Raw genomic sequence first — 112,069 nt, forward strand, 5'->3', positions numbered from 1 at the left:
CCCGGCGTTCCCCGGAGATCGGCAATGGTCAAAAAAAACCCGCCGCGCAATGCGGCGGGCGGCACAAATCATGGGCCGTGGCTCGCACGGCGCGTACCCGCGCAGCGGATCAACCCCGCGCCGGAATATTGAGCCCGCGCTCGACAGCCGGCCGCGCAACGAACGCGTCGAGCACCCGCTTCACGTTGCGGAATTCGCTGAAGCCGACCAGATCGCCCGCTTCATAGAAGCCAACCAGATTGCGCACCCACGGGAAGATCGCGATGTCGGCGATCGTGTAGGTATCGCCCATCACCCACTGGCGGTTCGCGAGATGCGCGTCGAGCACGCCGAGCAGGCGCTTCGATTCGGCGACGTAGCGATCGCGCGGACGCTTGTCCTCATAATCGCGGCCGGCGAACTTGTGGAAGAAGCCGACCTGGCCGAATATCGGCCCGATGCCGCCCATCTGGAACATCACCCACTGGATCGTCTCGTAGCGGCCCGCGAGATCCTTCGGGATCAACTGGCCCGTCTTGTCCGCCAGATAGATCAGGATCGCGCCCGATTCGAACAGCGGCAGCGGCCGGCCGTCGGGGCCGTTCGGATCGATGATCGCGGGGATCTTGTTGTTCGGGTTCAGCGACAGGAATTCGGGCGAGAACTGGTCGTTCGTGTCGAAGCGCACGAGGTGCGGCTCGTACGGCAGGCCGGTTTCCTCGAGCATGATCGACACCTTGACGCCATTCGGCGTCGGCAGCGAGTAGAGCTGGAGACGGTCGGGATGCTGGGCCGGCCATTTTTGCGTGATCGGGAAGGCGGACAGATCGGGCATGAAGGTTCGCTCGTCGAAGTGAATGATCCGCGCTCGGCCCGTGCCGCCGCGCTCGCGCACGGTTCGCGGCGGCAGGGCGGCGCGCGCCGAAAGCGCCCACTGTAGCCGATCACCGGAATCGATGCAGGCGCCGGCTGCGCACGTGCCTGCGCCGCGTGGCCCGAAGCCGTCAGAAGTTGTGCCGGGGCCCGACCATCGCGGCCGTCGTACCGACGCCCGGCGCGACCGGCTGCCCATACATGAGCATCTGGTCCATCATGCGGCGATTGTTCACGTTGCCGAGCTGCGCGTAGACCTTCGTCCGCTTCGACGTGCTGTAGTCGGCCGCGAGGACGACCGCCGTCGACCGGTTTTCAGCATCGACCGCCTCGTCTGGTGCTATGATTTCGAGCGGTGCGGTGCCGCGTGAAAATGCGGACTAAGCCACTGATTTGTTATCGTTTTTAATGGAATGCCATCATGGCCCCAAAAAGAAAGGTGCTGTATGGGGTTGAACTGAAACCCCGCACGATTATTCGCCCCACGACCGAGGTCAAGGCTTCGACCGAAACCGAGAAAAGCGATGTCCTTCGAGCAGCCCGGAAAGTCATTTCCGAACACCGGGACGTGCTGATCGCATTGAAGGACCGCTGATTTGCTGGATCTCGATTACGTCATCACGATCCACGACGAAATCATTCGAGACCTCGGCGGTCTGAGCGGGTTTGCGCATGCCGGGCGTGGCGGTGTCGAAGCCGCCTTGCACCGGGTTGAAAATCACGTCCATTACGCCGGTCTCGACGACGTGTTCGGCATTGCGGCGACCTATGCCGTCGCGATCGCGCGCGGCCATGTATTCAATGATGCAAACAAGCGCACCGGGCTGACGTGTGCATTGACGTACATGGAGCGACAAGGCATCTCGATGCCCCGTTTGGCTGATCTCGAAGATCTCATGGTTGACGTTGCGGACGGCAGCGTCACAAGCGAAGAGCTGGCCGAGTATTTCAGTGCGGTCTGGGAAAGTTCGCTTTCTCGCTGAAGCGCCCCACTGATTCATTCTTCTGCGGTGCTGCCGCAGTAACTGCCCATCGGTCATTCCGCAGACTGTCGCTCGAAAGCATCACGCTCTCGCTGCTCATACGTTGACATATGACGTCTTAACAGCACTGACTGACATACCGGGGCTTCCTAGGCATGCTGTTACGGAAGCTTTTTGTCAGGGAAAGTCCCGCCCCGCATCCCGTGGTTTTTTGTTGACCGACATCGTATAACGCCGTCATGATTTCCTGACAAGAAAGGTCCCATCCACCGACCGAAGTGAGGAGACATGAACACCACCCCGATCGCTCGCCGTGTCCGCCGGATCGCACTCGCACTGGGCTTCGCGCTGTCGGCCGCCGCGGCCGTTGCCGCCCCCGTATCGCTGAACATCGTCGACGTCGCAGGCAACCTGCAGCTCACGCAGAAGGCCATCGAGGCGTTCAAGGAGAAGAACCCGAATCTCGTCGCGAACGTCACGTTCACGAACGCGCCCGCGCCGCAGTTGCCGGGCAAGATCAAGGCGATGCAGGCGGCGGGGCGCGCCGACATCGACCTCGTGCTGACGGGCACCGACGCGCTCGCCGCCGGCATCGAGCAGAACCTGTGGCAAAAGCTGCTGCCCGACAACGCGGCCGCGCTCCCCGGCGTGCTCGACAAATACGCGCCCGGCCCGCGCAAGATGCAGGATCTCGCGCAAGGCTACGGCCTCGAGGTCACCTACATGCCGGCCGGCCCGCTGCTCGAATACAACCCGGCGAAGGTCAGCGACCCGCCGAAGACGCCCGACCAGCTGCTCGCGTGGTGCAAGGCGCACCCGAACAAGCTGATCTATGCGCGCCCGGCGAACTCCGGCCCCGGCCGCACGTTCCTGATGGGGCTGCCGTACGTGCTCGGCGACAAGAATCCGCAGGACCCGATCAACGGCTGGGACAAGACCTGGGCGTTCCTGAAACAGTTGAACGAATGCGTGCCGTACTACCCGGGCGGCACGTCGGCGGTGATGAAGGAGCTCGGCGAAGGCACGCGCGACATGACCGTGACCGTCACCGGCTGGGATCTCAACCCGCGCGCGCTCGGCATCGTGCCGGCCGAATTCAAGATCCAGGCGTTCGACAACATGACGTGGGTCAACGACGCGCACTACATGGTGATCCCGAAGGGCGTGCCGAAGGAAAAGCTCGACGTGCTGTTCAAGCTGATGAACTTCCTGCTGGAACCGGCGCAGCAGGCGATGACCTACGACGACGGCTATTTCTATCCGGGCCCGGCGGTGAAGGGCGTGACGCTCGAGATGGCGCCCGCGCACAGCCAGGAAGTCGTGCGCAAGTTCGGCCGCCCCGAATACGCGAAGCTGCTCGCCGATCGTCCGCACGTGCAGCCGCTCAATGCGCAGGCGATGGTCGCCGCGTTCCAGAAATGGGATCGCGAGATCGGTTCGCAGAAATCGAAGTGACGCCTGAACCGGCGGGCGCCGCGGCGCCCGCGTCGATGGAGTTCGTGGAATGAAGCACAGTTTCGAACGGTTGCGGCTCGACGGCGTGTGCCGCAGTTTCACCAATGCGCAAGGCGCGCAGGTCGCCGCGCTGGACGGGCTCAACCTCGAGATCCGGCGCGGCGAATTCATCGCGCTGCTCGGCCCGTCGGGCTGCGGCAAATCGACCGCGCTGAACTGCATCGCGGGGCTGCAGCCGCTCACGCGCGGCGGCATCTGGCTCGACGACACGCGCATCGACGTGCTGCCGCCCGAGCGTCGCGGCTTCGGCATGGTGTTCCAGAACTACGCGCTGTTCCCGCACATGTCGGTGCTCGACAACGTCGGCTTCGGCCTCAAGATGCGCGGCGTGCCGAAGCAGGAAACGCGGCGGCGCGCGCAGCAGGCGCTCGAGCTCGTGCAGCTCGTCGGTCACGAAGGCAAGCTGCCCGGGCAGTTGTCGGGCGGGCAGCAGCAGCGCGTCGCGATCGCGCGTGCGATCGTGATCGAGCCGCCGCTCGTGCTGATGGACGAGCCGCTGTCGAACCTGGACACGAAGCTGCGCATCGAGATGCGCGCGGAGATCCGCCGCATCCACACGCAGCTCGAACGCGCGACGATCTACGTGACGCACGACCAGGACGAGGCGCTGTCGATGGCCGACCGTATCGTCGTGATGAAGGAGGGCGTCGTGCAGCAGGTCGCGTCGCCGAAGGACGTCTACACGCGCCCGCACAATCTGCATGTCGCGCGCTTCATGGGCTATCGCAACGTGCTGCCGTTCACGCTCGAAGGCATGGCCGGCGATTACGTGAACGTCGCGTCGGGCGGCGTGCGCCTCGCGGGCGTGCCGATGGCCGGCTTCGACGCGAAGGAGGTCGTCGTCGCGCTGCGCCCCGACGACATCGAGCGCGCGGAACAAGGCGCCGACAATGCATTCGACGCGACCGTCGAGACGGTCGAGTACGGCGGGCGCGACTCGCTGATCCGCGCGATCACGCCGTTCGGCGCGATCTGGGCGCGCGTGGCCGGCGAGTTCACGGAAGGCGAGCGCTTGAGGCTGCGCGTGGCGCCGGCGCGCACGCTCGTCTATGCGGGAGACGGGCAATGAACGGGCTGCGCCACGCGGCGCGCGCGGCGGCGTCCCGCCCGGAGGCCGCATGAGCACGCTCGCGACCGGCGGCGCGGCGCGCGACGCGAAAGCCTGGCTCGTCACGCCGGCGCTCGCGTTCATCGCCGCGCTGTTCATCTATCCGTTCGCGTACGGCCTCGTGCTGTCGTTCCAGCCGATGAACGGCGGCGCGCTCGCGAACTACGTACAGTTCTTCACCGACACGGCGATGTGGCCGACCGTGCTCGTCACGCTCAAGCTCGCGGTGCCGGCCACACTGCTCAACGTCGGCATCGCGGTGCCGGTCGCGTTCGCGCTGCGCCGCCATTCGCCGTACCAGAAGTTCGTCACGACGCTGCTCGTGATTCCCGTCACGCTCGGCACGGTGCTCGTCGCCGACGGGATGCTCACTTACTTCGGGCCGAACGGCTGGTTTCCGCAGGCGCTGCAGGGGCTGCACCTGTACACCGACGAAGTGCGCCTCACGCACAACTACTGGGGCGTGCTGCTGTCGCTGATCGTGTCGGGCTTTCCGTTCGCGTTCCTGCTGATGCTGTCGTACATCAGCGGCATCGACCCGACGCTCGCGCGCGCGGCCGCGACGCTCGGCGCGAACCCGTGGCAGCAGTTCCGGCAGATCTACCTGCCGCTGCTCGTGCCGGGGCTCACGATGGCCGCGTGCCTGTCGTTCGTGCAGGCGTTCTCGGTGTTCCCGTCGGCCGTGTTGCTCGGCGCGCCGGCCGGGCCGACGCGCGTGATCTCGATCGCGGCGGCCGAAGCCGCGTTCGAAAGCTACGACTATTCGCTCGCATCGGCGATCGCGATCGTGATGGGCTTCGCGCAGTTGCTGGTGGTCGCGTCGATGCTCGGCGCGCGCCGCTTCTTCTACACGGGTGCGGTAACGGGAGGCAAGGGCTGATGGCGACCGACAATCATGCCGCTCGCACGTGGCCGCCGAAGCACGACGCCCCCGATGCGCGGCCCGTCGATGCAAGGAAACCGCATCGGATGAAAAGCAATCTCGCCGGCCGCGCATGGAAGGCGCTCGTCTGGGGGCTGATGGCGTTCTTCCTGCTGAACGTGATGCTGCTGATCGCGACCGTCGCGGTGAACTCGGTCGCGACGCGCTGGTTCGGCACGCCGCTGCCGCAGGGCTTCACGCTGCATTGGTATGCGAAGGCATGGGAGGATTTCCAGCTCGCGAGCGTGCTGTGGGTGACCGTCGAGGTCGTCGGCGCGGTCGTGCTGCTGTCGATCGCGCTCGGCGTGCCGGCCGCGTATGCGCTCGCGCGCGTGCAGTTTCGCGGCAAGCGCTTCGCGCTGCTGGTGTTCCTGCTGCCGCTGATGGTGCCGCCCGTCACCTACGGGATCCCGATGGCGACCGTGATGTACAAGATCGGGCTCGCCGGCACGCTGCCGGGCGTGATCCTCGCGAATCTCGTGCCGGCGCTGCCGTTCGTGATCCTCGTGATGACACCGTTCATCGAGCAGATCGATCCGAACCTCGAAGCCGCCGCGCGCATCTTCGGCGCGAACACGTGGCGCTATTTCCGCTACGTGCTGCTGCCGCTGCTGGTGCCCGGCATGCTCGCGGCCGGGTTGCTCGTGCTCGTGCGCACGATCGGGATGTTCGAGCTGACGTTCTTCACCGCGGGCCCGAGCACGCAGACGCTTGTCGTCGCGCTGTATTACGCGGTGTTCTCGACCGGCGTGCGCGCGCCGCAGTCGATCGACGCGATGGCGATGATCTACATGGCGATCACGCTCGTGTGGGTCGTGATCGCGCTGCAGTTCGTCAGCCCGACGCAACTCGTGAGCCGCGTGAAGCAGCAACGGCAGTAGGCGGGGGCGTCGCACGATCGCGCGCGGCCGCCGTGCCGCCCAGCCGTCGTGCAATTGGTTACAAATGGATACCGCGCACGACACGCGGACGTTGCAGACTACGCGGCGTTCCCCCGATCGACGGATATCCATGAAGTTTCAACTGCTGCTGACCCTCGCCGGCGCGTCGACGCTGCTGGCCGCCTGCAACCTGCTTCACGACGGTCCCGGATCGAGCGACGTCGACGCCGCCGTGCGCCGCGCGCTCGAAGCGGAAAACCACGGCGGGCTGAACGCGCTGTTCGGCCAGCCGCTGCCCGTATCGGCCGACGTCGTATCGGCGAAACCCGACGGCGACTGCAAGAAGCTCGGCGATCGCACGTACTCGTGCGACGTCGTGGTCACGTGGCGCAACGCCGATTACTCGCCGTCGCGCGCGAACCTGACCTTCGTGAAGGCGGCCGACGGCTCATGGCAGACGTCGGGCGTCGACGCGGCGCTCGTGACGGGCACCGCGAAGTCGCTGATCGACCATATCGGCAAGGCCTGGCCGGGCAATGCGGCGAGCGGCGCTTCGGCGCCGCAGTGACGCGCCGGCGGCGAGCCTTCTTCTCCTTCCTCGTTTATGCGGCCCCATCCGCGCGGGCCGCGGTGGCATGTTCTGCATGAAGGGGCGCGACCATCGCGCCTATCTCGATTTGAACGCATCCTCGGTATGCGGGCAGGGTTATAGGGAAAACCCTTATCTCAAGGTATAATTCCGGGCTGAGAGAAAGGTCAAGATCATGCCTGAACGTTTCCAAGCCCTTGAAAAATTTGTGTTTTCCCTCGTCGTGATGTCCGCGGTCGTGTGCTCGGCCTTCCTCGCGTACGAGCGTCATCCCGAGATCAAGATCGCGCTGCACGAAGGCGAGGCGCTGATGCGCGAGAGCGCCAAATACTCGGTCATCTGTTCGCCGTCGAAGGTCGACCCTTGCGTCGAGATGTCCGCCTACTGAGCCGGCTTTCCGCTTTTCGGACTGGCCTGATATCGACATCCTTGCCGGTCTGAACGCGTTGAAGTAGCACCCATCAGATAGTCGGAAACCCGCCGCCAGACAGGGCCGAGGCACGAACCCTTCATGTGCCCCGGGTCGCTGGCGCAAGCAGCCCCGCATTCAGTCGGCCCCGCTTCGAGCAATCGAGCGGGGCCGTTCCGTTCGTGCGTGTCACACGACATGCCGCGGCTCGCCGCCGACGAACGCGGCGACGTTGTCCACGAGCTGATCGGCCAGCGTCTGCATCGCCTCGTCGCTCGCCCACGCGACATGCGGCGTCAGGATGAACGCCGGATGCGACAGGATCGCGTGAAACGGATGCGCGGCCGGCAGCGGCTCCTGCGTGACGACGTCGAACCCCGCGCCCGAGATCTGCCCTGACTGCAACGCCTCGACGAGCGCGCTTTCGTCCACGAGCCCGCCACGCGCGGTATTGATCAGCAGCGGCCGGCGCGCCATCCGCGCGAATGCGCGGGCGTCGATCAGGTGCCGCGTCGCGGGCGTGAGCGGGCAGTGCAGCGTGATCACGTCGCTGTCGCGCAGCAGCGTGTCGAGCGGTGCATGGCCGTCGCGCGCGGTGTCGCCGTGTGCGGCGAACAGCACGCGCATGTCGAGCGCCCGCGCGATGGCGGCCACCGCGCGCCCGAGCACGCCGTCGCCCACGATCCCGAGCGTCGCACCGGCCAGGTCGCGAATCGGGTGATCGAAAAAGCAGAACTGTCCGCTGTCGAGCCAACGCCCCGCGCGCACCGCGTCGCGATAAGCGACGAGGCTGCGGCGCAGCGCGAAGATCAGCGCGAACGTGTGCTCGGGCACCGTGCGCACCGCATAGCCGCGAATATTGCTCACGATGATCCCGCGTGCCGCGCACGCATCGAGATCGACGATGTCGGTGCCGGTCGCGGCGATCGCGATCATCCGTATCTGCCGCGCATCGGCGAGGGCCGTCGCGTCGAGCCGCACCTTGTTCGTCACGACGATGTGCGCGTCGCGGATGCGCGCCGCGACCTCGTGCGCGGCCGTCCGGTCGAATGTCTGCAAGGCGTGCGGAAACGGAAATCGTTTCAGCACGGTCTGCGGCGACAGCGTCGCGCGGTCGAGGAACACGATCTTCGCGGGAGCGGAAACGGAAAACATGGCGGTCTCGCTGGCAGGCGCCCGATGGCGCGGAACGGCCCCGATTCTGCCGGCGGCGCGCGCGCCGTCGTTTGACCGTTGCGCGAGCGCGCTTTCCCGGGTGGAAAGGCTGGCGCGTCCCGCTTGGCCGATACCGCGCTCGCGCCGTCGCCCGCCTTTCCGTTTCGGAAAGGCAGGTTGACCATCGAGCGATTTTCGCCGGGCGCGAACGCCGTCATGATCGCCGTCATCGACAACGAGATTTCATCGGAGACAGTCATGACACGCCCCCTGGACGGCATCCGCGTGCTGGAACTCGGCCAACTGATCGCCGGGCCGTTCGCGGGCCGGATGCTCGCCGAATTCGGCGCGGACGTCATCAAGGTCGAGCCGCCCGGCGTCGGCGACCCGCTGCGCAAGTGGCGGCTGCTGCACGACGGCACGTCGGTCTGGTGGGCCGTGCAGTCGCGCAACAAGACCTCGCTCACGCTCGATCTGCGCACGCCCGAAGGGCAGGACGTCGTGCGCCGCCTCGTCGCGGAGACCGACGTGCTGATCGAAAACTTCCGGCCCGGCACGCTCGAAGGCTGGGGGCTCGGCTGGGACGCGCTGTCCGCGCTCAACCCGGGGCTCGTGATGCTGCGCGTGTCGGGCTTCGGTCAGACCGGCCCGTATCGCGACCGCCCCGGCTTCGGCGTGATCGCCGAGGCGATGGGCGGCCTGCGCCACCTCACGGGCGAACCGGGCCGCACGCCGGTGCGCGTGGGCATCTCGCTCGGCGATTCGCTGTCGGCGCTGCACGGCGTGATCGGCGTGCTGCTCGCATTACGGCATCGCGAGCAGCAGGGCGGCAAGGGGCAGGTCGTCGACGTCGCGCTGTACGAATCGGTATTCAACATGATGGAAAGCCTGCTGCCCGAATATGCGGCGTTCGGCGCGGTGCGCGGGCCGGCCGGCAGCAGCCTGCCGGGGATCGCGCCGACCAACGCGTACCGCTGCCGCGACGGCCGGTACGCGCTGATCGCCGGCAACGGCGACAGCATCTTCCGGCGCCTGATGGAACTGATCGGCCGGCCCGATCTCGGCAACGATCCGGCGCTCGCGCACAACGACGGGCGCGTCGCGCAGGTCGCGCGCATCGATGCGGCGATCGGCGAATGGAGCGCGCACCACGACCTCGACGACGTGCTCGCCGCGCTGAACGACGCGCGCATTCCGTCGGGACGCATCTACGACGTGGCCGACATCGCGGCCGATCCGCACTACCGTGCGCGCGACATGATCGTCGACGCCGCGCTGCCCGACGGCACGCCCGTGCTCGTGCCGGGCATCGTGCCGAAACTCGATGCCACGCCCGGGCGCATCGAGCGGCCGGCCCCCGGGCTCGGCGCGGATACCGACGCGGTGCTCGAATCGCTCGGCATCGATGCGGTGACGCGCGACGACTGGCGCACGCGCGGCGTGATCTGAAACAGCCACCGGGACGAAGACATGAACGCGCATCCGCAACGCCTCCACATCCACGAAGTCGCGACCCGCGACGGTTTCCAGAATGAAGCGGCGTTCGTCGACACCGACGACAAGATCGCGCTCGTCGACGCGCTGAGCGCCTGCGGCTACGCGAAGATCGAGGTCACGTCGTTCACGTCGCCGAAGGCGATTCCCGCGCTGCGCGACGCGGAAGCCGTGATGCACGGCATCGCACGCGCGCCGGGCGTCGTCTATACGGCGCTCGTGCCGAACGTGCGCGGCGCCGAGCGCGCGCTGTCGTGCGGCGTCGACGAGGTGAACCTCGTTATGTCGATGAGCGAGAGTCACAACCGCGCGAACCTGCGGATGACGCGCGAGCAATCGTTCGCGCAGTTGCGCGACGTGATCGACGCGGTGCGCGGCACGGGTGTCGCGATCAACGTGTCGCTGTCGACCGCGATGGGCTGCCCGATGGAAGGCGACGTACCGGCCGAAACGGTGCTCGCGTGGATGCAGCGCTTCGCGGATCTCGGCGTGCACGGCTTCACGCTGTGCGATACGACCGGCATGGCGTTTCCGTCGCAGGTGCGCGACTTGTCCGGACGTGCGCGCGAGCGCTTCCCCGCGTTGCAGCTCACGCTGCACTTCCACAACACGCGCGGGATGGCGCTCGCGAATACGCTCGCCGCGCTCGACGCCGGCATCGACCGTTTCGACGCGTCGCTCGGCGGGCTCGGCGGCTGCCCGTATGCGCCGGGCGCGACCGGCAACGTCTGCACCGAGGAACTCGTGCACATGCTCGAACTCGACGGCTACGATACGGGCATCGACCTCGCGGCCGTGCTCGCCGCAGCCGCACGGCTGCCCGCGCTCATCGGGCACGACGTGCCGAGCCAGATCCTGAAGGCCGGGCGCCGCTCGGACCTTCATCCGCCGCCGCGCGCCGATGCCGACGGCAAGCCCGCGCAACGCGCGTTCTCGTGAACAGCAACAGAAACATAAACAGGAGCGAATGCCATGGCGCTGATCGACCACCTCGATCATCTCGTGCTGACCTGCGTCGATCCGGAACGGACGAAGCATTTCTACACCGAGGTGCTGCAGATGCAGCTCGAAACCTTCGGCGCGGGCCGACTCGCGTTCCGTTTCGGCAACCAGAAGATCAACCTGCACGTGCGCGGCGCGGAATTCGAGCCGAAAGCGCACGTGCCGGTGCCGGGCGCGCTCGACCTGTGCTTCATCGCGTCGGTCCCGCTCGACGACGTGATCGCGCACCTGCGGCGCGTCGACTGGCCGATCGTCGAAGGGCCCGTCGAACGCACCGGCGCGACGCAGAAAATCCGCTCGATCTACGTGCGCGATCCCGACCTGAACCTGATCGAGATTTCCGAGCCGATCTGACTTGCCGGGCTCGGTCGCCCGCGCGAGTGCCGGCCCGCCGCGCGCACAGCGTCACAGTCCTTCGCCGAAAGCGGACAGGCACGCGCCGCGCCCGCCGATTCCGGATAGCCGTGCGCGGCCGCGCTGCGGATAATGGCGCAACGGCGTCGGCCCGACCGCCGCCTTCGCCGCGCGCACGGACAAACGTGCCGCGCGCATCCGCAACCCGATCCAGGCGCTTCCCGAATGACGATCCTCTATCGCGGCATGGACCGTGCGGCGCTCGACGCCGCGTACCTGAACACGAGGGCTGTTCCCGATTTCCCCGCGCTGCTCGCGTCATGCCAGGCGCGCAGCGCGGCGCTATACGCGGCGACGCCCGGCCGCCGCGACCTGCGTTACGGCGCGCAACCCGCGCAGCGCTTCGACTGGCTGCCGTGCGGGCAGCCCGACGCACCGCTGTTCGTGTTCATCCACGGCGGCTACTGGCAACACTGCACGAAAGAGGATTTCGCGTATGCGGCGAGCGGGCCGCTCGCGTGCGGCTACGACGTCGTGCTCGCCGAATACACGCTCGCGCCGGTCGCGACGATGACCGATATCGTCGGCGAGATCGGCGCGCTGCTCGACCATCTCGCGGCCGACCGCGACGGCCTCGGCATCGCGGGGCGGCCGATCCATCTGAGCGGCCATTCGGCGGGCGGCCATCTGACGGCCATGCATCGCGCGCATCCGGCCGTCGTGTCGGCACTCGCGATCAGTCCGCTCGTCGATCTCGAACCGATCGCGCTGTGCTGCCTGAACGACAAGCTGCAGCTCACCGCGCGGGAGGTCGACGCGTACAGCCCGTTGCGCCATGTCGGACCGGGCGCGGCGACCGTCGTGGCGGTCGGCGACGCCGAACTGCCCGAACTCGTTCGGCAGGCGGACGAATACGCGACGGCGTGCGAAGCCGCCGGCGAGCGGATCGCCCGCGCGTGGCTGCCCGGCATGCAGCACTTCGCGGTGCTCGACGATCTCGCGACGCCGGACGGCGCGATGCTCGCCGCATTGCACGCCATCGCGCCGCGCTAGCCTCGCCGTATCGTGCGTATCGCATGCGCACGGCCCGGCGTATGATCGGCGTCAGGCCGGCGCGATGACGACGTCCCCCGCACGGCCTTCCCAGGACCCCCGACATGGTGAACCCGCTTCATTTCGATCTGCAGTCGCTGCGCGTGTTCGCGCTCGTCGCCGAGCACGGCAGCCTGACGAAGGCAGCCGAACACGGCCAGCTCACGCTGTCCGCGGTCAGCAAGCGCATCGCCGAACTCGAAAGCGTGACCGGCAGCGCGTTGTTCGTCCGGCACGCGCGCGGCGTCGAGCTGACGCCCGCGGGCCGCGCGCTGCTCGATCATGCGGCGAAGGTGATCGAGCAGGTGAACCGGATGGCGCACGAGATGAGCGACTACGTCGCAGGCGTGCGCGGCCATATCCACGTATGGACCAACACGTCGGCGATCGTCCAGTTCCTGCCCGCCGATCTCGCCGCGTTCCTCACCGGCAACCCCGGCATCAAGGTGAGTCTCGAGGAGCGGCTGAGCCACGAGATCGTCGACGCGATCGGGTCGGGCAAGGCCGATCTCGGTGTATTCGCCGACAACGTGCCGGCGCCCGGCATCGACCGGCGGCTGTACCGGCGCGACGAGCTCGTGCTGCTCGTGCCGCGCGCGCACCGGTTCGCCGTGCGCGACAGCATCCGCTTCGCGGATACGCTCGACGAGGACTACGTGGGCCTGAGCGACGGCAGCTCGCTGCTCGCGCGCATGACCGACGCCGCGTTCGCGGCCGAGCGCTCGCTGAAGCTGCGGATCCAGGTATCGAATTTCGACGGCGTGAGCCGGATGATCGAGGCCGGGCTCGGCATCGGCGTGCTGCCGCGCGATGCGGTGACCGGCGAGCGCGCGGCGCGGCTCGGTGTCGTGAAGCTCGACGACGCGTGGGCGACGCGCACGCTATGGGTCGGCGTGAAGGCCGGCGCGGTGCTGACGACCGACGTCGCGAAGCTGTTCGATTTCATGTCGGCGCGCTGAATGCGATGAGGCGATGAAACGGCGACGCACGGGGCACGCGTGCGTGCGCCCCGTGCCGCTCGCCGCGTCAAACCGGATTGATCTCGTCCTGGCTGCGCCGCGTGGTGAGCGGGCCGAGCACGCGCAGCGTGACGGCGACGATGCCGAGCGCGACCGAAATCACGCCGAACATCGCGCCCGCGCCGTAGTCGACGAGCACCGGCAGCAACACGAACGGCAGCGCGCCGCTGACGATGCGCGACAGCGCATAGGTGCTGCCGATCGCCGTCGAACGCACGCCGGCCGGAAAAATCTCGGCCTGGTACACGTGATACGCGTTGCTGAACACGTTGGACGCACACGTCGTCAGGAACCCGAAGCCGACGATCACCACGGTATTGCCGGAATACGCGAAGCACAGCCCGAACACCGCGATCGACAAGATCGACACGATCACGAGCGTGCGGCGCTCGATCCAGTTGAGCAGCGGAATCGACAGCAGCGAGCCGATCGGATAGCCGATGAACGACAGCGCGATGAACAACGTGCTGTCCGTCACGTCGAAGCCGCGGCTTTTCACGACGGTGCCGGCCAGCGTGCCGAACCCGTAATAGCCGAAGCCCTGGAACAGGTGAAAGATCGCCAGCATCACGTAGCGCGCGCCGTACGGACGGCGACGCAGCAGCGCGATGCGCTCGCCGAGCCCGAGCGGCCGCTGCGGCTGGACCGGTTCCGCGAAATGCTCGGGCACGGGCACGCCGGCGCTTTGCGCGAAACGCCGCAGCGCCGCGTGCGCATCGGCCGTGCGGCCTTGCGCGAGCAGCCAGCGCGGGCTTTCCGGCAGCCGGTGCTGGACGAGCAGCACGTACACGGCGCCGAGGCTGCCGACCGCGAGGATGATGCGCCAGCCCGCGACGCCCGCCACATGCAGCGGGTTCAGCCACAGCGCGAGAAAGCCGACGAGCGGCACCGCGACATACGAAGTCGTGTAGGCCCACGCGGCGAGCCGCCCGCGCTTGTCCTTCGGCAGGATTTCGGACAGGAAGGTGTCGGCGACCGGATAGATCGCGCCGACGCCGATGCCGGTCAGGAACCGGCAGGCCACGAGCATGTCGGCACTCACCGAAAACGCACCGACCAGCGAGAACGCGCTGTACCACCCGAGTGTGAGCAGGAACGCCTTGCGCCGGCCGATGCGGTCGGCCAGGCTGCCGAGGCACATCGCGCCGACGAACATGCCGATGAACGCGGACGCCAGCAGCAGCTTGAAATCGGCGCTTTGCCGGCTCAGCCCGTATTCGTGCTGCAACGCGGAGCCGATCGTACTGACGAGAAAGATCTCGTACATGTCGAAGAACAGCCCGATGCCGATCACCCAGACGACGAATCGATGCAACGCACCGACCGGCAGATCGTCCATGAAATCGCCGAGCGTGACGCGGCGGGCGGGAAGGGTCGTTGCGTCGACGCCGGCGCCTGCGGAGGCGGCCGACGTGCGGGCGGACGCGCGTGCGCCCGCGTGGCCGTCGAGGTCGAGGGATTGGCTGTTCATCGTGTCTCCTGATTATCGATATGCGGTGGCGCGGGGCTGGCCGTTCTTAGCCGGCGTCACGCGTCGGCCGCACGATGCGACGCCAGGCATCGCCGGGCAGGTGCAAGAGGCGGCCATGCGGGCTGCGCCGATCGTCCGACACATGGTGGGCAAATCGGCGGCACGTGATAATTGAGGATGTTTCAAGCATCCTTTCCCGAGCAGAAAGGGTAGGGAGCGCGCGGTGGACACGATTCGCGCGGCAGGCCGTTGCAGCCTGCGTGGCGGGCGGGTGCGTATCGAAAACGATGCGCACCCGCGCCATCCGGCGAGGCCGGGAAAACCATGACGCCGGTGGCGTGGCCGCCGGCGCAACCGCCGCCGACGCCACACGGTCGTGCTCAATCGGCCGGCACGAACGCCGTCCCATGAAACACGCGCACGGGGTTCCCGCGCGCCAGCGCAAAGTGTTGCATCCGCCGCTGCCGGCGCGTGGCGGTCGGCCTCCCGCCGCACGCGCACCCGCAGCAATTCGTCGCGCGGGCCGCGGATTTGCAATGTCCTGTATCCGCCCCGACGGCCGATACAGTGCGATACACCGCCCGCGCGCGGCTTCGCTATAAAGCAGGCGTGACCTCTTTCGGAGCCCGTCATGTCTACTACCCGGTTCAAAGGATCCTGCCATTGCGGGGCCGTCAAATTCGAAGTCAGCACGGCCATTGCGCCGGCCGTTCGCTGCAACTGCAGCCTGTGCCGACGGCGCGGCGCGCTGATGAGCCCGATGTTCGCCGCCGCCAACCTGACGATCGTCGAAGGCGAGGGCGCACTGACGTGCTATCGCTTCAACACGCACACCGCACGTCACTATTTCTGCAGCCGGTGCGGCGTCTATCCGTTCCACCAGACCCGCAAAGACCCGGCATGCTGGCGCGTCAACCTCGGTTGCCTCGACGGCGTCGATCCGTACACGCTCGACGCGACGGTTGCCGATGGTGCGAGCCTCTCGGTCGTGGAGGACGCATGAAACGCTGGCTGATGATCCTCCTGTTTGCCGCGGGCGGGCTCGCGACCGAAATCGCGCATCCGGTACAGTGCACGTTGTTGTCGGTCAGCCGTCAGCAAACCGGCAAGCGCCGCAAGCCGGGCTGAGCGCGGCGCGCGCCAGCCGATCGACCCCGATTATCATGCTTCCGATAAGATCGCATGCGATATATAATGCGATTGTCTGCGACCGTTCGCGTCGCTGGAGGAAGTCCATGAAACCGACCGAAACCCCGTCGCCCGCCGCGCCGAAGCTGTCCGAGTTCCTGTGCTTTGCGATCTACTCGGCGAACCTCGCGTTCGGCAAGGCGTACAAGCCGATCCTCGACGAGCTCGGCCTCACGTACACGCAATACATCACGATCATCGCGCTGTGGGAGCAGGACAACCAGACCGTCGGCCAGCTCGGCGAGAAGCTGTTCCTCGAATCCAATACGCTGACGCCGATCCTGAAGAAGCTCGAGGCAATGGGTTACCTGGAGCGGCATCGCGATCCGTCCGACGAACGCCAGGTGCTCGTCAGCCTGACGAAAAGCGGCCGCCGCGTGCGCGAGAAGGGGCTCGACATGAACCTGGTCGAAGCCACCGGGCTGAAGCCGGACGAGTTCGCGAAGGTGCAGAAGGCGATCGTCACGCTGCGCGGCAACCTGATCCGGTCGACCGAAGCATAAAGGCACTCAGGCACTCAGGCATGACGAGCGGCCGGCGCGTGAATCGCGCCGGCCGCATTGTCACGCGTGCGCATCGCCCAGCACCAGCAGGTGCATGTCGCGCCGTACGACGAAACCGAGCGCGAGATAGCGCTCGATCGCCACCTGGTTCGTCGTGAGCACGTGCAGGAACGGCGTGTCCGATCGTGCGTCGATCGACGCAATCAGCGACCGGATCAACCTCGCCGCCAACCCTTGCCGCCGAAACGCGGCGTCCACGCACACGGCGCTGATCTCCGTATAGCCGTCCAACTGCATCCGCTCGCCGGCCATCGCGGCCAGCCGCCCTTCGTTGCGCACGCCGATGTAGCGGCCGAGTTCGAACGTACGCGGGCCGAACGGGCCCGGCTGCGCGGCGGCGGTCAGCGCAAGCATGTCCGGCACGTCGGCTTCGCCGAGCGGGACATGTTCCGATTCATGTGCCGGGTCGAACGTCCGTTGCCAGATCATTTGGAGCAGCGTCGCGCGCCGGATCACCGACCATCCCGCCGGTGGCGCGATCTCGTCCGGCGTGACGAGCGCGGCCGGCCCGTGTGCGGCGACCAGCGCGCGCAGCGCGTCGAACGACGCCGGGCTCGTGTCGGCGAGCGCGGCAAACGGCGCCACGGGCACCGGAAACCGCCATGCGCGGTCATTGCCGAGCGCAAAGCGGTGCTGCTTGCCCGTCAGCGCGTTCCAGACAACGCGATCGAGCACGTGCGCATCGCTTGTCGCGTTTCCGGTCATGGCATCCGGCATCGGCGGCTCCTTCGTGAAAGATGGGGGTGCCGCACAGAATAATCCGGGATGGCCGGGAATGCAGGCTGCGGCAATGCAAATAAAAGCGCATGCGATTACATCGCATGCGCTTTATATGATGGACTTCAGCGACAGAATTCGCCGTACCACGCTCAATGCCCGAAATAGATCGAGCGCTCGGCCATGCGGATCGCGCCGCGGCTGCCGGACTGCGTGGCGCCGCCGGCATCACCGCCGTAACCGGCTGTCTGCGTATCGGCCGCGACGGCGCCATCGTCGCGAATCCTTTTCAGCGCCGCCTGGATATTGTCCGGATAGTGCGGATCGTTGGGGCGATTCGGCTGGTAGCCGGCTTGCTGCAACGCGGCCAGTTCGGCACGCACTTGCGCACGCGTGACGGTGCTTTCTCCGGCAAAAGCCGGCGCGGCGACGGCGGCCGACACGGCAACGAGCAGGGCGGCAATCAGTTGGGGCTTCATCATTCACCTCGACAGGGATTCAGGAATTCAGGGGGGCGCACCGCACGCCGGCCATCGGCGCCGTTCGCGCGTTCGTTCAATGACCGAAGTAGATCGAGCGTTCGGCAATACGCGTCGCCGGCCGGCTGCCCGACTGCGTCGCGGCGGCGGCATCGTTGCCGTAACTGGATGCCGATGCGTCGGCCGCCACCGCGTCGTTCGCATGAATGCGCGTCAACGCGGCCTGCAGGTCGTCCGGGTAATGCGGATCGTTCGCGCGTCCCGGCCGATAACCGGCTTGTTCCAGCTGGACGAGCTCGGCGCGTACTTGCGCGCGAGACACGACGGCTGCGTCGGCAAACGCCGGCGCGGCGGCAGAAGCGGAAACAGCGACGAGAAGGGCAGCGATCAGGCGGGTTTTCATCATTCACCTCGACAAAATGGAATCAGGAATAAAGGGACTCAGGGTTCACGTACCGGCGCGGTGCTCAGTGACCGAAGTACACCGAACGCTCGGCCACGCTTGCGACATCGCGGCGGCCGGATTGCGTCGCGGCGCCGCCGTCGCTGCCGTAGCCGGCACCCGCTGCGTTGGCCGCGACGGCGTCGCCCGCGTGGATCCGCGTCAGCGCGGCCTGCAGATCGTTCGGATAGGTGGCGTCGGTCGCGCGGTTCAGCGGATAGCCGGCGTGTTGAAGCTGCGCGAGCTCGGCGCGCACCTGCGCACGCGTCACGGTGGTTTCGTTGGCGAACGCCGGTGCGGCAACAGCGGCCGAAACAGCGACGAGCAGGGTAGCGATCAGTTGGGTTTTCATCATTCACCTCGATGGAAAAGGAATCGGGAATTCGGGAGGGCGGCGCTCGGCCGCCCGATGCAACGTTCAGACGATCCGGATGTCGACGTCGATGTTGCCGCGCGTCGCCTTCGAATACGGGCAGGTCTGGTGAGCGGCGTCGACGATGCGTTGCGCGACGTCGCGCTCGAGCCCCGGCACGCTCACGTTCAGCCGGGCCTGCAGGAAGTACGCGTTGCCCGCGGTGCCGAGATCCACTTCGGCATCGACCGCGAGGTCGGCCGGCAGCGTCACCTTCGCGGCACGCGCCGCAAGCTGCATCGCGCCGATGAAGCAGGCCGACCAGCCGGCTGCGAACAGTTGTTCCGGGTTGGTGCCGGTGCCGGCGCTGCCCGGCGACGACAACTGGATGTCGAGGCGGCCGTCGGAACTGCGCGCCGCGCCGTCGCGGCCGCCGGAAGTCGTATGCGTCTTGCCCGTGTACAGCACCTTGTCGATCTTGCTCATCATTTGCTCCGTCGGTTGGTTTGTCTCAGATGCGATTCGATCGCATGCGACGCAGTTTCCGCCTGACGACCTCTCTCGTCAAGCGGATTCGATTAAATCGTATGCGATATTTTGTATTTCAATGTATCCGGATCGTGTAGCGCCTTTCCTGACAAGCTTTTCAGACGATCCAGCCCCCGATTGCACGGTGCGCCGACGTGCGTGCCGGATGCCGGGTAGGGCGCGCGAGAACACTTGCGGGACCGGATGCCGCCCCACACGTCCGGCCTGTCATCACGCCACCTCGATCTCGGCGATCACGACCAGGATCACGGCGGCGTTGGCCGGCAACTGGTGCTGGGAGAACGCCGAACGCGCATGTCCGGCCTTGGCGCCGAGCACGGCGGCGAACAGGTCGGACGCACCATCGATCACGGCCGGCTGTCCGAAAAAGCCGTCGGCAGAGCTCACGTGCCCCTCGACGCGCACGATCTTGCGCAGGCGATCGAACCCGCCCAGATGCTTGCGGATTTGCGCAAGCACGTTCAGTGCCGCCAGCCGCGCGGCATGCTTGCCGTCGTCGACGCTCAACTGCTCGCCGACACGGCCGGTATAAGCAAGCTTGCCGTCGGCGAGCGGCAACTGTCCCGACACGAACAGCAGGTTGCCGGCTTCGCCGACGGCCGTATAGCTGCCGAGCGGACTCGGCGGTTCCGGTAATGCGAGGCCGAGTTCGGCCAGATTCTGTTCGACGCTCATGTCGTGCTCCTTGCGGTAAAAGGGATCGGGCGGCCGGCGTGGCCCGTGAATCACTGTAGTCATGCGGCCGAAGCCGGTAAATGCCGGCCGCGCAATTGAGTCGGGACGTCATGTAACGAATCGCGCCCGCCGCACCGGCTGGTTTCCCGCACGAGATTCATGCACACTCGTTGCTTCACCGCGTCCCCCATGGCCGAGACGGCAGGAATCGCCCCATGCAACGACAATTCGACGATCTGCTGCTGGGCAGCATCGAGCTGTTCTGTCTGGCTGCCGAGCTCGGCAGCTTCACGCTTGCGGCAAATGCGGCCGGCGTCACGCCGGCCGCGGTCAGCCGGTCGGTCGCACGGCTCGAGGAGCGTCTCGGCGTGCGCCTGTTCGTACGCACGACGCGACAGATCCGGCTGACCGATTCCGGCCGGCGCTATTTCGAGCAATGTCGCGATGCGTTGTCGCAGCTCGTCGACGCGGAGCGCGAAGCCACGGGCCAGCAGGCCACGCCCGCCGGCCTGCTACGGATCAGTATGCCGACGCCGTACGGGCACTATCGCGTGCTGCCGCTGCTGCCGGCGTTTCGCGAGCGCTACCCGGCGGTACGCATCGAAACTCACCTGAGCAACCGCAACGTCGACTTCGCCGAGGAAGGCTACGATCTCGCGATCCGCGGCCGCGCGCCGGCCGATTCGAGCCTGGTCGCGCGCAAGCTGGAGGACGCCGAACTCGTCGTCGTCGCGACGCCCGACTATCTGAAGCGCGCGGGTACGCCGACCGCGATCGCCGACTTGCACGCGCACGAATGCATCCAGTTCGAACTGCCGAGCAGCGGACGGACGATTGCCTGGCTGTTCGACGACGGCGCGGATGAAATCGACGTCACGACGGCCGGCAGCTACGGCACGTCGGGCGACGTCCTGGCCGGCGTGACGCTCGCGCGCAGCGGCGCAGGGCTGTTCCAGACCTACCGCTTCATCGTCGAGCACGATCTGCGCGCCGGCACGCTCGTGGAAGTGCTGTCCGGCCTCGGCGGCCGCTCGCGGCCCTTCGTGCTGCTGTACCCGCATGCACGCTTTCTGTCGTCGCGCGTGCGGGTGTTCGTCGACTTTCTCGTCGAACAGTTGGCGCAGGCGCCTGCCAACCGGACAGCCGGCACACGCGGCAAACGCGCCGGCGCATCGCGATAGACGCACCGGCTCGCGGCTTCGACGCCGGCGCTCAATGCCCGGCGCTCTGACCGCCGTCCACGTGCAGGATTTCGCCGGTGACGAACGGCGCCGAATCGAGATACAGGATCGCACCGACGATATCGCTCATCTCGCCCATCCGGCCGACCGGATGCAGCGACGCGAGCGTCGCGTGCGTGTCGGCCGCATGCATCGGCGATTTGATGATGCCGGGCGACACCGCATTGACGCGAATGCCGGCCTTCGCATACTCGATCGCGAGCGACTTCGTCGCGGCATTCAATCCGCCTTTCGTCAGCGACGCCAGCACCGACGGTACGTTGCTGTTCGCGTGATCGACCAGGCTCGTCGTGATGCTGACCACATGGCCGTTGCCGTGCTTCTGCATCGCGGCGATCGCACGCTGCGTGACGTGGAAGAAGCCGTTCAGGTTGACGCTCGTGATCCGCGCATAGTCGTCCGCGGTGTATTGCGTGAACGGCTTCGCGACGAAGATGCCCGCGTTGTTGACGAGCGTGTCGACACGGCCGAAATGTTCGATTGCCGCATCGACCACACGGTGCGCGACGGCCGGATCTCCGATGTCGCCCGCGACGGTGACGAGATCGGGACCGTGCGACGGGCCGATCGAACGGGACGTCGCGACGACACGATGGCCGCGTGCCCGGAATGCGTTGACCGTTTCCGCCCCGATGCCTTGCGATGCGCCAGTGACGATGATGACTTTGGATGCGCTCATGATGTACCTCGACAGGTGAATGGTGTTCGGCCTCGATGCCGACCGGATCGATGAATCCGATGGGCAGACTGTAGGCGTGCCGGTCACGATTTCGAACACCCGCCATGGAGCAACAGTCTTGCGTCGCGGGAACAAATGACGGGAAAGGCGAGGGTCTGCGGCGATCGCCGCGCTGGAGTCGGGTACACCGCCGCGCCGGGTGCTCGCCAAGTCGGGGCGCTACGGGAGAATGTCGGCGCGGGGCGGGATCGTGCCTGATGGACCGATTTTCCGGGAGCTTGAAGCGTCGATTCGTTTGCCACGAAAACACGAGGTTGGATAAGAAAATACCTCCATCCGGATAACTTTTCTTATCACGATAGCACTATCGCAAATCCAAACTCGCCACTTCAAAAACGCGTATGACGTCGAGCGCGTCGTCGAATCGAAGGGCAGGGAAGCGACCGCGCCGTCACGCCGGCGCGTTCCTCCGCGCAAACAGCAGCGTCAACACCTCCGCCGTCGCGTGCGCGACATCGTGTGCGGTCGTATCGACCAGCGCATGCGCGCATTCGCGATACAGCGGGTCGCGCGTCCGGTACAGCGCGGCGAGCGTCTGCCGCGGTTCGCCCGCCTGCAGCAGCGGCCGCCGCCGCGTGTCGTCGCACGTACGCCGCCACAGCACATCGGGATCCGCATGCAGATAGATCACGCTGCCGCGCTCGCTCAGGCGTGCGCGGGTGTGCGGATTCAGGACCGAGCCGCCGCCGGTCGCCACGACCACGTTCGCGCGCTGCGTCAGCTCGTCGACGATATGCGCTTCGAGCAGCCGAAAGCCGCCTTCGCCGACCACGTCGAACAGCGCGGCGACCGAGCGGCCGGTGCGCCGCTCGATCTCGTCGTCGCTGTCGGCGAACGCCCAGCCGAGCGAAGCCGCGAGCGCGCGGCCAAGCGTCGATTTGCCCGCGCCCATCATGCCGACCAGAAACGCGCGCCCGCCGGCCGTCGCGACGGCGGGGCTCATAACCGTCGCGCGAGCGGCCAGCCGGCCCGCGTCGCCAGGCAGATCCGTCGCGCGCGCACCGCGTCCGACAGCGTGTCGAGCGCCGCGCCGGTCGACGCGTCATCGGCGTCGAGCAGCGCGCCGAGCACCTGCTCGTCCGGATCGCAGGCCGCGATGTGCTCGGCCGCATCCGCCGCGATGGTCCGCGGCGCGCGTTCAGGCGCCGCGTCGCGCTCGGGCCGCCGCCACCTGCCGTGCAGATCGCGCCATCGCACGACCAGCCCGTAGAGCAGCGCACCACCCGGCACGGCCGTGTCGTCGGGTGCCGCGGCCAGACCGTCGGCCGTCGTACACCGTGTGACCCAGCTCGCGAATTCGAGCAGCGATGCATCGTGGGCAACCGTCGCCGCGTCGAGCGCCACGGCCACGCCGGCATCCCGCAGCCGGCCGAGCAGCGTCCGCACGCCGTCGTGCGCACCGCCGCACGGCTGCAGCAGCACTTCCAGCTCGTCCTCGTGGCGGCACGCGAGCGCACGGTGCCGCTCGAGCGCCGCCGGCTCGAGCAGCGCCTGCGCCGCATGCCGGACGATCACGATCGCGCGATCGTCCCGCCGCTCGACGATCGCACCGATCCGGCGCCGGGCGCGCGCCACCGCGCAGCTCACGTGTCGCTCCCGAGCGCGCGCGCACGCATCACAGCGACCCCTGGAATTCGAGCACGCGCGTCTTGAATTCGTCGGGCACGGCCAGCGTCGTGTTGTTCGCGTAATCGAACATCACGTGCGTCGACACGCCGCGCGCGACGATGGTCTGGTCGTCGCGCTCCATCAGGTGTTCGAGATCGAAGCTCTTGCTGCCGAAGCGCACGATGCTCGAGCGGACGGTCAGGTTGTCGCCGAACTGGGCCGGTGCGAGGTACTCGCACTGCGTCTTCACCATGATGTGCGGCAGTTTCTCAGTGCGCGGCAGGCCGAGCAGATCGAACATGTAGCAGAGGTACGAGTGCTGCAGATAGTCGTAATAGACGGGGCTGCTCACATGCCCCATCGAATCCGTATCGCGATACTTGACGTGAATGGGGGTTTCGTAATGCCGTTTCGACATGGTGACTCTCCGCAATGACTGGGTTGATTTATATTTTCGAGCCCGAATGGCCTGTCGGGCATCCGAAAATTAATCGAACGACTATCGGGCCGCCACTATCAGAACGAATAGCGAAGCGTGGCGGAAAGCCGCATGCGGACGCATTCGCCGCTGCAAGATCACGGCCTGATTTCCGAACGAAAACCCAATGAACGTTCCATTCGACTCCCGCGAACAGGCATGACGACAGGATCCTCAATTATCGAATCCGACGCTTATTTACCTCATTCATAAGGTTATGAATTAGAAACTGATAACTATGTTAGTTGCGCGCCGAAAGCACCATTCAATACAGTCGCGCTGTAGTAAAAAGTCACGTTCATTATCGACAGGAGGGCAGTCCCCATGCATGCAAACGCCTGGACGACAAACCGCGACGCCGTGCTGCGCTTGCCGTCCCCTGCGGATCTGGCCGGCGCGCTGCCGCCGGCGTGGCGCGCGTCGCGCACCGTTCATACGACCCGCCGCGCGATCGTCGACGTGCTCGACGGCGCGGACGACCGGCTCGTGGTCATCGCCGGCCCGTGTTCGATACACGATCCCGACGCCGCGCGCGACTACGCGGCACGGCTCGCGCTGCAACGCGCGCGCTTTGCGGACGAGCTGGAAATCGTGATGCGCGTGTATTTCGAGAAGCCGCGTACGACGGTCGGCTGGAAGGGGCTGATCAACGATCCGCTGCTGGACGGCAGCGACCGGATCGACGTCGGACTGCATACGGCCCGCGCGCTGCTGTGCGACATCAACGGCGCGGAGATGCCGGCCGCGACCGAGTTGCTCGATCCGCTGTCGCCGCGCTACCTGGCCGATCTGATCGCCTGGGGCGCGATCGGCGCGCGCACCGTCGAGTCGCAGGTGCATCGCGAGCTCGCGTCGTCGCTGCCGATTCCGATCGGCTTCAAGAACGGCACCGACGGCAATGTCCAGGTCGCCGTCGACGCGATGCGCGCGGCGGCGCACGCGCACCGGTTCCTGTCGATCGATGCAGGCGGCCGGCTATGCGCAAGCGCGTCGCCCGGCAATCCGCATACGCACGTCGTGCTGCGCGGCGGACGCGAACCGAATTTCGACGCGGCCGCGGTGAACGCCGCCTGCGAACGCATGATGGCCGCGCACTTCGCACCGCGCGTGATGATCGACGTCAGCCACGGCAACAGTCGCCGCCAGTACCGGAACCAGCTCGCCGTCGGCGCGGAAGTCGCCGCGCAGGTGGCGGCCGGCGATACGCGCATCGTCGGCGTGCTGATCGAATCGAACCTGATCGAAGGGCGGCAGGATCTCGTGCCCGGCGTGCCGCCGCGCTACGGGCAGAGCATCACGGACGCGTGCCTGTCGTTCGCCGACACCGCGCAGTTGTTCGAGACGCTCGCGCACGCGGTGCGTACGCGGCGACGCGGCCACCCGCTGCCGCTCGGCGCCGAGTTCGCGCACGAGCCGCTGCTCGCCTGTTGCGCGTGAGCGGCCCGGCGCGACACGCTCAGATGGCGGCTTCGTCATGGATGCGCGTCGCGTCGCCGGCCCACGCGTCGCGATAGCGGCCCAGCCAGTGCTCGGCCTGCGTGGGCGCACCGGCGACGATCTCGTCGAGCGGCGCGAGATACATCGATTCATCGCGGCCGGCCGCATCCGTGCGCGCCCGCGCGCGCAGGCCGCGATGCGCGATCGCGAGCGCATCGGCCGCGATCGCGCGTAACGACCGGCCGCCGGCCGGCGTATCGAGCCCGGTACGCGGCACGTCGCGACGCAGCGCGAGCAGCGTACCGCGGTCGATCTCGGCAGCGAGCGTCCCGGCATCCGACAGCGCCGCCGGATCGTACAGCAGGCCGGTCCAGAACGCGGACAGCGCGACCATCATGTCGGGCGAGCCGGCATCGGCGCCGCGCATCTCGAGATAGCGCTTGAGCCGGACCTCGGTGAACACCGTCGTCAGATGGTCCGCGAAATCGCCCAGCGTCGGCGTCTCGCCTTCGAGGTGCGGAATGCGCCGCCGCAGAAAATCGCGGAACGTGTGCCCGGTCGCGTCCGCATAACGATCGCCGCGCCGCACGAAATACATCGGCACGTTGTCGAGCAGCCAGCTCACGTAGCGCTCGAAGCCGAAGCTGCGCGACAGGAACAGCGCCGGCGCGCCGCAGCGATCCTCGTCGGTATCGAGCCACGTGTGCGCGCGCGTCGACAGCAGGCCCGACGGGCGGCCGTCGCGGAACGGCGAATTCGCGAACAGCGCGGTGGCGACCGGCTGCAACGCGAGCGACACGCGCATCTTGCGCGCCATGTCGCTTTCCGATGCGAAATCGAGGTTGACCTGCACGGTGCAGGTGCGCTGCATCATGTCGAGCCCGCGCGTGCCGACCCGCGGCATGTAGCGCCGCATGATCGCGTAGCGCTGCTTCGGCATCCACGGCAGCGCGTCGCGCGACAGGTGAGGGTGAAAACCGAGCGGCACGCAGCGCAGGCCGAGCGGATCGCATGCCGCGCGGGCCGCGGCGAGGTGCGCGTGCAGCTCGGCGTGCGTGTCGTGCAGCGTATCGAGCGGGGCGCCCGACAGTTCAAGCTGGCCGGCCGGCTCGAGCGAGATCGCGGCGCCGTCGCGCTGGATCACGCCGACGGTCTGCCCGGCATCGACGATCGGCGTCCCGTCGCCGCGCAGCCGCGCCAGCACCTCGGCGATGCCGGACGGCCCTTCATAACGCGCAGCCGCATGCGTCGCGCGGGAAACGACGAACTTCTCGTGCTCGGTACCGATCCGGAACTGCGCGGCCGGCTTGCAGCCGGCGGCCAGATGATCGGCGAGCTGCTGCTCGGAGACGATCGGCGTGTTGTCCGATCCGACGGCGTTCGACATCGACATCCTCCACAGGTCACATTGGGCGACCGACCGGCCGGTCGCACGGCGACTATAGCGACGTCGATGCGCGCGCAGTACTGGCAGGGGTGATAGGGGCGGTGCGAGGCCGCGCGACATTACGGCTGCTTGCGCTTCGCGAAGTAATGCGCGGGCGAATCGCCGAACGCGCGGCGGAACATCGCGATGAAATTGCTCGGCGTCGCATAGCCGAGCGCGTCGGCGATGTTGGCGACGCTGTCGCCGTTCGCCAGACGTTCGAGCGCATGCGTGAGCCGCGCCTGTTGCCGCCACTGCGCGAAGCTCGTGCCGGTTTCCGCGACGAACAGCCGGCTCAGCGTGCGGGCGGACAGCCCGGCCCACTCGGCCCACGCGTCGAGCGTGCGGCTGTCGTGCGGCTGCCCGAGGATCGCATTGGCGATCCGCAGCAACCGCCGGTCGTGCGGCATCGGCAAGTGCAGCGGTTCGTGCGGCGCGCGGCGCATCTCGTCGAGCAGCACGACGCTCATGCGCGCCTGTTCGATGTCGAGCCGGTCCTGGTCGGCCCACGACACCGCGCGCCGCACGAGCGCGCGCATCAGATCGGTGATCGCGATCACGCACGGCTGGTCGGGCATGCGGCGGCTCGCGGCCGGCGCGATCACGACGCTCCAGCCGCTCAACGCGCCGCTGATGCTGACCTTGTGCTGCTCGCCCGGCGGAATCCAGCCCGCGCGATGCGGCGGCAGCAGCCACGAACCGTGCGGCGTGCGCACGTGCGCGAACCCGCTTTCGACGCAGAACACCTGGCCGCGCAGATGGCTGTGCCAGTCGACCTCGCGCGTGCCGAGCTGGTAGGTATTGCTGCCGTCGTCCTCGCCCCAGACGGCGATCAGCGACGGGCCGTCCGCGCGTTCGCTCGGATCGGCGTCGGCGCGTTGCGCCGCGCGGGCGGGAGAGGCTTCTCGGATGGGCATGGCCAGAATTCATTATTTTTTGTCTAAACAACATTATCAGCTTTACTCGGGAGCGTCCAACAATGCGTGTCGTGTTCAAACCCAAACGAAGCAGAGGAACGCGATGCACGCAGCACTTGCTCCCTCGCCACGCGATGCCGTCGCGCGGCGCGTCCTGTCGCACATGGCCGCAATCGTGGCGCTCGCCATGCTCGGTGCATGTGCGAGCCGCGACGGGCTCGCGCCGGCCGGCACGCTGCGCGGCGCCGATACGCTCGCCGCAGCGCGCAGCCTCGCGCATGCGCCGGCCGCCGACTGGCCGGCCGCCGACTGGTGGGTTGCGCTGAACGATGCGCAGCTGAATGCGCTGATCGACGAAGCGCTTGCCGGCAATCCCGATCTCGCGACCGCCGATGCGCGCGCGCGCGAGGCGCAGGCGCTCGTGATCGAAGCACAGGCTGCCCGCTTGCCGCATCTGGTCGGCCGCGCGGGCGCAAAAGGGGAACGCACGTCCGGCACGCAGTTCTCGACGGCCGAGGGCGGCGGGTTCTTCAGCCACACGCGCGAAATCAATCTCGGCCTGAGCTGGGATCTCGATTTGTGGGGCGGCCGCCGCGCGGCGTGGGAAGCCGCGCTCGGCGAAGCGCGGGCCGCGCAGATCGATGCACGGGCCGCGCGCGTGCTGCTGTCCGTCAACGTCGCGCGCGCCTACGTAAATCTCGCCTATGCGTTCGATCAGCAGGACGTCGCGCGGGCCGAATACGAACGGGCCGACGAAGCACTGTCGCTGACGCGTCAGCGTGTCACGAAAGGCATCGACAACGTGGCGCAGCAGCGCCAGGCGGAAAGCGAAGTCGCGGCCGCGATGCGCGAGCAGGCACGCGCGGCGCAGGCGATCGACAGCGCGCGCATCGCGCTCGCGATCCTGCTCGGCGCGGGCCCCGATCGCGGCCTCGCGCTCGCGCGGCCCGCGCCGCTGCCCACCGCCGCGCTCGCGGTGCCGGCCGACCTGCCGGCCGCGCTGCTCGGCCGGCGCGCCGATCTCGTCGCCGCACGCTGGCGGGTGGAAGCCGCGAGTCGCAACGTCGCGGCCGCCCGCGCGGACTTCCTGCCCGACGTGAGCCTCACCGCGCTGATCGGTCTCGCGACGCGCGGCGGCGCATCGCTGTTCCAGGCAGCGTCGCGCACCTACAACGTCAGCCCGGCCGTGAGCCTGCCGATCTTCGACGGCGGAGAACGGCGCGGCGTGCTGCGCAAGCGCGACGCGCAATACGACGTCGCGGTCGCCAGCTACAACAAGACGCTGATCGGCGCGATCGGCGAGGTGGCCGACGATCTCCACCGGCTGCATTCGCTCGCCGTGCAGGCCGATGCGCAGCAGCGCGCATTCGATTCCGCCACCGATGCATGGCGGCTCGCGGACGCGCGCTACCGCGCGGGCGTCGGCAGCTACCTCGACGCGCTCGTCGTGCGCCAGCAGCTCCTGATCGCGAGCCGCGAAGTCGCCGCGTTGCGCGCCCAGCGCGCGGACCAGTCGCTGCAGCTCGTCGCCGCGCTCGGCGGCGGCTTCCGTGCCGAGCCTGACGACGTCGCGCTCGCCGCCACTCCTTCCCACCGTCCTTGACATCGAACCATGAGCAGCGACAACACCCTGCAGACTCCCGCGCGGCCCGCAGCCGCCGATCCGGCCAGCGCCCGCCAGCAACCGTCGGCCGACCACACCGGCGCGCCGCGCGCGCCAGGCGGGTCGGACGCCCGCACGCAACCGGCACCGGGCGGCGCCGCACCGGCCACGCCGCCGCCCGCAAGACGCAAGCACCTCGTGCGTGCGCTCGTCGCCGCGTTCGCGCTCGGCATCGTCGGCTGGGGCATCTGGTACGGGCTCGTCGGCCGCTGGTACGAGTCCACCGACAACGCATACGCACAAGGCAACGTCGTCGAGCTGACGCCGCAGGTGACGGGCACCGTCGTGTCGATCGACGCGGACGACGGCGACCTCGTCCGCGCCGGCACGCCGCTCGTCCGTCTCGACGCGAGCGACGCGCAGATCGCGCTCGCGGCCGCACAGGCCGACCTCGCGGCCACGGTGCGCAAGGTGCGCGGCCTGTACAGCAACGAGCGCGGGCTCGCGAACAGCATCGACGGCGCGCGCGCCGATCTCGACGCGCGGCGCACCGCGCTCGACAAGGCGAAGGCCGACTACCGGCGCCGCGAGGATCTCGGCCGCTCCGGCGCGATCTCGCGCGAGGAGCTCGCGCATGCGCTCGATACGCTGACGTCCGCGCAAAGCGCGTACGCCGCCGCGCAAAGCGCGCTCGCGACGTTGAGCGAACAGCACCAGACGAGCAAGGCGCTCGTCGACGACACCGCGGTCGCGTCGCATCCCGACGTCGAGGCCGCGGCGTCGCGGCTGCGCGCGGCCTATCTTGCCCGTGCGCGCACCGACATCGTCGCGCCCGTCACCGGCTATGTCGCCAAGCGCACGGTGCAGGTCGGCCAACGCGTGTCGCCCGGCGTGCCGCTGCTCGCGGTCGTGCCGCTGCGCGAGCTGTGGGTCGACGCGAACTTCACCGAAAAGCAGCTCGAGCACATGCGGATCGGGCAACCGGTCGAGCTGACGGCCGACCTGTACGGCGACGCCGTGCGTTATAAGGGCCGCGTGCAGAGCCTCGGTGTCGGCACCGGCAGCGCGTTCTCGCTGCTGCCCGCGCAGAACGCGACCGGCAACTGGATCAAGATCGTGCAGCGCCTGCCAGTGCGCATCGAGCTGACGGATCCATCGCAACTCGACGCGCATCCGCTGCGCATCGGCCTGTCGATGCACGCGCGCGTCGACCAGCACGACCGCAGCGGTGCGATGCTGTCGCGCCGCGCGCAGGACGCGCCGGTGTTCAGGACCGACGTGTACCGCGACGAGCTCGCGCGCGCCGACAGCCTGATCGCCGACGTCGTGCATGCGAACCTGCCGGCGGCGGTGCGCGCGGAGCGTGTGCGATGAGCGGCCCGATGCCGGCCGCGGACGCCGGCTTTCGCCCGTCGAGCGTCGCGCTGACGACGTTCGGCCTCGCGCTCGCGGTGTTCATGCAGGTGCTCGACGGCACCGTCGCGAACGTCTCGCTGCCGACGATCGCCGGCAACTTCGGCGTCAGCACGACGCAGAGCGCATGGGTCGTCACGACGTTCTCGGTCAGCAATGCGATCGCGTTGCCGCTGACCGGGTTTCTCGTCAAGCGTGTCGGGCAGGTCCGGCTGTTCGTGTGGGCGACGCTGGCGTTCACGTTCGCGTCGCTCCTGTGCGGCCTCGCGCAGAACCTACCGCAGCTCGTCGCGTTCCGCGCGCTGCAGGGCCTCGTGGCCGGGCCGATGATCCCGACCACCCAGGCGCTGATGCTGTCGATCTACCCGCCGCAGCGGCGCGGCTTCGCGCTGTCGATGATCGCGATGGTGACCGTCGTCGCGCCGATCGCGGGCCCCGTGTTCGGCGGCTGGGTGACGGAACATTACTCGTGGCGCTGGGCGTTCCTGATCAATCTGCCGATCGGCGTGTTCGCCGCGATGTGCGTGTTCGCGCAGATGCGCGCGCGCGTCGAGACGACGGTCGCCGCGCGCGTCGACTATGTCGGGCTCGCCGCGCTCGTCGTCGGCGTCGGCGCGCTGCAGATCGTGCTCGACAAGGGCAACGAAGCCGACTGGTTCAATTCGACGTTCATCGTCGTGATGTCGGTGGTCGCCGCGTTCGGGATCGCGCTGTTCCTGATCTGGGAACTCAACGAGCCGAACCCGATCGTGAACCTGCGGCTGTTCGCACATCGCAACTTCGCGGCCGGCACGCTGACGCTCGTGCTCGCGTACTCGGCGTTCTTCGCGGTCAACGTGATCGTGCCGCAGTGGCTGCAGCGCACGCTCGGCTATACGGCGTTCTGGGCCGGGCTGGCCGTCGCGCCGATGGGCGTGATCCCCGTGCTGATGACGCCGTTCATGGGCAAGTACGCGCCGCGCTTCAACATGCGCGTGCTCGTGTGCTGCGCGTTCGCGATCCTCGGCACGTCGTCGTTCCTGCGCGCGGGCTTCGTACCCGACGTCGACTTCACGCACATCGCGCTGATCCAGCTGCTGCAAGGCCTCGGCCTCGCGCTGTTCATCATGCCGATCAACAGCATCCTGCTGTCCGACCTGAAGCCGGACGAGATCGCCGCGGGCTCCGGCCTGTCGACGTTCCTGCGCACGCTCGGCGCGAGCTTCGCCGTGTCGATCACGTCGTTCCTGTGGGACCGGCGCGCGATCCTGCATCACGCGCAGCTCAGCGAACACCTGAGCAGGTTCGATCCGGCCGTTCGCGCCGAACTCACGCAGTTGGGCGGCGGCGATCCGCAACGCGCGGCAGCGCTGCTCGGCAATCTGGTCGACGCGCAGGCGTACCAGATCTCGTTCAACGACGTGTCGTTCGCGCTCGGCTGCGTGTATCTCGCCGTGATCGCGGTGGTGTGGCTCGCCCGCCCGCCGTTCGGCCCCGGCGCTGCCGCGAAACGATGAAGCGGGTGCCGCGCGGCCCGTTCCGACCCATGCTGTTCAACTCGATGGAGACTGACCCGATGCCTACCCACCACGCTGGAAACACGCCGTCCGCACTGGCGACGCTCGCCGTGTTCGACGTCACGGAATTCCCGCTCGTCGTCGTGCGCAACGACGCCATTGCCGCCCGCGGCTACGCGCAGCGCTGGCTCGACGACATGCACGCGCTGATGCGGCACGGCGAGCCGTTTGTCATGATCTTTCCGCCGGCCCGCCCCGACGAGCCGCACGACGACCGCAAGGAGCGCGGCATGTGGCTCAAGCAGAACCGCGCCGCGCTCGCCGCGGTCTGCCGCGCGCTCGTGTCGGTCGAACCGGACCCGAACGAGCGTGAAGCGGCCATCGCGAACGCATCCGGCATCGAAAAGGCGTTCGGGATCCCGTTCGACGTGACGGCTTCGCTCGACGACGCGAAGCAGGCGGGTCGGCGACGTCTGACCGAGGCGGTCTAGCGCGGCCCGTTCGCGCGCAACGCCTCGAACCGGTTGCGCAAGTCCGCCTGATTGCAGATTCCAACTAATAAACGGGGTGGCTTGTATGAAAGGACTGGATTGTCTGAAATGGTTGGTACCCGGCGACACGGACGCGTCATGGCAGCGGATGACCGACGCGGCCGCCGGCATGGGGTTCGACAAGGTCGTGCTGATCGTGCTGCCGTTTGCCGGCGCATCGTTCGATCTCGCGCGCAAGTGGAGCAGCGGCGTGCCGGGCTGGACGGCGCTGTACCGGCAGCGGCAGTTCGACCGCATCGACCCGATGCTGCAGCATTGCTTCCGTTCGGCGCTGCCGCTCGTCTGGGACGGCGCGCTGTTCGGGCTGCCCGGGCAACGGCCATGCTACGAGGCGGCGGCCGCGTACGGCATGCGCAGCGGCGTCGTGTTGCCCGTGCGCGGCCCGAAGGGGGAGGTCGGCATGCTGTCGTGCGCGAGCGCGGACGATCTCGCCACCACGTGCGAGCGCTGCGACCGGCATCTGGCGGCGCTCACGCTGCTGCGCGACATCGCCTGCGAAGCGATCGCCGGCACGCGCTGCCACGCACCGCCCGACAGCGTGCCGCGTCTGAGCCGGCGGGAGGTCGAGTGCCTGCGCTGGCATGCGGCCGGCAAGACCTCATGGGAAATCGGCCACATCCTGAACGTGACCGAGTCGTGCATCAACTTCCACTTCATGAACATCCGCCGCAAGTTCAACGTGTCACGTCGGCACGAAGCCGTGCTGCGCGCGGTCGAGTGGGGGCTGATCAGCATCTCCGACGTGACCGTGCAGACCTGATGCCGGCGTCCCGTCGAGCCAGCGGTCGAGAAACGCGCTGAGCCACGCGGCCGTCGCGCGGTCGTGCCGGCAGCCTTCGTTCGCCTGCGTCGCGAGATCCTGCGCGCCGGGCACCCCCAGCTTGTGCGCGGCCGCCGTGCTCCAGCGCCGCATCATCGGATAGCTCACTTCCGGATGGAACTGGACACCGTACGCGCGCGGCCCGTAACGGACGGCCTGGTTCTCGAAATGCTCGCCGGTCGCGAGGATCTCGAGCCCCGCGACGCGCTCGAAGCCCTCGCGATGCCACTGATACACATGCGACGGCCATGAACCGAGCCGCCGGCCGGCCGGCGTCGCGGCGATCGGCCAGTAGCCGATTTCCGCGCGCCCGTCGCGATGCGCGTTCACGCGACCGCCCAGGTGGCGGATCATCATCTGCGCGCCGAGGCAGACGCCGAGAAATGGCGCCGCCTCGCGCAGCGGCACGCCGATCCAGTCGATCTCGTCGCGGATCCAGCGATCGCCGTCGTTGGCGCTCATCGGGCCGCCGAACACCACGGCGCCCGCATGGTCGGCGAGCGTCGCCGGCAACGGATCGCCGAGCGGCGGGCGCCGGATGTCGAGCGGATGGCCGCGGGCGGCGAGCAGCCGGCCGATCCGGCCGGGGCTCGACTGTTCGCGATGCAGCACGATCAGGATCGGACGAAGGGCGGAATGCGTCATGTCGTGAGGTCGGTAGAAGGTCAGCCCGGCTGGCCGCGCAACGCGTCGAACGACACCATCACCTGTTCGCGGTAGGCGGGCCGTCGGCACAGGCGGGCGTACCAGGCCTCGACGTGCGGCAACGGCGGCCGCTCGACGTCGAGCGAGAAATAGCGGAACAGCGTCGCGCCGGCCGGGATGTCGGCCAGGCCCGGCGTCGCGCCGCCGAGAAACGGCTGGGTCGACAGCAGCCGGTCGAGCAGCCGGTAATGCGTCGCACTGCGCGCGGCCTTGTCGCGCACGATCGCATCGTCGCGCCGCTCCGGCGGCGTTCGCACGAGTGCCCAGAACAACCCGGTCATCACGTCGGGTTCGAGCGCGGTCTGCGACCAGTCCATCCAGCGCTCCGCGCGCGAACGGGCGAACGTGTCGCGGCACCAGAACGGATTGTTCGGCACGCGCGCGGCCAGATAGCGCAGGATCGTGTGCGACTCCCACACGACGTCGCCGTCCCAGTCGATCACCGGGATCCGGCAGGTCGGATTCAGCGCCGCGAACGCGGGCGTCTGCAGCGAGCCGTGCTCGCCGCCGGCCGGAATATGCCGGTAAGGCAGGCCGAGCTCGCCGATGAGCCACAGCACCTTCTGCACGTTGAACGACGTGCGGCGGCCCCAGACGGTCAGCATCGCGCCGCATCCTCGCAGGCGGCGGTCGACGCGCATGCCGCGTAGCGGTCGAGGCCCGCCGCCAGATCGGCGATCAGGTCGTCCGCATCCTCGAGCCCGATGTGCAGGCGCACGCCGCGGCTGCCGGCCGGCCAGCGCGCCGCGAGGCCGTGCGCGTCCAGTTCGAACGGCAGCGCGAGGCTCTCGTAGCCGCCCCACGAATAGCCGAGCCCGAACAGCGTCAGATGATCGAGAAACGCGTCGATCGCATGTGCGGGAGCCGGTTGCAGCACGATCGAGAACAGCCCCGACGCGCCACGGAAATCGCGGCGCCACAGTGCGTGGCCCGCGTCGCCCGGCAACGCCGGATACAGCACGCGCTGCACTTCGGCGCGCGTCGCGAGCCAGCTCGCGACCGCAAGCGCATTGCGCTGATGCTGCCGCAGCCGCACGCCGAGCGTGCGCAGCCCGCGCAGCGCGAGATACACGTCGTCGGGGCCGGCGCACAGTCCGAGATCGCCATGCAGTTGCTTCAGCGCGGGCCATGCGCGCGCGTTGGCCGACACGGTGCCGAGCATCGCATCCGAGTGCCCGACCAGATACTTGGTGCCGGCCTGGATCGACAGGTCGATCCCGAAAGCATGCGGCTGAAAGAACAGCGGCGTGGCCCAGCTGTTGTCCGCGAGGACCAGCGCACCGTGCGTATGCGCGAGCCGCACGAGGGCAGGGATGTCGTGCATGTCGAACGTGTAGGAGCCGGGCACCTCGACGTACAGTGCACGCGTGTTCGGACGAAACGCGGCTGCGACGGGCGTGCTGCCGTCGTACCACGTCGTCTCGACGCCGAGCCGCGCAAGCACGCCTTCGCATGCGTGACGCACCGGGCCGTAGACCGATGCGGTCATCAGCAGATGGTCGCCGGGCTTCAGGCACGACAGCAGCGCGAGCGTGCACGCGGACAGGCCCGACGGGCACAGCACCGCGCCGGCGCCGCCTTCGAGGCTCGTCACCGCGCGCTCGAGCGCGTCCGTCGTCGGCGTGCCGCGACGGCCGTAGATATACGGCTGCGTGCGGTTCAGCAGATCCGACACCGTCGGGCTGAGCACGGTCGATGCATGGTAGACGGGCGGATTGACGAAGCCGTGCCACGCGGCGCTGTCGCGGCCCGCGTGCGCGAGCCGCGTGTCGTCGTGCAGGCCGTCATGCGCGCCGTCGCGCGGCGGCGGCGGTTCGTCACGCTTCACGGCCATAGCGCACACCGTTCCCAGCGCGCGCCGGCGCGACGATAGGCCTGCCGCGCGAAACGACGCGAACTGTCGGCCCGCCAGAACTCGACTTCGTCGGGGGCCAGCGCATACAGGTGCCAGTCGGGCGACACGAGCGCCGGATCGGCGGCCAGCCGTTCGAGCTGCGCGTCGATCGCACGCGTCAGGTCGGCCGGATCGTCGAGCCGTTCGCTTTGCCGTCCGGCCAGGATGCTCGCGCGCGACCGCTCGGGGCGGCTCGCGAAATCGGCATGGCCTTCGGCGTCCGGCAACCGCTCGACCGGACCGCTCAGCCGGATCTGGCTCGCGATCGCGGGCCAGTAGAACGTCAGCGCCGCGAACGGCCGGTTCGCGAGCTGGCGGCCCTTCGGACTGCGTGCGTTCGCCGCGAAATGCCAGCCGCGCGCGTCGACATTCAGCAGCACGACGGAACGGGCATCGGGCCGTCCGTCCGGGCGGACCGTCGACAGCGTCGTCACCTGCGGTTCGAGCGCGCCGGCGGTCACGGCCTCGTCGAGCCAGCGTTCGAACTGCGCATGCGGCGTGTCGGCCCAGTGGTCGGCCGGCACGTGCGGCGCGGCATGCGCGAGGGTTTTCAGCGCCTTCAGGCGCGTGGCGATCGTGTCCATGGCGGTACTCATGCGATGCCGAATTGCGTCGCACGGGCGATCAGCCGATGCGCGGCGAGATAGTCGGGGACTTCCGCGAGGAAGCCGTCGACGACGGCCGCGGCCACGCGGCGGCCGCCGGAGGTACGCCGCGCGTGATCGAACGCGTCGATCACGCGGCGGGCGAGGGCGACCTCGTCGGCCGTCGGCGTCAGCACGCGATTGACGACCGGCACGAATTGCGCGTTGACGATCGCTTTCGCCTGGTAGCCAAGGCCACGCGACACGCGCATGTCGAGTTCCGCGCCTTCGTTGTCGGCATAGCTGTACGGGCAGTCGATCGCGGTCACGCCGACCGCCGCGCATTCGACGCGAAAGCGCGAGCGCACGTAGTCGAGCTCGCGGCCCGCACGGGTGCGCTCGGCGCCCATGTCGGCCACCATGTCCTCGGTCGCGACGAGCACGGCCGACACGCGCGGGCTCGAGCGCGCGATCGCCATCGTGTTCACGAGGCCGAGCGTCGTCTCGACGTTCGGCACCAGTTCGGTCGAGCCCGGCGCGATGTCGTATTCGCGCTCGAAGCGCGTGACGGCTTCGTCGAGCGCGACGACCTGCTCGGGCGTCGCGACGTACGACATCATCACGATGTCCGGGCGGCCGCGCATCGCGGCGCGCAGGTCGTCGATGCCGCCCGCGTCGAGCGGATTCACGCGTACGGACGCCAGCACGCCGGCATCGCGCCAGCCCGCGAGCACCCGCTCGCTCAGTTCGCGCGCGGCCGGGCGCCGGTCGGGCGGCGTAAAGGTTTCGAGTTCCTGGATCAGCACATCGGCACCGCTCGCGGTGCCGGCAACGAGCGCATCGTGATCGGCGCCGGCGAGAAACAGCCAGGAGCGGCGCAGGCGGGAAGGGCGTCGGTTCGTCGGTGTCATGCGTGGTTTCCTGTAAGGCGCGCGGTGCGCGTGGCGATGGCGCGGGCGATCAGCCGGCGCGCATCATCTGGTTGAAGATGTTCTTGCGGTGCATTTCCTCGGTGCCGCCGACGCTCATGAAGCCCAGTGCGTCCGCCGCGAACGCGGCCACCGGCCCGGCCTGGTAGCCGAGGCTGCCGTACAGCCGCACGAGGCCGAGCGCGCTGTCGACGAGATCCTGAGCGCCGACGAGCTTCGCGATCGAGCATGTCATCAGCGCGTGCGGGTGATCCGTCAGCAACTGCGCGAGCGCGCCGCGCGCGAGCCACGTGCCGCGCTCGATGCCGATCTGCAAATCGACGAGGCGGCGCTGCACGTACTGGTGGACATCGATCGTGCTGTCGAAACTGCGTCGCTCGCGGCAATAGCCGATCGCGTCGCGCAGATAGGGCGCCGTCACCTGGGCGGCGACGAGGCCGTAATAGAGCCGGCCGAGCGAGATGATGTCGATCAGGTTGCCGAGCCCGGCGCCCGGTTCGCCGAGGAGTTGCCCGCGCGTGATCGGACAGTCGTCGAAATGCAGCGCGCCGGTGGGCAGGTCGTCGAGGCCGAGCTTGCGGTCGGGCGGGCTCACCGTGATGCCCGGCTGGTCGCGATCGACGATCACGAGCGCGGTGTTGCGCCGGCCCGGCGTTTCGATGCGCGTGACGACGAGGATGAAGCGCGCGAGCGGCGCATGCGCGATATTGAATTTGCTGCCGGTCAGCCTGTAGCCGTCGCCGTGCTCGGCGAGCGTCGTCGCGATGCTGCGCACGTCGGTGCCGGTGCCCGGCTCGGCAATCGCGGTCGCGCTCAGTTCGCCACGCAGGATCGCGCCGAAATAGCGGTCCTGCTGCGCGGCCGTGCCATACCGTTCGAGTGCGCGCACCATGCCGGCCTGCGCGATCACCGACAGCAGCAGCGCCGGGCGGCGGATCGATGACGCAAGCCCTTCGAGCGCCGCGGAAAAGTGCCACCAGCCGTGACCGTCGCCGCCATACGTCTGCGGCACGATCATGTCCCACAGTCCTTCCTGCCCGAGCTTCATCCAGCCGGCTTCGTCGAATCCGGCGGGCGCGCGGCCGTCGCGTTCCACGGCGGCGGCGATTCCGGCGCCGATATCGCGAAACCGCGCCCGCGTCGCGTGCTGCTCCTGCGTCCAGTCAAATGGCATCTGTCGTGTCTCCGGTCGAAGCGGCGCGGCCTTCGACGGCGCGCCAGCGATGACGACAAGGTTAAGGGGGCACGGACAGCGCAGGTACTGGCAGTAGTGGTAGTTGCCGCGCCAATGACGGCGATGACACCGGCACATGGCGTGCCGGCTTCGCGTTGGCGGTCCATTGTTTCCGCACGACCAACTGTGAAGTCTTCCGCCAGGCATTTATCGGGTGGGCGGCCGTCCCGATAATCGATGCATAAGGTCAGGGCAGGGTACGCGGCGATCCGGTGGCGACGCGCCGACCGGCAGGAAAAGGCGGAGGGCACGATGGATACGATGGCGCCCGAATGGGCGGCCTGCGTCACGGCCGGGCAGGATGCGCCGGCGCTCGGCGTCCGGCGCGTCCGGGACGCGCGGGACGGAACGCCGATCTTCCTGCGTGCGATCGAGCCCGGCGATCTCGACATCGAACGCGAACTGGTCGACCGGCTGTCGAGCCGCAGCCGCTACATGAGGTTGATGTCCGCACGTAAGCCGACGGAAGACGAATTGATCCGATGGACCCGCATCGATCGCCGGCGGGAAGGCGCGGTGATCGCGACGATCCGCGCCGGCGGTCGCGAGCGTTTGATCGGCGTTGCGCGTTATGCGATTGACGATGGAGCAACCGAGATCGTCGAATGCGCGATCGTGATCGACGACGCATGGCAGCGGCAAGGGCTCGGCCGTATGCTGCTGTCGAGCCTGATCGATCTCGCGCGGCGCTCGGGCATGCGGCAGATGGTCGGCACGATGCTGACCGAGAACGATGCGATGAAAGGCCTTGCGCGTTCCGTCGGATTCACGCTGTCGCGCCAGCCGGGGAGTGCATTCGTGACGGATCTGCGGCTCGACCTGGATACCGTTGGGGAGCCTGACGAAGGCCGCTTGCAGGCATCCGGGCCGTCAGGACACGCGGCAAATCACGGGGATTCACCCGCTCTTGCCGGATCGTAGAACAACGCAAAGAGCTCGGATTGCGACCCGACACCGAGCTTTGCGTAGATATGCTTTTTATGCGCACGCACGGTCTCGAACGAGATCGACAGCTTCTCGCCGATCGCGCGCGACGAGAAACCGCTCAACGACAACATCGCCACTTCGATTTCGCGCGTCGTCAACGCACCGCGTCCGCTCTTGCCGGTCAGCGTGCCGAAGCGCGCGTGCGGATCGGGCAGCTCGCTTTCCGTTGCACGCGGCGCCTCCTTCACGGCGAACGTCTCGAAGCGCAGGCGCTGCTGCATCAACGACAGCACCCACGGCGTGTACAGCGTGAGCAAGGCTATCTCGCGCTCGTCGTACTTGCTCGTCTTGCCGAGCGAAAAACCCAGCGTGTGATCGCGATCGATCACGACGTTGAAATGCACTTCGTCGCCGACGATGTTCTTCTTGAAATAGCGCTGGTAGTACTCGGTCATCCGGAAGTTGTCCGGCGCGACGTCGGCCAGCGTGTAGAAGCCCGACGCCTGCGTTTCGAATGCGGCGAGATAGAACGGATCGAGCTGGTAGAGCGCGGCAAGGTAGTCCTGGAACATCAGGTCGATCTTGCCGTCCGGCATCGCCTGTTCGGCAAGCACGAGCGGCGCGCCATCGCGTGCGAAACGCAGCGCGACCCAGTTGTCGAAATCCAGGTGCCGTTCGAGCACGCGCGTGAGGCGCGCCCAGAAATGCGGGCCATCGAGCGCGTCGATGGCCGAACCAATCTCTCGATGAAAAGCGAGATCTCGCCATTCGAGGTCCATCGTGTGCTCCGGTGAGGGTAACCCTGGTGGGGAATTTCTGGTCAAAAATAATAACCCGATAATCGACCTCACTTCGGCAGGCGGCGGTGGAGGCTGCTTTGCTCGACGAAGCGTCCTATGCGCGATGCAATGGATACGACACGCGAATGAAAGGGTATTGGAAGGAGTGGGCTTCATGCAGGTAGAACTCGCACAACTCGCGCTGGTCGACGGCGACGTCGCACACAACACGCGCAAGGTGATCGACACGATCGGGCGCGTCGATGTGGCAGGTGGCACGAAGCTGGTCGTGTTCCCCGAAACGACACTGTCGGGCTTCCCGACGCGGGACAACGTCGCCGATGTCGCGCAGACGCTCGACGGTCCCGCGTTGTCCGCGGTACGCGATGCGGCACGACAGAAGGGCGTCGCCGTCGCGGTCGGCCTCGCGGAACGCGACGGCGGACGGTTCTACAACAGCACGGTGCTCGTCGACGATCAGGGCGAGCTCGTGCTGCGCTATCGCAAGACCCATCTGTGGGCGTCGGATGTCGGCGTATTCACGCCGGGCGACCGTTTCGTAACCTGTCCGTGGAATGGCCTGACGGTGGGCCTGCTGATCTGCTACGACATCGAATTCCCCGAGACGGCGCGCGCGATCGGTGCGCTCGATGCCGATCTGTTGATCGTCACCAACGGCAACATGGATCCGTTCGGCCCCGTGCATCGCCGTGCCATCGCGGCGCGTGCGATGGAGAACCAGATGTTCGCGCTGATGGTGAATCGCTGCGGCTCCGGTGATGACGACCTGACATTCGCCGGCCAGTCCGCACTGGTCGATCCGTTCGGCGAGAGCAGGCTCGAGCTCGGCCGGGACGAAGCCGTCGCGCAGACGAGCCTCGATCTGACGCGTCTCGAAGCAAGCCGCGAACACTACAGCTATCTGCACGACGCACGCGTGACACTCGGTCTCGCGCCCATCGAGCAGCCGAACGGACGCCGCGCGCTGATGATCGACGCGCGCCGTCACCGCACCGGGTAATCCGGCTCACTCGCTGTTCCTCTGCGACATCGCGCGGGCGTCACGCCCGGCGGTGCCGGCTCATTCCATTGAAAGGCCTGCCACAGGCACTCGATCGGCCTCGAAGGCCCAGGAGATAACATGCAAGCGTCGTCATCCCACGAACCCGCGCGCCTGAAGCGCACGCTCGGCTTGCCCTCCGTGCTGCTGTTCGGCCTCGCCTATATGGCGCCGCTGATTGTCTACGGTACGTACGGCGTGCTCGCCAAGGCCAGCGACGACACGGCCGCGCTCGCGTACCTGCTCGCTCTGGTGGCCATTGCGTTCACCGCGCTCAGCTACGGCAAGCTTGCGCGGCTCTTTCCGGCGGCAGGTTCCGCTTACACATACACGCGCAAGACGTTCAACCCGCATCTGGGCTTCATGATCGGCTGGGCGACGCTGCTCGACTATTTTTTCCTGCCGATGGTGATCTGGCTGATCGGCGCGGCCTATCTGAACGCGGCATTTCCGCATGTGCCGACGTGGATCTGGATCGTCGCGTTCATCGTGCTGACGAGCGGCCTGAACATCGTCGGCATCGAACTGGCGGCACGCTTCAACATCGTGCTGATGATCGTGCAACTGGCGATCGTCGCGATGTTCGTCGTGCTGTGCTGGCACTACGCGTCGGCGGCGGCAGGCGCGGGCGGTATCGCGATGGCGGAGCCGTTCTTCAAGCCGCATGTGCCGTTCGGCGCGACGATGGCCGGTGCCGCGATCGCCGCGTACTCGTACCTCGGCTTCGACGCCGTATCGACGCTGACCGAGGAAACGATCGATCCGAAAAAGAACATGCCGCGCGCGATCCTGCTGATTGCGCTGATCGGTGGCGCGATCTTCGTGATCGCTGCGTACACGATGCAGCTCGCACACCCCGGCGTCGAGTTCAAGGACACGGATTCGGCTGCATTCGAAGTCGCGAGGATGATCGGCGGCGACCTGTTCGTGACGGTGTTCCTGGCAGGCCTGATCCTCGCGCAGTTTGCATCGGGCATCTCCGCGCAGGCGAGCGTCGGCCGGCTGCTGTATGCGATGGGCCGCGATGAAATCCTGCCGAAGCGGATCTTCGGGTTCATTCACCCGCGCTTCAAGACGCCCGCGATCAACATCACGCTGGCCGGCGTCGTCGGATTGATCGCGTTGAAGCTGGATGTCGCCACGTCGACGTCGTTCATCAACTTCGGTGCGTTCCTTGCCTTTACGGCCGTCAATCTGTGCGTGATTCGGCTGTACCTGTCGGGCAATCACGGCGGCGAGCGCAGGATCGGCGTGCTCGGCGGCATCGTCTTTCCGGTGATCGGCGCGGTGGCCGATATATGGCTGCTCGTCAGCCTCGAGAAGACGGCGCTCGTGCTCGGCGTCGTGTGGTTCGCGCTCGGGCTCGTGTATCTGTGCTGGATTACGCGGCTGTTTCGGCAGGCACCGCCGGAAGTGGCGATTTGACGGGACGCGACGAAACCGATGACCAGCCGGCCGCCGGTCAGCTTACGCGGCCCGAAAGCGGACATCTCTATGCAGCCAAAAGCGGACATTTCTATCTAGCCGCTACAACTTGTGTCATAGCCATTTCAAGATGTCGGGGCGCCAGCCAGATAGAAATGTCGTGTTTTCAGGGATTCAGGATTTGTCTCTCATGGGCTTCTAGATCACGCAGTGTCGAAGAACTGGTCCTGAACGGGCAGGGTGCTTACGCTTGCGTCGCTGTTCCTTGCAGACCGACGGCCAAGTTTGCGCGCGGGCTGTTGCGCCTGTCTGCGTTCAGCGAGTTCCACGATCACCTGCTCGACGTCGGTCTGCGTGAATTCACGCTGCTTCTTTTTGTCTGGCTGCGGTGTGTTGCGATTCGTCTTGGTCGAGTCGCCCCGATGCGTTCGGGATGGAGCTTTACCGATCCGGCTGTTATCGCGTTGCGCCTGAAGCGCCTGCGCAACCTGGAGCACGTGACTCAGGCGCTTGTGTTCGATAACGGCGGCTTGATCGATCTCGGCCAGCCGGTCGTATTGCCTGCAGGGCAACACGTGACCCTCTGTTCGGAGTTCGATGCGCCCGTCCGGGTACTCCCAAACCTCGATCGTTCGATCGATCAGCTTCCGATTCTCCGGCGTATCGTCCAGCAAATACATCACTCGGTCGTACTGCACCGTGAGCGATTTCGTGACTTTCCGCGGCTCGCGCCACGTCATCACCAAGTCGAGATTCTCGTCGGCGCGCAGCGGTCGGTGTGCATTGAAGTCGCTCTTCGGCGGCTTCGCAAAACGTGCGTTGTAAGCAGCCATGAAGGAGGGCGCGTAAGCGTTGGCGTCGGCCACCGTGTTGATCCCGCGCAGCCGCATCTCCTTGACCAAGCGATCCTGCAACGTCAGATGTGCTCGCTCGACTCGCCCCTTGGCCGGACTACTGTTTGCGCAAAATGTGTCGATGTTTAGCTCGTACATCGCGCGGCCGAAGTGCGTCACCCGATTGCCAGTCTTGCCCGGCGTTGTATTGCGGAACACGCTGTACTTGTCGCTATAGAACGCCCCCGGTTTGCCATGACACTCGATATACGCCCGCGTCGCCTCGAAGTAGCTGAAGGTCGATTCGGTCTGCGCGAAGTGCAGCATCATCAACCGGCTCGTCGCATCGTCGACGTACACGAGCAGCGTGCAGGCCGGCGCCCGTTCCTCGAACCACCGATGGTCGCTGCCGTCGATCTGGATTAGTTCACCCAAGCACGCCCGCCGTGCTCGTGGCTGATAGACCTTCGGCGGTCGTTGCCGGCGTGGCACCCACAAACCAGCTTCCGTCATCAGCCGCCGTACCGTTTCCTTGGCGAGCTGGATGCCGTGGCATTCCCGGAGCTTCTCGCACGCCAGTGTCGGCCCGAAATCGGCGTAGCGATCCCGGATGATCGTCAGGACCCGCTGGGCCAACTCCGCATCCAGCCGCCGGTTGCCAGGACCGCCACGCTTGCGCGAGGTCAGGCCCACCGCGCCAGACTCCCGGTATCGAATCACCAGCCGCTCGATCTGCCGGACCGTCAGGCCCAGCCGTTCGGCCGCGCGGCCAGGCTTCAGGCCCAAATCCACTACGGCCTGGATTACCTTCAGACGGTCGAGTTCTCGCATGTTCAATGTCACCAATGCGGTTCGGTGCATCGCCGGCTCCATGATCTGACGGGGAGCCGGCAAGCTTACCGAGGTCCAAACGCGACATTTCTAAATGGCTAGAACACGACATCTCTAAAAAGCTACTACAACTTGCTTGGGTGATAATTATGATTATGTTAAATACGATAAAGTCGACTGCACGGCGTGCTGCTAGCCAAGCATCCTCGCGTTCGAACCTTGCACCTCCGCCCTTGCCTTGAGTAAAGCCGCCTGCCAGTCCAGCTCATTCCTCGTCGTCCCGGCGCGGGCCGCGCGCCGGGACCGGTTGCCACCTGGCGGTTTCCTCCCTGTCAGAACCGGTACGTCGCCCCGATCTGGAAGAAGCGGCCAAGGTCCGTGTAGAGCGACTGGTCATAGCCAGTGATGTCGGGCACGGCTTGCCACTCAACGTCGAACGGCGGCTTCTTGTCGAAGAGGTTCGTGATGCCGCCGTAAATCGTCCAATGCTTGAAGCCGCGATAGTTGAACATGAGGTTGAACTGGCTGTACGACGCTACCGATCCCGTACCGCCGTCGCCGAATTCCGCGGCCACGGCGTTCGTATAGGGTCCCGTGTATTGCCAGGTCAGCGTGGTCGTCAGCTGCCGGTAGTCCCAGCTCAGGCTCGTGTTGCCCTTCCAGCGCGGGTTGCTCGCGCCGAACGGCTGCAGCAGCGCAAGGTTGTTGCCGGCGAAGTCCTGCGGTGCAGTTCCGGGACTGTGCAGCTTGAAGTGCCACACATAAGCCCAGTCGCCTGCGAGCGTGAACGTGCCGTACTTGGTGCGCACCGCCTTGCGGAAGTTGAGATCGAAACCATCGGTGTCGAGCGCACCGAGGTTCACGAAATGCTGAACGAGGTAACGCACCGATCCGTCGGCGTTGCGCACGACGCGGGAGGGATCGTTGGCGACGAGCACCGCGTTCGGATCGTCGGTGCCGATGACGCCGTCGATGCGGACCTTGTAGAACGCCGCGCCGATATCGGTCATCGCATCGGGCGAAAGCTGGAAGCCGATGTTGTAGTTCTTCGTGTGCTCGGGCTGAAGATTCGGATTGCCCGCGACTTGCTCCGTCGTGAAGTGCTTCGTCGGCACACCGCTCGGATCGTTCGGATCGACGAGGTTCTGGTGAGAGAGATAGACGGCCTGCGAGTTTTCGACGAGGGTCGGCGCGCGGAAGCCGCGACTGTACGATGCATACGTCGTCAGCATCTGCACCGGCTGGAAACGCAGCGCAAAGCTCGGCGAAAACGCCCCGCCGAAGTCGCTGTAGTGATCGTAGCGGCCCGCCTGCGTGAACGTCAGGTTGCGCAGGATCGGAATGTCGACCTGGTAGAACGCGGCGGCGACGTTGCGCGACCCCTCCACCGTCTGCACGTTCGCGGGCGCGGATACGCCCTGCGACGCGAGCGTCTGCGGGTTGATCGTCGACGATTCGTGGCGGAACTCCGTGCCCAGGCCCAGGCCGACCGGGCCGCCGGGCAGCGTGAAGAGATTCGACGTCGAGGCCTTGGCTGTCACGCTGTCGACCTTCGAGATGGCCTGCTGATCGTCATCCGTGAAAACGCCGTTCAGGCCGTTTGGCGTGGCGGCCGGGTTCGAGAAGTTGTAGGTGCCGTTCGCGAGCATGTTCTCGAGGCCCGCGACGTTGATCCGGTTGCGATACGTCGTATCGACCGTGCTCTGCGAATGGCCGTAATCGGCCGACCAGTCCCATGCGCCGAATCTGCCCGCATCGAACGAACCTTTGACGCCCGTGTTCGCCATCCAGAACGTCGATACCGTGTCCGCCCCCACGACGTTGCCCGGGAAGGTCAGGTTGATCGCCGTCGGCACACCGAACGGGTTATAGGGGTTGCTCACCGGTACGGTGCGCGGCAGCGGCGAAACGGACCCGGTCGCCGGGTTGTAGACGTTCGTCGTGCTCGAGATCGAGGCCGGTCCCTGCAGCTGGACGGTTTCATCGCGGCTCACCCAGAAGCCCGCATAGGCCTGCGTGTTGTCGTCGATCTTGAAGGTGGCGCGCACCTTCGCGTTCAGGCGCGTCGTGGACGGAACGAGCGATGTCGACGCGGCCGGGTTGTACGTGCAATTGGTCGCGCTCGTCTTGCTGCCCGGCGGGCACGGCGAAAGCGGCACCTTGGAGCCGTCCGCCAGCGACCAGTAAGATTGCTGGTTCGGCCCGAGCGGCGCTGCCAGCCCGCCGGGATATTGCGTGAAGTCTTGCGCCGACGTCATGTCGCGATCGCCGAGCGTCGAGCCCGAATCGCGGTAATAGCTGGCGGCCGCGGTGACGTTGAAGCGATCCGAATTCAGATCGCCGAAGCCGGCCAGTACGCTGAAGTTACCCTGCCCGTCGCCCGGATGCTGCGCCTTGCCGAGTTGACCGTCGATCTGCAGGCCCTGAAAGTTCTTCTTCGTAATGATGTTGACGACGCCCGCGATCGCATCCGAGCCGTAGACGGATACCGCACCGGTCTTGACGATCTCGACGCGCTCCACCATGTTCAGCGGGATCGCGTTGACATCGAAGAACGTGTCGGTGAAGTTCACCGACTGCGCATAGTTCGCGACGCGCTGGCCGTCGACGAGCACGAGCGTGTATTTCTCGCTGAGCCCGCGCAACGCCATGCCGGCGCCGCCGGGGGCCGAGCTGTTCATCGTCGTCTGGCCCCAGCTGCTTGCGGAGTTGGCCGAGGTCGAACGCAGGAAATCGGCGACCGTCGTGTATCCGCTTTGCTGGATTTCCTTCGCGGTGATGACCTGCACTTCGGTGTGACCGACCTTGTCGGATGTGCGGATCAGCGAGCCCGTCACCTCGAACTTGTCGAGCTTCTTCACGCTCTGCCCGCCGGCGATGGCGCCAGATGCCGGCGCGGGCGCGGCGGCGGCAGCGCTGCCGGTTTGCTCGGCGGCGACGCTCCCGTCGACAGGCGTTGTCTGCGCGTAAGCGGAGGTACCCAAAGCCGCCGTCAACGCGACTTCAGCCCATACGATGCTGCGTATTGCCGATCCCAAAGCCGTTGGTTTCATAACACCCCTCTGTCGTCGCAAGGCCTGACCTTTTTGTATGCACGGAGATTCGCCGGCCTTTAAATAGCGCTGCCCCGCTTTCCTGATTCATCATCTGGCGATCGCAACCATTCCGTTCGCCCGCTCATTTCTTTCAACGTTATTTCTTCTACCGACAAGCGGAATTAATTTGAAATACAAGAAACGGCATTCCCATAGAGTTAGGAGGCCTAATTACATGAATCGATCTTTCCGCGCACCGAACGGCTGCAAACAAGCTGCACCCTGGAACATTCGCACCATGGCGCCTCGTCAATTAGCGCGTACGCGTTGCCAGGAAAGGCAACCGCTCGTTGAATGACTGCTTTACGCCTTCACTTTGAAAGCCTTAATGCACGGAATCTTCATTACCGTTCACTACCAAAGTTTTACGTTGGACGCGAACATAGCAGGACAGAAACTATGCGTCAAAAAATATTTGATGCCGCATAACTTTGTTTAGGTGCATTAAGCGCACTCGGTTGGTGCCGAATGAAAGCGATATGGTTCACCAGCCAATACCGTTGTCTTGTCTTCCTTGTTCGGCTGTTTTTCACCCCCTCGCGAATGCGCCGCAATGGAGCACACGGCCGGTACTCGTCAGCCAAAACTTTTTTGTTTAGCAAAGAGTGGGCACTCATCCTGAGAACAGATCGGACTCTTGATGGAGCAGCCCTTCGCGCACGTGCGCGGCGTCGCGCACCGGCGAGTTGACAGCCTTCGTGCGGAACACCCGTCGCGACCATCAATCGGTCTCCAGATTCCCGGGCGTTTCCACGCGCTGCGCGTCGCGCTTCGTCACCGCCGCATGCCGCCCGCGCCGGCCTATGGACACGACTACCCGAAACGCCACCGGCGCGAACACCAGCCCGAACACTGTCGCCGCCAGCACGCCCCCGAACGCGCCGGTTCCGATCGAACGCCGGCTTTCCGCACCCGCGCCGGTCGCCAGCACCAACGGCACGACGCCGAGCAGAAACGCCATCGACGTCATCACGATCGGCCGAAACCGCGCAGCCGCCGCCTCGACCACCGCCTGCCGCGGCGGCACGCCGCGCCCGACGAGCTCGCGCGCGAACTGCACGATCAGAATCGCATTCTTCGCCGACAACCCGATCACGGTAATCATCCCGACCTTGAAGTACACGTCGTTCGGCATCCCGCGCGCGAGCGCCGCCGCCAATGCACCCACGATGCCGAGCGGCACGATCGTCAGCACCGACAACGGAATCGTCCAGCTTTCGTACAGCGCGGCAAGCGCCATGAACACCGCGAGCACCGACAACCCGACCAGCAGCGGCGTCTGCCGCGCGGCGATCCGCTCCTCGCGCGCCGCGTCCACCCAGTCGTAGCCGATCCCGGCCGGCAGCATCGCGGCAAGCCGCTCCATCTCCGCCATCGCCGCGCCCGAACTGGTGTGGGTCGCCGCCCGGCCGCTGACGTCGAGCGACGGATAGCCGTCGTAGCGATTCAGCATCACGGGCCCGACCGTCCAGTGCGGCGCGGCGATGGCCGACAGCGGCACCATGTCCCCCGTGCGGTTGGGCACCGTCAGCGCCATCAGTTGCGTGTCGGTCGCGCGTGCGGCCGGGTCTGCCTCGATGATCACGCGGCGCATCCGGCCCGACGCCGGAAAATCGTTGATGTAGTTCGAGCCGAACGTACCGCCGAGCAGCCCCGCGATGCGCTCGAACGGCACGCCAAGCGCATACGCCTTCGCGCGATCGACGTCGAGCTCGATGCGCGGCGCATCGGGCAAGTCCTCGAAATGCACGGACGCGAGCGCCGGGTCCGCCTTCGCGCGCGCGGCCATCTGCTCGCGAGCGGCCTTCAGCGTGTCGAGCCCGACCCCGCCACGATCCTCGAGACGGAACGTGAAGCCGTCCGCGTGACCGAGGCCGGGCACCGATGGCGGCAGCGTCGCTTGTACGTCGCCGTCGAGAATCCCGTCGAAGCGCCGGTTGAGGCGATCACGCAACGTCGTCGCATCGACGTCGCGCTGCGTCCAGTCCTTCAACTCGACGAATGCCATCGCGACGTTCTGTCCGCTGCCCGCGAAACTCCAGCCGATCACGCTCGTCACGTTCGCGACGGCCCGCTCCGCGCGCAGAATCGCCTCGACGCGCTGGACGACCGCCACCGTGCGCGCTTGCGTCGCGCCAGCCGGCAACTGGATCATCACCTGCAGTTGCCCCTGGTCTTCGGTCGGCAGGAAGCCGCCCGGCATCATCCAGGACAGCAGCCCGCACACGGCCACGAGCGCGGCATAGAGGCCCGCGACCGTGCCCGTGCGGCGTACCGCCGACACGGTCACGCGCCGATAGCCGGCCTCGGCCCGCGCGAACGCGACGCCGAAACGGTCGGCCAGGCGCGCGCCGAGGCCGCGTCGCGGCACGTGGGCGCCTTCGCGACGGCCGACCGGTTTCAGCAGATTCGCGCACAGCGCCGGCGTGAGCGACAGCGCCATGAACGACGACACGAGCATCGACGCGATCATCGACACCGCGAACTGCCGGTAAATGCCGCCGACGCTGCCCGGGAAGAACGCCATCGGCACGAACACGGCCGTCAGCACCGCGGTCACGCCGACGATCGCCCCGCCGATCCGCTTCATCGCGAGGCGCGTCGCCTCGCGCGGCGACACGCCCTCCTCCATCACGCGGTGCACGCTCTCGACCACGACGATCGCATCGTCGACGAGAATGCCGATCGCCAGCACGAGGCCGAACATCGTGAACACGTTGATCGACAGCCCGAACGCCCACATCGCGACGAACCCGCCCATCAGCGTGACCGGAATCACGACGGTCGGCACGAGCGTGTAGCGCAGCTCGCGCAGGAACAGCCACATCACGCAGAACACCAGCACGACGGCCTCGACGAGCGTCAGCACGACTTCCCGAAGGGCGATCGTCACGAAATGCGCGCCGTCGAATGGAATCTCGACCGCGACGCCCGGCGGCAGCGTCTTCGACAGCTCGGCAAGCCGCGCCCGAATCGCGTTCGACGTCTGGAGCGCGTTGCCGCGCGGGCCGAGCTGGATCCCGACGGTAGCCGCCGGGCGGCCGTTCAGCCGGGAATAGAACGAATAGTCGTCGCGGCCGATTTCGACGCGGGCGACGTCGGCGACACGCACCACCGAACCGTCCTGCTTCGACTTCAGCACGATCCGGCCGAACTCCTCCGGCGACGTCAGTTGCCCCTTGACGACGATCGTCGCGGTGAGCTGCTGGCCACGCTCGAACGGCGCGTCTCCGATCGCGCCGGCCGTGACCGTCGCGTTCTGCACGCCGATCGCGGCGATCACGTCGTCGGCGCCGAGGTCGTATTCGCGCAACTTGTTCGGATCGAGCCAGACCCGCAGCGCCTCGTCGGCGTCCCACAGCTGGGCCGCGCCGACGCCCGGCGCGCGCTTCAGTTCGCGCAGCACGTAACGGTTCAGATAGTCGCCGAGCTGGGCGGAGTCGCGCGTGCCGTCGGTCGACGTCAGCGTGACGAGCATCAGGAACGTGTTGGCGGCCTTGAACACGCCGATGCCCTGCTGCACGACCTGCTGCGGCAGCCGCGGCTCGACCTGCTTCAGCCGGTTGTTGACGTCGACGAGCGCGATGTCCGGATCCGTGCCGGGCGCGAACGTCACGTCGATCTCGAGATTGCCGTGACCGTCGCTGCTCGTTTCGTAGTACTGCAGCCCGTCGGCGCCGTCGAGGCTTTCCTCGATGATGCTGCCGACGGCGCCGTCGACCGTCTCGGTCGACGCGCCCGGATAGGCCGCCGTGATCACGACGCGTGGCGGCGCAAGGCGCGGATACTGCGCGACCGGCAATTGCGGAATGGCGAGCACGCCCGCGACGACGATCGCGAGCGCGACGATCCACGCAAACACCGGGCGGTCGATGAAGAACGACGGCATCGGCGTGCGTCAGCGAACGGTGCGGGCGCGCCGCGCCCGCTTGACGTCAATCATCCGCGTCCCCTTCCCGCTGCCGCGGCCCCGGTTCCGGCGCGAGCATCGACGACGCGAGCAGCGCCTGCGTATACGGGTGGGACGGCGCGTGCAACACGTCGAGCGTATCGCCCTCCTCGACCACGCGCCCCGCCTTCATCACGATGACCCGATGAGCCATCGCACGCATCACCGCGAGATCGTGCGTGATGAACAGATAGCTCAGTTCATACTTCTTTTGCAGATTCGTCAGCAGATTCAGCACCTGCTTCTGGATCGACACGTCGAGTGCGCTCGTCGGCTCGTCCAGCACCAGCAACTCAGGCTCCACCGCCAGCGCGCGCGCGATCGCGATGCGCTGGCGCTGGCCGCCGGAAAATTCGTGTGGATAGCGAAGCATCGCCTCGGCCGGCAGGCCGACCTCCTGCAGCAAGGCCGCGACGCGCGCGCGCCGCGCGGCGCCGGCCACCGTCGGCCGGTGCACGGCGAGCCCCTCGCCGACGATCTGCTCGACCGTCATGCGCGGCGACAGCGAGCCGAACGGATCCTGGAACACGACCTGCATGCGGCCGTACAGCGCGCGCCGGCCGCGTGTCGTGCGCAGCGACGCCAGTGGCATGCCGTCGATCTCGATGCCGCCCGACGCCGGCCGCTGCAGGCCGAGCACGGCCGCCGCCAGCGTCGATTTCCCCGACCCCGATTCGCCGACGATCCCGAGCGTCTCGCCGCGCCTGAGGCTCAGCTTCACGTCGTGCACGGCCCGGAACGCCGTCTTGCCGAACGCCGCGCGCCAACCCTTCGCCGCGATGCGGTAATCGACGGCAAGCTGCTGGACATCGAGGATCGTCCGCGCGTCGGCCGCGACCGGCTCGACCGCGCGTTGCGGCGCGCTGTCGAGCAGCCGGCGCGTGTACGCGTGCCGCGGCGCGGCGAACAGCGCGCCGGTCGTGTTCGTCTCGACGAGCACGCCCCGCTCCATCACGGCCACGCGCTGCGCGAAGCGCCGCACGAGATTCAGGTCGTGCGTGATCAGCAGCACGGCCATCCCGCGCGCGGCGGCCTCCTGCTCCTGCAGCTCGATCAGCAGGTCGACGATCTGCTGGCGCACCGTCACGTCGAGCGCCGTCGTCGGCTCGTCCGCGAGCAACAGCCGCGGCCGGCACGCGAGTGCCATCGCGATCATCGCGCGCTGCCGCTGGCCGCCCGACAACTGGTGCGGAAAACTGTCGATGCGCCGTTCCGGCTCCGGAATTCCGGTGCGCCGCAGCAGCGCGATGCCGCGCTCGCGCGCGTCGCCCGCTCGCAGCCCCTCGTGCAGCCGCAGGCTCTCGGCGATCTGCTTGCCGATCGTATACAACGGGTTGAGTGCCGTCATCGGCTCCTGGAACACCATCGCGATATCGGCGCCGCGGATGCCGCGCATCTGCTGCTCGGTCTTCGCGAGCAGATCCTCGCCGTCGAACAGCATCTGGCCCGACAGCGTCGCCTGCTGCGCGAGCCGCAGAATCGACAGCGCCGTCACGCTCTTGCCCGAGCCCGACTCGCCGACGAGCGCCACGCGCTCGCCGCGCGCGACCGCGAGGTCAAGGTCCTGCACGGCGGCTTTCGCGCCGAAGTGCGCGGAGAACTGGCGGATCTCCAACAATGGCGTCGTCATCGTTGCTCCCCGCCGAAGGCCGAGCCGCGCGCGCGCATGTCGAGCGCGTTGCGCAGCGCGTCGCCCATGAACGTGAGCAGCAGCAGCGTGACGACCAGCGCCGAGAACGCGGAGATCGAGATCCACCACGCGTCGAGGTAGTTCTTGCCTTCCTGCAGCAGCTCGCCGAGGCTCGGCGTCGGCGGCTGCACGCCGAGGCCGAGGAAGTCGAGGCTCGTCAGCGACAGGATCGCCGCGCTCATCCGGAACGGCAGGAACGTGATCACCGGCGTCAGGCTGTTCGGCAGCACGTGCCGCCACATGATCTGCCAGTTCGACAGCCCCATCGTGCGCGCGGCCTTCACGTAGTCGAGCGCGCGGTTGCGCAGGAACTCCGCGCGCACGTAGTCGGACAGCACGAGCCAGCCGAACATCGACAGCAGGATGAACAGCAGCCACAGCGACGGTTCGAAGATCGACGCGAAGATGATCAGCAGGTACAGGTCGGGCAGCGCGCTCCAGATCTCGATCAGGCGTTGCCCGACGAGATCGGTACGTCCGCCGTGGAAGCCCTGCAGCGCGCCCGTCAGCACGCCGATCGCGACGCCCGAGACCGTCAGCGCGAACGCCATCAGCACCGACAGCCGAAATCCGTACAGTAGCCGCGCGAGCACGTCGCGGCCGAACTGGTCGGTGCCGAGCCAGTTGCTCGCGGACGGCGGCGCCGGGTACGGCCGCGACGCGAAATAATCGATCGTGTCGTAGCGGTAGCGGTTCGGCGGGTAGATCGCGAAGTTGCCGTGCGACTCGATCTTCGCGCGGATGTACGGATCGAGATAGTTGGTCTTCGCCGGGAAATCGCCGCCGAACTGCGTCTCCGGATAGTCCTTCACGATCGGGAAATAGAGGTGCCCGTCATAGCGCACCACGAGCGGCCGGTCGTTCGACAATCCGTCGGCCAGCAGGCTGAGTGCGAACAGCGTGGCAAAGATCACGAGGCTCCAGTAGCCGAGCCGCTGCGCGCGAAACCGCAGCCACGTGCGTCGCCACGGCGACGGCGACGCCGCGCATGCGACGGCGGCCGGATCAGTGGTCCAGGCGGCTGAACTGGATACGGGGGTCGACGAGGACATAGCAGATATCCGCGATAAGCTTGGTCAGCAGACCGATCAGGGTGAACAGGAACAGCGAGCCGAGCACGACCGGATAGTCGCGGCGGATCACCGAGTCGTACGACAGTTGCCCCATCCCGTCGAGCGAGAACAGCGTCTCGATCAGCAGGTTGCCGTTCAGGAACGCGCCGACGAATGCCGCCGGCAGCCCGGTGAGCAGCGGAATCGCCGCATTGCGCAGCACGTGCTTCCACAACACGTCGCGCTCCGGCGCGCCCTTCGCGCGCGCGGTCAGCACGTATTGCCGGCCGATTTCCTCGAGGAACGTGTTCTTCGTGAGAATTGTGACGATCGCGAAATTGCCGACGACCGACGCGGTGACCGGCATCGCGATGTGCCACAGATAGTCGAGGATCTGGCCGATCAGCGTCAGGTCGTCGAAGTTGTCCGACGTGAGCCCGCGCATCGGGAACACCTGCCAGAACGTGCCGCCGCCGAACAGCATCAGCAGCAGCACGCCGAGCACGAAGCCCGGCACGGCGTAGCCGGTCAGCACCAGCACGCTCGTCACGGTGTCGAACCGCGAGCCGTTGCGCACCGCCTTCGCGATGCCGAGCGGCACCGACACGAGATACGTGAGAATCACCGTCCACAGCCCGAGCGTGATCGACACCGGCAACTTCGAGCGGATCACCGCCCATACGCTGCGGTGCGCGAAATAGGATTGCCCGAGGTCGAACGTCGCGTAGCTTTTCAGCATCAGCGCGTAGCGTTCGAGCGGCGGCTTGTCGAAACCGAACTGCTTGCGGATCTGCTCGATCTGCTGCGGATCGACGCCCTGGCTGCCGTGGTAGCCGCCCCCGCCTCCGCCCGCGTCGCCTCCACGCGCGCTGCCGTGGCGCAACTGCGCGAGCACCTGCTCGACCGGGCCGCCCGGCACGAACTGCGTGACCGCGAACGTGATCGTCACCACCCCGATCAGCGTCGGAATCATCAGCAGCAGCCGCCTCACTATGTATGCCAGCATCGTTGCTCCCCCGTCAGGCCGCCGGAGCGGGTTGTGGTCGTGCGGCCGGCTTCTTCACGTACCAGTAGTCGACGATCCAGTCCTCGTACTGATAGGAAGCCGGCACGACCGCCGGATGGCCGAGCGTCGTCTTGTATGCGATCCGCGCGTTCGGCAGGTAGTACTGCGGGACCAGCACGTACAGGTTGATCAGCACGCGGTCGAGGGCGTGCGTGGCCGTCTCGAGATCGTCGAGCGTATCTGCCGCGAGCGCCGCGCGGATCAGCGCGTCGACGGCCTTCGACTTCACGCCCGGATAGTTCTCCGAGCCAGGCTGCGAGGCGGCCGCGCTGCCGAAGCGGCGCGTCAGCTCCGCGCCGGGGATCGTCACGGGCGAGTAGATATACGTCGTCATGTCGTACTCGAAATTGTCGAGCCGCTTCTGGTGGAGCGCGCTGTCGATCTCGTGCAGGTACGCGTGGATGCCGAGCGTCGCCAGCGCCTGCGTGTACGGCAGGATCAGACGATCCATGCCGGGCTCGTCGTCGATGATCTCGATCGTCATCGGCGTGCCGTTCGCGTCGCGCAGCGCGCCGTCGCGATAGTGCCAGCCGGCCTGCGCGAGCAGGTCGCGCGCTTGCCTGAGGTTCGCGCGCAGCGAGCCGGGCGGCAGCGTCGACGGCTGTTTGACCATCGGGCCGAACACCTCCGGCGGCAACGTCGAGCGGAACGGCTCCAGCAATGCGAGTTCCTTCGCGCTCGGCATGCCGGATGCCGCGAACGGGCTCGCGTCCCAGAAGCTGTTGGTGCGGCGATACTGCCCGTAGAACATCATCCGGCTCATCCAGTCGAAGTCGAATGCCAGCGCGAGCGCATGCCGCACGCGTACGTCCTGGAACATCGGCTTGCGCAGGTTCATCAGGAAACCCTGCATCTGCGCGGGGCCATCCGGGAATTCACCCTTCTTCAGCAGCCCGTTGCGGAAATTCTTGCCGACGTACTTGCGCGCCCACTGCGTCGAGCTGTACTCCACCCGCGCGTCCACGTCGCCGGCCTTGAACGCCTCGAGCGCCGTGTACTGGTCGAGGTACAGCTTGAACGACACGCGTGCGAAGCGGAACATCCCGCGCCGCGACGGCAGGTTCGCGGCCCAGTAGTGCGGGTTGCGCACGTACGTGATCTGCTTGTCGTTCCTGCGCTGCTCGATCAGGTACGCGCCGCTCGCGATCGGCGGCACGTTCGCGATCTGGTCGAACGGCGGCCGCGTACCGTCCGCGCGCTGCCCCCACTTCGGCGAGAACACCGGCAGGTCGCCCGCGATCAGCGCCGCGTCGCGCTCCGCGTGCTGGAATTCGAAGCGGATCGCGTGCCTGTCGACCACCACCGCGCGCTTGATGATGGAGAACTGCGCGTTGTAGATCGGCGACGCCTGCGGGCTCGTCAGCGTGTCGAACGAATACTTGACGTCCGCCGCGGTGATCGCGTCGCCGTTCGAAAAGCGCGCGGCCGGATTGATGTGGAACGTGGCCGACAGCCCGTCGGGCGCCACCTCGACGTCGTCGGCGATCAGCGCGTATTCGGACGCGAGCTCGTCCCAGCTGCGCTGCATCAGCGTGTCGAACATCAGGTTCTTGATGTCCGGCGCGGGCGAGCCGCGCACGAGGAACGGGTTCAGCGAGTCGTAGCTCTGCGCTTGGTCGTAGTTTTCGAAGTTGAGCGTGCCGGTGTCCGGCGCGTCGGGATCGGCATAATCGAAATGCGCGAAATTGGTCGGGTACTTCGGCTGATCGTATTGCGCGATCGCCGACACCGCGAGCGCCGCACGTGGCATGGCGCTACCCGACACGAGCAGCACGACGCATGCGAACAGCGCCGCGCGCGGCACGCCTGTCCATCGCCATTTCAACAGTTTCATGGTCGGTCTGTCCGAAAGCGTGCGGGCGTGATGCCTGCGCGCGGTAGATGCCGGTGCAGGATGCCGCGTGCCACCTGCATCCCACTGGTTGTTCGTGCTGAAAACGCGCCTGCGAACTGCATCGCCGCACGTCCCGGTTGCAGGCCGTCGTGGCGCCAGGCGAAAAAGGGCCGCTCCAAAAAATGGGGAGGTGGACGTGGAGCGGCCGGTCTAAAGCCCATCCGTGCATCGCAATCGGCGTCAGAACTTGTAGGTCGCGCCAACCTGCGCGAATCGACCGACATACGTGTACAGCGACGTGTCGTAGCCCGTCTGGTAGCTCGCGTTCATGAAAACCGGGTCGAACGGCGGCGCACGATTGAAGATGTTGTCGATGCCCGCGTAGATCGTCCAATGCTTGAAGCCGGTGTAGCTGACCATCAGGTTGAACTGGCTGTACGACGCCACGCTGTCCTGCATGTTCGGATATTGGCCAGGCGACAGGATGGCCTGGCTGTACGGTCCCGTGAACATCCACGTCAACGTCGCGTTCCATTGGTTGTGGTAGTTCCAGTTCAGACTCGTGTTGCCCTTCCAGCGCGGGAAGCTGCCGCCGAACGGCTCGTTCAGCGAACCGTTGTTGCCCGCGAAGTCGGTCGTCTCGCCGCCCACCGGCATCTTGAAGTGCCACACGTAGGCCCAGTCGCCCGACAGCGTGAAAGTACCGATCTTGGTCGACACCGATTGGCGGAAGGTGGTCTCGAAGCCGTCCGTATCGAGCGACGACAGGTTCATGTACGGCAGCACGACATACGCGATCGAACCATTCGGATTACGGATCACCTTCGTCGGATCGTTCTGGTCCACCACCGTCTGGATATCTTCCGTGCCGATCACGTTGTCGATGTGGATCTTGTACCAGTCGAAGCCGAAATCGGTATTGCGGGTGGGCGACAGCTGGAAGCCGATGTTGTAGTTCTTGGTCCGCTCCGGCTGCAGCTTGCTGTTACCTGCCTGCACTTCCTCGACGAGGTTGTATGCGTTCGGATTGTTAGGATCGTTCGAATCGACCGCGCCCTGCGCGGCGTAGGTCCTCGACGAGGTGTTTTCGATCAGCGTCGGCGCGCGGAAGCCACGGTTGTACGAACCGTACATCGTCAGCTCGCGGATCGGCTGGAAGCGCAACGCGAAGCGCGGCGAGAACGCGCCACCGAAGTCGCTGTAGTGATCGTAGCGCCCCGACTGGCTGAACGTCAGGTTCTGCAGGATGGGAATGTCGATCTGGTAGTAGACCGCCGCGACGTTGCGCTCGCCGTTGACCGATTGCAGCGACGGCTGGATGAGCGTGCCGTTCGCGTAGTCCGCGCCCGTCCCGATGTATTGGCTCTGGTGCGTGAATTGCGTACCGAGACCCAGACCGACGTTACCCGTGGGCAACGTGAACAGGTTCGGCGTCGACAGCGTCGCATCGACGGCGTCGAGCTTCGTGATGGCCTGCGTCGACGTGCTTCCGTACAGCCCGTTCAACCCGTTCGGTGTCGACGATGGATTCGCGAAGTTGAATACGCCGTTCTGGACGATATTTTCGAGCGCGGCCGCGTTGATCAGGTTCGAATAGTTGTTCGACACCGTGTTCTGCGAATGCGTGTAGGACGCCGTCCAGTCCCAGTCACCCACGCGCGGCGTGCTGAACGATCCTTTCACACCCGTCGCGGCACGCCAGAAGTTGGAGCTCGTATGCACGGCCTGCGTGGCCGGGAATGTATAGACCAGCTTGGCCGGCACGCCAAACGGGTTATACGGATTGCTGCCCGGCACGAGGTTCGAAATCGGGTTGAGACCGCCCGTCGCCGGATCATAGGTCTGCGTGCTGTTGCCGAGGCGGCCGACGAAGTTGTTCGTGACCGTCGTATTGTTGCTTTCCCAGAGATCGGCGAACGCCTGCATCGCGTCGCTGATCTTGAAGTCGGCGTGCACCTTCGCGCTCAGGCGTTCAGTCCACGGTGACAGCGACGATGCGTACGCGGTGTTGTTTGCGCAGACCGTGCCGGGACCGTTGACCTGCGCGACGGAGGTGCCCGGCACGGCCTGACCGCCGTTCGGACACGGGCTCAGCGGCACCTTCGCGCCGGTGGCCGGATTGCGCCAGTACGACACGCTCTGGTTCGACAGGCCGCCCGGGAAATTGGAGAAATCCTGGTTCTGCGTCATGTCGCGATCGGCGATCGAGATGCCGTTCGACTTGTAGTAGCTGAGCGCCGCCGTCACGTTGAAGCGGTCGGCGTTCAGGTCGCCGAAGCCGCCGAGGATGCTGAACTTCGTCGTGCCCTGGCCGCCTTCACCGTTCGTCGCACCGCCGTAGCTGCCTCCCAGCTCGAGACCCTGGAAGTTTTTCTTCGTGATGATGTTCACCACGCCCGCGATTGCGTCGGAACCATACTGAGACACCGCGCCTGTCTTGACGATTTCGATTCGGTCGATGATGTTCAGCGGCAGCGTGTTCAGGTCGAAGAACTGATCGCTGCCGTTCACCGCGAACGCATACGGTGACACCCGCATGCCGTCGATCAGCACCAGCGTGTACTTCTCGCTGAGGCCGCGCAATGCGATGCCTGCGCCGCCCGGCGCGAAGCTGTTCGTCGTCCCTTCGCTCCAGCTGCTTGCCGAATTCGCCGAGGTGCTGCGCAGGTAGTCGGCGACGCTGGTGTGGCCGCTGTTCTCGATGTCCTTGCTCGTGATGGTCTGAACCTGGTTGAAGCCGACCTTGTCGGCCTGCCGGATCAGCGAACCCGTCACTTCGAACCGCTTGATCTGCGCGACCTTGCCCTGTCCGTTCGCGCTGGGAGCGGCCGGCGTCGCCTCGGCTGCCGCACCGGATGCCGCGGCGCCCGTGGCGGCGACAGCGCCCGCCGTACCGTTCGCCTGCGCAACGGTCACGGGTGCGCCATTCGCGACCGCATCCGCGATCGATGCGGCGCCCGGCGCCGGCTGGCTCTGGGCGAACGCCGGCGGCACCAGCGCGGCCGTCAGCGCCAGTTCCGCCCAGACTATCCTCTTGATGGCCAACGCCAATACTCTCTGCTTCATCTCGTTCCCTCTCGCTCGTAGTAAGACCCCACCTGCTGTACGCCGGAACCTTGTGAATTCCTTGCGCGTCCTGGGCGCCCGTGTAACGGAACCCGCAATAGCCACCCTTCCGACCGCCACGACTCGAACGGATCGGCCTGGCACCCGTTCCGCCCGGCATCACCGTTTCTTTATATTTACTTCGTCATACTTACTACATGTCATGAGCGCACTTCCTGCCGCTTCCGGTTCGACATGCGGTGCCTGCCGCCTCCGCTAGAACAGCCTCGGCGTGCCGACCCAGACGATCACCGCTTCTTCGTCGGCCGTGTTGCGCCATGCATGCGGCATCGTCGATTCGTAGTGCGCGGTATCGCCCGCATTCAGCGTGAACGTGCAATCCTCGAGCGTCAGCGCGACCTGCCCGCGCATCACGTAGACGAATTCCTCGCCCGCATGCGTCGTTATCTCGGACGGCGACTGCCCCGCCGGCATCCGGACGAGAATCGCGTCGAGCTTGCGGCCATCCACCAGGTTCGTCAGCCTGGCGAACAGGCTGGCCGAGTTCGCGAACTGGAAGTACTGCAGCGCGTTCCCGCGGCACACCGAACGCGCTTCCGTCGGCGTGTCGATGAAGTACTGCATCGTGACGCCCAGCGCGTGCGCGATCCGGACCAGCGACGTGATCGACGGCGTCGCGCGACCACGCTCGACCTGGGACAGGAACGGCTTCGAAATACCCGCGATCCCGGCCGTCTCGTCAAGCGTGAGCTTCAGGCGCTGGCGCAGCGCCCGGATCTTGCTGCCCAGCGATACGGCGACCAGAACCGACTCATCAGGGGGCACAGTCATGGAAGTGCGGAGCCTCGCAGTCGAAACCGGTTTGATGTCGGCCGTCCTTGCCCGATGCGATGACGCGGCCGTCGCGGCGCGGCACCGTCGCCGCGCACCCGCGAGTGTTTCGCCTATTTCATTCGCGTTACTAATCAACAACATTTCCCCTGTCTCTCTTCATGTCCGACCGTCAAGGACTTGTACTTCCATCGCGCCACGCTGCTCGTCGATTGCGTACGCGTCGCATGCCGTCGCGGCCTTGCGCTGCGCTACCGGGACGCCACCGCCGTCCACAGCTTCGCCAGATCCGCCGACCCGTCGTTACCCTTCACCGTGCGCAGCACCTGGACCGCATGCGCCTTCTGGCCGGCCACGTAGTACGCCTCGCCGAGCCGCAGCCGCGCGGCATCGGGATGCTCGAGTCCGCCTTTCGCGATCACCTGCTCCATCATCGACAGCCCCTGCGCCGCATGGCCCGCGAACACCAGATTCATGCCGGCATCGATCGGCGCCACCGGGTTGGCGGCGTCCGCACCCGACTGCGCACGCTTGGCAGCCAGCGCCTGCAGCCGTTTCTCGCGCTCCGCCTGTGCATCCTTGCCCAGCACGCCGGACGCGAATCCCTGGTCGATCACCTGCCTGCCCTCGGCCGGCGTTCCCGCCACCAGCGCGAGCTGCGTCATCTCCATGTAGGCGTCGGCCGTCGTCAGCGAGCCCGTCGCCCTGCGCAACCGGTAGATGTCGAGGTCGAGCGACGACAGGTAACCGGGGCTGCCGCGAATGGCCGAGATCATGTCCTCCCAGTACGCGGGGCTCGGATGAAAAGCCACCAGCATGCCCAGCGCGTTGCGATAGGCAACGGCGTCCTTGCTCTTTTGCGCACAGGTCGCCAGCATTTGCAGCTGGCCCTCGTCCGGCGCGTGGCCGGCCTTCGCCTGTGCCTCCGTGCTCGCCTTCAACTGGCTCACGACCTGGCCGCAATCGTTCGACAGGTAATACGACTGCGTGAGCAGCGTGCGCATGTCCGGATCCGTGCCGCCCGCCTTCAGGTAGCGCTGCGCGACGCGGATCGCCTGCGGATAGTTCTTCTGCTGGAAGTAGATTCCCGCGAGCGCCGCCGTCGTCCGCTGCTCGTCCGCGCCCGACAGGCGCCCCGAGTTCAGCACGGTTTCGTAGGCCTGCGCGGCCACGCCGGTATCGCCGGCCGCCATCGCCGCCGCGCCGCGCGTCGCTTCCACCATGTAGGTTTCGTACGGCGTGCGGTTGGGCACGGCGGCCGCCTGCGCGATCTTGCCGAGCGCATCGCGATACCTGTGCGCGCGATACAGGTCCTGCGCCGCGGCCAGCGGCTTCGCCACGTCGGGCCGCAACGCGTCGGCCGCCCACGCCGGCCGGCCGAGCACGCAGGCCGCACCGAGCGCCGTCAGCGCCATCATCCGTTTCCATCGTCGCTGGTTCATCGGTCCGCCTGTCCCGTCATTGCATGAACTGCTCGTTTCCGATCAGGCCGATCTTCGTCGCGCCCACGCGCTGCGCGGACGCCAGTACGGCCGCCACGTCCTTGTACGGCGCCAGCTTGTTCGCCCGCAGATGGATCTCCGCCTGCACGGGCTCGTGCGCGACCGCCGTCAGCTTCGTCTCGAGTGCCGCGCGGTCCGGCACCGGCGCGCCGTTCCACGTCGTCGTACCGTCGAAGTCGATGTCGATCTGCACCACTTCCGGCGGCGTGGCGGGCGGCGGCGGGTTGCCCACCGGCAGGTCCATCTTCACCGAATGCATCTGGATCGGGATCGTGATGATCAGCATGATCAGCAGCACCAGCATCACGTCGATCAGCGGCGTGGTGTTGATGTCGACCATCACGTCCGGCTCGCCGCCGCTCCCGCCCGAAGGCACGTTCATTCCCATCGTCTGCTCCTGTCGATGCCTGATCTGATCCCATGCGTCGTCAATCGGAATCGGCGCGTATGCCGTTCCCATGCAAGGCTAACCACCCCGCGCCGGCGGTTCCGTAATGAACGACACCTTCGCGATACCCGCTCGCTCGCACATCGTGACGACCCGGCCGATGAACTCGTAGCGCGTGTTCTGGTCGCCCCGTACGTGCACGCTCGGCTGCGGCTGCTGCTGCGACACACCCTTCAGCTTCGCGAGCAACGCCGACGCATCCACCCGTTGTTCGCCCCAGAAAAAATCGCCGTCGCGATTCACCGCGATCTCGACGCTCTTCGGCGTGGTCTGCAGCGGCTGCACGACCTCCTTCGGCAACTGCAGCTGGATCGTGTGCGTGACGACCGGAATCGTGATCAGGAAGATGATCAGCAACACCAGCATCACGTCGACGAGCGGCGTCGTGTTGATGTTCGCGATCACCTCGTCGCTTTCGTCCTGCCCGACGTTCATGCCCATCGCGCGCCTCCGTCAGCCGGTCAGTTCACGAGCGACGCGGCAGGCGACGGCGCGCGCACGGCACGCTTGCTGCCGGCCAGCAGCACTGTATGCAGCTGGGCGCCGAAGTTGCGGACGCGTTCCATCACCGACTTGTTGCGCCGGACGAGGAAGTTGTAGCCAAGTACGGCAGGCACCGCGACCGCCAGGCCGATCGCCGTCATGATCAGCGCCTCGCCCACCGGGCCCGCGACCTTGTCGATCGACGCCTGGCCCGCGATCCCGATCGCCGTCAGCGCGTGATAGATCCCCCAGACCGTGCCGAACAGCCCGACGAACGGCGCGGTCGAACCGACCGTCGCCAGGAACGCGAGCCCGTCCTGCAGGCGGTTCGACACGTTCGTGATCGAGCGCTCGACGGACACGTCGATCCACGTGTTGCGGTCCACGGCTTCGAGCAGCGCCTCGTCGTGATGCTCGCCCGCCTCGATCGCCGTTTCGGCGATGAAGCGGAACGGCGACGCCTCGTCGAGCAGCTTTGCGCCCTCGGCCAGCGACGGCGCGCTCCAGAGCTGCGCGTCCGCGATTTTCGCGCGGCGGTTTGCCCGCAATTGCTCGACGAACTTCGTGATCATGATGTACCAGCTGCCCATCGACATGATCACGAGCAGGATCAGCACGAAGCGCGCGACGAAGTCGCCGTTCTTCCAGAGCGCGCCGAGCCCGTACGGATTCTCGACCGCTTCGGTCGTAGCAGGCGCCGGCGGCGGGGCCGGCTCGGCCGCGGAAGGCGCCTGCGTGGGCGCCGCGGCCTGTTGCGACGCGTCGGATGCCGCCGCGGATCCGCTCGCCTGCGCATAGGCGGGCTGCGGTGCAACGAGCCCGTCGATTGCAGCGACGGACATCAACAGGCTTGCCGCCAGCGCGGCCAGAGAACGCTTCGTCATACCCCACTCCAATTCTTTCGTTGAACTTACGATTAAGGTTCGAGCCGGTTTTCACCGGTCCGGCTCCCGCCGGACCGCCCACTGCATCAATTCAGGTTGAACGAGAACGGCACCTGCACCCGTACCGCCTGGCCTTGCGCCACGCATTTGAACCGCTTCACGGTGTTGTAGGCCGCACGATCGAGCACGGGGTCGGCCGACTGGGCCACGCGTTCGTTCGTGATGTTCCCTTCCGCATCCACGACGAACTCGATCGTCACGTCACCCGTGATGTTGTTTTCCTGCGCTTCCTTCGGGTACTGCATCGACGCGCGAATCGTGTCCGAATTCGGGCAGACGACACCTACTTCGTGACTGACCGGTTTGGCCGCCGGCGCGGGCGGTGCGATGACCGGCGCCTGCACGGCCGGTGCGGATGGCACCGGTGCCGACTGGTGCGTGATCGTCGCCTGCGGCGGCGCCTGCACCGGTACTTCCGGCGGCGGCACGAACGGCGGCGGCGGGGGCGCGAACTTCGGCGGCGGAAGCTTGACGACCGGCATCGGCGGGGGCGGCGGCGGCTTCACCGGCTCGATGATGCGGGTTTCGATCGGATGCTGGATCACCTGCACGACTTTCGTCGCGAGGCCGTTGAGCAATGCGTAGATCAGCACTGCATGCAACAGGAGGACGACTGCGATGCCGCCGAAACGGCGCACCGGATTCTGCTGCTTCTTGCCGAATTCCCGCGGACGGCCGAGCGTGGCCAGTCCGCTGTTCGAAGCAACCAGATGCTCTTCGACTTTCATGCCCACTATCCATCCCCCCAAGCGAATCGCCCAGTTTCGCGATGATGGCCGGCGCCGGAACCGGGTCGGTTCCGCCTCCGCCTCAACGTGAAATTTCATTTTCGATGCAATTAGTAATCCGAATCGAAAGCATCGATCGCGGATCCGAATTCATTCAATTTCAAGGAATCGTTTCAACCACCACGGGGTAGCCGCCCTATTCGGCGTCCGCCCTGCACCAGCGCGTTCAGGCAATTGTCAGCTTCGTCGGCGCAGGCACGTTCTCGTATGACGATTGAATCTTCGTTACACGCCGACGTCAGCCAGGCCGTTCGTCTTGGGTGCAGAAGATAGCAAGGAAAAAATTTGGGCGTCAAACTTTATTTGATACCCAAATACAAAGTTTGGAGGCCTTACTCGAATAACAAGTTAGTAAGCTTCAACAAACATTTTCCATTAATTCGGTAATTATTTTGTAGGCTGTCGCACTAATTCAGTGCCTCTCATAAATAATCACCGATTTAGTGCGGCGCACTGCATTGGCGCGTCTGGAATGAGCGCCGCCGGATGCGTCTGGTTGTCTCATGCAAGGATGGAAGCCGATTGACCGTTGTCACGCGGAGCCAGGGCCCGTTGACGCGATATTCCGAGGATTTGCCCGCCGCATTTTTGCAAAGGATTCCAAATTAAAATAAGCAAACCCTCCTACTGGCCTGGTTGAAATAATCGTCTGCACAACGAACCTATTTTCCGAAACCGGGTACCGCTGCGCCAGCGTGAATTCGTTGCCCGCCCCTCTGCGCGCACGGGCATCTCCACTTCACCGGGCCCGGTGGGAAAAATGCCCGCGCATGCGTCATCGATGCACGGCCGGCATCGCTCAGGACAGCATCATCCCCTGCATACGATGCGAGAAATGCGCGCGCTCGGCCGTCTCCATCAGCGCCAGGAATTCGTCCTGCATCATGTGGATCAGCGCTTCGTGGTCGCCGGCCTCGAAATAGACTTCCGGCTGCTGCGCGAGGTGTTCCTCGAGGAACGTCTTCATCCCGTACGCCATGCACACGGGCGGCAGCGCGCCCATGTCGCAATCCTTGAACAGGTCGCGCAATTCGACCTCCCGGGCGAGCACGAGATGGCGTCCCGTCTTCACCCAGAGATCCGACAGACGCACGGCGTGCGTCGTCGGCAACACGGCGGCGACGTAGCCCTCGGCGTCCTCGAGGAGCACCGTTTTCGCGAGACGATCGCCGGGAATGTGCGCGGCGGCGGCCGTCTCCATGCTCGTATGGCTATAGGGGTGGTACACGACTTCGTACCGCGATGACTTCTGGCGCAGGCAATCCTGCAGGGTGGCTGAGACCGGCATGGCACACCTCGTCTGGGCGAATCGGGCGAACGGCGTTCGCTCCGGATTCGTTCAGCATAGGTCGCATTCCGGCCCAATGGAAACACCCCTCGCACGCCCCCCCGCCCGGGGCCGGCGCCTATCGTTTTCACCCGCTCCCCTGCCCCGCCGGCATGCGAAATCCGGACCCGGCATAGGCCGGCGCCTCCTCGTTTCCTTTAGACGAATTCCACGCGGATCGGCCGTGGACGCGAAGCGCCCGGCAATTTGCCGATGTTCGGAAGCTCGACCGTTAGTTGCGTTTTTAAGGAACCAGCGGGATATCGGCCGGGATGCGCGGGTCATTAAGCGCGCCCGGCCAATGCCCGCCAGCCCGCCGGCAAACCACGCCGCCAAGGGCTTTCCCGCTGCCCTATACTGACCTGGCCGCCCACTATCCGAGGCGGAAACCGATTCCTGGAGCGATCATGCATTACCAGTTGATCTACGAACTCGTCGACGATTACCTGTCGCGCCGCGAACCGCTTCGTGCGGAGCATCTCGCGCTCGCGCAGGCGGCGACCGAGCGCGGCGAACTCGTGCTCGCCGGTGCGCTGGCCGACCCGGCCGACCAGGCCGTGCTCGTGTTCGAAGGCGATTCGCCGGAAGCGGCCGAATCGTTCGCGCGCGCCGATCCGTACGTGCAGAACGGCCTCGTGAAATCGTGGCGCGTGCGGCCGTGGCGCGTCGTGGTCGGCAAGCACGCGCCGCGTCCGGCGTGACGCCGCCCTACAGCCAACCTGCCCGCTTGAAACGCCACCACAGCGCGAGGTCGGCGGCGGCCATCACCGCGATGCAGCCGTAGAACCCGTATTTCAGGTGCAGTTCGGGCATGTTCGCGAAGTTCATCCCGTAGATGCCGGCGATCATCGTCGGTATCGCGAACAGCGCGGCGAACGAGCCGAGCCGCTTGGTCACCTCGTTCTCCGCGAGCGAAATCATTCCGAGGTTGACCTGGATCGCCGTGACGACCATCTCGCGCCGCCCTTCGATCGTTTTCACGATCCGCTGCAAATGGTCGTACACATCGCGGAAGTAGGCCGCCATCCCGCTGCAGACTTGCGGAACACGCCCGCCGGTGAGCTTCGCGAGCGGCTCCATCAGCGGCGCCGTGTGCTGGTACAGCAGCACGAGCCGGCGTTTCAGCGAATAGAGATCCTCGATGATCGCGCGCGACGACGCCGGCGTGGCCTTCGCGAAGATGCGGTCCTCGAGTTCCTCGAGTTCGGTGCCGAGCGTTTCGAGGATCGGGAAATACCGGTCGACGACCTGGTCCATCAACGCGTAGAACACGAACGCCGACCCCTCTCGCAGCAGATGCGGCTCCCGCTCGCAACGCTTGCGCACGTCGCGGAAATCGTGCTCGGTATGGTTGCGGATCGACAGCACGTAATTCGGGCCGACGAACACGTTCAATTCGCCGACCTTGAATTCGCCGTCCTCGTCGAGTTCGACCGTATGCAGCACCGCGAACAGCGAATCGCCGTATTCCTCGATCTTCGGCCGCTGATGGCCCTTGCGCGCATCCTCGAGCGCCAGCTCGTGCAACCCGAATTCCTCGCCCATCAGGTCGATTTCCTCGGGTGTCGGATCCTTCAGCGCGACCCAGACGAAGCATTCGGGCTTCGACACGTAATCGCTGATGGCATCGATGTCGATATCGGCCAGCTTGCGGCCGTCCTGGTAAGCAGCACAGTTGATCAGCATGTTGTTCACGATATTGCGGTTTGCGCATCAGTTTACCGGTTTGCTGCACGGACGGGCCGGCTTGCACGGCACGCCGATATTGGTCATGATCGGGCTGCGTGCATCGCAGCACGCGCTCCGTGCGCTTCGACAGGCTCGTCGGGCCTGCATTGCGCACTGCACAACGGCCGCGCGGCCCAATCGTCAAGGAGACAGACCTATGTGGTATTTCTCGTGGATACTCGGCATCGGCGTGGCGCTCGGCTTCGGCATCATCAACGCGATGTGGCTGGAAGCGGAAGTATTCTCGCGCGGCGACACGTCGGGCCAGCGGTCGGGGAGCCGGCATTCGTGACGCACCTGGTGTTCTTCTGCGGTCACGCCGGCACCGGCAAGACCACGCTTGCGAAGCGGCTCATCGGGCCGCTGATGCGCGCGACCGGCCAGGCGTTCTGCCTGCTCGACAAGGACACGCTGTACGGCCGCTACAGCGCGGCCGCGATGGGGGCGCTCACGGACGATCCGAACGACCGCGACAGCCCGCTCTACCTGAAGCACCTTCGCGATGCCGAATACCAGGGCCTGCTCGACACGGCCCGTGAAAATCTCGCGCTCGGCATCGGCGCGCTCGTCGTTGGCCCGCTATCGCGCGAAGTGCGCGACCGGCGCATCCTCGATCGCGCGTGGCTCGGCATCGCGCCGGACGTCACGCTGACGGTCGTGTGGGTCCATACGTCGGAAGACGTCGCGCACCAGCGGATCGTCGCGCGTGCGAACCCGAACGATGCGTACAAGCTCGCGCACTGGGACGAATACCGGCAGCGCCGCTTCGTGCCCACCGGCCGCGAATGCGACGGCATCGTGATGTTCGACAACACCGCGCCGTCCGACGCGGACATCGACGCGCTGCTGTACCGCATCGTGCCGCCGCCGCAACCGGCGACGATGGTCCCGCCGCTGCCGGCCTGATCCCGCGCCCCCGGGTCTTCCGCTTCTCCCCCAAAAAACAACGCCGGAAGCGCTGCTGCGCTCCCGGCGTCGTACGGCCCTCGTGCCAGTGGCTGGCGAATGGTCTGGTAACTACCGTCTGGCAACCGCGGTCAGGCAACCGCGTGCATGCGCTCCATCGTGCCGCCGTCGTACAGCTTGCCGAAACGATTCGACAGGAACGCCTTCAGCGACACCTTCTCCTGCGGGATGAAACCGCTCTGCGGCAGCTTCTTTTCGCGGAACAGATCCAGCACCGCGCACATCGCGCCGGCCGTCGTGATCTGGATCGCGCTCATGTGCATCCCGCACACGTCCTTCGCGAAGATCTTGCGCGTGAACACGTCCTGAACCAGTTGGCCGTCCTTCACGCCCGTCACCGTGACGAACACGAGCACGACGTCCTGCTTCGTCGACGGCACCGCGCGGCGCATGATCGACTTCAGCGTGTCGCGGTCGGTCGACAGGCGCAGGTCTTCCAGCAGGAACTGGACGAGCTCGCGATGGCCCGGGTAGCGCACCGACTTGTAGTCGAGCGTCTCGACCTTGCCCGACAGCGTCTCGCACAGCGTGCCGAGGCCGCCCGACGTGTTGAACGCTTCGTATTCGGTGCCGTCGAGCGAGAAGTGTTCGAGGCCTTCGAGCGGCTGCACCCACTGCTTGCGGCCGTCGCGGATCGCTTCGCACGGCTGGCAGTATTCGTTGATCAGGCCGTCGACGCTCCACGTCAGGTTGTACTTCAGCGCGTTGGTCGGATATTCGGGCAGCGCGCCGACGCGCATCTTCACGTCGCGCACTTCGCTGAAGCCGTTCACGAGTTCGTGCGCGGCGATGCCGATGAAGCCCGGCGCGAGGCCGCATTGCGGCATGAACGCGCGGTCGGAGCCGTCGGCCAGTTCGCGGATCGCATGCGTGGCGCGCACGTCTTCGGTCAGGTCGAAGTAATGAACGCCGGCCGCCTTCGCGGCCGCGGCCACGTTGACCGCGAGGTAGTAAGGCAGCGCGTTGACGAGCGCATCGAAGCCCTTCACCGCTTCGCGAATCGCGTTCGCGTCGGCCGAATCGACCCGTTGCGTCGCGATGCCTTCGCGCGACAGCTTCGCGAGCGCATCCGCGTCGCGGTCGAACGCGACGACTTCGTAGTCGCCGGTTTCGCGCAGCATGTGAGCAATGGTGTGGCCGATCAGACCTGCGCCGACGATGGCGATTTTCATGCGCTTATCTCCTGATGATGGGTTTGGTGTTGTGAACAGCGTTGAGCCAATGAGCACAGTGTAGGGACGCGCAAAATCAGTTCCAAGACGAAGAATGATGCGAAACGACCGATAATTTCGACGTTATGACGATAGATTTCGTCGAAACGACCGATTCACATAAAAATCGCGTATAGCAGATGTCGCACGCCGGCCGTTGGCGGCCGCGCATTGCGAGGATGAAGACGACGCACGGCGTCGCACCGGACGCACGAACCGCACATGCATCAGGTACGACACGCCGGTCGAAGCGAAATACGAAAGGAGATTCGGGAAAGAAGCGCGCGATGCGCGAAAGGACAACGGCGGGCGCCCGTGCCGATCACGAAGGACAGCGAAGGCCGATACGAATGCGTGCGGGCAGGTACCTCGGCTTCAATCCGGGCAGCCGTGACGCACCGACGCCCGCGCGGCGCCCCATCCAACAGGTCAGCCGCCGATCGTTCCGCGATCGATCTTGCGCGACAGGATGATCGACGTCGTCGTGCGCTCGACGCCTTCGAGCGTGCCGATCTGGTCGAGCAGGTCGTTGAGCCGCTCCGGCGAATCGGCACGCAGCCACGCGACGTAGTCGTACTCGCCGCTCACCGCGCACAGCAGTTGCACTTCCGGCATCCGGTCGAGCTTGCGCAATACGTCCTTGCCGAACTTCGGCGTGAGGATGATGCCGACGTACGCATAGATACTCGCGTCGAGCACGTCCTGCCCGAGTCGCACGCTGTACCCGGCGATCACGTTGGTGCGTTCGAGCCGCGCGATGCGCGCGACGACCGTCGTGCGCGCCACGTCGAGCTGGCGCGCGAGATCGGCGACGCTGGCGCGCGCATCGGCTTGCAGCAGCGCGACGAGTTGCCGGTCGAGATCGTCGAGTTGGTCGAGACGGGGTGGACGCATGACGCTGAGCCGGCGCGCGATGTGCCGGCGGAGTGGAAAGTGACGCGATGATAGCGCCGAACGCCGGCGCGCCCAACCGGCATCGCCCGGATTCGCACTTCGATTTCGATTCGTATCGGATGTAAGCAAGTGTCGCATTCACTGCCGCGCGGCAGGCAACGTGCTACTAATAACGGGCGACGCGAGAGGCGCGCTGGCGGCGATGGCCGCCGCGCCCGCTCGCCAGACACCACCCCGGAGAGCCAACCATGAAGAAAATCTCGCTCACCCTCGCTACGCTCGCCGTTGCAGCCAGCGCGTTCGCGCAAACCCCGGCACAGCCGCAAGCGCCGGCAACGACGGCCGCGGCGTCGGCGCCGAGCGCCGAGCAGCGCGCGGCGCGCCACGAAGCGCGCATCGAGCAGCGCATCAAGTACCTGCACGACCAGTTGAAGATCACGTCGGCGCAGGAGCCGCAATGGAAGACGTTCGCCGACACGATGCGCGACAACGGCGCAACGATGGGCCGCCTCTACAGTGAACGGATGGCCAAACACGACGTGTCCGCGATCGACGACATGAAGCAGTACGCGGAACTGTCGCAGGCGAACGCCGACGGCGCGAAGAAGCTCGCCGACGCATTCGCGCCGCTCTACGAGAGCTTCCCGGCCGAGCAGAAGGCGCTGGCCGACACGACGTTCCGCAGTTGGCTGCACCACGGCGGCGAGCACCGCGGCAAGGGCAAGACGAAGGGCAAGGAAGGCAACGCGGCCGCCGCGCCCGCCGCGAGCGCGCCCGCGCAGCCCTGACGTCTTCCCCGCCGGCGCCGTGCCGGCCCACCCGGGCCGAACGGCGCCGCGCGTCGATCGGCGACCGGCGCGTCACACGGCGCGCCGAATTCGGGATAAGCTCCCGGCTTTTCCCGCTTTCCCGCCCCTCCCCGCCATGCTCGAACTCAAGCAACTCGATCTGCGTACCGATCCGCAGGCCCGTCGCGTCGTCAAGGACGAAACCGTCGCCGTGTCCTTCGCGGACGCCGACGGCGAACTGATGAGCCTCGAAGGCCCGAACCGTTATGTGACGGGCGACGCATTGATCACCGGCTCGACCGGCGACCGCTGGGTCGTGTCGCGCGCGCGTTTCGACGCCAAATACCTGCCCGCCGATCCGGCGCTCGCGCACGGCACGCCGGGCGCCTACCGCAACCGGCCGGCCGTCGTGCTCGCGCGCCGGATGGACGAGCCGTTCACGATCGCCCGCTCGGAAAACGGCGACACGCTGCGCGGCGTCGCCGGCGACTGGGTGATGCAATACGCGCCGGGCGACTACGGCGTCGTGCAGGCGCAGCGCTTCGCTCAGGTCTACCGCGACGCGTGACGCGTCACGCACCGCGCCGGCACAAGGCCGGCGCCGCCGCTCACGCAAAGTCTTCGTCGAGTTCGAGTTCCGCGTCGCGCTCGACGGCCTCGCCGGCCGCGTGCCGCTCTTCGAGCGAGCCGAGCATCGCTTCCGTATACGCATGCAGCACCGCATGGCTGCGCGCGCGCTGCATCGGCTTGAGCGCCAGGTAGCGCGCGAGCGCGGCCGGCACGATCCGGATGTCCAGCGTCATCCGCTTCGGCGTCGCGCCGAAACGCATCGCGAGCCACTGCACGGACAGGAATCGCCCGCGTTCGTCGCTGTTTTCGACAAAGCGCGTCTGCTCCGGAAAGAGATCGCAGATCACGCGCGCAAGCGCATCGAATTCCGTGCTCGGGCATTCGATCAGATAGTCGTCCATTGCGTCTCTCCGGTCAGGCCGTCACACGCGACGGCCGGCACGTCTTCACCAGCACAGCCACCAGGATCGCGGCCAGCACGAAATACGCGGCCTCGACCCACGCGGCCGGCAGCACGCGCACCTGGTACAGCAGCGTGGGCGTCGCCGCGAGCGCATGCAGCACGATCGCCAGCGGCAACACGGCGATGCGGCCGGCACGCACGCCGCGCCACATCAGCACCGACAGCACCAGTTGCACCGCGAACGCCGCGCAGCGTTCGAGCAGCAACAGCAGGATCGACTGGGCCGACAGTGTCGCGAGCATCATGTGCAGCCGCACCACGGTGTCGACCGGCAGGTCCGACAACTGCGTCTCGAGCTGGCCGCGGCTCGCGAGCCACGCGAGATACGACCACTGACCCCACACGAGCACGCCGACGAACCACGCCTCGGCGCCGCCGTGACCGATCCCGTAGCCGATTCCGCGGCCGTCGCCGGCCGATGCGCCATAGCGGCGGTTCAGCACGCGCATGCCGAGATAGCGGCCGATTTCCTCGAATACGGCGGTCGCGAGCGCGCTGTACGCGACGAACGCGAGCGGCTGCGTCAGCCAGCCGTCCTCGGGCGTGCGGCTCAGCACGAGCCCGTGGAACGCGCGCTCGACGATCATGGCAAACAGCGTGAAGACGGCGACGCCGACGATCGTGTCGCGGCGGTTGAGCGCAAGCGGCTTGCGCAGGAAGCGGTAGAGGACGAGCGGCAGCAGCGCGATGATCAGCGTGGCGGCGATCAGCGCCGCCAGCGTGACGGGAGCGACAGTCATGGAGTTCCTTGTTCGGGGCAGCGCACCTGGCGCGCTGCGTGCCCCGAATGATACTCAGCTTGCGGTCGACGCGCGCGCGATCAGCTCGCCGGGCAGCATCGCGACGCGCACGTCGCCCGCCGCGCCGTCGATCCGCTCGTGCACGAATTCGACGGCCTTGTAGCCGATTTCGTAGGTCGGCTGACGGATCGTCGTGATGCCGATCAGCTCGGCCCATTCCGGATCGTCGATCGACAGCAGCGCCGCCTGCTGCTGCCATGCGGCGCCGAAGCGCGCGCGCAGGTGGCGCGCGATCGCCAGCGCGACGGGCGCATTCGCGGCGAACAGCGCCGCGCGCACGCCGCGCCGAGCCGCATCGTCGATGCGCGCATCGACGTCGGCGAGCGCCGCCGCGGCCGCGCCAGGCTCGTTCAGGTCGAGCACGACCGTCGACGGCACCGCCAGCCCGCGCGCCGCCAGCGCCGCGCGGAACGCGGCCTCGCGCACGCGCCGCGAGCTCACGTGCTCGAACGGCTGCACGACGAAATGGATCGCGTCGAAGCCCTGTGCGACCAGATGCGCGAGCGCCGTCTCGATCGCGTCGGTATTGTCGAGGCCGATCAGGTCGGCCTCGAAGCCCTCGACCGTGCGGTCGACGAGCACGGCCGGAATGCCCGCGCCGCGCAGCGGGCGCAGCACGTCTTCCTCGGCGCCGAGCGCGTTGACGATCAGCCCTTCGACGCGGTAGGTCGTGAGCAGTTGCAGGAAGCGGCGCTCCATCTCGACTTCGTTCGCCGCGTGACAGATGAGCGGCATGTAGCCGAGCGCATGGCACGCGGCCTCGACGCCCTGCAGCACTTCGACGGTGTAGGGATTGGTCAGGTCGGCCGCGAGCATGCCGAGCAGCCGGTTGCGGCCGCGCTTGAGCCCGCGCGCCATCTGGTTCGGCCGGTAGTTGAGCCGCGCGATCGCCGCCTCGATCCGCTGGCGCAGATCGACCGACAGCACATGCGTCTCGCCGTTCAGGTAGCGCGAAACGCTGGTCTTGCCCGTGCCGGCCTCGCGCGCGACGTCGCTGATCGTCGCCGGACGCGTCGTGGAAGATTGCGAATCGGTCACTGTCGTGCCTCGCGACGTACGATCCGCGCCGCTTCGTGAGCAGACGGACCATTGTTGTTGGAAACGTAAGCCAACCGGCGGCCTCCCCTGTCCTGGCGCGTCGGCGCCTGCGCCGGCCCGGTGCTTCACGCTCGAGCAGCGCCCGCCAATGGCGTTCCAGCAGTCGGCCGCACCGGACCTGGCGCGGATGCCCGTCGCGCGACGCCGCCGGCCGCATGGCCGGCCGTCGATGCGACGAGCGCGGGCGATCATAACGCAGCCAGCCCTCGGGCACCAAGACCATCGACTCTAACCGCGCAGGGCGGTTATCGCAGGCGGCTCAGGCGTGCGCCAGCGCATCCGGGTTGACGAGATTCGCGCGCAGCGTGCCGGCCAGCGCGCCGACCAGGTTTTCCGCCGCGCAGCGCGCCATCGCATGGCGCGTCTCGTGCGTCGCCGAGCCGATATGCGGGAGCGCGACGACGTTCTTCATCCGCAGCAGCGGCGAATCGGCCGGCAGCGGCTCCTTCTCGAACACGTCGAGCCCCGCGCCGCGGATGGTTCCCGCACGCAGCGCGTCGATCAGCGCGGCCTCGTCGACCACCGGCCCACGCGACGCGTTGATCAGGATCGCGCCGCGCTTCATCTTCGCGAACTCGGGCGCGCCGATCAGATGGCGCGTGTCGGGCGACAGCGGCACTTGCAGACACACGAAATCCGACTGCGCGAGCAACTCGTCGAGCGTCACGCGCCGGGCGCCGTACTGCGTCTCGGCCTCGGCATGCGCGGACCGGTTCGCGTACAGCACCTGCATCCGGAAGCCGAGCGCCGCGCGGCGCGCGACCGCGCCGCCGATGCGCCCGAGCCCGACGATGCCGAGCGTCTTGCCCTGCACGTCGGTGCCGTACAGGTCGGGGCCGATGCTGCGATGCCAATGGCCGGCTTTCACCCACTCGGCGAGCTCGACCACGCGCCGTGCGGAGGCCAGAATCAGCGAAAACACCGTATCGGCCGTCGACTCGGTCAGCACGTCGGGCGTATGCGCGAGCACGATGCCGCGCCGCGTGAAATCGGCGACGTCGAAGTTGTCGTAGCCGACCGAGATCGTCGACCACGCCTTCAGCCGCGGCGCACGGTGGAGCATCTGCGGCGTGACCTTCAGGCTCGCGCCGATCGCGCCGTCGGCGTCGCCGAGCGCGGCGGCGAGCGCGTCGGCGCCGTCGGCCTGCACGACGTCCGCATGCTCGCGCAGGTACGCGAGAACGTCATCGGGCAGCGGCTTGTACGCGACGATACGGGGCTTCATCGTTTCATTTTCCTTGCAGCGGCGCGGCGAGCGGATGCGCATCGCGCGCCTGGGGTTTGACGGACAGCGTGAGGATCACCGCGGCGACGAGCGCGGCGCTCATGAACGCGTACGACGCGACGGGCGACCCGGTCGCGCCGTTCAGGTAGCCGACGAAGTACGAGCCGACGAACGAGCCGAGCGCGCCCATGCTGTTGATCAGCGCCATCGCGCCGCCCGCGACGTTCTTCGGCAGCAGTTCCGGCACGATCGCGAAGAACGGGCCGTACGGCGCATACATCGCGGCGCCCGCGACGACCAGCAGCGCATACGAGATCCAGAAATGCGACGAGCCGAGCGCGTACGACGCGGCGAACGCGGCCGCGCCGACCAGCAGGAACGGCCACACGAAGCCGCGACGCGAGCCGACCTTGTCGGACGCCCACGACGCGGCGAGCATCGCGATCGTCGCCGCGAGGTACGGCAGCGCGGACAGCCAGCCGGTCGCGACCATCCCGAGATCGGAACCGTTCTTCACGATCGACGGCAGCCACAGCACGAAGCCGTACACGCCGATGCTCCAGCAGAAATACTGCGCGCACAGCTTGATCACGGCCGGCGAGCGGAACGCCTCGCCATAGTTGCGCACCGGCTTGATCGCCGCCTGCTCGGCCGCGAGCGCGGCGTCGAGGTCGCGCTTTTCCTGTGCGTTGAGCCACGGCGAATCGGCCGGCTTGTCCTGCACGAGGCACCACCAGCACACGGCCCAGATGACGGCCGGGATGCCTTCGGCGATGAACATGTGGCGCCAGCCGAATTCATGCACGAGATAACCCGACACGATCGACATCCACAGCACCGTGACCGGGTTGCCGAGGATCAGGAACGTGTTCGCGCGCGAGCGCTCGTTCTTCGTGAACCAGTTGCTGATGTAGATCAGCATCGCCGGCATCACGGCCGCCTCGACGACGCCGAGCACGAAGCGGATCGCCATCAGCGACGGGATGTTGCTGACCACGCCGGTCAGGGCCGCGCAGCCGCCCCACAGCACGAGGCTCGCGAACACGAGCTTCTTCACGCTGCGGCGTTCCGCATAGATTGCGCCGGGGATCTGGAAAAAGAAGTAGCCGAGGAAGAACAGCGCACCGATCAGCGACGACAGGCCCTTGCTGATCCCGAGATCCTGGTTGATGCCGGCCGCCGCCGCGAACCCGTAGTTCGCGCGATCGAGGTAGGCGAGGCTGTACGTGATGAAGACGATCGGCATGATCGTCCACCACCGACGGGCTGCGAGATTGGCTGCCATGTGAGTGTCTCCGTATATGGACCGGAGTGGACGCGCTGGCGCCTGCCCGGCCTCGAACAAAACTGCTGTGCGTCGCGCACGAAATGGACCCGCGGATTGTGCCGTGTCCGGCCTCTCATTGCGCGGTGATGGTTTCCTCTAAGCGATCGGCGTCATTGCTGACATTTTCGAGCCGGTCGAGCGCGTCGCGGGTCGGCAACCCTTCCGAATCGCCGATCACCTGGATCGCGAGCGCACCGATCCGGTTGCCGCGCGCGACCGCCTGCTCGACGCTGCGGCCTTCGAGCAGCGCGCTGACCACGCCGACCGCGAAGCCGTCGCCGGCGCCCACCGTATCGACGACCTTTTCAACGCGCTCGCCGGCAACGATGCCTTCGCGGCCGTCGGCCGTGCGGAAATACGCGCCCTGCTCGCCGAGCTTGATCACGACGCCGCGCGCGCCCTGCGCGAGATAGAAGCCCGCGATGTCGGCCGGCGTGTCGTGCCCGGTGAGCTGCCGCCCTTCGGCAAGGCCCGGCAGCACCCAGTCGGCGAGCGTCGCGAGCGCATTCAGCGTCTTCGCCATCACGTCGGCGGACGGCCACAGCGTCGGGCGCAGGTTCGGATCGAACGAGATCGTCTTGCCGGCCGCCCGCATCTCGCGCGCGAGCCGGAACGCCAGTTCACACGACGTCGCCGAGATCGCCGGCGCGACGCCCGTCAGGTGCAGGTGGCGCGCGCCGAGCACGTAGTCGGCAACGTAGTCGTCGCACGACAGGTGGCTCGCGGCCGAACCCTTGCGGAAATATTCGACGGTCGGGTCGCTGCCGTCGTCGTTGCGCGACTTCAGCTGGAAACCGGTCGGGTAACGCGGGTCGACGGTCACGCACGACGCGTCGATGCCCTCGCGCGCCAGCGTGTCGAGCACGTAGCGGCCAAACGAATCGCTACCGACCCGGCTCATCCAGCCGACCCGGAAGCCGAGCCGCGACAGGCCGATCGCGACATTCAGGTCGGCGCCGGCGATCCGCTTCGCGAATTGTCCGGCGTGCGCGAGGTGGCCGGGCTCCGTCGCGACGAACATCGCCATCGCTTCGCCGTAGGTCACGACATCGAGTGCTGCTTTCATGACTGAACTCCTCAGGATCCTGCTGCCGTCACGCGGTCGCGAGCCACGCGACACGCCGGCAGGCATCGCCGGCCAGGTCGGCCGCGTCGAACGGGAACTCGATGCCGCGCGGCGCATGCCGCGGCAGCGCCGCGAGCACGCCGGTCACGAGCGGGTCGTCCGGCGCCGGCGCGACGGCGAAACGACGCGCGCCCTCGCCGTCGATGGTCTTGCAATGAATGTATTCCACGTGCGGCGCGAGCACCTGTGCGCAGTCGAGCGGCGCTTCGCCGCGCCACAGCCAGTTGCCGATGTCGAACGTCATGCCGAGCGCCTCGCGCATGCCGGCATCGGCCAGCGCATCGAACAGCCCGCGGAACTGCGCGAACGCGCCGCCGACCTCGAGCTGGCCGTTTTCCACCACCACGCGAGCCCGCGCGCCGGCCGACAGCGCGACGATCTCGGCCGCGTGCGCGTCGCCCGCGAAGCCGCCGAGCTGCAATTTCACGAAGCGCGCGCCGAGCGCATCGGCTTGCGCGAGCGCGTCGCGCAAAGCGTCGGCATCGAGCGCGCCCGTTTCCGTATACAGCGAGTCCGGGGTCGAATAGACCGACCACAGTCCGTGGCCGGCGATTTGCGCGCCGAGCGCGGCCAGCGCGCCGGGCGCCGTATCGCCGTCCGACGCGAACAGTTCGCGCCGCACCTCGAACCCGGTCGCACCGGATGCCGCCACGGTCGCGATGAATGCACTGTGGCCCTCCTGGCGCACCCGGTCCATCCCGAATGCGCTCGCCACGATCACGATGTCTGCCATGTTGCCCTTTTTCAACCGGAATGGAACCGGTTCCATTTGCTTGAGACGGATGGTGCGCTTCGCTTCAGACCCACGCCATAGAGGAAATCCCTAAGGCCCGCTGGTCACACGAATACGCGCCCGAACGCATGCAACACCTGTTCCCGGCGCAGCGTCGAGCGTCTATGCGAGGCCCTGCGCGAGGCTCATTTCGAGGAATTGCGCGGCGATTCGCGACGGCGCGCCGCCGTGCGGCACGAGAATGGAGAAATGCCGCGTGAGCGGCGCGGGCGCCAGCGAGCGCGGCACGAGCGCCGCATCCTCGTGACGCAGCGACATCGCGGACACGAACCCGACGCCCATTCCCGCGCGCACGGCTTCCTTCACGGCCTCGACCCCGGCGATCTCGAACGCGACGCGCATCGGCGCGCCGCCGTGCGCGAACGCGCGCTCGACGAGTTGCCGCACCGCGGAGCCCGCCTCGCGCAGCACGAGCGGATGCGCGGCGAGCGCATCGAGCGTCACGCCCGCGTCGTGGCCAGGCGCCGCGAGCGGATGGCCGGCCGGCACGATCGCGACGATCTCGTCCTCGTGCCACGCGTGCACGGCCGTACCCGGCGGCAGCGCCTCGCCGGGCGGCCCTTCGATCAGCGCGATGTCGAGCGACGGCAGCGCCGCGACCACGTCGGCCGTATTGCCGCTCATCGTCTGGATCGACACGCGCGGCGCGCGCGGCTGGAACGCCGCGATCAGGTACGGCAGCAGGTAGCTCGCGGGCGTCGTGCTCGCGCCGATGCGCAGCGTGCCGGTTTCCAGCCCGCGCACCGCGTCGCGAAACGCACGCGCCTGCGCGAACGTGTCGCGCTGCGCCTTCGCGTACTGCGCGAGCTGTTCGCCTACCGGCGTCAGGCGGATGCCGCGGCCGTCGCGCTGGTACAGCGGCTCGCCGAACTCGTCCTGCAGCAGCCGCAACTGGCCCGACACGGCCGGCTGCGACAGATGCAGCGCCACGGCGGCGCGGCTGATGTTCAGATGCTCGGCGACGGCGGCGAACGTTATCAGTTGATCCGGGGTCATGGCGATGAATTATCGGCTTTCCGGATAGTTTACGTCACAAATCACAATTTTTCATATCGATATAACGAAATTAGGATTACACCATCGCCACACGCTCCATCACGGTGCCCCCATGTCCACTGCTCCGACTCCCCATCTCAGCCATGCCGCGCCGTCGATGCGCGGCCAGTTGAACGGCGTGCTGTTCGTCGCGCTGTTCGCCGCCGCCGTCACGAGCCTGTCCGAGCTCCCCGCGATCGCGGGGCTCGGCCTGTCGCCGCTGATCGTCGGCATCGTCGCCGGCGCGCTGTACGGCAACGGCCTGCGCGACGGCATGCCGGCCAGTTGGGCGGCCGGCGTCAATTTCTCCGCGCGCAAGCTGCTGCGCATCGCGGTCGCGTTCTTCGGCCTGCGCGTGAGCCTGCAGGAAATCGCGCAGGTCGGGCTGCCGGGCCTCACGGTATCGGTGCTGGTCGTCGTCAGCACGCTCGCGATCGGCACCTGGGTCGGCATGAAGCTGATGAAGCTCGACCGCGACGCCGCGCTGCTGACCGCCGCCGGCAGCGCGATCTGCGGCGCGGCCGCCGTGCTCGCGTTCGAGTCGACGCTGCAGTCGAAGCCGCACCAGAGCGCGATGGCCGTGGGCAGCGTCGTGCTGTTCGGGACGCTGTCGATGTTCCTGTATCCGCTCGCCTATCACGCCGGTCTGCTGAACCTCGATCCGGCGGGCCTCGGCCTGTTCTTCGGCGGCACGATCCACGAAGTCGCGCAGGTGGTCGGCGCGGCGAGCGACATCAGCCCGGAGGTCGTGCGCGTCGCGACGATCGTCAAGATGACGCGCGTGATGCTGCTCGTGCCGGTGCTGCTCGCGCTCGGCTGGTGGCTCGCCCGGTCCGCGCGCTCGGCGCATGACGCGGCCGGCGGCGCGCAAGGCAGGCGCAAGGTGGCGGTGCCCTGGTTCGCGCTCGGCTTCCTCGGCTTCGTGATCGTCAATTCGCTGAACGTGCTGCCGGCGGACGTCACGCATACGCTGAACGTGCTCGATACCTTCGCGCTGACGATGGCCATGACCGCACTCGGCATCGAGACGCGCGTCGCGCAGATCCGCGCGGCCGGCCCGCGAGCGCTGATGACCGGCCTGATCCTGTACGTGTGGCTGATCGTCGGCGGCTACGGCGTCACCTGGGCCGTGCAGCACTGGCTTGGCTGAGCCGCACGTCCGCGACGGTTCGCGCGCCGCGCCCGACGGGAGAGTCCCGCGGGCGCGGCGCGGTGCTATGCTTCGCGTCGTTTTCCATCGCCCCCTTTCAGCCGTGCTCTCGTTCCTGCTGAAGCTGCGCACTCGCGCCCGAACGCTGCTCCGCCTGTCGGACGCCCATACGATGCTGATCTGGTCGGCCATCGTCGGCGTCGGCGGCGCCTTCGCGACGATCGCGTTCCGCGAAGGCATCGATCTGATGCAGCGCCTGATCTCGGGGCACAGCGGCAGCTTCGTGCAGATGGCCAGGAGCCTGCCGTGGTACGTGCGATTCTGGATGCCGGCCGCGGGCGGCTTCCTCGCCGGCTGCGTGCTGCTCTTCGCGACGCGCGGCGACAAGGAGGCGGCCAAGACCGACTACATGGAATCGGTCGCGCTCGGCAACGGCGTCGTGCCCGTGCGCCAGAGCCTGTGGCGCAGCGTGTCGTCGCTGCTGACGATCGGCAGCGGCGGCTCGATCGGCCGCGAAGGCCCGATGGTGCAGCTTGCGGCGCTCGCCGCGTCGCTCGTCGGCCGCTTCGCGCACTTCGACCCGCCGCGCCTGCGCCTGCTGGTCGCGTGCGGGGCGGCGGCCGGCATCACGTCCGCGTACAACGCGCCGATCGCCGGCGCCTTTTTCGTGTCGGAGATCGTGCTCGGCACGATCGCGATGGAGAGCTTCGGGCCGATGGTCGTCGCATCGGTCGTCGCGAACATCGTGATGCGCGAATTCGCCGGCTACCGGCCGCCGTACGAGATGCCGGTGTTTCCGGCCGTGACGGGCGCCGAGGTGCTGCCGTTCGTCGTGCTCGGCGCGCTGTGCGGCGTGCTCGCGCCGCAGTTCCTGCATCTGCTCGACGCGTCGAAGACGCAGTTCAAGCGGCTGCCGGTGCCGCTGCCCGTGCGGCTCGCGCTCGGCGGCCTCGTCGTCGGCGTGATCTCGGTATGGATTCCCGACGTGTGGGGCAACGGCTACAGCGTCGTGAACCACATCCTCCATTCACCGTGGACCTGGCAGGCGCTCGTCGCGGTACTCGTGTTCAAGGTGATCGCGACCGCCGCGACGGCCGGCTCGGGCGCGATCGGCGGCGTGTTCACGCCGACGCTGTTCGTCGGCGCCGTGTTCGGCTCGCTGTTCGGGCTCGCGATGGACGCGCTGTGGCCCGGCCATACGTCGGCCTATTTCGCGTACGCGATCGTGGGGATGGGCGCATTCATGGCGGGCGCCACGCAGGCGCCGCTGATGGCGATCCTGATGATCTTCGAGATGACGCTGAGCTATCAGGTCGTGCTGCCGCTGCTGGTGTCGTGCGTGTTCGCGTATTTCGTCGCGCGCGCGACGGGCACGACGTCGATGTACGACATCACGCAGCATCACTACCAGGACGCGCAGGAGCGGCAGCGGCTGCGCACCACGCAGATGCGCGCGCTGATCCAGCCCGCGCAGACGGTCGTGCCGCTCACCGCGAGCGTCGCCGACATGACACGCGTGTTTCTCGAATATCCGGTGAAGTACCTGTACGTGACCGACGACGCCGGGCGCTTTCGCGGCGCGGTCGCGCTGAAGGACATCACGTCGGACCTGCTCGACAAGCGCGACACGGCCGACAAGACGGCCGCGCACTACGCGCATACGCCGTTTCCGCTGCTCACGCCCGACATGCCGCTCGCGACCGCGCTCGAACGCTTCATGGCGTTCCAGGGAGAGCGCCTGCCGGTGATCGAGAGCGAAGCCGAGCCGACGCTCGCGGGCGTCGTCTACAAGACGTCGCTGCTCGATGCGTACCGGCGGATGACCGGCGAGCGCTGACGCGCGCCGCCGCACCGCGCGCGCCGGTCAGTCGGGCGCGCGCCCCAGCACGACCCGCGCGAAGAACCCCGCGAGCGCCGCTTCGGCCACGTCGGCCGACACGTGCTGCGGATCGGCCGTGTAGTACGACTGCACGCCGTCGCACAGGCACATCAGCCCGAACGCGAGCGTGTCGGCCGGCAGCAGCAGCGGCGTGCCCGAACGCTCGGCGAAGCGCTCGATGAATTCGGCCATCTGCACGCGCTTGCCGTGCAGGAACTGGTTGAAGCGCACGCGGAACTTCGCGTCGCGCGCGGCCTGCAGCTTCGCCTCGCCCCACAGCAGCGAATATTCGTCGTCGCGAAACAGCGTCCGGTAATACGCGAGCGCCATCGATTCCATCTGCTCGCGCGTGCCGCCGCCTTCGAAAATCGCCTCGAAGTCGGCCCGCACCTCCTCGTGATCGCGCTCCAGCAACTCCAGCAGCAAGTCGGACTTGCTGCGGAAATTCGAATAGAACGCACCGCGCGTATAGCCGGCCGCCGCCGCGATGTCCTCGACGCTCGCGGCCACATAGCCTTTCTTCAGAAAAATGCGATGCGCCGCTTTCAGCAGACGTTCGCGCGTCTGGTCCCGGCTCTGCTCGCGAGTTAAGCGCTGTGGTTTCATGGCGCGCAGTCTAGCATCCTTTCCCTTTCAGATTCATCTTTGCATTCGGATACAGGTGTGTATTAGAATCCGCCACAGTTTCTGACAATGTTGTCCGTCTGTCCGCGTGCGCCGATGCCGGCGCCGTTTTGGGGCAAGCGCCCGCCGCGCTTGCCGGCTTCGTTCCGCTCCACCTCACCTGGGGGTTTCGTGAATCGCTCCGGTTCCCGCGCCGCGCTGCTGATCGGCGCCGCGCTCGTCCTTGCCGCCTGTCATCCGAAAGAATCCGCGCCGCCCGCCCCGCGCCCCGTCGTCGCGCTGCCCGCACGGGCCGACACCGCCGCGGCCGCGCGCACGCTGCCCGGCGACATCCAGCCGCGCTATGCCACCCCGCTGTCGTTCCGCATCGCCGGCAAGATCATCGAGCGCCGGGTGCGGCTCGGCGATACGGTGAAGGTCGGCCAGGTCGTCGCGCTGCTCGATCCGTCCGACGTCGAGAAGAACGCCGCGAGTGCGCAGGCGCAACTCGATGCCGCGACGCACAGCCTCGCGTTCGCGAAGCAGCAGCTCGACCGCGATCGCGCGCAGGCCCGCGAAAACCTGATCGCGACCGCGCAGCTCGAACAGACCCAGAACAGCTACACGTCGGCGCTCGCGCAGCGCGACCAGGCGCAGCAGCAGCTCGCGCTCGCGAAGAACCAGCTCCGCTACGCGACGCTCGTCGCCGATCACGCGGGCACCATCACCGCCGAACAGGCCGATACCGGCCAGAACGTGTCGGCCGGCCAGCCGGTCTACCAGCTCGCGTGGTCGGGCGACGTCGACGTGGTGAGCGACGTGCCCGAGGCCGCGCTCGCGTCGCTCGCGCCCGGTCATGCGGCCACCGTCACGCTGCCGTCGCTGCCGGGGCGTCAGTTCGCCGCGAAGGTGCGCGAAATCGCGCCGGCCGCCGATCCGCAAAGCCGCACCTGGCGCGTGAAGCTCACGCTCGGCACGCCCGACCCCGCGATCCGGCTCGGGATGACCGCGGACGTCGCGTTCGCCGGCGCGCCGGTTGCCGGCGACGCGCAGCCGATCACGCTGCCCGCCACCGCGCTGTTCCACGACGGCGCGCAGCCGGCCGTGTGGGTCGTGCGCACCAAGGACGACACGCTCGAGTTGCGCCGCGTCGACGTCGCGCGCTTCAACGAGCGCACCGTCACCGTGTCGCGCGGGCTGCAGCCGGGCGAGCGCGTCGTGCTGCAGGGCGTGCATACGGTCAGCGCGGGCGAGAAGGTGCGCGCGATCGCGCCGCTGCATCCGGAGGACTTCGCATCGTGAGCGTCTCCCACGAAGAAGGCCGCTTCAACCTGTCCGCCTGGGCGCTGCGCCATCAGGCGCTGGTCGTCTACCTGATCGCGCTCGCGACGCTCGCGGGCATCCTCGCGTACACGCGGCTCGCGCAATCCGAAGACCCGCCGTTCACGTTCCGCGTGATGGTGATCCGTACCTTCTGGCCCGGCGCGAGCGCGCGGCAGGTGCAGGAACAGGTGACCGACCGGATCGGCCGCAAGCTGCAGGAAACGCCGGCCATCGATTTCCTGCGCAGCTATTCGCGCCCCGGCGAATCGTTGATCTTCTTCACGATGAAGGATTCGGCGCCCGTGAAGGACGTGCCCGAGACCTGGTACCAGATCCGCAAGAAGGTGGGCGACATCGGCTATACGCTGCCGCCCGGCGTGCAGGGTCCGTTCTTCAACGACGAATTCGGCGACGTCTACACCAACATCTGGACGCTCGAGGGCGACGGCTTCACGCCCGCGCAACTGCACGACTACGCGGACCAGTTGCGCACCGTGCTGCTGCGCGTGCCGGGCGTCGGCAAGGTCGACTATTTCGGCGACCCCGACCAGCGGATCTTCATCGAGGTCAACAACGCGCAGCTCACGCGGCTCGGCATCTCGCCGCAGCAGCTCGGGCAGGCGATCAACGCGCAGAACGACATCTCGTCGGCCGGCGTGCTGACGACCGCCGACGATCGCGTGTTCGTGCGGCCGAGCGGCCAGTTCGACAACGTCGCCGCGATCGCCGACACGCTGATCCGCATCAACGGCCGCACGTTCCGGCTCGGCGATCTCGCGACGGTCAGGCGCGGCTACGACGATCCCCAGGTTACGCAGATGCGCGCGAACGGCCATGCGGTGCTCGGCATCGGCGTGACGATGCAGCCGGGCGGCGACGTGATCCGGCTCGGCAAGGCGCTCGACGCCGAATCGAAGGATCTGCAGGCGCAACTGCCGGCCGGCCTGAAGCTGACCGAAGTATCGAGCATGCCGCACGCGGTCTCGCACTCGGTCGACGACTTCCTCGAAGCCGTCGCCGAAGCGGTCGCGATCGTGCTGGTCGTGAGCCTCGTGTCGCTCGGGCTGCGCACCGGGATGGTCGTCGTGATCTCGATTCCGGTCGTGCTCGCGGTCACCGCCCTCTTCATGTACCTGTTCGACATCGGGCTGCACAAGGTGTCGCTCGGCACGCTCGTGCTCGCGCTCGGGCTGCTCGTCGACGACGCGATCATCGCGGTCGAGATGATGGCCGTGAAGCTCGAACAGGGCTACAGCCGCGCGCGCGCCGCCGCCTTCGCGTACACCAGCACCGCGTTCCCGATGCTGACGGGCACGCTCGTCACGGTATCGGGCTTCCTGCCGATCGCGCTCGCGAAATCGAGCACCGGCGAATACACGCGCTCGATCTTCGAGGTGTCGGCGATCGCGCTGATCGCGTCGTGGTTCGCGGCCGTCGTGCTGATCCCGCTGCTGGGCTATCACATGCTGCCCGAGCGCAAGCGGCACGCGCACGAGGCGCACCTGCCCGACGATCACGAGCACGACATCTACGACACCCGCTTCTACCGGCGGCTGCGCGGCTGGATCGACTGGTGCATCGAGCGGCGCTTCGTCGTGCTGCTGATCACGGGCGCGCTGTTCGTCGTCGCGCTGATGGGCTTCACGCTCGTGCCGCAGCAGTTCTTCCCGAGCTCCGACCGGCCCGAGCTGCTGGTCGACCTGCGGCTGCCCGAAGGTGCGTCGTTCGCGGCGACGCTGCGCGAGACCGAGCGCCTCGAGAAGGTGATCGACAAGCGTCCCGAGATCGACCATGCGGTGAACTTCGTCGGCAGCGGCGCGCCGCGCTTCTACCTGCCGCTCGATCAGCAGTTGCAACTGCCGAACTTCGCGCAGTTCGTGATCACCGCGAAATCGGTCGAGGATCGCGAGAAGCTCGCGGCCTGGCTCGAAACCACGCTGCGCGACAAGTTCCCGGCCGTGCGCTGGCGGCTGTCGCGGCTCGAGAACGGCCCGCCGGTCGGCTATCCGGTGCAGTTCCGCGTGAGCGGCGACAGCATCGCGACGGTGCGCTCGATCGCCGAGAAGGTCGCGGCGACGATGCGCGGAGACGCGCGCACGGTCAACGTGCAGTTCGACTGGGACGAGCCGGCCGAGCGCTCGGTCCGCTTCGAGCTCGACCAGAAGAAGGCGCGCGAGCTGAACGTCACGTCGCAGGACGTGTCGAGCTTCCTCGCGATGACGCTGTCCGGCACGACCGTCACGCAGTATCGCGAGCGCGACAAGCTGATCGCCGTCGACCTGCGCGCGCCGCGCGCCGACCGCGTCGATCCGGCGAAGCTCGCGGGCCTCGCGCTGCCGACGCCGAACGGCCCCGTGCCGCTCGGCTCGCTCGGCCGCTTCACGCCGACGCTCGAATACGGCGTCGTGTGGGAGCGCGACCGCCAGCCGACCATCACCGTGCAATCCGACGTGCGCGCCGGCGCACAGGGCATCGACGTCACGCACGCGGTCGACGCGAAGCTGAACGCGCTGCGCGCGCAGTTGCCGGTCGGCTATCAGATCAACATCGGCGGCTCGGTCGAGGAAAGCGCGAAGGCGCAGGCATCGATCAACGCGCAGATGCCGCTGATGGCGATCGCCGTGTTCACGCTGTTGATGATCCAGCTGCAAAGCTTCTCGCGCGTGCTGATGGTCGTGCTGACCGCGCCGCTCGGGCTGATCGGCGTGGTCGCGACGCTGCTGCTGTTCGGCCAGCCGTTCGGCTTCGTCGCGATGCTCGGCGTGATCGCGATGTTCGGGATCATCATGCGCAACTCGGTGATCCTGGTCGACCAGATCGAGCAGGACATCGCGGTCGGCCACGGCCGCGTCGACGCGATCATCGGCGCGACCGTGCGGCGCTTCCGCCCGATCACGCTGACGGCCGCGGCCGCCGTGCTCGCGCTGATCCCGCTGTTGCGCTCGAATTTCTTCGGGCCGATGGCGACCGCGCTGATGGGCGGCATCACGAGCGCCACCGTGCTGACGCTGTTCTATCTGCCTGCGCTGTACGCGACGTGGTTCCGCGTGAAGCGCGACGAACGCGACCCTCGGGACGGCCCGCCGCCAGGCGCCACGTCTGCCGCGCCGTCGGGAACCTGACCATGAATCGATCGATGACCCTGAAAACGAAAACCGTTCGGGCGCTCGCGGCGGCGAGCCTCGCCGGCCCGCTCGCGGGCTGCGCATGGTTCGCGCCGAGCGGCGAGCCGCCCGCGATGCCGTCGCCCGCGCACTACGGCGCCGCGCCGCAGGTCGAGCAGACCGTGTCCGCGCAAGGCGTCGCGCAGCAGTTCGAGGTCGGCGCACAGCCGGTGCCGGACTGGTGGAAACAGTACCGTTCCGATGCGCTGAACGCGCTCGTCGACGAAGGGCTGCGCAACAGCCCGACGCTGAGCGCGGCGTCGCATTCGCTCGATGCCGCGCGCGAACAGTTGCGCGGGCAGATCGGCAGCTCGATGCTGCCGTCGATCGACGCGGTCGGCCAGGCCGCGCGCCAGCGCGCGCTCGGCGTGCCGATTCCCGCGCTCGGCGCGCCGACGCTGCTGTACGACACGTTCGTCGGGCAACTGCAGGCGAGCTACACGGTCGACCTGTTCGGCGTGTCGCGCTTCGGGAACCGCGCGCTCGCGAAACGCGTCGACGTCAGCGCGTTCCAGCTCGAATCCGCGCGGCGTGCGCTGGCCGCGAACATCGTCACCGCGTCGATCACCGTGTCGGTGCTCAATGCGCAGATCGAGACCACCGAGCGGCTCGTCGCGCTCGCGAACGACCAGGCGCACGACGCCGAGCGCCGTTACGCGCTCGGTTCGGCATCGCGCAGCGACGCGCTCAATGCCCGGCAAAGCGCCGACACGTTCGCGGCGAGCCTGCCCGCGCTGCGCCAGCAGCGCGACTCGGCGCGCCATGCGCTCGCGGTGCTGGTCGGCCGCACGCCCGACCGGCCGCCGGCCGATCTCGCGCTCGCCGACCTGCACCTGCCCGAACAGGTGCCCGTCGTCGTGCCGTCGGACCTGCTGCAAAGCCGCCCGGACATCCAGGCCGCCGACGCGGGGCTGAAGGCCGCCGCCGCCGAAGTGGGCCTCGCGACCGCGCAGATGTTCCCGCAACTGTCACTGTCGGCGGCGATGGGCAAAGGCGGCTTCAGCTGGCCGGCGATGCTGTCGGGCGCCGGCGCGATCTGGAACGTCGGCGCGTCGCTGAGCCAGCCGATCTTTCACGGCGGCGCGCTGCTCGCGCAGCGCCGCGCGGCGAAGGCGACTTACGAGGCCGCGGTCGACCAGTACAAGCAGGCGGTGCTCGGCGCGTTCCAGAACGTCGCCGATTCGCTCGCGGCGCTCGAGCACGACGCGCAAGCGCTCGATGCGTCGTCGCGCGCCGCGCTGTCCGCACGGGGCGCATACGACGACGCGGCCGCCCGCGTGCGGCTCGGCGCGCTGCCGCCGTCGGCCGCGCGCGCGAGCGAGTTGCAGTACCGCAATGCGCGGCTCGACGAGATTCGCGCGACCGGTGCGCGGCTCGCGGATACCGCGCGGCTTTACCAGGCGATGGGCACGCCGCCGGCCGGCAAGGACGCGCCGTCCGACAAGGCCGGCAACGCCGCCGGCGACACTGCGACCGGCAAGGAAGCACGCGCCGCCGCGCCTTCGGCGCAATAACCGGCCCCCTCGGATCGGACGCGCGTGCGGCTACCCGCCACGCGCGCCCGATCGCCGATCTTCCGCTTGACCCTCACGTAGCGTAACGTTCGAGACTCCAGTGTGCGCACCGAACGGAGGAACGAATGCGGCTGAAAGTGGGAGAACTGGCGAAACGCAGCGGGCTGACCGTCCGCACGCTTCATCACTATCACGCCATCGGCCTGCTGACGCCTTCGGCGCGCGCCGACAACGGCTACCGGCTGTACGACCGCGACGACATCGCCCGGCTCCACCAGATCCAGGCCCTGCGTCGCTTCGGACTGTCGCTCGCCGAAATCGGCGACTACCTGAACCAGCCCGGCACCCCGCTCGTCGATCTCGTCGCGAAGCAGATCGCGTCGCTCGACCGCCAGCTCGCGCAAACCGCGCAGCTGCGCGAGCGGCTCGCGAGCCTGCATGCGCAGCTCGCGGCAGGCACCGAGCCGGAACTGGCCGATTGGCTCACCACACTGGAGTTGATGACCGTGTACGACAAATATTTCTCCGAGGAAGAACTCGCGCGCCTGCCGATGTACCAGAAGAGCCAGGCCGGCGACGCGGAATGGATCGCGCTCGTCGCGCAAGTTCGTGCGCTGCACGAGGCGGGCGTGCCCGCCGAGGACGAGCGCGTGCGTGCGCTCGCCGCGCGCTGGATGGCGCTGCTGGTGCGCGACACGAACAACGATCCGCGGCTGCTCGCGAAGCTGAACCTGATGCACGAGCAGGAGCCGTCGATGCAGTCGAAGTTCGGCATCTCGACCGCGTTGCGCGACTATGTGCTGCGCGCATCGTCGGAAACGAAGATGCGGCTCTTCGAGAAGTACCTCACGCCGGACGAGATCCGCTTCATGCGGGCGCACTACGCCGAACGCGCGATGGAATGGCCGCAACTGATGGCCGACGTGCGCGATGCGATCGATGCGGGCACGCCGCCCGATTCGCCGCAAGGCCGCGCGCTCGCGCAGCGCTGGCTCGAGCTGTTCCGCAGCTACGCGGGCGACGATCCGGCCACGCACGCGAAATTCCGTCAGGCGTTGATGAACGAGCCGGCGCTGTCGAAGGACTCGTGGACCGACGACACGCTGCTGGGTTTCATGCGCGCAGCGATGGCGCAGTTGGCGCCGGTGCGTTGATCGCATGACGGGCGGGCGGCGAGCGGATTTCCCGTGTGCCGCCCGTTTCACCGCTGGCGGCCGGTATCGCGCGCCCAACGGCCGGGCGTCCGGCCAGCGCCCGTTCACGCCAATAACACGCCCTAGTCGCTGCGCATGCTGATCCCGCGCCAGCGCTTCGTCATGTAGCGCAGAAACGCGGGCTGCGCCTTCAGGTCCGCGTTCGGCACGGGCGCCGCGCCGCCGTCGACCAACTTGCCGTTGACCGTCACGGTTTCCTCGCCGCGCAGCACGTACTTCGTCCCCGCGTCGATCAGGAAATACTTGACCTGATCGGCACTCACGTCGCCGCGGCAACCGATCTTGTACGCGAACAGGAACTGCTTGCGGCCGGTGCCGAGCAGGTCGCGCATCTCGATCGATTTCGGCACGACGTCGAGAATCACGTCGACCGGGCAATCCTTCACGTAGTCGCGCACCGTCCAGTCGGGGCGGCCGTCGAGCGTCGCGGACACCTTGAGCTCGACGTCGTCGCCGGATACGGTTCTGGCGAGCGTCACGGCATGCGCGCCGGCCGCGTCGGTCCACGTGTAATCGGCCGCCTGTACTGGACTGGACAGCGCTGCCGCCGTGAGAAACAGGCCAGGCAAAAGGAAGCGTATTTTCATCGGCGACGAGGTCAGAATCGAACGCGCCATTATCGACGAAGCCGCGCGCCGCCGACAGCCTCGCGCGACACCCGCCGTTCAGCGCTCCCGCGTACCGAGACCGAGCGCCTTCATCCGCCGGTACAGCGTCCGTTCGCTCAATCCGAGCCGTTCGGCGAGCGCCTTGCGCGTGCCGTCGAACGCGCGCGCGATGCGCACGAGCTCCGCGTCCGACACGCCGCGCGTGTCCGCCGCCTGCACGTGCGGCGCGGCCGCGGCCGCGACCAGCTCGGCCGGCAGGTGTTCGACGCGAATCGTCCCGTCGTCCGCGAACAGGCACGCGCGTTCGAGCACGTTGCGCAGCTCGCGGATGTTGCCGGGCCACGCATACGCGTCGAGGCATGCGCGCGCGCGTTCGGTCAGCGTGAACGGCCGGGCATTCGCGTCGCCCGCCTTGCCGCGCGCGTTCGCGATGCGCCGCAGGATCGATTCGGCCAGCAGCGCGACGTCGCCCCGCCGTTCGCGCAGCGCCGGCAGCGGAATCGGAAACGCGTTGATCCGGTAGTAGAGATCCTGCCGGAACCGGCCGTCGTCGATCATCTCGCGCAGCGGCTTGTGGGTGGCCGCGACGAGCCGGAAATCGGCGCGCAGCGCCTCGACGCCGCCGACACGCCGGAACGTCCCCGATTCGATCAGCCGCAGCAGCTTCACCTGCATCGGCAGCGGCACGTCGCCGATCTCGTCGAGAAACAGCGTGCCGCCCTGCGCGGTTTCGACGAGGCCCGGCTTGCGCTGGTTCGCGCCCGTGAACGCGCCCTTCTCGTAGCCGAACAGCTCGCTCTCGAACAGCGTCTCGGCGATCCCCGAGCAATCGACGACGACGAACGGCCCCATCGCGCGGCCGCTCGCCTCGTGCAGCGCGCGGGCGAACAGCTCCTTGCCCGTGCCCGATTCGCCGAGCAGCAGCACCGGCAGCGTCGAGGGTGCCACGCGCTGCAGCGCGCCGAGCGCCGCGTTGAACGCGTCCGAGCCGCCGACGAGCCCTTCCGCGCTCGGCTGCGCGGACGCGCTGCGCACCGTCGTCAGCCGCTCGACATACGCGATTACGTTGCCGTGCGCATCGAAGATCGGCCGCAGTTCGACGTCGACATGCTCGGGGCCGCGCGGCGTGTGATGGATGTGCAGCACGCGGTTCAGCCCGCGCGATTCGAGCGCCTGCTTCATCGGGCAATGCTCGCCGGCCTGATCGCACGGCACGTCGTAGTGATGCGACACCTGGAAACAGTGCCGGCCCACGTGCTCGACGCCGGCCACACCGAACTGGCGCCGGTACGCGTCGTTCGCCGCGAGGATCCGGTAGTCGGGATCGACGACGATCATCGGCTGCGGGTCCTGCTCGAGATACGCGACGAGTGCGCGTACGTCGGGCATCGCGTCGTGGCGCGGGGCGGGGACGATCGGAATGGTGTCGTGCGGATTCATGCGGCGGCTCGCTCGGCGAAGGGGCGCCCGGACGGACTGCCAGGCAGGCTGCCAATTCTGCCACGACACTGCCAGTTGTGGCAGTCATCGTCGTCAACCGGATGTCGCCGCCGCCTTCGGCGGGCCGCCGATGCACCGAAAAACCGAGCCGAATCAAGTCCTTGCCACATCGGTGGACGCTGCACCGCAGGTTGGCACGCTTCTTGAAGCAAAGACCGCGATTGCAGATGCAGAACCCAATCGAGGACACCCCGTGAGCCACGCCCCCGCCCTGTCGGTCGAAGGTTTTTTCGACCCGGCGACCCACACCGTCAGCTATCTCCTGCTCGATACGGCGAGCCGCGCGTGCGCGCTGATCGACAGCGTGCTCGACTACGACCCGAAATCCGGCCGCACGCGCACCGCCAGCGCCGACCGGCTGATCGCGCGCGTCGCCGAACTCGGCGCGACCGTGCACTGGCTGCTGGAAACGCACGTGCACGCCGACCACTTGTCGGCCGCGCCGTATCTGAAAGCACGGCTCGGCGGCCGGATCGCGATCGGCTCGCACGTGCGTCGCGTGCAGCACGTGTTCGGCACGCTGTTCAACGCCGGCCCCGGCTTCGCGGAAGACGGCCGCCAGTTCGACCGGCTCGTCGACGACGGCGACACGCTCGCGCTCGGCGCGCTGACGATCCGCGCGCTGCACACGCCGGGCCACACGCCCGCGTGCATGACCTACTGCGTGGACGATGCGACACAGCGCGCGGCGTTCGTCGGCGACACGCTGTTCATGCCCGACTACGGCACGGCCCGCTGCGACTTCCCCGGCGGCGACGCGCGCACGCTGTACCGCTCGATCGCGCGCGTGCTCGCGCTGCCGCCCGACACGCGCCTGTATCTGTGCCACGACTACCAGCCGGGCGGCCGCGACGTGCAGTTCGTGACGACCGTCGCCGAGCAGCGCCGCGCGAACGTGCACGTGAAGGACGGCGTGACCGAGGACGATTTCGTCGCGATGCGCACCGCGCGCGACGCGACGCTCGACATGCCCGTGCTGATGCTGCCGTCCGTGCAGGTCAACATGCGCGCCGGCCACCTGCCCGAACCCGAGAACAACGGCGTGCGCTACCTGAAGATTCCGCTCGACGCGATCTGAGCCGCGCGCCCCGCCCATCCGGAGAACCCCGACATGACCATCCGCAAGCTGACCGACACGCTGTCGGTCTCGCCGCAGATCGCGGCGGCCGACCTGCCCGCGCTTCACGCGGCCGGCATCCGCGCGATCATCTGCAACCGGCCCGACGGCGAAGGCGCCGACCAGCCGACCGTCACCGAGATCCGCGCGGCCGCCGCGCCGCTCGGCATCGACGTGCATTACCTGCCGGTCGATACCGGCAAGGTAACCGACGACCAGGCCGCGCAGTTCGGTGCGCTGCTTGCGTCGCTCGACGGGCCCGTGCTCGCGTACTGCCGCAGCGGCACGCGTTCGGCCACGCTGTGGGCGCTGTCGCAAGCCGGGCTGCGGCCGCTGGACGACCTCGTGGCAGCCGCCGGCGCGGCTGGCTACGATCTGAGCGCACTCGCCTCCCGTATCGCGCCAGGCGGCCGCCGGACGGCGCCGACCGTGGACGCACGGCACGACATCGTGATCGTCGGCGCCGGTGCGGCGGGCATCGCGGTCGCGTCGAGCCTGCTCGCGCGCGACGCGTCGCTCGACATCGCGGTGATCGATCCGGCCGACGTCCACTATTACCAGCCCGGGTGGACGATGGTCGGCGCGGGCGTGTTCCAGCCCGGCACCACCGCGCGGCCGATGACCGACGTGCTGCCGCGCGGCGTGCAGCGGATCCAGGCCGCCGTCGCGGGCTTCGAGCCCGACGCGCATGCGGTCGTGCTCGACGGCTGCCGGCGCATCGGCTATCGCAAGCTCGTCGTGTGCCCGGGGCTCAAGCTCGACTGGCACGCGATCGACGGCCTCGCCGACACGCTCGGCCGCAACGGCGTCACGTCGAACTACCGCTACGATCTCGCGCCGTACACGTGGGAACTCGTGCGGGCGTTCCGCGGCGGCAATGCGCTCTTCACGCAACCGCCGATGCCGATCAAGTGCGCGGGCGCGCCGCAAAAGGCGATGTACCTGTCATGCGACCACTGGCGGCGCGCGGGCCGACTCGCGGCCGCGAACGTCGAATTCCTCAATGCGGGCGGCGCGCTGTTCGGCGTCGCCGATTACGTGCCCGCGCTGATGGAGTACGTGAAAAGCTACGACATCGCGCTGTCGTTCGGCCACAACCTCGTCGCGATCGACGGGCCCGCGCGCCGTGCGACGTTCTCGCGCGCGCTGCCGGAAGGCGGCAAGGAAACCGTCGAGCGCGCGTTCGACATGATCCACGTCGTGCCGCCGCAGAAGGCGCCGGACTTCGTGCGCGCGAGCCCGCTCGCCGACGCGGCCGGCTGGATCGACGTCGATCCGGCGACGCTGCGGCACAAGCAGTTTGCCGACATCTACGCGCTCGGCGACGTCACCAACACGACCAATGCGAAAACGGCCGCGGCCGCCCGCAAGCAGGCGCCCGTCGTCGCGCACAACCTGCTCGCGTCGCTCGGCCGCGCGCACGGCGACGCGGTGTACGACGGCTACGGCTCGTGCCCGCTCACCGTCGAGCGCGGCAAGATCGTGCTCGCCGAGTTCCTGTACGGCGGCAAGGTCGCGCCGACCTTCCCCGCATGGCTGATCGACGGCAAGCGGCCATCGCGGCTCGCATGGCTGCTCAAGGAGCGCGTGCTGCCGCCGCTCTACTGGAAGGCGATGCTCAAGGGCCGCGAATGGCTCGCGAAGCCCGCGATCGCACGCTGACCGGAGCGCGATGACGTCATGCTGATTTCCCTCGTGCTCGGCGGTTTCGTCGGCGCCGTGCTCGGCCTGACCGGCGCCGGCGGCGGCATTCTCGCGGTGCCCGCGCTCGTCGTCGGAATGAGCTGGCCGATGCAGCAGGCCACGCCCGTCGCGCTCGTCGCGGTGGCCGGCAGCGCCGCGCTCGGCGCGCTCGAAGGCTTTCGCCGTGGGCTCGTGCGCTATCGCGCCGCGCTGCTGATGGCCGTGGCCGGCGTGCCGCTGACCACGCTCGGCGTGCGGCTCGCGCACGTGCTGCCGCAGCGCCTGCTGCTCACGCTGTTCGCGCTGACGATGCTGGTCGTCGCCGGGCGCCTGCTGCGACAGGCGCTGCGGCGGCAGGCGGCCGATGCGGACGCGTCGCCGCTGTGCGTCGGCCGCGTGAATCCCGATACGGGCCGGCTCGTGTGGTCGTGGCCCGTGGGCATCGCGCTGGCGTCGACCGGCGCGGTCACGGGCTTGATGACGGGATTGCTCGGTGTCGGCGGCGGCTTCGTGATCGTGCCGATGCTGCGCAAGTTCACGAACGTGTCGATGCATGGGGTGGTCGCGACGTCGCTGATGGTGATCGCGCTGGTCGGCACCGGCGGCGTGTTGGCCACGCTCGTGTCGGGCACGCGCGCGCCGCTCGACGTGACGCTGTGGTTCACCGTCGCGACCGCGATCGGGATGGCGATCGGCCGCGGCGCGTCGCGCCACCTCGCCGCGCGGCACGTGCAGGCCGGGTTCGCGGCCGTGCTCGTGTGCGTCGCGTTGGGGTTGCTGGCGAAGGCGGCGTTCGGCGCATGAACGCCGGCGACGGGCCGGCGATCGTGACGCGCCGCCAAACAAAACGCCCGGCCCGACTCGTCGTCGGCACCGGGCGTTTTTCATGACGGCTGCAATCGGCCCGTCAGGCGGCGAACCCCGCCATCCGCTTGCGTTCCTGACGCAGCATCACGAAGTTCGCGATCACGACGCCGGCCGTCACCGCGATGATGAACAGCGTCGCGAGCGCGTTCATCTCCGGGTTCAGGCCGAGGCGCACGCGCGAGAACACGACGAGCGGCAGCGTCGTCGAGCCGGGGCCCGACAGGAACGCCGACAGCACGAGGTCGTCGATCGACAGCGTGAACGACAGCAGCCAGCCTGCGATCAACGCCTGCGAGATCAGCGGCAGCGTGATCGTGAAGAACACCTTCAGCGGCGTCGCGCCGAGATCGAGCGCGGCTTCTTCCAGCGACGGATTCAGCTCGCGCACGCGCGACTGCACGATGATCGCGACGTAGGAAATGCACAGCATCACGTGGCCGAGCCAGATCGTGAACACGCCGCGCTCGGCCGGCCAGCCGATCCACTTCGCGAGCTCGATGAACAGCAGCAGCAGCGAGATCCCCTGGATCACCTCGGGGATCACGAGCGGCGCGTTGATCATCCCGCTGAACAGCGCGAAGCCGCGAAAGCGCCCCATCCGCGCGAGCACGAAGCCGGCCCACGTGCCGATGAACACCGACGCGAACGCGGTCAGCACGCCGATCTTCAGCGACAGCCACGCAGCCGTCAGCAACTCGTCGTCCTCGACGAGCGCCGCGTACCAGCGGAACGAAAAACCCGACCACACGGTGACGAGCTTCGACTCGTTGAACGAATAGACGATCAGGCTGAGGATCGGGATGTACAGGAACGCGAAGCCGACGAACAGCGCCGCGAACTGCAGGTAGCGATTCGGCTTCATCGGCGGCCTCCCTGTTCCTTCGCCTGGAAGTGCTGGAACATCGCCATCGGCACGAGCAGCAGCAGCACCATCGCGCAGGTCACGGCCGACGCCATCGGCCAGTCCGCGTTGTTGAAGAACTCGTTCCACATCACGCGGCCGATCATCAACGTATTCGCGCCGCCGAGCAGCTCCGGAATCACGTATTCGCCGACCGCCGGAATGAACACCAGCAGACAGCCCGCGATGATCCCGTTCTTCGACAGCGGCAGCGTGATCTGCACGAACGCCTTCCACGGCTTCGCGCCGAGGTCGTACGCGGCTTCGAGCAGGCGCAGGTCCATCTTCACGAGGTGCGCGTAGAGCGGCATCACGAGAAACGGCAGATACGAATACACCATCCCGATGTACACCGCGTAGTTCGTGCGGTACAGCTCGATCGGCGCATGGGTGAGCCCGATCCACATCAGGAAGTTGTTCAGCAGCCCGTTGTTCTTCAGGATGCCGATCCACGCGTACACGCGGATCAGGAACGACGTCCAGAACGGCAGCATCACGCCCATCATCAGCAGGTTGCGGGTGGCCGGGTTCGAGCGCGCGATGTAATACGCCATCGGATAGCCGAGCAGCAGGCACAGCAGCGTCGTGATCGCGGCCACCACCACCGAATTCACGTAGGTCGCGAAATACAGGCTGTCGGTCAACAGGAACGCGTAGTGCGACAGGTTCAGCGCGATGTGCACGACGCCGTCCGCGTACGACGTGAGTTCCGTATACGGCGGGATGCCGAGCTGCAGCTCCGCGAAGCTGATCTTCACGACCAGCACGAACGGCACGAGGAAGAACAGCACGAGCCACGTGAACGGGCCGGCCACGACCGCCGTGGCGCCCGTCAGGTTGAAGCGCCGCACCGGCCACTCGAGCAGGGACTTGAACGCGTTCATGACGTCAGCACCACGCCGGCGGTCGCGCTCCAGCGCACGTAGATCTCGTCGGCGAGCGCCGGCGTGTCGAGTTCGGAAATCGCGAGGCTCGACACGTTCGCGATCACCGTCTTGCCCCCGTCGAGCTTCACGTGATACAGCGAATAGCCGCCCATGTACGCGACGTTGCTGATCCGGCCGCGCGCCCAGTTGAACGCGCCTTCGGGCGGCTTGCGCGTGAGCGCGATCCGCTCGGGGCGCACCGACACCGTGACCGGCATCCCGAGCGGGCCCGAGATCCCGTGACTCACGTACAGCCGGCTCGGCAGCTCCGGCGATTCGATGTACACGTGATCGGGCTCGTCCTCGACCGTCACGCCGTCGAACAGGTTCGTCGAGCCGATGAATTCGGCCGAGAAGCGGCTGTTCGGGTATTCGTACACTTCGTTCGGCGAGCCGATCTGCACGATCTGGCCTTCGCTCATCACCGCGAGCCGGTTCGCCATCGTCATCGCCTCTTCCTGGTCGTGCGTGACCATGATGCACGTGACGCCGACCTTGTTCAGGATGTTGACGAGCTCGATCTGCGTGCGCTGACGGATCTGCTTGTCGAGCGCCGACATCGGCTCGTCGAGCAGCAGCAGCTTCGGGCGCTTGACCAGCGAGCGGGCCAACGCGACACGCTGCTGCTGGCCGCCGGACAACTGGTGCGGCTTGCGCTTCGCGTACTTGCCCATCTGCACGAGTTCGAGCGCGGACGCGACACGCGCCTTCAGCTCGGCCTTCGGCGTGCCTTCCTGCTTGAGCCCGAACGCGACGTTCGACTCGACCGACATGTGCGGGAACAGCGCATACGACTGGAACATCATGTTCACGGGCCGCTTGTACGGCGGCATCTGCGCGAGGTCCTCGCCGTCGATCAGGATCTTGCCCGACGTGACCGTCTCGAGGCCCGCGAGCATCCGCAGCAACGTCGACTTGCCGCAGCCCGAGCTGCCGAGCAGCGCGAACAGCTCGCCCTGGCGCACGGTCAGGTTGACGCTGCGCACGGCTTCGGTGTCGCCGAATTTCTTGACGACGTCGACGATCTGGATGAAGTTCTCGGCGCGCGCATCGGCGCCGGAGGAGGAAACGGAGAACGGCGCGCCCGCAACCGGCGCGCCCGACTGGCTATTCATGATGTGCTGCTTCTCTCCTGCGTTAGACGAACAAAGCCCCCGGGGGCACCAGGGGCTTCATGACCGCGGGTTCACTTCGGCTCGCGTCAGCGGCCCGACTTCAACTCGGTCCACAGACGCGTCTGCAGACGCTGGATTTCAGGCGGCAGCGGCTTGAGCAGGAACAGCGTCTTCACGACGTCGGCCGGCGGGTAGACGGCCGGGTCGTTCGCGACGTCGGGCCGCACGTACTTGCGTGCCTCGGTGTTGGCGCTCGGGTAGTACACCGCGTTGGTGATCGCCGCGTGCACCTTCGGATCCTCGATGTAGTTGATCCACTGCAGCGCGGCTTCCTTGTTCTTCGCGTCCTTCGGGATCGCCATCACGTCGAACCACACCGGCGCGCCGCCCTTCGGAATGTAGTACTCGACCTTGTACGGCTTCTTCGCCTCGATCGCGCGATGCTTCGCGATCACGACGTCGCCCGACCAGCCGAACGCGAAGCAGATGTCGCCGCCGACCAGGTCGTTGATGTAGCCCGACGAGTTGAATTGCGTGATGTACGGGCGGATCTTCTTCAGCACGTCCATCGCGGCCTTGTAGTCGGCCGGGTTCGTGCTCATCGGATCCTTGCCGATGTAGTGCAGCGTCGCCGCGAACATCTGGTCGGGCGCGTCGAGCACCGACACGCCGCAGGTCTTCAGCTTCGCGATGTTTTCCGGCTTGAACAGGATGTCCCAGTTGTCGAGCGGCACCTTGCCGAGCGCCTGCTGCGCCTTCGTCAGGTTGTACGCGAGACCGGTCGTGCCGTACGCCCAGGGCACCGAGTACTTGTTGCCCGGATCCGCGCCGGCGACGAGCGCCATCAGTTGCGGATCGAGGTACTTGAGGTTCGGCAGCTTCGACTTGTCGAGCGGCGCGAAGATGCCGGCGGCGATCTGCTTGCCCGCGTAGTTGCTGGTCGGCACGACGATGTCGTAGCCCGAGCTGCCCGTCAGCAGCTTCGCCTGCAGCGTGTCGTCGCTGTCGTAGTTGTCGTAGCGGACCTTGACGCCCGTCTGCTTCTCGAAGTTCGGGATCGTGTCCTTCGCAATGTAGTCCGACCAGTTATAGACATTGAGCTGCGTATCCTTCGCCGCTGCCGCCGATGCGCCCACGCACAGCGCGAGCGCCGCGAACCGGCCCACTACCTTTGCTTTCATCCCGTTCTCCCTTCGGCCGGACGCGTTGCCCGGCTGCCGTCTGCCTCGTCATGGCGGCGCATTCCGGCGCGCCGCCCCTCGAAAACCCCGAAAACTACCATCATTCGCGCCCCGTCACAAAAAAATCATGCCGGTGTCGCGCAAACGGAACAGATTCCCGCCGCCGGTCGGTCGAGCCGCCCGTGCGGCGGGGCGTTCCGGGGGAATTCTATCGGGTAATCGGCGGTTGTCCACCGGCAAAAACGGACGACGGAGAATCCGCGTTTGCATGACGCACGGCCCGTTCGACGGCCGCGCGCAACGCCGGGCAGTACTGTCGCGCTCCCGCGCCGGGACGGCATGCGGGCGGCAACGTCCGGCCGGGCCGCCGCGATGCATTAAAATGGCGGCTGACGATTCAACTGCGCGAACCCTGCCGATGGCCTCCAATCTTCACGACCTCCCCGACAGCCCCTGCATCGGCGTGTGCTCGACGCTTTTCGACGAAGTCTGCAAGGGGTGCGGCCGCACGGCCGCCGAAGTCTCGAACTGGGTGTTCCTGAGCGACGACGAAAAGCGGGCGGTGTGGGAACGCATCACGCGCGAAGGCACCGCGATGCGCTTCCAGTACGACAAGCTGTAAATCCGCGCGCACAAAAAAAGAGCGGCATGCCGACCGCCATGCCGCCAACCCCAACTCTGTTCTTTTACTGTCGCGTCTAGAACTTCATCCCGACGCCCACGCCGACGATCAGCGGATCGATGTGCAGCGTGCCGATGCCCTTGTCGCCCAACGTCGCATCGGTGCTCATCCAGATCTTCTTCACGTCGACGTTCATGAACACCTTCTTCGTCAACTGCACGTCCACGCCGAACTGCAGCGCGGGGCCGAAGCTGCTCTTGTTGATCGACACGCCCTCCCCGCCGACGTTGAGCCCGTTGTTGTAGAAGTACGTGTAGTTCAACCCGGCGCCGACGTACGGACGCACCTTGCCCGCATGGTTGAAGTGATACTGCAGCAAGAGCGTCGGCGGCAGCACGCCCACGCCGCCGAGATTGCCGAGGCTCGACGTCATCTGGTGCCGCGACGTGCCAAGAATCAGTTCCACGCCCAGGTAGTCGCGGATCATGTACGTGAAGTCGAGCTCGGGCACGATCGCGTTGTTCACGCCCGTGTTGATCGCGCCGAGCGTGTCGCTCGCGCGCTCGTTCGGCTGGATGCTGATCGCGCGAAGCCGAACCAGTACGTCACCCTGGTTGATGCCGTCCCCCGGCGATGCCGCGTACGACAGCGACGGCATCGCGAGGACGCTCGCCGCGACGGCGGCGGCGGTGACACAAGTTCGAATCGTTTTATGCATGGTACGGACCCCCAAAGAATGGTTTCCATTCTCGCTGTAGGGTCTTTTCGTCATCTTGATATTGGTCAAGCCAGCGTAAACGTGGGACGGTTTGCCGCAGGCTCGGTCGCACTGCCCGTCAGCAGCAGGTCGAGCAGATCGCGCACGCTGCGGATCGCGCGGCCGAACGGCAACGCTTCGCGGCCGCGGAAGAACAGCCCGTTCGCGACGTCGCCGCGCAGCGCGGCCGCGAGCCGCGTGTCGATGCAGAAGTGGCCGAATTTCTCGATGCCGTCGCGCAGCCCGCATACGCTCAGGCATTCGAGCGCGGTCGGGCAACGCTGCCTGAACGCGCCGAGCTTGTTGCGAATGCGCGTCTCGTTGCGCAGGTAACGATCGAGCCACGGCGTCTTCACCGCGCGTGCCGGCAGCCCCGTCACGCTGACGAATTCGACGATGTCGTCGGGCGTCGCATCGGCAAGCACGCGCTTGAAACGCGGATGCGCATCGCCCTCTTCGGTCACCGCGAACGGCGTCCCGACCTGCACGCCGTTCGCGCCGGCCGCGAACGCCGCGCGCACCGTGTCGTGGCTGTTGATCCCGCCGGCCACGATCAGCGGGATCGTGTCGCGGGCGACACCGAGCGACGCCATCACCTGCGCGGTCTCGTCGAGCACGCGCGCGAAATCGAAGCGGCCGTCGTGCATGTCGTCGAGCTGCGTGACGCCGAGGTGGCCGCCCGCGTGCGCCGGATGCTCGATCACGATCGCATCGGGCAAGCGGCCCTTCTTCATCCACTTCTTCAGCACCAGCGCGATCCCGCGACTGTCCGACAGGATCGGGATCAGCGCGATGTCGCGCCCTTGCGTGAGGTCGGGCAGATCGAGCGGCAGGCCCGCGCCCATCACGATTGCGTCCGCGCCCTCGTCGCACGCGACCCGCACGTAGTCCGCATGCGCGCTCACCGCCTTCATCACGTTGACCGCGATCATCCCGCGGCCTTCGCTGTACGTTTTCGCGAGACGGATCTCGCGCGCGAGCGCGTCGAGGTTCGCCGCCTCGAGCGTCGCGCGATCGGGTTGCGCGCGGCAACGCGCGAGCAGATCCGCATGATGGTGGCGCAGGTCGATGCTCGCGATCGTGCCGACCGCGCCTTCGCGCGCGACGCTGCCCGCCAGCCGGTGCGCGGAGATGCCGACGCCCATGCCGCCCTGCACGACGGGCAGCAAGGTGCGGCCGCGGATCGTCAGCGGCGGAAAGGAAGTGCGTACGGTCATCTGAAACCTCGTCGGAACATCGGAACCGCGATGATCGACGATCCACCGCCGCGCACCTTGACGGCCGTCAAGAAAAAAACGGCACGCGAGCGTGCCGTTTCCGATTCGGGCCGCGAGCGGCGTTCAGGCCGGCTTCGCCGGCTTCAACTGTATCGACTTGTACTCGAGATACTCTTCGAGCCCGTACACGCCGTTCTCGCGGCCGTACCCCGACTGCTTGAAGCCGCCGAACGGCGCGGCGGCGTTCCACGTGCCGCCGTTGATGTCGACCTGCCCCGTGCGGAGGCGGCGCGCGACGCGCATCGCGCGCTCGTCGCTGCCTGCCCACACCGCACCGCCGAGCCCGTACGGCGAATCGTTCGCGATCCGCACGGCCTCTTCTTCATCGCGATACGTGATGATCGACAGCACCGGCCCGAAGATCTCTTCCTGCGCGATCGTCGATTTCGGATCGACGCGGCCGAACACGGTCGGCTTCACGAAGAAACCCTTTTCGAGCCCTGCCGGCAACCCGGTGCCGCCCGTCACGAGTTCCGCGCCTTCGTCGATGCCGCGCTGGATGTACGCCTGCACGCGCTGCTGCTGCGCGGCCGACGCCAGCGCGCCGAGGCGCGTCGCCTCGTGCCGCGGGTCGCCCGCGACGTACGACTCGGCCGCCGCCTTCGCGAGCTCGCGCGCCTCTTCGTAGCGCGCTTGCGGCACCAGCATCCGCGTATGCGCGGAGCAGGTCTGGCCCGCGTTCAGGTAGCACGCGTTGACCGTGCCCTTCACGGCCGTCGCGAAATCGGCATCGTCGAGGATCACCGACGCCGACTTGCCGCCCAGCTCCAGCGCGACGCGCTTGACGCTCGCGGCCGCCAGCTCGGCCACGCGCTTGCCCGCGCGCGTCGAGCCGGTAAACGACACCATGTCGACGTCCGGATCGCTGGCCAGCACCTCGCCGACGACCGGGCCATACCCACACACCAGGTTGAACACGCCGGCCGGCAGCCCGGCCTCGTGGATCGCTTCGGCGAGCATGAACGCGTTCAGCGGCGCGACTTCCGACGGCTTCAGCACCACCGTGCAGCCGGCCGCGAGCGCCGGCGCGACCTTCAGCGTGACCTGGTTGAGCGGGTAGTTCCACGGCGTGATCGCCGCGACGACGCCGACCGGCTCGCGCACCACCAGCGAATTGCCGACCCGCGCGTCGAATTCGAACGATTCGGCGAGCTTCGCGTACGCCTTCCAGTTGTAGATCGGGCCGCCGACCTGGATCGCGCGCGACAGCTTGATCGGCATGCCGACTTCGCCGGTGATCGACTGCGCGAGTTCTTCGCTGCGCGCCTGCAGATGCTCGACGATCTTGCGCAGGTAACCCGCGCGCGTCGCGGCCGGCGTGGCCGCCCACGCGTCGAAGGCCGCGCGCGCCGCGCGGATCGCGGCCTGCGCGTCGGACGCGACGCCCTCGGGAATCCGGCCGATCACGGCTTCGGTGCCCGAATCGATCACGTCGATCGTGCCCGTGCCGGCCGGTTTGCGCCATGCGCCGTCGATGTAGAACTGGTCGTAGATTTTCATCGTGTTCCGCCTCCAGGGAAGCCGCCATTCTAGCGAGCGTTTCGGTGGCTGGTGTGACGAATGACAGCCATCCGAAAGGAGCGGCCAGGCCCCGCGCCGGTGCTCCGCCGCCCGCGCGCATGGCCGGCGGCGCCTTCGTCCGGCCAACGCCGCGTCAGCGTCCACCCGGGTGCGCGGCCGGGCCCGCATCGTGCTATGTTTTTACTATCGGCATCGGCCCGTTGCGGCCGGCGCCGCCCGGAATCGACGCACTTCGTGAGCGCTGCCATGTCCGACGCATCCCATACCCTCGGCTCGCAAGACCGCCTGGAGCTGCTTTGCTGGCTCACCTGCGGCAACCTCGGCGCGTTTTACCTCAACGAATCCTGGCCGGACGCCGCGTTCCAGGTCCAGGCCGCGCACCGCTGGCTCGACCGCCATCACCGCCAGGCCGACTGGCTCGCGGTCGCCAGGCTCGCGGCGCTCGCGCAGGACATCGCGAAGCGGCATGCAGGCTTCGTCGACGCGTCGTGGGCGCGCGACGCGGTCGAGGAAATCGTCGATACCGACGATCTCGACTATCGGGCCAAACTCGTGCAGTGGGTGTACGAGGACTGCTGCAAGGCGCTCGCCGACAAGCGGCTGGCCGATTGAGCCGCGCAAAGGCGGCATGAGACGTCAGGCAGCGTGATATCGCGGCGGTTTGACGACGCTCGACTGGGCGATTCCGCGCGGCGTCGCGGGGGCGGCGGGCGCACGACCGCCATTCCGTGTCGCCGCCCCGCGCGAAGCGTCATAGAATCGTCGTCGCCGGCAGCTCGGCCGCTGCGGCCCGACATCCCTCTCGAACATGAAGAACACGCGCGTGACGCTCGCCCATCGACTTCTGCTGATCGCCGGCGCCTCGATCGCGCCGATGGCCGGCGCGGGTACCGCCGGTACCGCCGGTGCGGCACCCGCGGCCTCGCCGGCCGCGGCCTGCGCCTCGCCTGCGTTCGACCGTTATCCGGCGCCGGCCGCCACCCGCGCGCCGTGCAAACCGGCTGGCGCGCCTCGGCTCGCCAGCAGTGAAGCGCGCCTGTACCGCACCGTCATTCGTGACGCATTCGCCCGACCGGCCAATTTTGCCGGCCACTACCGCGTCGCGATCTGGGGTTGCGGAACGGATTGCCGAAACTTCGCGATCCTCGACAAGAACACGGGCGCGACGTACACGATGCCCGGCGTGACGGCCATCTCGGGCGTGATGGGCAACGACGACGAGCGCGTCGACTTCCGTGCCGGCAGCAGGCTGCTGATCGTCGCCGGCTGCTTCAACGACGATTGCGGCGACGGCCACGCGAAAGCGGCCCGCTTCTTCCACGAATGGACCGGCTCCCGGCTGCGTCCGGTCGGCACCTGCCCGCTGGCCATCGAGCCGGTTCAGTGAGCGAGCCTGGCAATCCATGACGTCCATTCACCTCAGTTTCGACGACGGCCCCGGCCCGTCGACGCCCGCGCTGCTCGACGTGCTGCGCGACGCCGCGTGCGCGGCGACGTTCTTCGTGCTCGGCCAGCACTTGCCACGCGCGCTCGACGTCGCGACGAGAATCGCGCGCGAAGGCCACCGGCTCGGCAATCACACCTATTCGCATGCGAGGCCGGGCGCGCTCGCGGACGCCGCACTGATCGACGAGATCGATGCAACCGATGCGCTGATCCGCGACGTCTACCGCCGCGCCGGCCTTGCCGCGCCCGACACGATCCCGCTGCGCCTTCCGTACGGGTTGATGCCGCCCGACGATCGCGCGGCCGTGCTCGCGCGCCTGCGGCGCGAACACACCGGCTGGACCGCGATACTGGACGACTGGCAGCGGCCGCCCCCGTCACCCCAGGCGCTGTTCGACGCGATGTGCGCGCATGTCGACGCCTGCACGGCGCGGCAGCGCGACGTGCTGTTCTGCCTGCACGACGGGTCGCGGCATGGCGAAGCGCGGCCCGACACGGTCGAAGCCGTGCGCCTGTTCCTGAACCGGCGGCGCGCCGACGCGACGCCCCGCTAACCCGCGGGCACCGTCCCGTCCAGCAACTGGCGCCAGCCGCCAAGGAAACCGATCCCGGGCCCCGGCATCCACAGCCCGCGCTGCGCGGCCTCGAGATGGATCAGCGTCTGATCCGCGCAGAACAGCGTCATCAGCGCGTCGTGGTTGTCGCGCAGCCACGCCGGCGTCGCATCCGGCCGCGTCGCCGCATAAGCCTCCAGGCCGGCCGCCCATCGCCCGCGGTCGAACACGAAGCCATCGTCCCGGCCCGCATCGCGCGACAGCGCGAACGACGCAAAGGCCGCCTCGAGCCATTGCGCGCCCTGCCCCACGTCGTCGAAATCCAGCACGCCGTTCACCGCGTTGCCGACATACAGCAGGTTGCCCGCGTGATAGTCGCCGTGCAGCCAATGCACCGGCCCCGTCAACCACGATGCCGCCGCGTCGAGATGCATGCCGATCCGCCGGATCACCGTGCCGTAGTCGTCGCTCAAGCCGGCCGGCAGCGACGGCATCGCGCGCGCCGCGACGCGCGCATGACGGGCCGACAGCCACGCCAGCGGCGCCGCTTCGCCGGCGGGTATCGCGGCCAGCGCCGCATGCAGCTGCGCGAGCGTGCGCATCGCATCGATCGCGCCCGCATGCGGGTCGTCCGGCAGGCCGGGACGGCCGTCGATATGCTCGAACAGATGCAACCAGTTCCCGTCGGGCGTCTGCACGCCGGGTTGCGCGTCGACGGTCGGCCGCAGCCGCGGCAGCGCGGGCAGCGTCGACACCGTGCGCGCCTCGCCGAGACGCGCGAGTATCGACGCCTCGCGCCGCATCTGCGCGACCGGCTTGCCGGACCACGACACGCGCAGCACCGTGCGCCCCGCATCGCCCTCGACGAGATACGTTTTGTTAGTATGGCCCGACGCCAGCGCCCGCAGGCGCGCCGGCCCGGTGTTCCAGTACCGGTGAAGCCACGATTCCAGCGTTTTCACGTCACTCCTACTCGTTGCATCGACCATGTCAGAGCGTCCTTCGGCCCGCATGCGGGACATCAACATCGAATGGCTGACGCGCGCCGCCGAATTCGGCCATCTGTTCCAGACCCGCTGGCTCGGCGAGCGCTTCTTCCATCTGCCCGGCGACATGCTCGCGCTGCAGGAACTCATCTGGCGCGAGCGTCCCGACTGCATCGTGCAGACCGGCATCGCGGCGGGCGGCGGCGTGGTGTTCACCGCGTCGATGCTGGAGCTGGCGGGCACCGATGGCCGCGTCGTCGCGATCGAGCCGCGCCTGCGCGACGAGGTCCGCCAGCGCCTGCACGCGCACCGGCTCGCCCACCGCATGGTGCTGATCGAGGGCGAATCGTGCGCGGCCGACACGCTCGCGTCGGTGCGCGCGCAGATCGGCGACGGCGCGCGCGTGATGGCGATTCTCGATCTCACGCATACGCACGCGCACGTGCTGCGCGAACTCGAATGCTATGCGCCGTTCGTGACGCCCGGCAGCTACGCGATCGTGATGGACACGATCATGGAGTACCTGCCCGAGTCGATGTTCGACGGCAAGCCGTACGGCCGAGGCAACAACCCGGCCACGGCTACACGCGCGTTTCTTGGCCGCGACGACCGGTTCGAAGTCGACCACGACATCGAGGACCGCGTGCTCATGACGCTGTCGCCAGGCGGCTTCCTGAAGCGAGTGCGCTGATCAGGCGGGCCGCTTGCGCGGAGCCGTCGCACGCGGCATAGCTGTCGCGGATCCGCGCCGCCTGCTCGCGCAACGATCCGGCACGCAACAGGCGTTCGAGCGCGTCGGTAATGGCCGCGACGCCGGCCTGCCGCAGATCGAGCACGCATCCCGCGCCGGCCCGCTCGACGAAATGCGCCGAATGGAACTGGTCGTTGCAGAACGGCGACAGCAGCATCGGCACGCCGCACGCGAGCGACTCCATCACCGAATTCGCGCCGCCGTGGCTGACGAACGCGTGCGTGCGCCGCAGCAACGCCAGTTGCGGCGCGTAACGCACCGCGATCACGCGTTCGTCGCCGGCAGGCAGCAGATTCGAATCGACCAGTTCGCCCACCGACAGCACCAGTTGCGCGGCCGTCGCACGCGTCGCGTCGATCACCTTCGCGAACAGGTCCGGGTGGTAGTAAAGCTGGCTGCCGAGCGACATATAGACGAGCGGGCGATCCGCGTCGAGGCGTTCCCACGGAAACACCGTCTCGTCGCCGCGCGGGCCAGACGGCATCGCGGGGCCGACCAGCTCGACGCCGGGCGGCGGCGCGCCGACGAGCGCGTCGGTCGTGAACGCGAGCGTCAGGTGCGGCGACAGCACGTCGCAACCGCGAAAGCGCGCGTCGAGGCCGTAGCGCGCGAACAGGCGCGCGCGTTCCGGCTCGAGCCATCGCACCGTGCGCAGCAGTTCCGAATCGAGATCGTCCGGCAGCACCGGATTCAGCGAATTGGACATCGACACCCACGGCAGCCCTTCCAGCTCGGCGGCAATCGCCGCCGCATAGAGCAGCGGATCGATCACGACCACGTCGGGCTGCCATTCGCGCAGCACCGCGCGAATGCCGTCCACCTGCGCGGGCGCAAGGTCGATCAGCAGCGTGCGGATCCAGTGCCGCAGCCAGTCGGCGTCGCGAATGTTCGCGGCGAAGCTCGCGCCGCGCGACAGGTCGTGGCGCTCGGGCGTCTCGCGCGGCCCGACGAACGCGAAGTCGCCCGCGCCGTCGAGCTGCGCGCTGATGTCGGCCGGCGCATAGAACGCGACGTCGCAGCCGGCGGCGCGCAGATGCTGGGCCGGGCCGATGCACGGATTGACGTGGCCCTTCTCGGGCACCACGCAGAACAGGATGCGTTTCATGAGCGGCTCAGGTTGGGCGATGCGCGGCATCGCGGTGAAGGCGATCGAGATGATCGAGAAGCAGTGTCAGCGTCGTCCACAGCACGCGTTCGGTATCCGCCTGCAGCGTGGGCACGGCCAGGCCGAGCGTATCGGCCAGTGCCTGCGTGCGGTCGCGATCGAGCAGCGTCGCGAGATTCATCGCCGGCGCGAGCCGCCCGCGCTTGGGGCCGTGCACGAGACGGTCCGGCAGGTTCAGGCGCGCACCGAGATCGCGCAAGCACTGCTTGTTCGGGTCGGGCGCGATGCTCGTCAGATGCGCGACGACGGCGGCATCGACGAACGGCGGATGCAGGTCGACCGAGGCCTCGTCGAACAGCGCATGGCACAGCGGCAGATAGTTGGCCGAGCGGTCGCGGCGCAAGACCTGATCCGCGCCGTCGCCGGTAATCGCCACCTCGACGCCGTCCGCCGCCATCGCGTCGGCCAGCAGCAGCTTCGCGACCGGATGCAGGTTGAACATCGGTTCCTCGACCGCATGGGTCGTTCTCGGCAGCGCCGCGACGAAATCGGCCTCGTTCGCGCGCACGATCTTCACGTTCGCCTGCATCTGCGCGGCCAGTTCGAGCGCCGCGTCGCGTTCGCAGTAATCGGGCATGTCGGTCGCAAGGATGTAGGCCGTCACGTGCCGCAACGCGCCGAGTTCGCGCAGCAACGCGAGCAGCAGCGCCGAATCGAGCCCGCCGCTCAGCGCCAGCGCGACCCGCTTGCCGCTGTCGAGCGCGCGCTGCAGCGACGCGCGCAGCACGGTGTCGAGATCGGCTGGCCGTGGCCGCTCGGGCGCCGGCTGCACCGTCAGCCCTTGCGGCGACCGGGTCAATGCATGACCGGGCGGCACCGCGCGCACGTCGCGCAGCACGGTACGGCCGACGAGACGCTCGCCGCTCAGGTAGCCCGCGATGGCGGCCGCGTCCGGCGCGCCGGCCGGTTGCCCCGACGCCCGCAATACGGCGCGGATGCCGGATGCCGACACGCCGCTGCGCGGATGGTAGTACAGCCGATCGAAACCGAACGGGTCGCGCGTGCCGACGATCATGGATAACGAGCCTTCAAGGTGTCCACTTCAATGCGTTTCAGGATGCGATGCGGCGCGACCGGCGCACTGCCGCCCCGACAATGCAGGCATGCTTCGAGCGGCGTCTCGCGTTGCAGATACGCGAGCATCGCGTCGAGCATGCCGGCGTCGTCGCGCAGCGGCAGGCCGTCGGCCTGAAAGTCCTTCTCGCCCTTGTACAACGTATGGAAATGCGCGGGGCGCGTGCACGTGTAGAACATGCCGTCGCGAATCATATGGCAGCGCTCCCGGATCCAGCAATCGTGATAAATGCGTCGGGCTTCGTCGCGATCCGTGCCCGGCTGTGCGCGGTTCATCGTCGTGAACACGTCCTGCACTTTCCAGTTCAGACGCACGTCGAAGCGTGCGGCC

General features: G+C 67.4%; 107 protein-coding genes and 1 pseudogene (1 of these 108 running past the window's edge). 45 read left to right on the top strand and 63 right to left on the bottom strand.

The window, feature by feature from the left end:
- Positions 1-109 precede the first annotated feature (109 nt).
- Together QZM15_RS20795 and QZM15_RS20800 are read right to left on the bottom strand one after the other, a co-directional pair.
- Positions 110-814 carry a glutathione binding-like protein gene (locus QZM15_RS20795; protein WP_124658021.1) on the bottom strand — a complete coding sequence of 235 codons (705 nt, stop codon included), beginning with the start codon at positions 812-814 and terminating at the stop codon, positions 110-112.
- Between the two features lie 169 nt (positions 815-983).
- A pseudogene (locus QZM15_RS20800) lies at positions 984-1,172 on the bottom strand (porin); the annotation flags it as partial.
- Between the two features lie 101 nt (positions 1,173-1,273).
- On the opposite strand from QZM15_RS20800, the gene QZM15_RS20805 reads away from it, so the two are divergent.
- From QZM15_RS20805 to QZM15_RS20840, 8 genes are all read left to right on the top strand, one after another.
- Positions 1,274-1,447 carry a hypothetical protein gene (locus tag QZM15_RS20805; RefSeq protein ID WP_167351613.1) on the top strand — a complete coding sequence of 58 codons (174 nt, stop codon included), beginning with the start codon at positions 1,274-1,276 and terminating at the stop codon, positions 1,445-1,447.
- A 1-nt stretch (position 1,448) separates the two neighbouring features.
- Positions 1,449-1,835, top strand: coding sequence for a type II toxin-antitoxin system death-on-curing family toxin (locus tag QZM15_RS20810; RefSeq protein ID WP_060966110.1), 387 nt, complete (start codon positions 1,449-1,451; stop codon positions 1,833-1,835).
- 288 nt (positions 1,836-2,123) lie between these two features.
- Positions 2,124-3,290: an ABC transporter substrate-binding protein gene (locus QZM15_RS20815; RefSeq protein WP_060009553.1), complete on the top strand. Its 1,167-nt coding sequence runs from the start codon at positions 2,124-2,126 to the stop codon at positions 3,288-3,290.
- Positions 3,291-3,339: 49 nt separating this feature from the next.
- Entirely contained in the window at positions 3,340-4,419 is a 1,080-nt protein-coding gene (locus QZM15_RS20820) for an ABC transporter ATP-binding protein (RefSeq protein WP_302107177.1), read from the top strand.
- A gap of 49 nt (positions 4,420-4,468) precedes the next feature.
- Entirely contained in the window at positions 4,469-5,338 is an 870-nt protein-coding gene (locus tag QZM15_RS20825; RefSeq protein ID WP_302107178.1) for an ABC transporter permease, read from the top strand.
- Entirely contained in the window at positions 5,338-6,261 is a 924-nt protein-coding gene (locus QZM15_RS20830; RefSeq protein ID WP_059585336.1) for an ABC transporter permease, read from the top strand. Before QZM15_RS20825 ends, QZM15_RS20830 begins: the two co-directional genes overlap by 1 nt.
- A gap of 130 nt (positions 6,262-6,391) precedes the next feature.
- Positions 6,392-6,829: a hypothetical protein gene (locus tag QZM15_RS20835; protein ID WP_059643406.1), complete on the top strand. Its 438-nt coding sequence runs from the start codon at positions 6,392-6,394 to the stop codon at positions 6,827-6,829.
- A gap of 196 nt (positions 6,830-7,025) precedes the next feature.
- The gene (locus tag QZM15_RS20840) at positions 7,026-7,238 is read left to right on the top strand and encodes a hypothetical protein (RefSeq protein ID WP_059585338.1); all 213 of its coding nucleotides are present in this window, start codon (positions 7,026-7,028) and stop codon (positions 7,236-7,238) included.
- A gap of 210 nt (positions 7,239-7,448) precedes the next feature.
- Here the strand turns inward: QZM15_RS20840 and QZM15_RS20845 are convergent, their stop codons facing one another.
- Positions 7,449-8,414 carry a D-2-hydroxyacid dehydrogenase gene (locus tag QZM15_RS20845; protein ID WP_302107179.1) on the bottom strand — a complete coding sequence of 322 codons (966 nt, stop codon included), beginning with the start codon at positions 8,412-8,414 and terminating at the stop codon, positions 7,449-7,451.
- Positions 8,415-8,672: 258 nt separating this feature from the next.
- Here QZM15_RS20845 and QZM15_RS20850 point away from each other — a divergent pair, with 258 nt between their 5' ends.
- From QZM15_RS20850 to QZM15_RS20870, 5 genes are all read left to right on the top strand, one after another.
- A complete protein-coding gene (locus QZM15_RS20850; protein ID WP_302107180.1) occupies positions 8,673-9,863 on the top strand; it encodes a CaiB/BaiF CoA-transferase family protein in 1,191 nt (396 codons plus the stop codon).
- A gap of 21 nt (positions 9,864-9,884) precedes the next feature.
- Positions 9,885-10,847: a hydroxymethylglutaryl-CoA lyase gene (locus tag QZM15_RS20855; RefSeq protein WP_302107181.1), complete on the top strand. Its 963-nt coding sequence runs from the start codon at positions 9,885-9,887 to the stop codon at positions 10,845-10,847.
- Positions 10,848-10,880: 33 nt separating this feature from the next.
- Positions 10,881-11,264 (top strand): VOC family protein, encoded by a 384-nt coding sequence (locus tag QZM15_RS20860; RefSeq protein WP_059585341.1) that lies wholly within the window; start codon positions 10,881-10,883, stop codon positions 11,262-11,264.
- Between the two features lie 225 nt (positions 11,265-11,489).
- A complete protein-coding gene (locus tag QZM15_RS20865) occupies positions 11,490-12,317 on the top strand; it encodes an alpha/beta hydrolase (RefSeq protein ID WP_059585342.1) in 828 nt (275 codons plus the stop codon).
- Between the two features lie 104 nt (positions 12,318-12,421).
- Positions 12,422-13,315, top strand: a complete 894-nt coding sequence (locus QZM15_RS20870) for a LysR family transcriptional regulator (protein ID WP_059643427.1) — start codon at positions 12,422-12,424, stop codon at positions 13,313-13,315.
- 67 nt (positions 13,316-13,382) lie between these two features.
- Here QZM15_RS20870 and QZM15_RS20875 read toward each other — a convergent pair whose 3' ends face one another.
- Positions 13,383-14,846, bottom strand: coding sequence for an MFS transporter (locus tag QZM15_RS20875; protein WP_302107182.1), 1,464 nt, complete (start codon positions 14,844-14,846; stop codon positions 13,383-13,385).
- Between the two features lie 631 nt (positions 14,847-15,477).
- On the opposite strand from QZM15_RS20875, the gene QZM15_RS20880 reads away from it, so the two are divergent.
- The 3 genes from QZM15_RS20880 to QZM15_RS20890 all read left to right on the top strand — a co-directional run bounded on the left by QZM15_RS20880 (position 15,478) and on the right by QZM15_RS20890 (position 16,537).
- On the top strand, positions 15,478-15,849 hold the full coding sequence (locus QZM15_RS20880; RefSeq protein WP_302107183.1) for a GFA family protein: 372 nt from the start codon (positions 15,478-15,480) through the stop codon (positions 15,847-15,849).
- The gene (locus QZM15_RS20885) at positions 15,846-15,974 is read left to right on the top strand and encodes a hypothetical protein (protein WP_256122098.1); all 129 of its coding nucleotides are present in this window, start codon (positions 15,846-15,848) and stop codon (positions 15,972-15,974) included. Before QZM15_RS20880 ends, QZM15_RS20885 begins: the two co-directional genes overlap by 4 nt.
- 107 nt (positions 15,975-16,081) lie before the next feature.
- Positions 16,082-16,537 (top strand): MarR family winged helix-turn-helix transcriptional regulator, encoded by a 456-nt coding sequence (locus tag QZM15_RS20890; RefSeq protein WP_006482257.1) that lies wholly within the window; start codon positions 16,082-16,084, stop codon positions 16,535-16,537.
- Positions 16,538-16,597: 60 nt separating this feature from the next.
- On the opposite strand, the gene QZM15_RS20895 is transcribed toward QZM15_RS20890, so the two are convergent.
- From QZM15_RS20895 to QZM15_RS20920, 6 genes are all read right to left on the bottom strand, one after another.
- Positions 16,598-17,314: a GNAT family N-acetyltransferase gene (locus tag QZM15_RS20895; protein WP_226231800.1), complete on the bottom strand. Its 717-nt coding sequence runs from the start codon at positions 17,312-17,314 to the stop codon at positions 16,598-16,600.
- 152 nt (positions 17,315-17,466) lie between these two features.
- Entirely contained in the window at positions 17,467-17,796 is a 330-nt protein-coding gene (locus QZM15_RS20900) for a DUF4148 domain-containing protein (RefSeq protein ID WP_060966123.1), read from the bottom strand.
- Between the two features lie 73 nt (positions 17,797-17,869).
- Complete coding sequence (locus QZM15_RS20905) at positions 17,870-18,199, bottom strand: DUF4148 domain-containing protein (protein WP_302107184.1); 330 nt, start codon at positions 18,197-18,199, stop codon at positions 17,870-17,872.
- A gap of 61 nt (positions 18,200-18,260) precedes the next feature.
- Positions 18,261-18,587: a DUF4148 domain-containing protein gene (locus tag QZM15_RS20910; RefSeq protein ID WP_302107185.1), complete on the bottom strand. Its 327-nt coding sequence runs from the start codon at positions 18,585-18,587 to the stop codon at positions 18,261-18,263.
- 66 nt (positions 18,588-18,653) lie between these two features.
- Positions 18,654-19,073: an organic hydroperoxide resistance protein gene (locus QZM15_RS20915; protein WP_059585376.1), complete on the bottom strand. Its 420-nt coding sequence runs from the start codon at positions 19,071-19,073 to the stop codon at positions 18,654-18,656.
- 273 nt (positions 19,074-19,346) lie between these two features.
- Positions 19,347-19,811 (bottom strand): RidA family protein, encoded by a 465-nt coding sequence (locus QZM15_RS20920; RefSeq protein WP_059585377.1) that lies wholly within the window; start codon positions 19,809-19,811, stop codon positions 19,347-19,349.
- 215 nt (positions 19,812-20,026) lie between these two features.
- On the opposite strand from QZM15_RS20920, the gene QZM15_RS20925 reads away from it, so the two are divergent.
- Positions 20,027-20,992: a LysR family transcriptional regulator gene (locus tag QZM15_RS20925; protein WP_302107186.1), complete on the top strand. Its 966-nt coding sequence runs from the start codon at positions 20,027-20,029 to the stop codon at positions 20,990-20,992.
- A gap of 31 nt (positions 20,993-21,023) precedes the next feature.
- Here QZM15_RS20925 and QZM15_RS20930 read toward each other — a convergent pair whose 3' ends face one another.
- The 4 genes from QZM15_RS20930 to QZM15_RS20945 form a co-directional block, all read right to left on the bottom strand.
- Entirely contained in the window at positions 21,024-21,731 is a 708-nt protein-coding gene (locus tag QZM15_RS20930; protein ID WP_302107187.1) for an SDR family NAD(P)-dependent oxidoreductase, read from the bottom strand.
- Between the two features lie 451 nt (positions 21,732-22,182).
- Positions 22,183-22,734, bottom strand: a complete 552-nt coding sequence (locus QZM15_RS20935; protein WP_302107188.1) for a shikimate kinase — start codon at positions 22,732-22,734, stop codon at positions 22,183-22,185.
- A complete protein-coding gene (locus QZM15_RS20940; RefSeq protein WP_089464766.1) occupies positions 22,731-23,378 on the bottom strand; it encodes a hypothetical protein in 648 nt (215 codons plus the stop codon). Before QZM15_RS20940 ends, QZM15_RS20935 begins: the two co-directional genes overlap by 4 nt.
- 28 nt (positions 23,379-23,406) lie before the next feature.
- Positions 23,407-23,817, bottom strand: a complete 411-nt coding sequence (locus tag QZM15_RS20945) for a thioesterase family protein (protein WP_059585355.1) — start codon at positions 23,815-23,817, stop codon at positions 23,407-23,409.
- Between the two features lie 384 nt (positions 23,818-24,201).
- Between QZM15_RS20945 and QZM15_RS20950 the strand changes: the two genes are divergently transcribed.
- On the top strand, positions 24,202-25,314 hold the full coding sequence (locus tag QZM15_RS20950) for a 3-deoxy-7-phosphoheptulonate synthase (RefSeq protein WP_099316415.1): 1,113 nt from the start codon (positions 24,202-24,204) through the stop codon (positions 25,312-25,314).
- A gap of 19 nt (positions 25,315-25,333) precedes the next feature.
- Here the strand turns inward: QZM15_RS20950 and QZM15_RS20955 are convergent, their stop codons facing one another.
- A complete protein-coding gene (locus QZM15_RS20955) occupies positions 25,334-26,701 on the bottom strand; it encodes a glutamate--cysteine ligase (RefSeq protein ID WP_302107189.1) in 1,368 nt (455 codons plus the stop codon).
- Positions 26,702-26,820: 119 nt separating this feature from the next.
- Positions 26,821-27,657 (bottom strand): helix-turn-helix domain-containing protein, encoded by an 837-nt coding sequence (locus QZM15_RS20960; protein ID WP_059585357.1) that lies wholly within the window; start codon positions 27,655-27,657, stop codon positions 26,821-26,823.
- 163 nt (positions 27,658-27,820) lie between these two features.
- Between QZM15_RS20960 and QZM15_RS20965 the strand changes: the two genes are divergently transcribed.
- The 5 genes from QZM15_RS20965 to QZM15_RS20985 all read left to right on the top strand — a co-directional run bounded on the left by QZM15_RS20965 (position 27,821) and on the right by QZM15_RS20985 (position 33,480).
- The gene (locus QZM15_RS20965) at positions 27,821-29,260 is read left to right on the top strand and encodes an efflux transporter outer membrane subunit (RefSeq protein WP_230971878.1); all 1,440 of its coding nucleotides are present in this window, start codon (positions 27,821-27,823) and stop codon (positions 29,258-29,260) included.
- A 9-nt stretch (positions 29,261-29,269) separates the two neighbouring features.
- On the top strand, positions 29,270-30,634 hold the full coding sequence (locus tag QZM15_RS20970) for an efflux RND transporter periplasmic adaptor subunit (protein ID WP_081059345.1): 1,365 nt from the start codon (positions 29,270-29,272) through the stop codon (positions 30,632-30,634).
- Positions 30,631-32,169, top strand: a complete 1,539-nt coding sequence (locus tag QZM15_RS20975; RefSeq protein WP_302107190.1) for a DHA2 family efflux MFS transporter permease subunit — start codon at positions 30,631-30,633, stop codon at positions 32,167-32,169. The genes QZM15_RS20970 and QZM15_RS20975 overlap by 4 nt, the downstream gene beginning before the upstream one ends.
- Positions 32,170-32,228: 59 nt before the next feature.
- Positions 32,229-32,660: a hypothetical protein gene (locus QZM15_RS20980; protein ID WP_302107191.1), complete on the top strand. Its 432-nt coding sequence runs from the start codon at positions 32,229-32,231 to the stop codon at positions 32,658-32,660.
- A gap of 85 nt (positions 32,661-32,745) precedes the next feature.
- Positions 32,746-33,480, top strand: coding sequence for an autoinducer binding domain-containing protein (locus QZM15_RS20985; protein ID WP_059608823.1), 735 nt, complete (start codon positions 32,746-32,748; stop codon positions 33,478-33,480).
- Here QZM15_RS20985 and QZM15_RS20990 read toward each other — a convergent pair.
- The 6 genes from QZM15_RS20990 to QZM15_RS21015 are packed head-to-tail and all read right to left on the bottom strand — an operon-like array spanning position 33,403 to position 38,826.
- A complete protein-coding gene (locus QZM15_RS20990) occupies positions 33,403-34,185 on the bottom strand; it encodes a glutamine amidotransferase (protein WP_063896780.1) in 783 nt (260 codons plus the stop codon). The two genes, QZM15_RS20985 and QZM15_RS20990, sit on opposite strands and share 78 nt — an antisense overlap.
- A gap of 20 nt (positions 34,186-34,205) precedes the next feature.
- Positions 34,206-34,850, bottom strand: a complete 645-nt coding sequence (locus tag QZM15_RS20995; RefSeq protein ID WP_063892451.1) for a glutathione S-transferase family protein — start codon at positions 34,848-34,850, stop codon at positions 34,206-34,208.
- Positions 34,844-36,079 carry a cystathionine beta-lyase gene (metC, locus tag QZM15_RS21000; RefSeq protein WP_302107192.1) on the bottom strand — a complete coding sequence of 412 codons (1,236 nt, stop codon included), beginning with the start codon at positions 36,077-36,079 and terminating at the stop codon, positions 34,844-34,846. Before metC ends, QZM15_RS20995 begins: the two co-directional genes overlap by 7 nt.
- Entirely contained in the window at positions 36,070-36,723 is a 654-nt protein-coding gene (locus QZM15_RS21005; RefSeq protein ID WP_059585364.1) for a pyridoxal 5'-phosphate synthase, read from the bottom strand. The genes metC and QZM15_RS21005 overlap by 10 nt, the downstream gene beginning before the upstream one ends.
- Positions 36,724-36,731: 8 nt before the next feature.
- On the bottom strand, positions 36,732-37,634 hold the full coding sequence (locus QZM15_RS21010) for a CoA ester lyase (protein ID WP_060318623.1): 903 nt from the start codon (positions 37,632-37,634) through the stop codon (positions 36,732-36,734).
- A gap of 49 nt (positions 37,635-37,683) precedes the next feature.
- Positions 37,684-38,826, bottom strand: coding sequence for an acyl-CoA dehydrogenase family protein (locus QZM15_RS21015; RefSeq protein WP_059585366.1), 1,143 nt, complete (start codon positions 38,824-38,826; stop codon positions 37,684-37,686).
- 312 nt (positions 38,827-39,138) lie between these two features.
- On the opposite strand from QZM15_RS21015, the gene QZM15_RS21020 reads away from it, so the two are divergent.
- On the top strand, positions 39,139-39,807 hold the full coding sequence (locus tag QZM15_RS21020; RefSeq protein WP_302107193.1) for a GNAT family N-acetyltransferase: 669 nt from the start codon (positions 39,139-39,141) through the stop codon (positions 39,805-39,807).
- Here the strand turns inward: QZM15_RS21020 and QZM15_RS21025 are convergent.
- A complete protein-coding gene (locus tag QZM15_RS21025) occupies positions 39,774-40,592 on the bottom strand; it encodes a response regulator transcription factor (protein ID WP_226223380.1) in 819 nt (272 codons plus the stop codon). The genes QZM15_RS21020 and QZM15_RS21025 overlap by 34 nt on opposite strands.
- A gap of 175 nt (positions 40,593-40,767) precedes the next feature.
- Here QZM15_RS21025 and QZM15_RS21030 point away from each other — a divergent pair, with 175 nt between their 5' ends.
- On the top strand, positions 40,768-41,613 hold the full coding sequence (locus QZM15_RS21030) for a carbon-nitrogen hydrolase family protein (RefSeq protein ID WP_302107194.1): 846 nt from the start codon (positions 40,768-40,770) through the stop codon (positions 41,611-41,613).
- Between the two features lie 120 nt (positions 41,614-41,733).
- On the top strand, positions 41,734-43,077 hold the full coding sequence (locus QZM15_RS21035) for an APC family permease (RefSeq protein WP_059585370.1): 1,344 nt from the start codon (positions 41,734-41,736) through the stop codon (positions 43,075-43,077).
- Between the two features lie 203 nt (positions 43,078-43,280).
- On the opposite strand, the gene QZM15_RS21040 is transcribed toward QZM15_RS21035, so the two are convergent.
- The 15 genes from QZM15_RS21040 to QZM15_RS21110 form a co-directional block, all read right to left on the bottom strand.
- On the bottom strand, positions 43,281-44,771 hold the full coding sequence (locus QZM15_RS21040; RefSeq protein ID WP_302107195.1) for an ISNCY family transposase: 1,491 nt from the start codon (positions 44,769-44,771) through the stop codon (positions 43,281-43,283).
- Positions 44,772-45,073: 302 nt separating this feature from the next.
- Complete coding sequence (locus QZM15_RS21045; protein WP_302107196.1) at positions 45,074-47,794, bottom strand: TonB-dependent siderophore receptor; 2,721 nt, start codon at positions 47,792-47,794, stop codon at positions 45,074-45,076.
- 763 nt (positions 47,795-48,557) lie between these two features.
- Positions 48,558-51,725, bottom strand: coding sequence for a multidrug efflux RND transporter permease subunit (locus tag QZM15_RS21050; protein ID WP_302107197.1), 3,168 nt, complete (start codon positions 51,723-51,725; stop codon positions 48,558-48,560).
- Between the two features lie 46 nt (positions 51,726-51,771).
- The gene (locus QZM15_RS21055) at positions 51,772-53,415 is read right to left on the bottom strand and encodes an ABC transporter ATP-binding protein (protein WP_059583403.1); all 1,644 of its coding nucleotides are present in this window, start codon (positions 53,413-53,415) and stop codon (positions 51,772-51,774) included.
- The gene (locus QZM15_RS21060; RefSeq protein ID WP_059645838.1) at positions 53,412-54,527 is read right to left on the bottom strand and encodes an ABC transporter permease; all 1,116 of its coding nucleotides are present in this window, start codon (positions 54,525-54,527) and stop codon (positions 53,412-53,414) included. Before QZM15_RS21060 ends, QZM15_RS21055 begins: the two co-directional genes overlap by 4 nt.
- Positions 54,481-55,533: a microcin C ABC transporter permease YejB gene (locus tag QZM15_RS21065; RefSeq protein ID WP_059645841.1), complete on the bottom strand. Its 1,053-nt coding sequence runs from the start codon at positions 55,531-55,533 to the stop codon at positions 54,481-54,483. The genes QZM15_RS21060 and QZM15_RS21065 overlap by 47 nt, the downstream gene beginning before the upstream one ends.
- 13 nt (positions 55,534-55,546) lie before the next feature.
- On the bottom strand, positions 55,547-57,427 hold the full coding sequence (locus QZM15_RS21070) for an extracellular solute-binding protein (RefSeq protein ID WP_302107198.1): 1,881 nt from the start codon (positions 57,425-57,427) through the stop codon (positions 55,547-55,549).
- Between the two features lie 240 nt (positions 57,428-57,667).
- Positions 57,668-60,493 (bottom strand): TonB-dependent receptor, encoded by a 2,826-nt coding sequence (locus QZM15_RS21075; protein ID WP_302107199.1) that lies wholly within the window; start codon positions 60,491-60,493, stop codon positions 57,668-57,670.
- Between the two features lie 255 nt (positions 60,494-60,748).
- Entirely contained in the window at positions 60,749-61,324 is a 576-nt protein-coding gene (locus QZM15_RS21080; RefSeq protein WP_059645851.1) for a helix-turn-helix domain-containing protein, read from the bottom strand.
- 251 nt (positions 61,325-61,575) lie between these two features.
- A complete protein-coding gene (locus QZM15_RS21085; RefSeq protein ID WP_060318653.1) occupies positions 61,576-62,766 on the bottom strand; it encodes a tetratricopeptide repeat protein in 1,191 nt (396 codons plus the stop codon).
- Between the two features lie 16 nt (positions 62,767-62,782).
- The gene (locus QZM15_RS21090) at positions 62,783-63,214 is read right to left on the bottom strand and encodes a biopolymer transporter ExbD (RefSeq protein ID WP_059583519.1); all 432 of its coding nucleotides are present in this window, start codon (positions 63,212-63,214) and stop codon (positions 62,783-62,785) included.
- 78 nt (positions 63,215-63,292) lie between these two features.
- Complete coding sequence (locus tag QZM15_RS21095) at positions 63,293-63,715, bottom strand: biopolymer transporter ExbD (RefSeq protein WP_059645854.1); 423 nt, start codon at positions 63,713-63,715, stop codon at positions 63,293-63,295.
- A 20-nt stretch (positions 63,716-63,735) separates the two neighbouring features.
- Entirely contained in the window at positions 63,736-64,641 is a 906-nt protein-coding gene (locus QZM15_RS21100; protein WP_059583417.1) for a MotA/TolQ/ExbB proton channel family protein, read from the bottom strand.
- Positions 64,642-64,727: 86 nt separating this feature from the next.
- Positions 64,728-65,429 (bottom strand): energy transducer TonB, encoded by a 702-nt coding sequence (locus tag QZM15_RS21105; RefSeq protein WP_059583418.1) that lies wholly within the window; start codon positions 65,427-65,429, stop codon positions 64,728-64,730.
- Positions 65,430-66,288: 859 nt separating this feature from the next.
- Positions 66,289-66,777, bottom strand: a complete 489-nt coding sequence (locus QZM15_RS21110; protein ID WP_059583420.1) for an aminoacyl-tRNA deacylase — start codon at positions 66,775-66,777, stop codon at positions 66,289-66,291.
- A gap of 446 nt (positions 66,778-67,223) precedes the next feature.
- Here QZM15_RS21110 and QZM15_RS21115 point away from each other — a divergent pair, with 446 nt between their 5' ends.
- Positions 67,224-67,517: a YciI-like protein gene (locus tag QZM15_RS21115; RefSeq protein WP_059583421.1), complete on the top strand. Its 294-nt coding sequence runs from the start codon at positions 67,224-67,226 to the stop codon at positions 67,515-67,517.
- A gap of 7 nt (positions 67,518-67,524) precedes the next feature.
- On the opposite strand, the gene corA is transcribed toward QZM15_RS21115, so the two are convergent.
- On the bottom strand, positions 67,525-68,502 hold the full coding sequence (corA, locus tag QZM15_RS21120; protein WP_059583422.1) for a magnesium/cobalt transporter CorA: 978 nt from the start codon (positions 68,500-68,502) through the stop codon (positions 67,525-67,527).
- Between the two features lie 199 nt (positions 68,503-68,701).
- Here corA and cydX point away from each other — a divergent pair, with 199 nt between their 5' ends.
- Together cydX and QZM15_RS21130 are read left to right on the top strand one after the other, a co-directional pair.
- On the top strand, positions 68,702-68,836 hold the full coding sequence (gene cydX, locus QZM15_RS21125; RefSeq protein WP_027810184.1) for a cytochrome bd-I oxidase subunit CydX: 135 nt from the start codon (positions 68,702-68,704) through the stop codon (positions 68,834-68,836).
- Positions 68,833-69,450 carry an ATP-binding protein gene (locus QZM15_RS21130; RefSeq protein ID WP_059583424.1) on the top strand — a complete coding sequence of 206 codons (618 nt, stop codon included), beginning with the start codon at positions 68,833-68,835 and terminating at the stop codon, positions 69,448-69,450. The genes cydX and QZM15_RS21130 overlap by 4 nt, the downstream gene beginning before the upstream one ends.
- 131 nt (positions 69,451-69,581) lie before the next feature.
- Here QZM15_RS21130 and QZM15_RS21135 read toward each other — a convergent pair whose 3' ends face one another.
- Both QZM15_RS21135 and QZM15_RS21140 read right to left on the bottom strand, forming a co-directional pair.
- Positions 69,582-70,682, bottom strand: coding sequence for a saccharopine dehydrogenase family protein (locus tag QZM15_RS21135; protein ID WP_059583425.1), 1,101 nt, complete (start codon positions 70,680-70,682; stop codon positions 69,582-69,584).
- 468 nt (positions 70,683-71,150) lie between these two features.
- Positions 71,151-71,615 carry an Lrp/AsnC family transcriptional regulator gene (locus QZM15_RS21140; RefSeq protein ID WP_006481526.1) on the bottom strand — a complete coding sequence of 155 codons (465 nt, stop codon included), beginning with the start codon at positions 71,613-71,615 and terminating at the stop codon, positions 71,151-71,153.
- A 248-nt stretch (positions 71,616-71,863) separates the two neighbouring features.
- Here QZM15_RS21140 and QZM15_RS21145 point away from each other — a divergent pair, with 248 nt between their 5' ends.
- Both QZM15_RS21145 and QZM15_RS21150 read left to right on the top strand, forming a co-directional pair.
- Positions 71,864-72,403: a Spy/CpxP family protein refolding chaperone gene (locus QZM15_RS21145; protein ID WP_060009782.1), complete on the top strand. Its 540-nt coding sequence runs from the start codon at positions 71,864-71,866 to the stop codon at positions 72,401-72,403.
- A gap of 136 nt (positions 72,404-72,539) precedes the next feature.
- Entirely contained in the window at positions 72,540-72,971 is a 432-nt protein-coding gene (locus QZM15_RS21150) for a PGDYG domain-containing protein (RefSeq protein WP_059583428.1), read from the top strand.
- A 40-nt stretch (positions 72,972-73,011) separates the two neighbouring features.
- Here the strand turns inward: QZM15_RS21150 and QZM15_RS21155 are convergent, their stop codons facing one another.
- From QZM15_RS21155 to QZM15_RS21190, 8 genes are all read right to left on the bottom strand, one after another.
- Complete coding sequence (locus tag QZM15_RS21155; protein ID WP_060009785.1) at positions 73,012-73,374, bottom strand: DUF3022 domain-containing protein; 363 nt, start codon at positions 73,372-73,374, stop codon at positions 73,012-73,014.
- A gap of 13 nt (positions 73,375-73,387) precedes the next feature.
- Complete coding sequence (locus tag QZM15_RS21160; RefSeq protein WP_302107200.1) at positions 73,388-74,176, bottom strand: YhfC family intramembrane metalloprotease; 789 nt, start codon at positions 74,174-74,176, stop codon at positions 73,388-73,390.
- Between the two features lie 54 nt (positions 74,177-74,230).
- Positions 74,231-75,274: a LacI family DNA-binding transcriptional regulator gene (locus QZM15_RS21165; protein ID WP_059583434.1), complete on the bottom strand. Its 1,044-nt coding sequence runs from the start codon at positions 75,272-75,274 to the stop codon at positions 74,231-74,233.
- Between the two features lie 319 nt (positions 75,275-75,593).
- Positions 75,594-76,559, bottom strand: coding sequence for an NAD(P)-dependent oxidoreductase (locus QZM15_RS21170; protein WP_302107201.1), 966 nt, complete (start codon positions 76,557-76,559; stop codon positions 75,594-75,596).
- A gap of 4 nt (positions 76,560-76,563) precedes the next feature.
- A complete protein-coding gene (locus QZM15_RS21175) occupies positions 76,564-77,844 on the bottom strand; it encodes an MFS transporter (protein WP_059583435.1) in 1,281 nt (426 codons plus the stop codon).
- 115 nt (positions 77,845-77,959) lie between these two features.
- The gene (locus tag QZM15_RS21180; RefSeq protein WP_059645878.1) at positions 77,960-78,952 is read right to left on the bottom strand and encodes a sugar kinase; all 993 of its coding nucleotides are present in this window, start codon (positions 78,950-78,952) and stop codon (positions 77,960-77,962) included.
- Between the two features lie 28 nt (positions 78,953-78,980).
- The gene (locus tag QZM15_RS21185) at positions 78,981-79,745 is read right to left on the bottom strand and encodes a TIM barrel protein (RefSeq protein WP_226224570.1); all 765 of its coding nucleotides are present in this window, start codon (positions 79,743-79,745) and stop codon (positions 78,981-78,983) included.
- A gap of 162 nt (positions 79,746-79,907) precedes the next feature.
- Positions 79,908-80,801: a LysR family transcriptional regulator gene (locus tag QZM15_RS21190; protein WP_226224572.1), complete on the bottom strand. Its 894-nt coding sequence runs from the start codon at positions 80,799-80,801 to the stop codon at positions 79,908-79,910.
- Between the two features lie 112 nt (positions 80,802-80,913).
- Between QZM15_RS21190 and QZM15_RS21195 the strand changes: the two genes are divergently transcribed.
- Positions 80,914-81,990, top strand: coding sequence for a YeiH family protein (locus QZM15_RS21195; RefSeq protein WP_226224573.1), 1,077 nt, complete (start codon positions 80,914-80,916; stop codon positions 81,988-81,990).
- A gap of 103 nt (positions 81,991-82,093) precedes the next feature.
- Positions 82,094-83,827, top strand: coding sequence for a ClcB-like voltage-gated chloride channel protein (locus QZM15_RS21200; RefSeq protein WP_196485766.1), 1,734 nt, complete (start codon positions 82,094-82,096; stop codon positions 83,825-83,827).
- 27 nt (positions 83,828-83,854) lie between these two features.
- Here QZM15_RS21200 and QZM15_RS21205 read toward each other — a convergent pair whose 3' ends face one another.
- On the bottom strand, positions 83,855-84,475 hold the full coding sequence (locus QZM15_RS21205; protein ID WP_059583446.1) for a TetR/AcrR family transcriptional regulator: 621 nt from the start codon (positions 84,473-84,475) through the stop codon (positions 83,855-83,857).
- 189 nt (positions 84,476-84,664) lie between these two features.
- On the opposite strand from QZM15_RS21205, the gene QZM15_RS21210 reads away from it, so the two are divergent.
- The 4 genes from QZM15_RS21210 to QZM15_RS21225 all read left to right on the top strand — a co-directional run bounded on the left by QZM15_RS21210 (position 84,665) and on the right by QZM15_RS21225 (position 91,627).
- Positions 84,665-85,774, top strand: a complete 1,110-nt coding sequence (locus QZM15_RS21210; RefSeq protein WP_059583447.1) for an efflux RND transporter periplasmic adaptor subunit — start codon at positions 84,665-84,667, stop codon at positions 85,772-85,774.
- Positions 85,771-88,917 (top strand): efflux RND transporter permease subunit, encoded by a 3,147-nt coding sequence (locus tag QZM15_RS21215; protein ID WP_060009807.1) that lies wholly within the window; start codon positions 85,771-85,773, stop codon positions 88,915-88,917. The genes QZM15_RS21210 and QZM15_RS21215 overlap by 4 nt, the downstream gene beginning before the upstream one ends.
- A 2-nt stretch (positions 88,918-88,919) precedes the next feature.
- Positions 88,920-90,473, top strand: a complete 1,554-nt coding sequence (locus tag QZM15_RS21220; protein WP_060318686.1) for an efflux transporter outer membrane subunit — start codon at positions 88,920-88,922, stop codon at positions 90,471-90,473.
- Positions 90,474-90,598: 125 nt separating this feature from the next.
- Positions 90,599-91,627, top strand: coding sequence for a MerR family transcriptional regulator (locus QZM15_RS21225; RefSeq protein WP_059583452.1), 1,029 nt, complete (start codon positions 90,599-90,601; stop codon positions 91,625-91,627).
- A 122-nt stretch (positions 91,628-91,749) separates the two neighbouring features.
- Here QZM15_RS21225 and QZM15_RS21230 read toward each other — a convergent pair whose 3' ends face one another.
- Both QZM15_RS21230 and QZM15_RS21235 read right to left on the bottom strand, forming a co-directional pair.
- Positions 91,750-92,274 (bottom strand): M949_RS01915 family surface polysaccharide biosynthesis protein, encoded by a 525-nt coding sequence (locus QZM15_RS21230; RefSeq protein ID WP_099316639.1) that lies wholly within the window; start codon positions 92,272-92,274, stop codon positions 91,750-91,752.
- A 78-nt stretch (positions 92,275-92,352) separates the two neighbouring features.
- The gene (locus tag QZM15_RS21235) at positions 92,353-93,735 is read right to left on the bottom strand and encodes a sigma-54-dependent Fis family transcriptional regulator (protein WP_124863587.1); all 1,383 of its coding nucleotides are present in this window, start codon (positions 93,733-93,735) and stop codon (positions 92,353-92,355) included.
- 253 nt (positions 93,736-93,988) lie between these two features.
- Between QZM15_RS21235 and QZM15_RS21240 the strand changes: the two genes are divergently transcribed.
- Genes QZM15_RS21240 through QZM15_RS21250 form a run of 3 tightly spaced genes read left to right on the top strand, consistent with a single transcriptional unit; the run spans position 93,989 to position 97,399 of the window.
- Positions 93,989-94,873 (top strand): MBL fold metallo-hydrolase, encoded by an 885-nt coding sequence (locus tag QZM15_RS21240; RefSeq protein ID WP_059583456.1) that lies wholly within the window; start codon positions 93,989-93,991, stop codon positions 94,871-94,873.
- 33 nt (positions 94,874-94,906) lie between these two features.
- Positions 94,907-96,574, top strand: coding sequence for a bifunctional protein tyrosine phosphatase family protein/NAD(P)/FAD-dependent oxidoreductase (locus QZM15_RS21245; RefSeq protein WP_302107202.1), 1,668 nt, complete (start codon positions 94,907-94,909; stop codon positions 96,572-96,574).
- A gap of 18 nt (positions 96,575-96,592) precedes the next feature.
- On the top strand, positions 96,593-97,399 hold the full coding sequence (locus tag QZM15_RS21250; protein ID WP_059583460.1) for a sulfite exporter TauE/SafE family protein: 807 nt from the start codon (positions 96,593-96,595) through the stop codon (positions 97,397-97,399).
- Positions 97,400-97,502: 103 nt separating this feature from the next.
- Here the strand turns inward: QZM15_RS21250 and QZM15_RS21255 are convergent, their stop codons facing one another.
- The 4 genes from QZM15_RS21255 to QZM15_RS21270 all read right to left on the bottom strand — a co-directional run bounded on the left by QZM15_RS21255 (position 97,503) and on the right by QZM15_RS21270 (position 101,585).
- Complete coding sequence (locus tag QZM15_RS21255) at positions 97,503-98,324, bottom strand: ABC transporter permease subunit (protein WP_059583461.1); 822 nt, start codon at positions 98,322-98,324, stop codon at positions 97,503-97,505.
- Positions 98,321-99,247: an ABC transporter permease subunit gene (locus tag QZM15_RS21260; protein ID WP_059583463.1), complete on the bottom strand. Its 927-nt coding sequence runs from the start codon at positions 99,245-99,247 to the stop codon at positions 98,321-98,323. Before QZM15_RS21260 ends, QZM15_RS21255 begins: the two co-directional genes overlap by 4 nt.
- Positions 99,244-100,404: an ABC transporter ATP-binding protein gene (gene potA / locus QZM15_RS21265; protein ID WP_059583465.1), complete on the bottom strand. Its 1,161-nt coding sequence runs from the start codon at positions 100,402-100,404 to the stop codon at positions 99,244-99,246. The genes QZM15_RS21260 and potA overlap by 4 nt, the downstream gene beginning before the upstream one ends.
- Positions 100,405-100,490: 86 nt before the next feature.
- Entirely contained in the window at positions 100,491-101,585 is a 1,095-nt protein-coding gene (locus QZM15_RS21270; protein WP_059645918.1) for a polyamine ABC transporter substrate-binding protein, read from the bottom strand.
- Between the two features lie 418 nt (positions 101,586-102,003).
- Between QZM15_RS21270 and QZM15_RS21275 the strand changes: the two genes are divergently transcribed.
- A complete protein-coding gene (locus QZM15_RS21275) occupies positions 102,004-102,207 on the top strand; it encodes a DUF1289 domain-containing protein (RefSeq protein ID WP_006493160.1) in 204 nt (67 codons plus the stop codon).
- Between the two features lie 76 nt (positions 102,208-102,283).
- Here QZM15_RS21275 and QZM15_RS21280 read toward each other — a convergent pair whose 3' ends face one another.
- The 3 genes from QZM15_RS21280 to QZM15_RS21290 all read right to left on the bottom strand — a co-directional run bounded on the left by QZM15_RS21280 (position 102,284) and on the right by QZM15_RS21290 (position 105,741).
- Positions 102,284-102,925: an OmpW family protein gene (locus QZM15_RS21280; protein WP_089464783.1), complete on the bottom strand. Its 642-nt coding sequence runs from the start codon at positions 102,923-102,925 to the stop codon at positions 102,284-102,286.
- Between the two features lie 65 nt (positions 102,926-102,990).
- Positions 102,991-104,181, bottom strand: coding sequence for a nitronate monooxygenase family protein (locus tag QZM15_RS21285; RefSeq protein WP_060966158.1), 1,191 nt, complete (start codon positions 104,179-104,181; stop codon positions 102,991-102,993).
- Between the two features lie 123 nt (positions 104,182-104,304).
- Positions 104,305-105,741: an aldehyde dehydrogenase family protein gene (locus QZM15_RS21290; protein WP_302107203.1), complete on the bottom strand. Its 1,437-nt coding sequence runs from the start codon at positions 105,739-105,741 to the stop codon at positions 104,305-104,307.
- Between the two features lie 267 nt (positions 105,742-106,008).
- Between QZM15_RS21290 and QZM15_RS21295 the strand changes: the two genes are divergently transcribed.
- The 3 genes from QZM15_RS21295 to QZM15_RS21305 all read left to right on the top strand — a co-directional run bounded on the left by QZM15_RS21295 (position 106,009) and on the right by QZM15_RS21305 (position 107,762).
- Positions 106,009-106,374, top strand: a complete 366-nt coding sequence (locus QZM15_RS21295; protein ID WP_027784520.1) for a hypothetical protein — start codon at positions 106,009-106,011, stop codon at positions 106,372-106,374.
- Between the two features lie 211 nt (positions 106,375-106,585).
- Entirely contained in the window at positions 106,586-107,149 is a 564-nt protein-coding gene (locus tag QZM15_RS21300) for a hypothetical protein (RefSeq protein WP_302107204.1), read from the top strand.
- 16 nt (positions 107,150-107,165) lie between these two features.
- A complete protein-coding gene (locus tag QZM15_RS21305) occupies positions 107,166-107,762 on the top strand; it encodes a polysaccharide deacetylase family protein (protein WP_302107205.1) in 597 nt (198 codons plus the stop codon).
- Here QZM15_RS21305 and QZM15_RS21310 read toward each other — a convergent pair.
- Entirely contained in the window at positions 107,759-108,724 is a 966-nt protein-coding gene (locus tag QZM15_RS21310; RefSeq protein WP_302107206.1) for a phosphotransferase, read from the bottom strand. The genes QZM15_RS21305 and QZM15_RS21310 overlap by 4 nt on opposite strands.
- A 25-nt stretch (positions 108,725-108,749) precedes the next feature.
- On the opposite strand from QZM15_RS21310, the gene QZM15_RS21315 reads away from it, so the two are divergent.
- Complete coding sequence (locus QZM15_RS21315; RefSeq protein ID WP_226290836.1) at positions 108,750-109,439, top strand: cephalosporin hydroxylase family protein; 690 nt, start codon at positions 108,750-108,752, stop codon at positions 109,437-109,439.
- Here the strand turns inward: QZM15_RS21315 and QZM15_RS21320 are convergent.
- The 3 genes in view from QZM15_RS21320 to QZM15_RS21330 are tightly spaced (at most 7 nt apart) and all read right to left on the bottom strand, a layout consistent with a single transcriptional unit that may run on beyond the window.
- Positions 109,396-110,604, bottom strand: a complete 1,209-nt coding sequence (locus tag QZM15_RS21320; protein WP_302107207.1) for a glycosyltransferase — start codon at positions 110,602-110,604, stop codon at positions 109,396-109,398. The genes QZM15_RS21315 and QZM15_RS21320 overlap by 44 nt on opposite strands.
- A 7-nt stretch (positions 110,605-110,611) precedes the next feature.
- Positions 110,612-111,679: an asparagine synthase-related protein gene (locus QZM15_RS21325; RefSeq protein WP_302107208.1), complete on the bottom strand. Its 1,068-nt coding sequence runs from the start codon at positions 111,677-111,679 to the stop codon at positions 110,612-110,614.
- On the bottom strand, positions 111,676-112,069 hold the final stretch of the coding sequence (locus QZM15_RS21330; protein ID WP_302107209.1) for a radical SAM protein. The gene runs 485 nt beyond the window's last position; only the last 394 of its 879 coding nucleotides appear in the window; the start codon falls outside the window, past its right edge; the stop codon is at positions 111,676-111,678. Before QZM15_RS21330 ends, QZM15_RS21325 begins: the two co-directional genes overlap by 4 nt.

The organism is Burkholderia sp. AU44665, from assembly GCF_030504405.1.
Lineage (GTDB): Bacteria > Pseudomonadota > Gammaproteobacteria > Burkholderiales > Burkholderiaceae > Burkholderia > Burkholderia semiarida.

Coding starts and splice junctions, on each gene's coding strand:
- QZM15_RS20795 (WP_124658021.1), bottom strand. CDS start 814: ATGCCCGATCTGTCCGCCTTCCCGATCACGCAAAAATGGCCGGCCCAG.
- QZM15_RS20805 (WP_167351613.1), top strand. CDS start 1,274: ATGGCCCCAAAAAGAAAGGTGCTGTATGGGGTTGAACTGAAACCCCGC.
- QZM15_RS20815 (WP_060009553.1), top strand. CDS start 2,124: ATGAACACCACCCCGATCGCTCGCCGTGTCCGCCGGATCGCACTCGCA.
- QZM15_RS20820 (WP_302107177.1), top strand. CDS start 3,340: ATGAAGCACAGTTTCGAACGGTTGCGGCTCGACGGCGTGTGCCGCAGT.
- QZM15_RS20825 (WP_302107178.1), top strand. CDS start 4,469: ATGAGCACGCTCGCGACCGGCGGCGCGGCGCGCGACGCGAAAGCCTGG.
- QZM15_RS20830 (WP_059585336.1), top strand. CDS start 5,338: ATGGCGACCGACAATCATGCCGCTCGCACGTGGCCGCCGAAGCACGAC.
- QZM15_RS20835 (WP_059643406.1), top strand. CDS start 6,392: ATGAAGTTTCAACTGCTGCTGACCCTCGCCGGCGCGTCGACGCTGCTG.
- QZM15_RS20840 (WP_059585338.1), top strand. CDS start 7,026: ATGCCTGAACGTTTCCAAGCCCTTGAAAAATTTGTGTTTTCCCTCGTC.
- QZM15_RS20845 (WP_302107179.1), bottom strand. CDS start 8,414: ATGTTTTCCGTTTCCGCTCCCGCGAAGATCGTGTTCCTCGACCGCGCG.
- QZM15_RS20850 (WP_302107180.1), top strand. CDS start 8,673: ATGACACGCCCCCTGGACGGCATCCGCGTGCTGGAACTCGGCCAACTG.
- QZM15_RS20855 (WP_302107181.1), top strand. CDS start 9,885: ATGAACGCGCATCCGCAACGCCTCCACATCCACGAAGTCGCGACCCGC.
- QZM15_RS20860 (WP_059585341.1), top strand. CDS start 10,881: ATGGCGCTGATCGACCACCTCGATCATCTCGTGCTGACCTGCGTCGAT.
- QZM15_RS20865 (WP_059585342.1), top strand. CDS start 11,490: ATGACGATCCTCTATCGCGGCATGGACCGTGCGGCGCTCGACGCCGCG.
- QZM15_RS20870 (WP_059643427.1), top strand. CDS start 12,422: ATGGTGAACCCGCTTCATTTCGATCTGCAGTCGCTGCGCGTGTTCGCG.
- QZM15_RS20875 (WP_302107182.1), bottom strand. CDS start 14,846: ATGAACAGCCAATCCCTCGACCTCGACGGCCACGCGGGCGCACGCGCG.
- QZM15_RS20880 (WP_302107183.1), top strand. CDS start 15,478: ATGTCTACTACCCGGTTCAAAGGATCCTGCCATTGCGGGGCCGTCAAA.
- QZM15_RS20885 (WP_256122098.1), top strand. CDS start 15,846: ATGAAACGCTGGCTGATGATCCTCCTGTTTGCCGCGGGCGGGCTCGCG.
- QZM15_RS20890 (WP_006482257.1), top strand. CDS start 16,082: ATGAAACCGACCGAAACCCCGTCGCCCGCCGCGCCGAAGCTGTCCGAG.
- QZM15_RS20895 (WP_226231800.1), bottom strand. CDS start 17,314: ATGCCGGATGCCATGACCGGAAACGCGACAAGCGATGCGCACGTGCTC.
- QZM15_RS20900 (WP_060966123.1), bottom strand. CDS start 17,796: ATGATGAAGCCCCAACTGATTGCCGCCCTGCTCGTTGCCGTGTCGGCC.
- QZM15_RS20905 (WP_302107184.1), bottom strand. CDS start 18,199: ATGATGAAAACCCGCCTGATCGCTGCCCTTCTCGTCGCTGTTTCCGCT.
- QZM15_RS20910 (WP_302107185.1), bottom strand. CDS start 18,587: ATGAAAACCCAACTGATCGCTACCCTGCTCGTCGCTGTTTCGGCCGCT.
- QZM15_RS20915 (WP_059585376.1), bottom strand. CDS start 19,073: ATGAGCAAGATCGACAAGGTGCTGTACACGGGCAAGACGCATACGACT.
- QZM15_RS20920 (WP_059585377.1), bottom strand. CDS start 19,811: ATGAGCGTCGAACAGAATCTGGCCGAACTCGGCCTCGCATTACCGGAA.
- QZM15_RS20925 (WP_302107186.1), top strand. CDS start 20,027: ATGCAACGACAATTCGACGATCTGCTGCTGGGCAGCATCGAGCTGTTC.
- QZM15_RS20930 (WP_302107187.1), bottom strand. CDS start 21,731: ATGAGCGCATCCAAAGTCATCATCGTCACTGGCGCATCGCAAGGCATC.
- QZM15_RS20935 (WP_302107188.1), bottom strand. CDS start 22,734: ATGAGCCCCGCCGTCGCGACGGCCGGCGGGCGCGCGTTTCTGGTCGGC.
- QZM15_RS20945 (WP_059585355.1), bottom strand. CDS start 23,817: ATGTCGAAACGGCATTACGAAACCCCCATTCACGTCAAGTATCGCGAT.
- QZM15_RS20950 (WP_099316415.1), top strand. CDS start 24,202: ATGCATGCAAACGCCTGGACGACAAACCGCGACGCCGTGCTGCGCTTG.
- QZM15_RS20955 (WP_302107189.1), bottom strand. CDS start 26,701: ATGTCGAACGCCGTCGGATCGGACAACACGCCGATCGTCTCCGAGCAG.
- QZM15_RS20960 (WP_059585357.1), bottom strand. CDS start 27,657: ATGCCCATCCGAGAAGCCTCTCCCGCCCGCGCGGCGCAACGCGCCGAC.
- QZM15_RS20965 (WP_230971878.1), top strand. CDS start 27,821: ATGGCCGCAATCGTGGCGCTCGCCATGCTCGGTGCATGTGCGAGCCGC.
- QZM15_RS20970 (WP_081059345.1), top strand. CDS start 29,270: ATGAGCAGCGACAACACCCTGCAGACTCCCGCGCGGCCCGCAGCCGCC.
- QZM15_RS20975 (WP_302107190.1), top strand. CDS start 30,631: ATGAGCGGCCCGATGCCGGCCGCGGACGCCGGCTTTCGCCCGTCGAGC.
- QZM15_RS20980 (WP_302107191.1), top strand. CDS start 32,229: ATGCCTACCCACCACGCTGGAAACACGCCGTCCGCACTGGCGACGCTC.
- QZM15_RS20985 (WP_059608823.1), top strand. CDS start 32,746: ATGAAAGGACTGGATTGTCTGAAATGGTTGGTACCCGGCGACACGGAC.
- QZM15_RS20990 (WP_063896780.1), bottom strand. CDS start 34,185: ATGACGCATTCCGCCCTTCGTCCGATCCTGATCGTGCTGCATCGCGAA.
- QZM15_RS20995 (WP_063892451.1), bottom strand. CDS start 34,850: ATGCTGACCGTCTGGGGCCGCCGCACGTCGTTCAACGTGCAGAAGGTG.
- metC (WP_302107192.1), bottom strand. CDS start 36,079: ATGGCCGTGAAGCGTGACGAACCGCCGCCGCCGCGCGACGGCGCGCAT.
- QZM15_RS21005 (WP_059585364.1), bottom strand. CDS start 36,723: ATGGACACGATCGCCACGCGCCTGAAGGCGCTGAAAACCCTCGCGCAT.
- QZM15_RS21010 (WP_060318623.1), bottom strand. CDS start 37,634: ATGACACCGACGAACCGACGCCCTTCCCGCCTGCGCCGCTCCTGGCTG.
- QZM15_RS21015 (WP_059585366.1), bottom strand. CDS start 38,826: ATGCCATTTGACTGGACGCAGGAGCAGCACGCGACGCGGGCGCGGTTT.
- QZM15_RS21020 (WP_302107193.1), top strand. CDS start 39,139: ATGGATACGATGGCGCCCGAATGGGCGGCCTGCGTCACGGCCGGGCAG.
- QZM15_RS21025 (WP_226223380.1), bottom strand. CDS start 40,592: ATGGACCTCGAATGGCGAGATCTCGCTTTTCATCGAGAGATTGGTTCG.
- QZM15_RS21030 (WP_302107194.1), top strand. CDS start 40,768: ATGCAGGTAGAACTCGCACAACTCGCGCTGGTCGACGGCGACGTCGCA.
- QZM15_RS21035 (WP_059585370.1), top strand. CDS start 41,734: ATGCAAGCGTCGTCATCCCACGAACCCGCGCGCCTGAAGCGCACGCTC.
- QZM15_RS21040 (WP_302107195.1), bottom strand. CDS start 44,771: ATGCACCGAACCGCATTGGTGACATTGAACATGCGAGAACTCGACCGT.
- QZM15_RS21045 (WP_302107196.1), bottom strand. CDS start 47,794: ATGAAACCAACGGCTTTGGGATCGGCAATACGCAGCATCGTATGGGCT.
- QZM15_RS21050 (WP_302107197.1), bottom strand. CDS start 51,725: ATGCCGTCGTTCTTCATCGACCGCCCGGTGTTTGCGTGGATCGTCGCG.
- QZM15_RS21055 (WP_059583403.1), bottom strand. CDS start 53,415: ATGACGACGCCATTGTTGGAGATCCGCCAGTTCTCCGCGCACTTCGGC.
- QZM15_RS21060 (WP_059645838.1), bottom strand. CDS start 54,527: ATGTCCTCGTCGACCCCCGTATCCAGTTCAGCCGCCTGGACCACTGAT.
- QZM15_RS21065 (WP_059645841.1), bottom strand. CDS start 55,533: ATGCTGGCATACATAGTGAGGCGGCTGCTGCTGATGATTCCGACGCTG.
- QZM15_RS21070 (WP_302107198.1), bottom strand. CDS start 57,427: ATGAAACTGTTGAAATGGCGATGGACAGGCGTGCCGCGCGCGGCGCTG.
- QZM15_RS21075 (WP_302107199.1), bottom strand. CDS start 60,493: ATGAAGCAGAGAGTATTGGCGTTGGCCATCAAGAGGATAGTCTGGGCG.
- QZM15_RS21080 (WP_059645851.1), bottom strand. CDS start 61,324: ATGACTGTGCCCCCTGATGAGTCGGTTCTGGTCGCCGTATCGCTGGGC.
- QZM15_RS21085 (WP_060318653.1), bottom strand. CDS start 62,766: ATGAACCAGCGACGATGGAAACGGATGATGGCGCTGACGGCGCTCGGT.
- QZM15_RS21090 (WP_059583519.1), bottom strand. CDS start 63,214: ATGGGAATGAACGTGCCTTCGGGCGGGAGCGGCGGCGAGCCGGACGTG.
- QZM15_RS21095 (WP_059645854.1), bottom strand. CDS start 63,715: ATGGGCATGAACGTCGGGCAGGACGAAAGCGACGAGGTGATCGCGAAC.
- QZM15_RS21100 (WP_059583417.1), bottom strand. CDS start 64,641: ATGACGAAGCGTTCTCTGGCCGCGCTGGCGGCAAGCCTGTTGATGTCC.
- QZM15_RS21105 (WP_059583418.1), bottom strand. CDS start 65,429: ATGAAAGTCGAAGAGCATCTGGTTGCTTCGAACAGCGGACTGGCCACG.
- QZM15_RS21110 (WP_059583420.1), bottom strand. CDS start 66,777: ATGCCGGTCTCAGCCACCCTGCAGGATTGCCTGCGCCAGAAGTCATCG.
- QZM15_RS21115 (WP_059583421.1), top strand. CDS start 67,224: ATGCATTACCAGTTGATCTACGAACTCGTCGACGATTACCTGTCGCGC.
- corA (WP_059583422.1), bottom strand. CDS start 68,502: ATGCTGATCAACTGTGCTGCTTACCAGGACGGCCGCAAGCTGGCCGAT.
- cydX (WP_027810184.1), top strand. CDS start 68,702: ATGTGGTATTTCTCGTGGATACTCGGCATCGGCGTGGCGCTCGGCTTC.
- QZM15_RS21135 (WP_059583425.1), bottom strand. CDS start 70,682: ATGAAAATCGCCATCGTCGGCGCAGGTCTGATCGGCCACACCATTGCT.
- QZM15_RS21140 (WP_006481526.1), bottom strand. CDS start 71,615: ATGCGTCCACCCCGTCTCGACCAACTCGACGATCTCGACCGGCAACTC.
- QZM15_RS21145 (WP_060009782.1), top strand. CDS start 71,864: ATGAAGAAAATCTCGCTCACCCTCGCTACGCTCGCCGTTGCAGCCAGC.
- QZM15_RS21150 (WP_059583428.1), top strand. CDS start 72,540: ATGCTCGAACTCAAGCAACTCGATCTGCGTACCGATCCGCAGGCCCGT.
- QZM15_RS21155 (WP_060009785.1), bottom strand. CDS start 73,374: ATGGACGACTATCTGATCGAATGCCCGAGCACGGAATTCGATGCGCTT.
- QZM15_RS21160 (WP_302107200.1), bottom strand. CDS start 74,176: ATGACTGTCGCTCCCGTCACGCTGGCGGCGCTGATCGCCGCCACGCTG.
- QZM15_RS21170 (WP_302107201.1), bottom strand. CDS start 76,559: ATGAAGCCCCGTATCGTCGCGTACAAGCCGCTGCCCGATGACGTTCTC.
- QZM15_RS21175 (WP_059583435.1), bottom strand. CDS start 77,844: ATGGCAGCCAATCTCGCAGCCCGTCGGTGGTGGACGATCATGCCGATC.
- QZM15_RS21180 (WP_059645878.1), bottom strand. CDS start 78,952: ATGAAAGCAGCACTCGATGTCGTGACCTACGGCGAAGCGATGGCGATG.
- QZM15_RS21185 (WP_226224570.1), bottom strand. CDS start 79,745: ATGGCAGACATCGTGATCGTGGCGAGCGCATTCGGGATGGACCGGGTG.
- QZM15_RS21190 (WP_226224572.1), bottom strand. CDS start 80,801: ATGACCCCGGATCAACTGATAACGTTCGCCGCCGTCGCCGAGCATCTG.
- QZM15_RS21195 (WP_226224573.1), top strand. CDS start 80,914: ATGTCCACTGCTCCGACTCCCCATCTCAGCCATGCCGCGCCGTCGATG.
- QZM15_RS21205 (WP_059583446.1), bottom strand. CDS start 84,475: ATGAAACCACAGCGCTTAACTCGCGAGCAGAGCCGGGACCAGACGCGC.
- QZM15_RS21220 (WP_060318686.1), top strand. CDS start 88,920: ATGAATCGATCGATGACCCTGAAAACGAAAACCGTTCGGGCGCTCGCG.
- QZM15_RS21225 (WP_059583452.1), top strand. CDS start 90,599: ATGCGGCTGAAAGTGGGAGAACTGGCGAAACGCAGCGGGCTGACCGTC.
- QZM15_RS21230 (WP_099316639.1), bottom strand. CDS start 92,274: ATGAAAATACGCTTCCTTTTGCCTGGCCTGTTTCTCACGGCGGCAGCG.
- QZM15_RS21235 (WP_124863587.1), bottom strand. CDS start 93,735: ATGAATCCGCACGACACCATTCCGATCGTCCCCGCCCCGCGCCACGAC.
- QZM15_RS21245 (WP_302107202.1), top strand. CDS start 94,907: ATGACCATCCGCAAGCTGACCGACACGCTGTCGGTCTCGCCGCAGATC.
- QZM15_RS21250 (WP_059583460.1), top strand. CDS start 96,593: ATGCTGATTTCCCTCGTGCTCGGCGGTTTCGTCGGCGCCGTGCTCGGC.
- QZM15_RS21255 (WP_059583461.1), bottom strand. CDS start 98,324: ATGAAGCCGAATCGCTACCTGCAGTTCGCGGCGCTGTTCGTCGGCTTC.
- QZM15_RS21260 (WP_059583463.1), bottom strand. CDS start 99,247: ATGAACGCGTTCAAGTCCCTGCTCGAGTGGCCGGTGCGGCGCTTCAAC.
- potA (WP_059583465.1), bottom strand. CDS start 100,404: ATGAATAGCCAGTCGGGCGCGCCGGTTGCGGGCGCGCCGTTCTCCGTT.
- QZM15_RS21270 (WP_059645918.1), bottom strand. CDS start 101,585: ATGAAAGCAAAGGTAGTGGGCCGGTTCGCGGCGCTCGCGCTGTGCGTG.
- QZM15_RS21275 (WP_006493160.1), top strand. CDS start 102,004: ATGGCCTCCAATCTTCACGACCTCCCCGACAGCCCCTGCATCGGCGTG.
- QZM15_RS21280 (WP_089464783.1), bottom strand. CDS start 102,925: ATGCATAAAACGATTCGAACTTGTGTCACCGCCGCCGCCGTCGCGGCG.
- QZM15_RS21285 (WP_060966158.1), bottom strand. CDS start 104,181: ATGACCGTACGCACTTCCTTTCCGCCGCTGACGATCCGCGGCCGCACC.
- QZM15_RS21290 (WP_302107203.1), bottom strand. CDS start 105,741: ATGAAAATCTACGACCAGTTCTACATCGACGGCGCATGGCGCAAACCG.
- QZM15_RS21295 (WP_027784520.1), top strand. CDS start 106,009: ATGTCCGACGCATCCCATACCCTCGGCTCGCAAGACCGCCTGGAGCTG.
- QZM15_RS21305 (WP_302107205.1), top strand. CDS start 107,166: ATGACGTCCATTCACCTCAGTTTCGACGACGGCCCCGGCCCGTCGACG.
- QZM15_RS21315 (WP_226290836.1), top strand. CDS start 108,750: ATGTCAGAGCGTCCTTCGGCCCGCATGCGGGACATCAACATCGAATGG.
- QZM15_RS21320 (WP_302107207.1), bottom strand. CDS start 110,604: ATGAAACGCATCCTGTTCTGCGTGGTGCCCGAGAAGGGCCACGTCAAT.
- QZM15_RS21325 (WP_302107208.1), bottom strand. CDS start 111,679: ATGATCGTCGGCACGCGCGACCCGTTCGGTTTCGATCGGCTGTACTAC.